Annotated in this window: 108 protein-coding genes, 4 tRNA genes and 1 pseudogene (2 of these 113 cut by a window edge); 71 read left to right on the forward strand and 42 right to left on the reverse strand. The window is 57.6% G+C overall.

Features of this window, described 5'->3' with window-relative positions:
• The 4 genes from kdsA to ispD form a co-directional block, all read left to right on the forward strand.
• Positions 1-81, forward strand: partial view of a 3-deoxy-8-phosphooctulonate synthase gene (gene kdsA / locus ACP7B0_RS10985; protein WP_426141326.1) — the final stretch only. 765 nt of this gene lie to the left of the window's left edge; the window shows 81 of its 846 coding nt (coding positions 766-846); its start codon lies off the left edge, out of view; the stop codon is at positions 79-81.
• Positions 82-247: 166 nt separating this feature from the next.
• Complete coding sequence (eno, locus tag ACP7B0_RS10990) at positions 248-1534, forward strand: phosphopyruvate hydratase (protein WP_426141327.1); 1287 nt, start codon at positions 248-250, stop codon at positions 1532-1534.
• A gap of 174 nt (positions 1535-1708) precedes the next feature.
• A complete protein-coding gene (gene ftsB, locus ACP7B0_RS10995; RefSeq protein ID WP_426141328.1) occupies positions 1709-1987 on the forward strand; it encodes a cell division protein FtsB in 279 nt (92 codons plus the stop codon).
• On the forward strand, positions 1984-2700 hold the full coding sequence (ispD, locus tag ACP7B0_RS11000; RefSeq protein ID WP_426141329.1) for a 2-C-methyl-D-erythritol 4-phosphate cytidylyltransferase: 717 nt from the start codon (positions 1984-1986) through the stop codon (positions 2698-2700). The genes ftsB and ispD overlap by 4 nt, the downstream gene beginning before the upstream one ends.
• Positions 2701-2849: 149 nt before the next feature.
• Here ispD and ACP7B0_RS11005 read toward each other — a convergent pair whose 3' ends face one another.
• Positions 2850-3746, reverse strand: coding sequence for a LysR substrate-binding domain-containing protein (locus tag ACP7B0_RS11005; RefSeq protein WP_426141330.1), 897 nt, complete (start codon positions 3744-3746; stop codon positions 2850-2852).
• A gap of 105 nt (positions 3747-3851) precedes the next feature.
• Here ACP7B0_RS11005 and ACP7B0_RS11010 point away from each other — a divergent pair, with 105 nt between their 5' ends.
• The 8 genes from ACP7B0_RS11010 (at position 3852) to rpoS (ending at position 11060) form a co-directional block, all read left to right on the forward strand.
• On the forward strand, positions 3852-4964 hold the full coding sequence (locus ACP7B0_RS11010) for an S-(hydroxymethyl)glutathione dehydrogenase/class III alcohol dehydrogenase (protein WP_426141331.1): 1113 nt from the start codon (positions 3852-3854) through the stop codon (positions 4962-4964).
• A gap of 92 nt (positions 4965-5056) precedes the next feature.
• On the forward strand, positions 5057-5902 hold the full coding sequence (fghA, locus tag ACP7B0_RS11015; RefSeq protein WP_426141332.1) for an S-formylglutathione hydrolase: 846 nt from the start codon (positions 5057-5059) through the stop codon (positions 5900-5902).
• A 52-nt stretch (positions 5903-5954) separates the two neighbouring features.
• Positions 5955-6428, forward strand: coding sequence for a 2-C-methyl-D-erythritol 2,4-cyclodiphosphate synthase (gene ispF / locus ACP7B0_RS11020; RefSeq protein WP_426141333.1), 474 nt, complete (start codon positions 5955-5957; stop codon positions 6426-6428).
• Complete coding sequence (truD, locus tag ACP7B0_RS11025) at positions 6425-7483, forward strand: tRNA pseudouridine(13) synthase TruD (RefSeq protein WP_426141334.1); 1059 nt, start codon at positions 6425-6427, stop codon at positions 7481-7483. Before ispF ends, truD begins: the two co-directional genes overlap by 4 nt.
• Entirely contained in the window at positions 7471-8220 is a 750-nt protein-coding gene (gene surE, locus ACP7B0_RS11030; RefSeq protein ID WP_426141335.1) for a 5'/3'-nucleotidase SurE, read from the forward strand. Before truD ends, surE begins: the two co-directional genes overlap by 13 nt.
• Before the next feature lie 41 nt (positions 8221-8261).
• On the forward strand, positions 8262-8897 hold the full coding sequence (locus ACP7B0_RS11035) for a protein-L-isoaspartate(D-aspartate) O-methyltransferase (RefSeq protein WP_426141562.1): 636 nt from the start codon (positions 8262-8264) through the stop codon (positions 8895-8897).
• 192 nt (positions 8898-9089) lie between these two features.
• A complete protein-coding gene (locus ACP7B0_RS11040) occupies positions 9090-9944 on the forward strand; it encodes a peptidoglycan DD-metalloendopeptidase family protein (protein WP_426141337.1) in 855 nt (284 codons plus the stop codon).
• A gap of 102 nt (positions 9945-10046) precedes the next feature.
• On the forward strand, positions 10047-11060 hold the full coding sequence (gene rpoS, locus ACP7B0_RS11045) for an RNA polymerase sigma factor RpoS (protein WP_426141338.1): 1014 nt from the start codon (positions 10047-10049) through the stop codon (positions 11058-11060).
• Between the two features lie 571 nt (positions 11061-11631).
• Here the strand turns inward: rpoS and fdxA are convergent.
• Positions 11632-11955 carry a ferredoxin FdxA gene (gene fdxA / locus ACP7B0_RS11050; RefSeq protein WP_426141339.1) on the reverse strand — a complete coding sequence of 108 codons (324 nt, stop codon included), beginning with the start codon at positions 11953-11955 and terminating at the stop codon, positions 11632-11634.
• A 245-nt stretch (positions 11956-12200) separates the two neighbouring features.
• Positions 12201-14768, reverse strand: coding sequence for a DNA mismatch repair protein MutS (gene mutS, locus ACP7B0_RS11055; protein WP_426141563.1), 2568 nt, complete (start codon positions 14766-14768; stop codon positions 12201-12203).
• A 476-nt stretch (positions 14769-15244) separates the two neighbouring features.
• Here mutS and ACP7B0_RS11060 point away from each other — a divergent pair, with 476 nt between their 5' ends.
• From ACP7B0_RS11060 to recX, 3 genes are all read left to right on the forward strand, one after another.
• A complete protein-coding gene (locus ACP7B0_RS11060) occupies positions 15245-15745 on the forward strand; it encodes a CinA family protein (RefSeq protein WP_426141340.1) in 501 nt (166 codons plus the stop codon).
• Positions 15746-15838: 93 nt separating this feature from the next.
• Positions 15839-16909, forward strand: coding sequence for a recombinase RecA (recA, locus tag ACP7B0_RS11065; RefSeq protein ID WP_426141341.1), 1071 nt, complete (start codon positions 15839-15841; stop codon positions 16907-16909).
• Positions 16910-16915: 6 nt separating this feature from the next.
• On the forward strand, positions 16916-17383 hold the full coding sequence (recX, locus tag ACP7B0_RS11070) for a recombination regulator RecX (RefSeq protein WP_426141342.1): 468 nt from the start codon (positions 16916-16918) through the stop codon (positions 17381-17383).
• Positions 17384-17432: 49 nt separating this feature from the next.
• Here recX and ACP7B0_RS11075 read toward each other — a convergent pair whose 3' ends face one another.
• Positions 17433-18548 carry a TIGR00730 family Rossman fold protein gene (locus tag ACP7B0_RS11075; RefSeq protein WP_426141343.1) on the reverse strand — a complete coding sequence of 372 codons (1116 nt, stop codon included), beginning with the start codon at positions 18546-18548 and terminating at the stop codon, positions 17433-17435.
• Between the two features lie 232 nt (positions 18549-18780).
• Positions 18781-19191 carry a quorum-sensing-regulated virulence factor family protein gene (locus ACP7B0_RS11080; protein WP_426141345.1) on the reverse strand — a complete coding sequence of 137 codons (411 nt, stop codon included), beginning with the start codon at positions 19189-19191 and terminating at the stop codon, positions 18781-18783.
• A 254-nt stretch (positions 19192-19445) separates the two neighbouring features.
• Here ACP7B0_RS11080 and ACP7B0_RS11085 point away from each other — a divergent pair, with 254 nt between their 5' ends.
• The 3 genes from ACP7B0_RS11085 (at position 19446) to ACP7B0_RS11095 (ending at position 21499) form a co-directional block, all read left to right on the forward strand.
• The gene (locus ACP7B0_RS11085) at positions 19446-20156 is read left to right on the forward strand and encodes a tRNA-uridine aminocarboxypropyltransferase (RefSeq protein ID WP_426141346.1); all 711 of its coding nucleotides are present in this window, start codon (positions 19446-19448) and stop codon (positions 20154-20156) included.
• Between the two features lie 246 nt (positions 20157-20402).
• Complete coding sequence (gene erdR / locus ACP7B0_RS11090) at positions 20403-21050, forward strand: response regulator transcription factor ErdR (RefSeq protein ID WP_426141347.1); 648 nt, start codon at positions 20403-20405, stop codon at positions 21048-21050.
• Between the two features lie 83 nt (positions 21051-21133).
• On the forward strand, positions 21134-21499 hold the full coding sequence (locus tag ACP7B0_RS11095) for a diacylglycerol kinase (protein WP_426141348.1): 366 nt from the start codon (positions 21134-21136) through the stop codon (positions 21497-21499).
• An 18-nt stretch (positions 21500-21517) separates the two neighbouring features.
• Here the strand turns inward: ACP7B0_RS11095 and ACP7B0_RS11100 are convergent, their stop codons facing one another.
• Positions 21518-22456: a LysR family transcriptional regulator gene (locus ACP7B0_RS11100; protein WP_426141349.1), complete on the reverse strand. Its 939-nt coding sequence runs from the start codon at positions 22454-22456 to the stop codon at positions 21518-21520.
• A 122-nt stretch (positions 22457-22578) separates the two neighbouring features.
• On the opposite strand from ACP7B0_RS11100, the gene fpr reads away from it, so the two are divergent.
• The gene (gene fpr / locus ACP7B0_RS11105; RefSeq protein WP_426141350.1) at positions 22579-23358 is read left to right on the forward strand and encodes a ferredoxin-NADP reductase; all 780 of its coding nucleotides are present in this window, start codon (positions 22579-22581) and stop codon (positions 23356-23358) included.
• Between the two features lie 111 nt (positions 23359-23469).
• On the opposite strand, the gene tsaA is transcribed toward fpr, so the two are convergent.
• The 4 genes from tsaA to rimO all read right to left on the reverse strand — a co-directional run bounded on the left by tsaA (position 23470) and on the right by rimO (position 27044).
• Entirely contained in the window at positions 23470-24174 is a 705-nt protein-coding gene (gene tsaA / locus ACP7B0_RS11110) for a tRNA (N6-threonylcarbamoyladenosine(37)-N6)-methyltransferase TrmO (RefSeq protein WP_426141351.1), read from the reverse strand.
• 73 nt (positions 24175-24247) lie between these two features.
• On the reverse strand, positions 24248-24709 hold the full coding sequence (locus tag ACP7B0_RS11115) for a DUF1456 family protein (protein ID WP_426141352.1): 462 nt from the start codon (positions 24707-24709) through the stop codon (positions 24248-24250).
• 79 nt (positions 24710-24788) lie between these two features.
• Entirely contained in the window at positions 24789-25499 is a 711-nt protein-coding gene (locus tag ACP7B0_RS11120; protein ID WP_426141353.1) for an rRNA pseudouridine synthase, read from the reverse strand.
• Between the two features lie 201 nt (positions 25500-25700).
• Positions 25701-27044, reverse strand: a complete 1344-nt coding sequence (rimO, locus tag ACP7B0_RS11125) for a 30S ribosomal protein S12 methylthiotransferase RimO (protein ID WP_426141355.1) — start codon at positions 27042-27044, stop codon at positions 25701-25703.
• Positions 27045-27424: 380 nt separating this feature from the next.
• On the opposite strand from rimO, the gene ACP7B0_RS11130 reads away from it, so the two are divergent.
• Entirely contained in the window at positions 27425-29323 is a 1899-nt protein-coding gene (locus ACP7B0_RS11130; protein WP_426141357.1) for a potassium transporter Kup, read from the forward strand.
• A gap of 250 nt (positions 29324-29573) precedes the next feature.
• Here ACP7B0_RS11130 and ACP7B0_RS11135 read toward each other — a convergent pair whose 3' ends face one another.
• The 4 genes from ACP7B0_RS11135 to ACP7B0_RS11150 all read right to left on the reverse strand — a co-directional run bounded on the left by ACP7B0_RS11135 (position 29574) and on the right by ACP7B0_RS11150 (position 34397).
• The gene (locus ACP7B0_RS11135) at positions 29574-30908 is read right to left on the reverse strand and encodes a virulence factor family protein (RefSeq protein ID WP_426141359.1); all 1335 of its coding nucleotides are present in this window, start codon (positions 30906-30908) and stop codon (positions 29574-29576) included.
• The gene (gene mprF, locus ACP7B0_RS11140; protein ID WP_426141360.1) at positions 30908-33559 is read right to left on the reverse strand and encodes a bifunctional lysylphosphatidylglycerol flippase/synthetase MprF; all 2652 of its coding nucleotides are present in this window, start codon (positions 33557-33559) and stop codon (positions 30908-30910) included. The genes ACP7B0_RS11135 and mprF overlap by 1 nt, the downstream gene beginning before the upstream one ends.
• Positions 33560-33896: 337 nt before the next feature.
• Positions 33897-33973: transfer RNA gene (locus ACP7B0_RS11145), tRNA-Met, on the reverse strand.
• Positions 33974-34320: 347 nt separating this feature from the next.
• Positions 34321-34397: transfer RNA gene (locus tag ACP7B0_RS11150), tRNA-Met, on the reverse strand.
• A gap of 261 nt (positions 34398-34658) precedes the next feature.
• Here ACP7B0_RS11150 and dinB point away from each other — a divergent pair.
• On the forward strand, positions 34659-35720 hold the full coding sequence (dinB, locus tag ACP7B0_RS11155) for a DNA polymerase IV (RefSeq protein WP_426141361.1): 1062 nt from the start codon (positions 34659-34661) through the stop codon (positions 35718-35720).
• Between the two features lie 39 nt (positions 35721-35759).
• Here the strand turns inward: dinB and ACP7B0_RS11160 are convergent, their stop codons facing one another.
• From ACP7B0_RS11160 to ACP7B0_RS11170, 3 genes are all read right to left on the reverse strand, one after another.
• The gene (locus tag ACP7B0_RS11160) at positions 35760-36716 is read right to left on the reverse strand and encodes a hypothetical protein (protein ID WP_426141362.1); all 957 of its coding nucleotides are present in this window, start codon (positions 36714-36716) and stop codon (positions 35760-35762) included.
• Positions 36717-36787: 71 nt separating this feature from the next.
• The gene (locus tag ACP7B0_RS11165; protein WP_426141363.1) at positions 36788-38503 is read right to left on the reverse strand and encodes a proline--tRNA ligase; all 1716 of its coding nucleotides are present in this window, start codon (positions 38501-38503) and stop codon (positions 36788-36790) included.
• 172 nt (positions 38504-38675) lie between these two features.
• On the reverse strand, positions 38676-39998 hold the full coding sequence (locus ACP7B0_RS11170) for an OprD family porin (protein WP_426141364.1): 1323 nt from the start codon (positions 39996-39998) through the stop codon (positions 38676-38678).
• A gap of 1016 nt (positions 39999-41014) precedes the next feature.
• Between ACP7B0_RS11170 and ACP7B0_RS11175 the strand changes: the two genes are divergently transcribed.
• Both ACP7B0_RS11175 and ACP7B0_RS11180 read left to right on the forward strand, forming a co-directional pair.
• Positions 41015-41446 (forward strand): HIT domain-containing protein, encoded by a 432-nt coding sequence (locus ACP7B0_RS11175; protein ID WP_426141564.1) that lies wholly within the window; start codon positions 41015-41017, stop codon positions 41444-41446.
• Positions 41443-41649 (forward strand): SlyX family protein, encoded by a 207-nt coding sequence (locus tag ACP7B0_RS11180; protein ID WP_426141365.1) that lies wholly within the window; start codon positions 41443-41445, stop codon positions 41647-41649. Before ACP7B0_RS11175 ends, ACP7B0_RS11180 begins: the two co-directional genes overlap by 4 nt.
• A gap of 79 nt (positions 41650-41728) precedes the next feature.
• On the opposite strand, the gene ACP7B0_RS11185 is transcribed toward ACP7B0_RS11180, so the two are convergent.
• Positions 41729-42334: a cold shock domain-containing protein membrane protein gene (locus tag ACP7B0_RS11185; RefSeq protein WP_426141366.1), complete on the reverse strand. Its 606-nt coding sequence runs from the start codon at positions 42332-42334 to the stop codon at positions 41729-41731.
• A 377-nt stretch (positions 42335-42711) separates the two neighbouring features.
• On the opposite strand from ACP7B0_RS11185, the gene ACP7B0_RS11190 reads away from it, so the two are divergent.
• The 18 genes and pseudogenes from ACP7B0_RS11190 to ACP7B0_RS11275 form a co-directional block, all read left to right on the forward strand.
• A complete protein-coding gene (locus ACP7B0_RS11190) occupies positions 42712-43185 on the forward strand; it encodes a Dps family protein (protein ID WP_426141367.1) in 474 nt (157 codons plus the stop codon).
• Positions 43186-43595: 410 nt separating this feature from the next.
• Positions 43596-43943, forward strand: a complete 348-nt coding sequence (locus tag ACP7B0_RS11195) for a ribbon-helix-helix domain-containing protein (RefSeq protein ID WP_426141565.1) — start codon at positions 43596-43598, stop codon at positions 43941-43943.
• A 317-nt stretch (positions 43944-44260) separates the two neighbouring features.
• Positions 44261-46036 carry an aspartate--tRNA ligase gene (gene aspS / locus ACP7B0_RS11200; RefSeq protein ID WP_426141368.1) on the forward strand — a complete coding sequence of 592 codons (1776 nt, stop codon included), beginning with the start codon at positions 44261-44263 and terminating at the stop codon, positions 46034-46036.
• A gap of 126 nt (positions 46037-46162) precedes the next feature.
• The gene (locus ACP7B0_RS11205; RefSeq protein WP_426141369.1) at positions 46163-46909 is read left to right on the forward strand and encodes a YebC/PmpR family DNA-binding transcriptional regulator; all 747 of its coding nucleotides are present in this window, start codon (positions 46163-46165) and stop codon (positions 46907-46909) included.
• Between the two features lie 127 nt (positions 46910-47036).
• A complete protein-coding gene (gene ruvC / locus ACP7B0_RS11210) occupies positions 47037-47561 on the forward strand; it encodes a crossover junction endodeoxyribonuclease RuvC (RefSeq protein ID WP_426141370.1) in 525 nt (174 codons plus the stop codon).
• Between the two features lie 120 nt (positions 47562-47681).
• Entirely contained in the window at positions 47682-48290 is a 609-nt protein-coding gene (ruvA, locus tag ACP7B0_RS11215; RefSeq protein ID WP_426117799.1) for a Holliday junction branch migration protein RuvA, read from the forward strand.
• On the forward strand, positions 48291-49349 hold the full coding sequence (gene ruvB / locus ACP7B0_RS11220) for a Holliday junction branch migration DNA helicase RuvB (RefSeq protein WP_426141372.1): 1059 nt from the start codon (positions 48291-48293) through the stop codon (positions 49347-49349).
• A 138-nt stretch (positions 49350-49487) separates the two neighbouring features.
• Positions 49488-49955 (forward strand): tol-pal system-associated acyl-CoA thioesterase, encoded by a 468-nt coding sequence (ybgC, locus tag ACP7B0_RS11225; protein WP_426141373.1) that lies wholly within the window; start codon positions 49488-49490, stop codon positions 49953-49955.
• Positions 49945-50640 carry a protein TolQ gene (tolQ, locus tag ACP7B0_RS11230; RefSeq protein WP_426141374.1) on the forward strand — a complete coding sequence of 232 codons (696 nt, stop codon included), beginning with the start codon at positions 49945-49947 and terminating at the stop codon, positions 50638-50640. The genes ybgC and tolQ overlap by 11 nt, the downstream gene beginning before the upstream one ends.
• A gap of 14 nt (positions 50641-50654) precedes the next feature.
• Positions 50655-51119, forward strand: a complete 465-nt coding sequence (gene tolR, locus ACP7B0_RS11235; RefSeq protein WP_426141375.1) for a protein TolR — start codon at positions 50655-50657, stop codon at positions 51117-51119.
• The gene (gene tolA / locus ACP7B0_RS11240; RefSeq protein ID WP_426141376.1) at positions 51119-52231 is read left to right on the forward strand and encodes a cell envelope integrity protein TolA; all 1113 of its coding nucleotides are present in this window, start codon (positions 51119-51121) and stop codon (positions 52229-52231) included. Before tolR ends, tolA begins: the two co-directional genes overlap by 1 nt.
• A complete protein-coding gene (gene tolB, locus ACP7B0_RS11245) occupies positions 52228-53532 on the forward strand; it encodes a Tol-Pal system beta propeller repeat protein TolB (RefSeq protein ID WP_426141377.1) in 1305 nt (434 codons plus the stop codon). Before tolA ends, tolB begins: the two co-directional genes overlap by 4 nt.
• 52 nt (positions 53533-53584) lie before the next feature.
• Positions 53585-54085 carry a peptidoglycan-associated lipoprotein Pal gene (pal, locus tag ACP7B0_RS11250; protein ID WP_045058224.1) on the forward strand — a complete coding sequence of 167 codons (501 nt, stop codon included), beginning with the start codon at positions 53585-53587 and terminating at the stop codon, positions 54083-54085.
• A 6-nt stretch (positions 54086-54091) separates the two neighbouring features.
• Positions 54092-54910, forward strand: a complete 819-nt coding sequence (ybgF, locus tag ACP7B0_RS11255; RefSeq protein ID WP_426141378.1) for a tol-pal system protein YbgF — start codon at positions 54092-54094, stop codon at positions 54908-54910.
• A gap of 171 nt (positions 54911-55081) precedes the next feature.
• Positions 55082-55729, forward strand: a complete 648-nt coding sequence (queE, locus tag ACP7B0_RS11260; RefSeq protein ID WP_426141379.1) for a 7-carboxy-7-deazaguanine synthase QueE — start codon at positions 55082-55084, stop codon at positions 55727-55729.
• A gap of 16 nt (positions 55730-55745) precedes the next feature.
• Entirely contained in the window at positions 55746-56420 is a 675-nt protein-coding gene (gene queC, locus ACP7B0_RS11265) for a 7-cyano-7-deazaguanine synthase QueC (protein ID WP_426141380.1), read from the forward strand.
• A 63-nt stretch (positions 56421-56483) separates the two neighbouring features.
• Positions 56484-56559: transfer RNA gene (locus tag ACP7B0_RS11270), tRNA-Lys, on the forward strand.
• Positions 56560-56733: 174 nt separating this feature from the next.
• Positions 56734-56849: pseudogene (locus ACP7B0_RS11275) on the forward strand (DUF4113 domain-containing protein); the annotation flags it as partial.
• On the opposite strand, the gene ACP7B0_RS11280 reads toward ACP7B0_RS11275, so the two are convergent.
• Positions 56832-57890, reverse strand: a complete 1059-nt coding sequence (locus ACP7B0_RS11280) for an alpha/beta hydrolase family protein (protein ID WP_426141381.1) — start codon at positions 57888-57890, stop codon at positions 56832-56834. The pseudogene ACP7B0_RS11275 and the gene ACP7B0_RS11280 sit on opposite strands and share 18 nt — an antisense overlap.
• Positions 57891-58452: 562 nt before the next feature.
• Positions 58453-60102 (reverse strand): malate dehydrogenase (quinone), encoded by a 1650-nt coding sequence (gene mqo, locus ACP7B0_RS11285; protein ID WP_426141382.1) that lies wholly within the window; start codon positions 60100-60102, stop codon positions 58453-58455.
• A gap of 712 nt (positions 60103-60814) precedes the next feature.
• Here mqo and nadA point away from each other — a divergent pair.
• Positions 60815-61873 (forward strand): quinolinate synthase NadA, encoded by a 1059-nt coding sequence (gene nadA / locus ACP7B0_RS11290; protein ID WP_426141383.1) that lies wholly within the window; start codon positions 60815-60817, stop codon positions 61871-61873.
• A 129-nt stretch (positions 61874-62002) separates the two neighbouring features.
• Here the strand turns inward: nadA and ACP7B0_RS11295 are convergent, their stop codons facing one another.
• A complete protein-coding gene (locus tag ACP7B0_RS11295) occupies positions 62003-63436 on the reverse strand; it encodes a M48 family metalloprotease (RefSeq protein ID WP_426141384.1) in 1434 nt (477 codons plus the stop codon).
• Between the two features lie 148 nt (positions 63437-63584).
• Here ACP7B0_RS11295 and ACP7B0_RS11300 point away from each other — a divergent pair, with 148 nt between their 5' ends.
• Together ACP7B0_RS11300 and ACP7B0_RS11305 are read left to right on the forward strand one after the other, a co-directional pair.
• The gene (locus ACP7B0_RS11300; RefSeq protein WP_426141386.1) at positions 63585-63836 is read left to right on the forward strand and encodes a sulfurtransferase TusA family protein; all 252 of its coding nucleotides are present in this window, start codon (positions 63585-63587) and stop codon (positions 63834-63836) included.
• Positions 63837-63870: 34 nt separating this feature from the next.
• Complete coding sequence (locus ACP7B0_RS11305; protein WP_426141387.1) at positions 63871-64941, forward strand: AI-2E family transporter; 1071 nt, start codon at positions 63871-63873, stop codon at positions 64939-64941.
• Positions 64942-64978: 37 nt separating this feature from the next.
• Here the strand turns inward: ACP7B0_RS11305 and ACP7B0_RS11310 are convergent, their stop codons facing one another.
• Positions 64979-65452, reverse strand: coding sequence for a peroxiredoxin (locus ACP7B0_RS11310; protein WP_426141388.1), 474 nt, complete (start codon positions 65450-65452; stop codon positions 64979-64981).
• A gap of 9 nt (positions 65453-65461) precedes the next feature.
• A complete protein-coding gene (locus tag ACP7B0_RS11315) occupies positions 65462-66025 on the reverse strand; it encodes a glycine cleavage system protein R (RefSeq protein WP_426141390.1) in 564 nt (187 codons plus the stop codon).
• A 325-nt stretch (positions 66026-66350) separates the two neighbouring features.
• Between ACP7B0_RS11315 and dapA the strand changes: the two genes are divergently transcribed.
• The 5 genes from dapA (at position 66351) to ACP7B0_RS11340 (ending at position 70044) form a co-directional block, all read left to right on the forward strand.
• Entirely contained in the window at positions 66351-67229 is an 879-nt protein-coding gene (gene dapA, locus ACP7B0_RS11320; protein WP_426141391.1) for a 4-hydroxy-tetrahydrodipicolinate synthase, read from the forward strand.
• A 17-nt stretch (positions 67230-67246) separates the two neighbouring features.
• Complete coding sequence (gene bamC, locus ACP7B0_RS11325) at positions 67247-68365, forward strand: outer membrane protein assembly factor BamC (protein ID WP_426141392.1); 1119 nt, start codon at positions 67247-67249, stop codon at positions 68363-68365.
• On the forward strand, positions 68366-69124 hold the full coding sequence (locus ACP7B0_RS11330) for an MBL fold metallo-hydrolase (protein ID WP_426141393.1): 759 nt from the start codon (positions 68366-68368) through the stop codon (positions 69122-69124). It begins immediately after the preceding gene.
• A 28-nt stretch (positions 69125-69152) separates the two neighbouring features.
• On the forward strand, positions 69153-69863 hold the full coding sequence (gene purC, locus ACP7B0_RS11335) for a phosphoribosylaminoimidazolesuccinocarboxamide synthase (protein WP_426141394.1): 711 nt from the start codon (positions 69153-69155) through the stop codon (positions 69861-69863).
• Between the two features lie 91 nt (positions 69864-69954).
• A tRNA-Ser gene (locus tag ACP7B0_RS11340) sits at positions 69955-70044 on the forward strand.
• Between the two features lie 639 nt (positions 70045-70683).
• On the opposite strand, the gene ACP7B0_RS11345 is transcribed toward ACP7B0_RS11340, so the two are convergent.
• The 4 genes from ACP7B0_RS11345 to ACP7B0_RS11360 form a co-directional block, all read right to left on the reverse strand.
• Positions 70684-71244 carry a hypothetical protein gene (locus ACP7B0_RS11345; RefSeq protein WP_426141395.1) on the reverse strand — a complete coding sequence of 187 codons (561 nt, stop codon included), beginning with the start codon at positions 71242-71244 and terminating at the stop codon, positions 70684-70686.
• Positions 71245-71555: 311 nt separating this feature from the next.
• Positions 71556-72062, reverse strand: coding sequence for a ClbS/DfsB family four-helix bundle protein (locus ACP7B0_RS11350; protein WP_426141396.1), 507 nt, complete (start codon positions 72060-72062; stop codon positions 71556-71558).
• Positions 72063-72220: 158 nt separating this feature from the next.
• Positions 72221-72688 carry a hypothetical protein gene (locus ACP7B0_RS11355; RefSeq protein ID WP_426141398.1) on the reverse strand — a complete coding sequence of 156 codons (468 nt, stop codon included), beginning with the start codon at positions 72686-72688 and terminating at the stop codon, positions 72221-72223.
• A gap of 264 nt (positions 72689-72952) precedes the next feature.
• Positions 72953-73603 (reverse strand): HAD-IA family hydrolase, encoded by a 651-nt coding sequence (locus tag ACP7B0_RS11360; protein WP_426141399.1) that lies wholly within the window; start codon positions 73601-73603, stop codon positions 72953-72955.
• Positions 73604-73875: 272 nt separating this feature from the next.
• Between ACP7B0_RS11360 and ACP7B0_RS11365 the strand changes: the two genes are divergently transcribed.
• The 6 genes from ACP7B0_RS11365 (at position 73876) to ACP7B0_RS11390 (ending at position 80737) form a co-directional block, all read left to right on the forward strand.
• On the forward strand, positions 73876-75564 hold the full coding sequence (locus tag ACP7B0_RS11365) for an NAD-dependent malic enzyme (RefSeq protein WP_426141400.1): 1689 nt from the start codon (positions 73876-73878) through the stop codon (positions 75562-75564).
• A gap of 292 nt (positions 75565-75856) precedes the next feature.
• Entirely contained in the window at positions 75857-77506 is a 1650-nt protein-coding gene (locus tag ACP7B0_RS11370; RefSeq protein ID WP_426141401.1) for a phosphoethanolamine transferase, read from the forward strand.
• Complete coding sequence (locus tag ACP7B0_RS11375) at positions 77499-78143, forward strand: class I SAM-dependent methyltransferase (RefSeq protein WP_426141402.1); 645 nt, start codon at positions 77499-77501, stop codon at positions 78141-78143. The genes ACP7B0_RS11370 and ACP7B0_RS11375 overlap by 8 nt, the downstream gene beginning before the upstream one ends.
• A gap of 124 nt (positions 78144-78267) precedes the next feature.
• Positions 78268-79401: a ribonuclease D gene (gene rnd, locus ACP7B0_RS11380; protein ID WP_426141566.1), complete on the forward strand. Its 1134-nt coding sequence runs from the start codon at positions 78268-78270 to the stop codon at positions 79399-79401.
• Entirely contained in the window at positions 79398-79691 is a 294-nt protein-coding gene (locus tag ACP7B0_RS11385) for a YcgL domain-containing protein (protein ID WP_426141403.1), read from the forward strand. The genes rnd and ACP7B0_RS11385 overlap by 4 nt, the downstream gene beginning before the upstream one ends.
• Before the next feature lie 113 nt (positions 79692-79804).
• Complete coding sequence (locus ACP7B0_RS11390) at positions 79805-80737, forward strand: D-2-hydroxyacid dehydrogenase (RefSeq protein WP_426141404.1); 933 nt, start codon at positions 79805-79807, stop codon at positions 80735-80737.
• Between the two features lie 78 nt (positions 80738-80815).
• On the opposite strand, the gene ACP7B0_RS11395 is transcribed toward ACP7B0_RS11390, so the two are convergent.
• Positions 80816-81409, reverse strand: coding sequence for a nitroreductase family protein (locus ACP7B0_RS11395; RefSeq protein WP_426141405.1), 594 nt, complete (start codon positions 81407-81409; stop codon positions 80816-80818).
• Between the two features lie 214 nt (positions 81410-81623).
• Here ACP7B0_RS11395 and ACP7B0_RS11400 point away from each other — a divergent pair, with 214 nt between their 5' ends.
• Positions 81624-82073, forward strand: a complete 450-nt coding sequence (locus tag ACP7B0_RS11400) for a YcgN family cysteine cluster protein (RefSeq protein WP_426141406.1) — start codon at positions 81624-81626, stop codon at positions 82071-82073.
• Between the two features lie 227 nt (positions 82074-82300).
• On the opposite strand, the gene ACP7B0_RS11405 is transcribed toward ACP7B0_RS11400, so the two are convergent.
• The 4 genes from ACP7B0_RS11405 to ACP7B0_RS11420 form a co-directional block, all read right to left on the reverse strand.
• The gene (locus ACP7B0_RS11405; protein ID WP_426141407.1) at positions 82301-82678 is read right to left on the reverse strand and encodes a YgaP-like transmembrane domain; all 378 of its coding nucleotides are present in this window, start codon (positions 82676-82678) and stop codon (positions 82301-82303) included.
• 87 nt (positions 82679-82765) lie between these two features.
• Positions 82766-83254 carry an RNA methyltransferase gene (locus ACP7B0_RS11410; protein ID WP_426141408.1) on the reverse strand — a complete coding sequence of 163 codons (489 nt, stop codon included), beginning with the start codon at positions 83252-83254 and terminating at the stop codon, positions 82766-82768.
• A 365-nt stretch (positions 83255-83619) separates the two neighbouring features.
• Complete coding sequence (locus ACP7B0_RS11415) at positions 83620-83994, reverse strand: YajD family HNH nuclease (protein WP_426141409.1); 375 nt, start codon at positions 83992-83994, stop codon at positions 83620-83622.
• A gap of 68 nt (positions 83995-84062) precedes the next feature.
• Positions 84063-84749 (reverse strand): spermidine synthase, encoded by a 687-nt coding sequence (locus ACP7B0_RS11420; protein WP_426141411.1) that lies wholly within the window; start codon positions 84747-84749, stop codon positions 84063-84065.
• Between the two features lie 103 nt (positions 84750-84852).
• Here ACP7B0_RS11420 and ACP7B0_RS11425 point away from each other — a divergent pair, with 103 nt between their 5' ends.
• The gene (locus ACP7B0_RS11425; RefSeq protein WP_426141412.1) at positions 84853-85140 is read left to right on the forward strand and encodes a hypothetical protein; all 288 of its coding nucleotides are present in this window, start codon (positions 84853-84855) and stop codon (positions 85138-85140) included.
• 13 nt (positions 85141-85153) lie between these two features.
• Here ACP7B0_RS11425 and ACP7B0_RS11430 read toward each other — a convergent pair whose 3' ends face one another.
• Together ACP7B0_RS11430 and ACP7B0_RS11435 are read right to left on the reverse strand one after the other, a co-directional pair.
• Positions 85154-85624, reverse strand: coding sequence for a cyclic nucleotide-binding domain-containing protein (locus ACP7B0_RS11430; RefSeq protein WP_426141413.1), 471 nt, complete (start codon positions 85622-85624; stop codon positions 85154-85156).
• Between the two features lie 95 nt (positions 85625-85719).
• Positions 85720-87780, reverse strand: a complete 2061-nt coding sequence (locus tag ACP7B0_RS11435; RefSeq protein ID WP_426141415.1) for a S9 family peptidase — start codon at positions 87778-87780, stop codon at positions 85720-85722.
• A 144-nt stretch (positions 87781-87924) separates the two neighbouring features.
• Between ACP7B0_RS11435 and ACP7B0_RS11440 the strand changes: the two genes are divergently transcribed.
• From ACP7B0_RS11440 to ACP7B0_RS11455, 4 genes are all read left to right on the forward strand, one after another.
• Positions 87925-88401, forward strand: coding sequence for an MFS transporter (locus tag ACP7B0_RS11440; RefSeq protein WP_426141417.1), 477 nt, complete (start codon positions 87925-87927; stop codon positions 88399-88401).
• A gap of 39 nt (positions 88402-88440) precedes the next feature.
• Positions 88441-89214 (forward strand): class II glutamine amidotransferase, encoded by a 774-nt coding sequence (locus ACP7B0_RS11445; RefSeq protein WP_426141418.1) that lies wholly within the window; start codon positions 88441-88443, stop codon positions 89212-89214.
• A gap of 29 nt (positions 89215-89243) precedes the next feature.
• Positions 89244-89765 carry a DUF2937 family protein gene (locus tag ACP7B0_RS11450; RefSeq protein ID WP_426141419.1) on the forward strand — a complete coding sequence of 174 codons (522 nt, stop codon included), beginning with the start codon at positions 89244-89246 and terminating at the stop codon, positions 89763-89765.
• Positions 89766-90074: 309 nt separating this feature from the next.
• Positions 90075-90884, forward strand: a complete 810-nt coding sequence (locus tag ACP7B0_RS11455) for a hypothetical protein (protein ID WP_426141420.1) — start codon at positions 90075-90077, stop codon at positions 90882-90884.
• A 45-nt stretch (positions 90885-90929) separates the two neighbouring features.
• Here the strand turns inward: ACP7B0_RS11455 and ACP7B0_RS11460 are convergent, their stop codons facing one another.
• The 5 genes from ACP7B0_RS11460 to ACP7B0_RS11480 form a co-directional block, all read right to left on the reverse strand.
• Complete coding sequence (locus ACP7B0_RS11460) at positions 90930-91172, reverse strand: hypothetical protein (protein WP_426141422.1); 243 nt, start codon at positions 91170-91172, stop codon at positions 90930-90932.
• A 44-nt stretch (positions 91173-91216) separates the two neighbouring features.
• Positions 91217-91789 carry a hypothetical protein gene (locus ACP7B0_RS11465; protein WP_426141423.1) on the reverse strand — a complete coding sequence of 191 codons (573 nt, stop codon included), beginning with the start codon at positions 91787-91789 and terminating at the stop codon, positions 91217-91219.
• Positions 91790-92097: 308 nt separating this feature from the next.
• Positions 92098-93276: a vWA domain-containing protein gene (locus tag ACP7B0_RS11470; protein ID WP_426141425.1), complete on the reverse strand. Its 1179-nt coding sequence runs from the start codon at positions 93274-93276 to the stop codon at positions 92098-92100.
• Positions 93277-93297: 21 nt separating this feature from the next.
• Entirely contained in the window at positions 93298-94143 is an 846-nt protein-coding gene (locus tag ACP7B0_RS11475; RefSeq protein ID WP_426141426.1) for an AAA family ATPase, read from the reverse strand.
• A 329-nt stretch (positions 94144-94472) separates the two neighbouring features.
• Positions 94473-95540: a DUF748 domain-containing protein gene (locus ACP7B0_RS11480; RefSeq protein WP_426141427.1), complete on the reverse strand. Its 1068-nt coding sequence runs from the start codon at positions 95538-95540 to the stop codon at positions 94473-94475.
• Positions 95541-95676: 136 nt separating this feature from the next.
• Between ACP7B0_RS11480 and cysK the strand changes: the two genes are divergently transcribed.
• The 4 genes from cysK to ACP7B0_RS11500 all read left to right on the forward strand — a co-directional run bounded on the left by cysK (position 95677) and on the right by ACP7B0_RS11500 (position 99306).
• Positions 95677-96651, forward strand: a complete 975-nt coding sequence (gene cysK, locus ACP7B0_RS11485; protein WP_426141428.1) for a cysteine synthase A — start codon at positions 95677-95679, stop codon at positions 96649-96651.
• A 180-nt stretch (positions 96652-96831) separates the two neighbouring features.
• Positions 96832-97770, forward strand: coding sequence for an aspartyl/asparaginyl beta-hydroxylase domain-containing protein (locus ACP7B0_RS11490; RefSeq protein ID WP_426141429.1), 939 nt, complete (start codon positions 96832-96834; stop codon positions 97768-97770).
• 403 nt (positions 97771-98173) lie between these two features.
• Positions 98174-98329, forward strand: coding sequence for a hypothetical protein (locus tag ACP7B0_RS11495; protein ID WP_426141430.1), 156 nt, complete (start codon positions 98174-98176; stop codon positions 98327-98329).
• A gap of 113 nt (positions 98330-98442) precedes the next feature.
• Complete coding sequence (locus tag ACP7B0_RS11500) at positions 98443-99306, forward strand: DMT family transporter (RefSeq protein WP_426141432.1); 864 nt, start codon at positions 98443-98445, stop codon at positions 99304-99306.
• 68 nt (positions 99307-99374) lie between these two features.
• Here ACP7B0_RS11500 and ACP7B0_RS11505 read toward each other — a convergent pair whose 3' ends face one another.
• Positions 99375-100277, reverse strand: coding sequence for a DMT family transporter (locus ACP7B0_RS11505; protein ID WP_426141434.1), 903 nt, complete (start codon positions 100275-100277; stop codon positions 99375-99377).
• Positions 100278-100419: 142 nt separating this feature from the next.
• On the opposite strand from ACP7B0_RS11505, the gene aceK reads away from it, so the two are divergent.
• A complete protein-coding gene (aceK, locus tag ACP7B0_RS11510; protein ID WP_426141435.1) occupies positions 100420-102138 on the forward strand; it encodes a bifunctional isocitrate dehydrogenase kinase/phosphatase in 1719 nt (572 codons plus the stop codon).
• A 669-nt stretch (positions 102139-102807) separates the two neighbouring features.
• On the opposite strand, the gene ACP7B0_RS11515 is transcribed toward aceK, so the two are convergent.
• Positions 102808-106281 carry a hybrid sensor histidine kinase/response regulator gene (locus tag ACP7B0_RS11515; protein WP_426141436.1) on the reverse strand — a complete coding sequence of 1158 codons (3474 nt, stop codon included), beginning with the start codon at positions 106279-106281 and terminating at the stop codon, positions 102808-102810.
• Positions 106282-106550: 269 nt separating this feature from the next.
• Here ACP7B0_RS11515 and ACP7B0_RS11520 point away from each other — a divergent pair, with 269 nt between their 5' ends.
• The 4 genes from ACP7B0_RS11520 (at position 106551) to ACP7B0_RS11535 (ending at position 112692) form a co-directional block, all read left to right on the forward strand.
• On the forward strand, positions 106551-107381 hold the full coding sequence (locus tag ACP7B0_RS11520; RefSeq protein WP_426141437.1) for a hypothetical protein: 831 nt from the start codon (positions 106551-106553) through the stop codon (positions 107379-107381).
• On the forward strand, positions 107378-110662 hold the full coding sequence (locus ACP7B0_RS11525; protein WP_426141438.1) for a LysM peptidoglycan-binding domain-containing protein: 3285 nt from the start codon (positions 107378-107380) through the stop codon (positions 110660-110662). Before ACP7B0_RS11520 ends, ACP7B0_RS11525 begins: the two co-directional genes overlap by 4 nt.
• A 1-nt stretch (position 110663) precedes the next feature.
• Positions 110664-111635: a tetratricopeptide repeat protein gene (locus tag ACP7B0_RS11530; protein ID WP_426141439.1), complete on the forward strand. Its 972-nt coding sequence runs from the start codon at positions 110664-110666 to the stop codon at positions 111633-111635.
• A gap of 70 nt (positions 111636-111705) precedes the next feature.
• On the forward strand, positions 111706-112692 hold the full coding sequence (locus tag ACP7B0_RS11535) for a tetratricopeptide repeat protein (protein ID WP_426141440.1): 987 nt from the start codon (positions 111706-111708) through the stop codon (positions 112690-112692).
• Positions 112693-112835: 143 nt separating this feature from the next.
• Here ACP7B0_RS11535 and ACP7B0_RS11540 read toward each other — a convergent pair whose 3' ends face one another.
• Positions 112836-113099: a hypothetical protein gene (locus ACP7B0_RS11540; RefSeq protein ID WP_426141442.1), complete on the reverse strand. Its 264-nt coding sequence runs from the start codon at positions 113097-113099 to the stop codon at positions 112836-112838.
• 389 nt (positions 113100-113488) lie between these two features.
• On the opposite strand from ACP7B0_RS11540, the gene ACP7B0_RS11545 reads away from it, so the two are divergent.
• Positions 113489-113646, forward strand: the 5' portion of a protein-coding gene (locus ACP7B0_RS11545) for a TDT family transporter (protein ID WP_426141443.1). The gene runs 979 nt beyond the window's last position; only the first 158 of its 1137 coding nucleotides appear in the window; the start codon lies at positions 113489-113491; the stop codon falls past the right edge of the window.

A 113646-nucleotide genomic window follows, 5' to 3' on the forward strand; every position in this document is an offset into this window, starting at 1 on the left:
GACAAGCTTGAGCCGTTCCTGGCTCAGCTCAAGGCCTTGGATGAGCTGGTAAAAAGTTTCCCGGCAGTAGAAACCGCTTAAATCACGCTTCTCCGGTCAGGCACCCTCCGGTAAAGTGCCGCTCGATCGTTTTTCCCGATGTTTCATCGGGGGTTTATCGCCCTGAGGCCTGCCCTGTATAGAGCCTCGGAGCGGTAAGCGTTTCCCAGCTGCGTCGTTCTCGTCCAATCTTGGAGTGTTTACAACAATGGCAAAAATCGTCGACATCAAAGGTCGTGAAGTTCTCGACTCCCGTGGCAATCCCACCGTGGAAGCAGATGTGCTCCTCGACAACGGCATCATCGGCAGCGCCTGCGCGCCGTCGGGTGCTTCAACCGGCTCGCGCGAGGCGCTTGAGCTGCGTGATGGCGACAAGAGCCGTTACATGGGCAAGGGCGTACTCAAGGCCGTCGCCAACATCAACGGCCCGATCCGCGACCTGTTGCTGGGCAAGGACCCTGTTGACCAGAAGGCCCTGGACCACGCCATGATTGCGCTGGACGGCACTGAAAACAAAGCCAGCCTGGGTGCCAACGCAATCCTGGCTGTGTCTCTGGCCGCGGCGAAGGCTGCTGCCCAGGATCAGGACCTGCCGCTGTACGCGCACATCGCCAACCTCAACGGCACACCGGGTGTTTACTCGATGCCGGTGCCGATGATGAACATCATCAACGGCGGTGAGCACGCTGATAACAACATTGACATCCAGGAATTCATGATTCAGCCGGTCGGCGCCAAGACCTTCTCTGAAGGCCTGCGCTGGGGCACCGAAATTTTCCACCACCTCAAAGCCGTACTCAAAGCCCGTGGCTTGAACACTGCTGTGGGCGATGAAGGTGGTTTCGCGCCTGATCTGGCCTCCAACGCCGATGCGCTGGACGCTATCGCTGAAGCCGTGGCCAACGCCGGTTACAAGCTGGGTACGGACGTCACCCTGGCTTTGGACTGCGCGGCCAGCGAGTTCTACAAGAACGGCAAATACACCCTGAGCGAAGAAGGCGAGTATGACTCTGCCGCTTTCGCTGACTACCTGGCTGATCTGGTCAGCAAGCATCCGATCATCTCCATCGAAGACGGTCTGGATGAGTCTGATTGGGCGGGCTGGAAAATCCTCACCGACAAGATCGGCGACAAGGTGCAGTTGGTAGGTGACGACCTGTTCGTGACCAACACCAAGATTCTGAAGGAAGGTATCGATAAAAAGATCGGTAACTCCATCCTGATCAAGTTCAACCAGATTGGCACCCTGACCGAAACACTGGAAGCCATCCAGATGGCCCAGGCTGCCGGTTACACCGCCGTCATCTCGCACCGCTCTGGCGAAACCGAAGACTCCACCATTGCCGATCTGGCCGTGGGCACGTCGGCAGGCCAGATCAAGACCGGTTCCCTGAGCCGTTCCGATCGTATTGCCAAGTACAACCAACTGCTGCGTATCGAAGAGCAATTGGGCGCCAAGGCTCCGTATCGTGGTCGCGCCGAGTTTCGCGGCTGATTCTGAGATGGAAAAAAGACAGCCGGTGTTGTAAGAACATTCCGCTTTGCGGATGATTCCTCAGCGCTGAAGCGGTTTTCCGCTATTGAGCCTGGCTTGCCAGGCTCAATGCCCTCAGTCGTTTGTTCATGTTGTTGGCTCTGCTGTCTTTTTTCACTGGGTACCTGATATTCAATGCGCAGTCCAAACTGGTTGTTCGTCGTCTTGCTCCTGATGCTTGCGGGCCTGCAATATCGCCTGTGGGTTGGTAATGGAAGCCTGGCGCAAGTGGCCAGTCTCACTCAGCAGATTGCCGATCAGCATGCCGAAAATGACGCGCTGCTGGAGCGCAACCGCGTGATGGATGCGGAAGTGCTGGAACTGAAAAAAGGGATGGAAACTGTCGAAGAGCGTGCCCGCCATGAACTGGGCATGGTCAAGGACGGCGAAACGCTTTATCAGTTGGCACAATGAGTGATTTTCTTCCTGCCTTCTGGGCAGTCATACCTGCTGCGGGCGTTGGTGCTCGTATGGCAGCGGACCGTCCCAAGCAGTACCTGCAATTGGGCGGCCTCACAATTCTTGAACACAGCCTGCTTTGTTTCCTCGATCACCCACGGCTCAAGGGTCTGGTGATCAGTCTGGCTGTGGACGATCCTTACTGGCCGACATTGCCCTGCGCCCTTGACTCGCGAATCGAGCGGGTTGCCGGTGGCAAGGAGCGCGCCGACTCGGTACTCAATGCCCTGCTGCACCTGCATGCCCACGGTGCGGATGATGACGATTGGGTGTTGGTGCATGATGCGGCGCGGCCTAATCTGGCACGCTCGGATCTGGACAACTTGCTGCGCGAACTGGCGGATGATCCGGTGGGCGGTTTGTTGGCTGTGCCTGCCCGGGACACATTGAAGCGCGCCGACAGCAATGGCCGCGTCACCGAAACCGTGGATCGCAGCCTTATCTGGCAGGCCTACACGCCCCAGATGTTTCGCCTGGGCGCATTGCACAGGGCGTTGGCTGACGGCCTGGTGTCGAATGTCAGTATCACCGACGAAGCTTCGGCTATCGAATGGGCAGGGCAGTCGCCCAGGTTGATTGAAGGTCGCGCCGACAACATCAAGGTCACGCGCCCCGAGGACCTGGAGTGGCTGCGCCAGCGACGCGGTCAGTTTGATCAGTCGCAATAAACGCTTCGCACTGAGGGAGCGCATTTATTCGCGAAGGCTTCAGCTCTGAAGCCGAGCGGTGTCAGGTGAGTATCCAGTGATCAGGCCGGCCCCTTCCCGGCTTTAGCCGGGAAGGCTGCCTTTCAGCCCCCGCTCCAGCGAATCGCTTTTCACGCTCGATACTCATCCCGCATCGCCAATCCCTCTTTCAGGAAATCCACCAGCTTGCGCACTTTGGGCGACAGGTGTCGTTGCTGGGGGTAAAGCGCCCAGACGGCGGTATTGGGCGGCTGATGGGCTTCGAGCAGGGAAATCAACGCGCCGCTGTGCAGATGTTCCAGCACGTAGTAGTCCGGAAGCTGACATAACCCGACGCCGTGCAGTGCAGCGTCCAGAACGGCCTGTCCGCTGTTGCAGCGCCAGTTGCCCTGAACTCGTTGCGAAAACTCTCGACCATTGTGTTGCAGTAGCCAGGTGTCGCTGCTGCCGATCAGGCAGTTATGCCGACTCAATTCCGACAGACTGTGTGGGCGGCCATACCGTTCAAGGTAGGACGGCGATGCGCACAGGTACATGCGGCGCGGCGCGAGGCGGGTGGCAACCAGGCGGGAATCCTGTAGACGACCCAGGCGAATGGCCAGGTCCAACCCTTCGTGAACCATGTCCAGCGTGCGATTGCTGAGTTCGATATCCACCCGCAATTGCGGATACAGATCAATGAACCGGGTCACCAGCGGCGTGATGAAGCGCTCGCCGTAAGCCACCGCGCAGGTCATTCGCAACAACCCTTTGGGTTCGCTGGTCAGGTCGCCCACGGCACGCAGGGCTTCCTCTCGACCGTCCTGCAGGCGCTGGCAGTGGTGTAAGAACGTCTGGCCCGCTTCGGTCAGCGCCACCCGGCGTGTGCTTCGGTACAGCAGACGGGTTTGCAGGCGCTCTTCCAGACGGGCGATCTGTCGGCTGATATGGGACGAGGAAACCCCAAGGCGCTCTGCGGCAGCGGTGAACTGGCCGCATTCGGCGACAGCGACGAACTCGTCCAGACCTTCCCAGCGGTTGGCGTACATTGATTGTCCCTGTACAGCAATAATGTTTTGCTTTCGACTGGATTATTAACCAATCGGCACTGCTTTACACTCGACGGCTTGTTTTAACTTCGCTGGAGAAGATTGATGATCAAGTCACGCGCGGCTGTTGCCTTTGCCCCTAACGAACCGCTGCAAATTGTCGAAGTCGACGTCGAAGCGCCAAAGGCCGGTGAAGTGTTGATTCGCACCGTTGCCTCCGGCGTTTGCCATACCGACGCCTACACCTTGTCCGGCGCCGATTCCGAAGGTGTATTCCCCTGCATCCTGGGTCATGAGGGAGGCGGGATTGTCGAGGCGATTGGTGAGGGCGTGACTTCCCTGGCAGTGGGCGACCACGTGATTCCGCTTTACACCGCTGAATGCCGTGAGTGCAAATTCTGTCTGTCCGGCAAGACCAACCTGTGCCAGAAGGTGCGCGCCACCCAAGGCAAGGGCCTGATGCCTGATGGCACCACCCGGTTCAGCTACAACGGCCAGCCGGTCTATCACTACATGGGCTGTTCGACGTTCTCCGAGTACACCGTGGTGCCGGAAATTTCTCTGGCGAAGATTCCCAAGGAAGCCCCTCTGGAAAAAGTCTGTCTGCTGGGCTGCGGTGTCACCACCGGCATCGGAGCTGTGCTTAATACGGCCAAAGTGGAAGAGGGTGCCACTGTCGCCATCTTCGGTCTGGGTGGTATCGGTCTGGCGGCGATCATCGGCGCGAAAATGGCCAAGGCCTCACGCATCATCGCGATCGACATCAACCCGGCGAAATTCGACGTGGCCCGTGAGTTGGGTGCCACCGACTTTATCAATCCAAAAGATCACGAAAAACCGATCCAGGACGTAATCGTAGAAATGACCGATGGCGGCGTGGATTACAGCTTCGAATGCATCGGTAACGTGAACCTCATGCGTGCTGCGCTGGAGTGCTGTCACAAAGGCTGGGGCGAATCGGTAATCATTGGTGTGGCCCCGTCGGGTCAGGAAATCTCGACCCGTCCGTTCCAGTTGGTGACCGGTCGCGTCTGGCGCGGTTCGGCATTTGGCGGCGTGCGTGGCCGTACCGAGCTACCGAGCTATGTCGAAAAGGCTCAAACAGGCGAAATCCCGCTGGATACTTTCATCACCCACACCATGGGCCTGGAAGATATCAACAAGGCGTTCGATTTGATGCACGAAGGCAAAAGCATTCGCACCGTCATTCATTTCTGAGAAGCAGCTGCACGCTTGAGCCTCACGCGACAAGAAGGACCTGCTCCTTCTTGTCGCCTGTAGCTTGCGGTTTGCAACTGGAGGAGTCCTCCATGAGCCTGGAAAACCTTTCCTGCCAGAAAAGCTTCGGCGGCTGGCATAAACGCTATAAACATCACTCTGACGTGCTCGGCTGCGACATGGTATTCGCGGTTTACCTGCCGCCTCAGGCCGAGCAGGGCGGCAAGTTGCCGGTGGTGTATTGGTTGTCGGGGCTGACCTGTACCGACGAGAACTTCATGCACAAGGCCGGTGCCCTGCGAGTCGCGGCAGAGCTTGGCTTGATCATCGTGGCGCCCGACACCAGCCCCCGTGGCGCTGACGTTCCCGGTGACCCGGACGGGGCGTGGGATTTCGGCCTGGGCGCCGGTTTCTATCTCAATGCCACACAGCAGCCATGGGCCAGGCATTACCAGATGCATGATTACGTGGTGAAAGAGCTGCCTGCATTGGTCGAGGCGCACTTTCCCGCCTCCCAGGCCCGGGGCATCAGCGGGCACTCCATGGGGGGGCATGGTGCTTTGGTCTGCGCCTTGCGAAATCCGGGTCGGTACAAGTCGGTATCGGCATTTTCGCCCATCAGCAACCCCATGGATTGCCCTTGGGGTCAGAAAGCATTTTCCCGTTATCTGGGTGAAGAGCGTTCTCGTTGGCGCGAATGGGATGCCAGCGTACTGATCGCCGAGGCGTCGGAGAAGCTGCCAATACTCGTGGATCAAGGTGATCGTGATGATTTTCTGGCCCACCAACTCAAGCCCGAAACGCTCGTCCAGGCTGCGAAATCTGCCGGGCATCCGCTGACGCTGCGTATGCAGCCCGGCTACGACCACAGCTATTTCTTCATCGCCAGCTTCATCGAAGACCACTTGCGGCATCATGGCGACGCCTTGAACAGCTAACGGTCGTCAAAGCAGGTAGAATCACGCCCTGACTTTTTTCAGGGCGTTTTTTATGCGTATTGGCCATGGCTATGATGTGCACCGTTTCGCTGAAGGCGATTTCATTACCTTGGGCGGCGTGCGGATCGCACACGAGTTCGGCTTGCTGGCCCATTCCGATGGCGATGTGCTGTTGCACGCCCTGAGTGATGCCTTGCTGGGGGCTGCTGCGCTGGGTGATATCGGTAAACATTTCCCGGACACCGACCCACAGTTCAAAGGCGCTGACAGCCGCGCACTGCTGCGCCATGTGCTGGCGCTGGTGCAAGGCAAAGGCTGGAAAGTCGGCAATGTCGACGCCACCATCGTTGCCCAGGCCCCGAAAATGGCCCCGCATATCGATTCCATGCGTGCTTTGATCGCCGCAGATCTTCAGGTTGAGTTGGATCAAGTGAACGTAAAGGCTACTACCACGGAAAAACTCGGTTTCGTGGGTCGGGAAGAGGGGATCGCGGTTCACGCCGTTGCCCTGTTGTTGTCCGCATGACGGAACTGGAACTGTTGGGCCCGCGCGCTTATGGTGATGTGCTGGGCAGCGCTGTGCTCAAGGCCACAGCGGAAGACTTTCAGGTCGATGAAGTGCTGGACATCCCGCTTTCTGGCGATGGCGAGCATCTTTGGCTGTGGGTCGAGAAGCGGGGCCTCAATACCGAAGAAGCCGCTCGTCGGCTGGCTCGCGCGGCTGGCGTTCCCCTCAGGACGGTCAGCTATGCGGGGCTCAAGGACCGTCAGGCCCTGACCCGTCAATGGTTCAGCATCCAGTTGCCAGGCAAGGCGGACCCGGACCTGACGGCGGCTCAGGACGACACCCTCAACATCCTGAAAATGACTCGCCATAAGCGCAAGCTGCAACGCGGTGCCCATGCCGCCAATGGGTTCACGCTGCGCCTGACGCAATTTACGGGCGACAAGGACGCGCTGCAAAAGCGCCTCGAGCACATTGCCCATTCGGGAATTCCCAACTACTTCGGTGCCCAGCGCTTCGGTCATGAAGGCGGCAACCTGGGTGAAGCCCGTGATTACGCCGGGCGTCAGGCGTTGCCAGAGCAGCGGGCGGTACGCTCGCGTCTACTGTCCACGGCCCGTAGCTATTTGTTCAACCAGGTGTTGGCGGCGCGTGTAGCCGACGGCAGTTGGCAACGGGCACAGGTCGGCGACCTGCTGGCATTCACTGACAGCCGCAGTTTTTTCCCGGCCGGTGTGGACGAATGCAGCGATCCGCGTCTGGCGATTCTCGATCTGCACCCGACCGGACCGCAATGGGGCGAAGGCCCTTCGCCGGCGTCGGGTGCAACGGCTACGCTGGAGAATGACATTGCCAACCGCGAAGCCGCCTTGCGCGATTGGCTGATTCGAGCCGGAATGGAACACGAACGGCGCATCCTGCGGCTGCCCATTGGCGGGTTGACGTGGCATTATCCCGAGCCTGACATTCTGCAACTGGAATTCGTCCTCCCGGCTGGATGCTTCGCCACTGCGTTGGTGCGCGAACTCGTCGATCTGGTACCGGTAGGGCAGACGGACAGCTCATGCGTATTCTGATTTCGAACGATGATGGGGTAACCGCGCCCGGTCTTGCTGCGTTGTATGCAGCACTGACCGACTACAGCGAGTGCGTGGTTATCGCCCCCGACCAGGACAAAAGCGGCGCCAGCAGCTCGCTGACGCTCGACCGTCCTTTGCACCCTCATACCCTGCCGAACGGCTTTATCAGCGTTAACGGCACGCCCACTGACTGCGTTCACCTGGGGCTCAACGGTCTTCTGGAGACCCCGCCCGACATGGTGGTGTCCGGGATCAACCTGGGCGCCAATCTGGGGGATGACGTTCTGTACTCCGGCACCGTGGCCGCAGCACTGGAGGGCCGCTTTCTGCAACGGCCTTCCTTTGCGTTTTCGTTTTTGTCACGGCAACCGGAAAATCTGGCAACGGCGGCGCATTACGCGCGCCTGCTGGTGGAATCCCACGAGCAACTTGATCTGCCGCCGCGTACCGTATTGAACGTGAACATTCCGAACCTGCCGCTGGAGCATATTCGCGGCATCCAGCTGACACGCCTGGGGCATCGTGCCCGGGCGGCGGCACCGATCAAGGTGGTGGATCCGCGTGGTCGTTCGGGTTACTGGATTGCGGCGGCCGGTGACGCTGAAGACGGCGGTGCGGGCACCGATTTTCATGCGGTCATGCAAGGGTACGTGTCCATTACCCCGCTGCAACTGGACCGTACTTATCAGGACGGCTTCAACAGCCTGAACAAATGGCTGGAGGGCCTTCTCTGATGTCACGCGAACAAGATGATCTGTTGCGTCGTGGAATCGGGATGACATCCCAGCGCACCCGTGAGCGGCTGATTCAGCGTCTGTATGACGAGGGGTTGTCCAACGTTCAAGTGCTGGACGTCATCCGCAAGACGCCCCGGCATATGTTTGTCGATGAGGCGCTGGCCCATCGCGCCTATGAAGACACCGCCCTGCCGATCGGACATAACCAGACCATCTCCCAGCCGTACATGGTAGCGCGCATGAGCGAGCTGCTGCTCGCGGCGGGGCCACTGGACAAAGTACTGGAGATCGGCACCGGTTCAGGCTATCAAACGGCGGTACTGGCGCAACTGGTGGAGCGCGTCTTCTCGGTGGAGCGCATCAAGGTTCTGCAGGACCGCGCCAAAGAGCGCCTGGTGGAGTTGAATCTGCGCAACGTGGTGTTTCGCTGGGGGGATGGCTGGGAAGGCTGGCCAGCGCTCGCACCCTATAACGGCATCATTGTCACGGCGGTTGCGACCGACGTGCCGCAGGCGTTGCTCGATCAATTGGCACCGGGTGGGCGGCTGGTGATTCCGGTAGGTTCCGGGGAGGTCCAGCAACTGATGCTGATCATTCGTGAAGAGAACGGTTTTTCCCGGCATGTGCTGGGGGCTGTGCGTTTCGTCCCCTTGCTCAATGGCCCATTGGCCTGAGAACCTTGGGGCGGTTACTGAATTCTCACCATCGCCTTGGGTCTATCACCTGTCGCAGCGGCTCGGTCCGGTCTATCGTCCGGCGAGCTGAAACACTGCGCAGTATGTGCACAAAAGTTAATGCAGTAGCCGCCGCCTTTATTACGGCACAATAGGCGGCTTAAATTCAGTTTTCAGTAAAGGGAGTGGCGGGTGAGTCGCACAGTCATTCGGCAGCGTATGTTTTCAAAGTGTTTCCAACGGCTGTTGACTGGCATTGTTCTCAGTGTGCTTTTGGTCGGCTGCTCCAGTACTCCGTCCGGCGGCGCCCGGGTCGTGGATCGAAACGCCGCGCCCTCGCGCCCGACTGTGACAACCGGGCAGTACGTGGTGCGCCGCGGTGACACGCTGTATTCCATTGCCTTTCGTTATGGCTGGGATTACAAGGCGCTGGCCGCCCGGAACCGCATTCCCGAGCCTTTCACCATCCGGCCGGGCCAGACGATTCGTTTTGACGGGCGTTCCGGCTCATCGTCTGTCGCTACAGCGGCGAGGCCGGGAGCTGTCACGAGCACGTCCACCACTACCAGCAGTTCCGGTTCGGTCAAGACCACTGTAATGTCCAAGTCCGTGTCGGTGGTTCCGGTGGTTATACCATCTTCCGATGACAAACAGACAAGCCCCGCAGGACGTTCTCCGACGGGCTGGACCTGGCCGTCTAATGGCGTTTTGATAGGGAAATTTTCTTCAAACGGTAGTTTGAATAAAGGAATTGATATCGCTGGTGATTTGGGACAGCCTGTTTTGGCTGCGTCTGATGGATCAGTTGTTTACGCCGGGAGTGGGTTGCGGGGCTACGGCGAATTGATCATCATCAAACACAGCGATACCTACGTAAGCGCCTACGGTCATAACCGCAGGTTGATGGTACGGGAGGGGCAACAGGTCAAGGCAGGGCAGACAATTGCCGAAATGGGGTCAACGGGAACTGACCGAGTGAAACTGCATTTTGAGATTCGCCGCCAGGGTAAACCTGTAGATCCACTGCAATTCTTGCCACGTCGCTGATTGTTGCCAGCCTGTTCCTGACGTAGAGGGACAGGCTCAAGCGTTGCCACGGAAATAGGCGTCGCTAGAGCTTGAGGTCGAACTCACCAAAGGACTATAACAATGGCTCTCAGCAACGAAGCGCCGGAGTTTGACATCGACGATGAGGTTCTCCTTATGGAAGCCAGCATCGTCCTGGAATCTGAACCGAGCAAAAAACAGCACAAAGCTGCGCCCGCTGCGGTTCGCGCCAAGGCCAGAAACTCCACTTCTCTCAAGCAACACAAATACATTGATTACACTCGGGCGCTCGATGCAACCCAGCTGTACCTCAATGAAATCGGATTCTCCCCCCTGTTGTCCCCGGAAGAAGAAGTTCACTTTGCACGCCTGTCGCAAAGTGGCGATCCGGCGGGTCGCAAGCGCATGATCGAAAGCAACCTGCGGCTGGTGGTAAAAATTGCCAGGCGCTACGTCAATCGGGGGCTCTCGTTGCTCGACCTTATCGAAGAAGGCAACCTGGGGTTGATCCGGGCTGTCGAAAAATTCGATCCAGAGCGTGGCTTTCGTTTCTCGACATACGCTACGTGGTGGATTCGTCAGACCATTGAGCGCGCCATCATGAATCAGACCCGGACAATCCGGCTGCCGATCCATGTGGTCAAAGAGTTGAATGTCTACTTGCGGGCTGCCCGTGAGCTGACCCAGAAACTTGATCATGAACCCTCCGCTGAAGAAATCGCTCACCTGCTCGAAAAGCCCGTGGGGGAGGTCAAGCGCATGCTGGGCCTTAATGAACGGGTTTCCTCCGTGGACGTTTCCCTCGGCCCGGATTCCGACAAGACGTTGCTCGATACGCTGACGGATGATCGTCCGACAGACCCTTGCGAGCTGCTGCAGGATGATGATCTTTCACAGAGCATCGATCAGTGGCTTTCCGAACTGACGGATAAGCAACGTGAAGTGGTCATACGCCGATTTGGTTTGCGAGGCCATGAAAGCAGTACGCTGGAGGACGTCGGACTGGAGATTGGCCTTACCCGGGAGCGGGTGCGCCAGATTCAGGTCGAAGGCCTGAAGCGCCTTCGGGAAATTCTCGAGAAAAATGGTTTATCCAGCGAGTCATTGTTTCAATAGAAGTAACCCCGGCGTTTCGTGATGAATGAAACGCTTATGATTTCTGCACAACAAAACACCCCCCTTGTGGGGTGTTTTCGTTTCTGTTTTTAACTGCGCATGGAATTGAAACGTTTCACTTCCATGACACGCTACCTCAGTTACGTGCTCCCCTGAGTGGCCAGCTTTTAGGGGCTTTTCCTGTAAGCTATTGCGCACGCAGTGTGTAAGTTTATGTTGTCGAATAGCGCGATAGATAGCCCATATCTGTGTGTGTTTTTTCTTAAATTATTGAAATTAAAAGAGTTATTTTTCTGTCTTGTTCGGTTCTGGCATTTTTTGAAAGATTTTACGGGCTTGCCCTGCGCGCAAAAAACACTAGTATCAGAACTGTGCCAACGGAGAGGCACAGGCAGTCAAGGATGACAGTCGAGGACATCGCAGGACGCGATTCATCAGGATGATGACGCAAGGATTGCAAGGAATAAATAAACAAGGGGGGCGGTGTATACCGCCCCTTTTTTTATGACTGAAACTTATCCCGCCTCATAAAAAAAGGCCTGTCAGGGCCTTTTCGGTATATCGGTAAAGATCAGCGTTCCAGGTCTGCTAACTTGCCGGGTTTGCCATCCCACTCTTCCGCATCGGCCAAGGCGTCTTTCTTCTCGGTGATATTGGGCCAGACATCCGCCAGCTCCGCGTTCAGCGCTATGAAGTTTTCCATACCGGCCGGAACTTCATCTTCGGAAAAAATGGCGTTGGCAGGGCATTCTGGCTCGCAGAGTGCGCAGTCGATGCACTCATCCGGGTGAATCACCAGGAAATTCGGGCCTTCGTAGAAGCAGTCCACCGGACACACTTCTACGCAGTCGGTGTACTTGCACTTGATGCAGTTGTCGGTGACGACGAAGGTCATTTCTAATTCTCTCCTCAGGCGGCGATAGCAGAGCCCTTCCAGACAGGGTTGCCAGGGTCGGGAAGTTCCCGGCCTTGTGAAAACAATGCATGGGCTGAACGATTCATTTGCAGGTCAACTGCACACGTTTCATCCAACCCTGGGTTCACTAAGTTTCCACGCGGCCAGGCTTATCTGCTCAACCAGGCTAAAAGCTGGCAGCATCCCAAACCGCGCGGGATTCTACCAGCTTGTAACCGTTCACGTCAGATGCGCGTTTGTAAGGTATACAACATTTCCAATGCCTGGCGCGGCGTGAGGTCATCGATTTTGACTTTGGAAAGCTCGTCCAGGACAGGATGCGGCAGGCTGGCAAACAGATCGCTTTGCATCGGCGCGGACGCCTTGCCCGGCTTCGCGGAAGGCTGTTCATGGGGCAGGCTGGTGGTTTCCAGTCGGTGCAAATGCTCCTTGGCGCGCGAGATGACCTTGGCTGGAACCCCCGCCAACTGGGCCACCGCCAGGCCATAGCTTTGACTGGCCGGCCCCGGCAGCACCCGGTGCAGGAAGACAATCCGTTCGTTGTGTTCGGTCGCATTGAGATGCACGTTGGCCACCAGCGGCTCATTTTCCGGCAGCACTGTCAGCTCGAAATAGTGCGTGGCGAACAAGGTGTAGGCGCGCAGTTGGGCGAGGCATTCTGCCGCAGCCCAGGCCAGCGACAAACCGTCAAACGTGCTCGTGCCACGCCCCACTTCGTCCATCAGCACCAGACTGCGGTCTGTGGCGTTGTGCAGGATGTTGGCGGTTTCGCTCATCTCCACCATGAAGGTCGAACGGCCTCCGGCGAGGTCATCGCTGGAGCCGATCCGGGTGAAAATCCTGTCCACCAGCGACAACTCGCAACGGGCGGCAGGCACAAAGCTCCCAATATGAGCCAGCAGGACAATCAGAGCCGTCTGGCGCATGTAAGTGGATTTACCACCCATGTTCGGGCCGGTAATGACCAGCATCCGGGTGCTGTCATCCAGTGCCAGATCATTGGCTACGAACGGGGTGGACAAGACTTGCTCAACCACCGGATGCCGACCTTGGTCGATACGCATGCAGGGTTCGTCAACGAACCGAGGGCAGTTCAGGTCAAGGTTCAGGGCGCGCTCTGCCAGGTTGCTCAATACATCAAGCTCGGCCAATGCTGCTGCGGTGTCCTGAAGTACCGCAAGATGACCAATCAGGTCTTCCAGCAATGCCTCGTAAAGCATTTTCTCCCGGGCCAGCGCACGGCTTTTTGCCGACAGTGCCTTGTCTTCGAACTCTTTCAGTTCCGGCGTGATAAACCGCTCGGCACCTTTGAGCGTCTGACGGCGAATGTAGTCAGCGGGGGCCTGCTCGGCTTGCTTGCTCGGCAGCTCGATGAAATAACCGTGAACCCGGTTGTAGCCGACTTTCAGGTTGGCCAGGCCGGTACGCGCTTTTTCGCGGGCTTCCAGATCGATCAGAAACTGTCCGGCGTTTTCGCTTAATGACTGCAACTCATCCAGTTCGGGGTCGTAGCCGGTCTTCAATACGCCACCGTCGCGAATGACTGCGGGCGGGTTGTCGATGATTGCCCGTTGCAGCAGGTGCGCCAGTTCCGGGTACGTGCCGGCGGTCTGAGCAAGCTGCTGCAGGTGCGGCGCCTCCAGGTCGGTCATCGCCACTTGCAGGTCGGGCAGGGCGCTCAGTGCATCACGCAGGCGCGCCAAGTCCCTGGGGCGCGCATTGCGCAGGCCGATGCGGGCGAGAATCCGCTCGATATCCCCGATTTCCTTGAGCTGCGGCTGCAAGCTCTCGAAGCGATAACGCTCCAGCAGGCACGTGATGGAGCTTTGTCGTGCCAGAAGCACCTTCAGGTCACGCAGCGGCCGATTCAGCCAGCGCGTCAGCAAGCGGGTGCCCATGGAGGTCTGGCAGCGATCCATGACCGATTGCAGGGTGTTGTCCCGACCGCCGGCAAGGTTGGTGTCCAGCTCAAGATTGCGGCGACTGGCACCGTCGAGCACTACCGTATCGTCCAGACGCTCATGGCGCAGGCTGCGTAGATGCGGCAAGGCGGTGCGCTGGGTTTCCTTTGCGTAACCCAGCAAGCAACCGGCGGCGCCGATGGCCAGGGTCAGGTTCTCGCAGCCGAATCCTTTAAGGTCTTGAGTGGAAAACTGCTGGCAAAGGCTTTTCAGCGCCGAGTCCCGCTCGAAGTCCCAGGGCGCACGACGTCGGGCGCCTTTGCGTTTCTCGGCAGGCAACCCTTGAGGCCAATCGTCAGGGATCAACAGCTCCACCGGATTGATGCGCTCAAGCTCGGCCAGCAGGTTTTCCCAGCCTTTGATTTCCAGCACATTGAAATTGCCGCTGGTGATGTCCAGCACCGCGAGGCCGAACAGGCGTTCGTCGCCCAGCACCGCTGCGATCAGGTTGTCGCGACGCTCATCCAGCAGTGCCTCGTCACTGACCGTACCCGGTGTAATGATGCGCACCACTTGCCGGTCAACGGGCCCCTTGCTGGTCGCCGGGTCGCCGATCTGCTCGCAGATCACCACTGACTCGCCCAGCTTGACCAGCTTGGCCAGATAACCTTCGGCGGCGTGGTACGGAATCCCGCACATGGGGATGCTCTGGCCCGCCGATTGCCCGCGGGCAGTCAGGGTAATATCCAGTAACTTGGCCGCCTTTTTGGCGTCCTCGTAGAAGATTTCGTAGAAGTCGCCCATGCGATAGAACATCAACTGATCGGGGTGCTGATTCTTCAGCTTCCAATATTGCTGCATCATGGGGGTGTGCGAGGAGAGGTCGGAAATTGCTTTATTCATCAGATAGTTAGGCAAGTTCTTTGGAAGGGTGGAGCAAATCAGTGGACGTGGCCTGCAACCCCGTTGGAGTCATGGGGCCGGTCAATCCGGGTGTTTGCGATGGGCGCAAGGTTACCACGGGTGCCAGGGCGTCGCAGGCCCCGCTGCGCGATCCTGTATTCGTGACTTTGCGTTTCCGGGCGGCCACAAGTGCGAATTCGCTGTATAGACTTCGTAGCGTCGCCGGCCGATGTGCGCCGGCATTTATAAAAAAGGACTTTTATATGGCAAACAAACGTGCACGGGATTCGGAGAGTGGACGCTTCATTCCCATCGAGGAGGCAAAGCGTCGTCCCAAGGAGACCACGGTCGAAACCATCAGAAAGCCATCTTGCCCCAAAAAGAAAGAACATTGACTGATCGTGACGGAACGGTTGCCCTTGCAACCGTTCCCATCCTGAGCGTAAGCAATAAAGGAGACTGCGTTGGACGAGATCACCCGGCTGGCCACCCACCTCGGCAAATGCCTGAAAACCCTTGGAGCCCAGGTAACGACCGCTGAATCCTGTACCGGTGGCGGTATTGCCGAAGCCATCACGCGCATTGCCGGCAGCTCGGCCTGGTTCGAGGCAGGTTATGTCACTTATTCCAATCGGCAGAAGTTCGCGCAGCTGGGCGTGCCTGAAGCGCTGTTTTCGACAGTCGGTGCAGTCAGTCAAGAGGTTGTCGAAGCCATGGTGCGCGGCGCGCAGAGCCACAGTGGCGCGCGGTTTGCGGTGGCTGTGAGCGGCATCGCAGGGCCCGATGGCGGCTCCATCGAGAAGCCGGTGGGCACGGTATGGCTGGCCTGGGGCAGCGCAGGATCAATCATTTCCGAGCGGCGTCAGTTCGACGGTAATCGTGATGACGTGCGCCGACAAACGGTAAAGGCTGCTCTAGAGGGGCTGATAGCCCTTGCTCAAGCAGAAATACCAACACGGGGGTAGGCGCGCGCGCATCGCTGTGGAATAATACTGTCTACTTATACAGGTGTTGTGGCCGTCAGGCCCCTAATTGAATTTGATTACGTGAGGACTTCAATGGACGAGAACAAGAAGAAAGCCTTGGCTGCGGCCTTGGGTCAGATCGAGCGTCAATTCGGTAAAGGTGCCGTAATGCGCATGGGTGACCATGACCGCCAGGCGATTCCTTCTATCTCTACCGGTTCGCTCGGTCTGGATATTGCCCTCGGCATCGGTGGCTTGCCTAAAGGCCGGATCGTTGAAATCTACGGTCCGGAATCTTCCGGTAAAACCACGTTGACCCTTTCGGTCATCGCCCAGGCTCAGAAAATGGGCGCGACCTGTGCATTCGTCGATGCGGAACACGCTCTCGATCCTGAATACGCCGGTAAGCTGGGCGTCAATGTCGATGACCTGCTGGTTTCGCAGCCGGACACCGGTGAGCAGGCTCTGGAAATCACCGACATGCTGGTGCGTTCCAACGCGATCGATGTGATCGTCGTCGACTCCGTCGCGGCGCTCGTGCCAAAGGCCGAGATCGAAGGCGAGATGGGTGACATGCACGTCGGCCTGCAGGCACGTTTGATGTCTCAGGCGCTGCGCAAGATCACCGGTAACATCAAGAACGCCAACTGTCTGGTTATCTTCATCAACCAGATCCGTATGAAAATCGGTGTGATGTTCGGTAGCCCGGAAACCACGACCGGCGGTAACGCGCTGAAATTCTACGCTTCGGTACGTCTGGATATCCGTCGTACAGGTGCGGTGAAGGAAGGTGATGAAGTTGTCGGTAGCGAAACCCGTGTCAAGGTTGTGAAGAACAAGGTGGCTCCGCCGTTCCGTCAGGCAGAGTTCCAGATTCTTTACGGCAAGGGTATCTACCTGAACGGCGAGATCATCGATCTGGCTGTGCTGCATGGCTTCGTTGAGAAGTCCGGTGCGTGGTACAGCTATCAGGGCAGCAAGATCGGTCAGGGTAAAGCCAACTCGGCCAAGTACCTGGCAGACAATCCGGAAGTCGGTGCAGCTCTTGAGAAGATGATTCGTGACAAGCTCTTGACCCCAGGCGTTGACACCAAGGCCGAAGGTTCGCGTCCTGTTGCTGCTGCTCCTGCTGACGACATGGCTGAAGCTAACGTCGACATCTGATAGACCATGGCTGTGATACTGGATACACCCGTCGCCATCCGGCGAACTGCAATGGACCTGCTCGCCCGCCGCGAGCACGGTCGTGTCGAGCTGACGCGCAAGCTGCGTCAGCGCGGCGCACCTCCCGAGTTGATCGACCCCGCCCTGGACCGTCTGACGGAAGAGGGGCTGCTTTGCGAATCCCGTTACCTTGAAAGCTTTGTTTCCTATCGTGCGCGCTCGGGCTATGGTCCTCTGCGTATTCGTGAGGAACTCAGCCAGCGTGGTTTGCAGCGGGCGGACATTGAGCAGGCACTGCGCGAGTGCGGATTCGATTGGCAGGAAAAGCTTCAGGAAACATGGCAGCGAAAATTCGGCGGGCATCTGCCTGTTGATGCCCGTGAACGTGCGCAGCAAGGACGGTTCCTGACTTATCGAGGGTACCCGCTGGATATGGTCGGCCGCTTGCTCAGCGGGCGAGGCGGGGACGACTGATCAATCCGTACCCAAGGCCAGCCGAAGCGGGCCTTGTCCGTATGACCTGTCAGCTGGCGCTCAGTGACGGGTGTTTTTGCTGAAGGTGGGTGTCGGTTCCGGCCCAGTTTTCCGCTCGGTTGATATAGTCGACCAGCTCACGCAAACGACCATAATTGCGACCTGTGAACGTAAAGGCGAGGCGAGTCAGGTGGCTGAATTGTGCCTCGTCATGCTCTTCGCCTGCGTAGCTGTGCTGATGAAAACCCTCAGCCAGACGCAAGTCGGCAAAAGCTTCCTGCATGTGATCCATTGCCGATTCGCTCAGCGAGTGATGCATGCGGATGACAAACTTGTTCTTCAGCCAGCGACTTGAATGGAAGTTCTGGTAGAACTGGTTGATCTCGTCGACAGCGTCTTCAGCGCTGTGAACCAATCGCAGCAGCTTCATGTCATTGGGCAGGATGTAATGATTGGCTTCCAGCTGATCCCTCATGAAATCCAGGGCGCCTTGCCAGAACCTGCCACCGGGCACGTCGAGCAGCACGATGGGGACCAGAGGGCTTTTGCCGGTCTGGATCAACGTCAGCACTTCCAGTGCCTCATCCAGTGTGCCAAAGCCGCCGGGGCAGAGGACCAGTGCGTCGGCTTCCTTCACGAAGAACAACTTGCGTGTAAAGAAGAAATGGAACGGCAGCAGGTTACTCGTGCCTTCCACGGTCGGGTTGGCATGCTGCTCGAAGGGCAATGTGATGTTGAAGCCCAGGCTGTGATTACGTCCGGCGCCTTCGTGGGCCGCCGCCATGATGCCGCCACCGCCACCGGTGATGACCATCAGGTCGGCCTGGGCCAATACATGGCCAAGCTCCCGGGCCAGGATGTACATCGGATGCTCGACGGGTGTGCGTGCCGAGCCGAAGACAGTGACTTTGCGGCGACCCTTGAATTGATCGAGGGCACGAAAGGCGTGGTCCAGTTCGCGCAAGGTCTGCAAAGTGATTTTTGCGTTCCACCGGCTGCGATCATCCTGAGCCATGCGCAGGACAGTCAGCATCATGTCTCGGTAGAGCGCCAGGTTTGGGCTATTGGGGGCGACGAGTCGGATCTGTTCGTCTATTCGCTGGGCAAGATCGGCGCCGCTGTCCTGAAAGTGTCTTGAAAGCAGGTCATTCGGTTCATAAGGCATTCAAAGCTTCTCCATGCGCAGACTCATCATCCTGATCCAATAGATCGTTTGGGCAGGATGTCGGGTTCTTTTCGATGATGTGCTTATAGCATTGAAGCTGGCAACGATTGTCTGTGCCAGAGCCTGATTTGGTTTCGTGATGTTAGGACAGGTACCGGGACAACGCACAGGGCGTTAAAGGAGGTGGCTGCAGGCCTTGAAGCCTCGCCACCTTCAGCAGGACAAAGACGGGTTATTTCTTGACGGAGCAGTCGCTGGCTCTGAATACCTGCGTGGTGACCGGGCGATTGGTCTTGTACTCGGTGAACTGATACTTCATCACTGCGCCTTTGGTCATCAACTGGCGATAGCCATTGTTGTGACAGACACTGTTACCCAGTTGATTGCGAACGGCGTCGGGGTTGGCGCGCATCTGTTGAGCCTGGCCGGCGCGCACGCTCAGGTGGTTGATCAACTCATTGCCTTCAACGGTGTAGCCTTGATCGAGAATGTCTTCGTTGATTGCTCGTGGCGTGCCGACGCTGCTTTCCTTCGCGACTTTTTCAAGCATTTTGCTCAGTTCGAATTCCTGCTTGGACGCCGCATTGGCGCACAGCGGAGCAACGAGCAACAGCGTAAGGGTGGGAACGATAAGGCGCAGCATTAAACTCTCCTGATTCAGTGACTGGCCGTTGGACCGGAAACTTAAAAGTACGTTCACTGATTGGCCTGCCAAGTGTGGGGGCTTCAGTGGGGGCGAAGTATAGGTGACGAGTTCATGCCGCTCCTAGGCCGAAAATGGATTCAATGGGAGAACAGCCGCGTTTGCAGGTCGTACGGCTCTGTTAAACTGCGCCCACTTACACTTTTTCGAGCCAACTCTGTGTCAACGTCTTCCGTTTGTCGGCGCCCTCAGCCATGAGTCATGCCGTTTCCCGCCTGCGTGATCAACGTCTGGCGCAAAGCACCAAGCCGTTCATCGCCCGTGGATCCCGTGCGCCGCGCTGCCCGGGGTGCCGGGTTATCTTCAGTTACTGCCTGTGCGCCTGGAAACCCAGCGTACCGGCGACCTCGGCCATGTGCCTGTTGATGTATGACACCGAACCGCTCAAGCCCACCAATACCGGGTGGCTGATTGCGGATGTGATCAAGGATACGCACGCATTTGGATGGTCGCGCGTTGATGTGAATCAGCAATTGCTGGCGCTGCTGGACGATCCACAATGGCAGCCTTATATCGTGTTCCCGGGAGAGTTTGTCGCTCAAGAACGCGTGGTCAGTGACGTCAAGCTTGAGGACGGTAAGCGTCCGCTGTTTATTTTGCTGGATGCGACCTGGACTGAAGCTCGCAAGATGTTTCGCAAAAGCCCTTATCTGGAACGCTTCCCGGTGCTGAGTCTGCAATCGGAGCAGTTGTCCCGCTATCGGTTACGACGTTCCAAGCGTGACGACCATTTCTGTACCGCCGAAGTCGCGGCGCTGTGTCTTGAATTGGCTGGTGACACGCACGCCAGTGGTGCCCTGGATGCTTATCTGGACGTATTCACTGCGCATTACCTCGGGGCCAAGTTTCAAAATCCTGTTGACGCGCAAGACGCGGCCCACACCCATCTGAAGTGTTTTATTTAAATCTCGGGTGTGCGCCAGCCGCGTGTCGAGGATGAGCGCACAATAGTGGGTGTGGCCGCGCCTGGGCGTAACACTTGACCACCCCGGCTTCGCTGGGCATGCTTGGCGCCGCACAAAGGATTGGACGCTGTTTTTGTGGGTTTGCGTCGAATGTGCTGTGTCGCGACAACGAGCATTTGCTGGCATATCCCTATGCCTTGCTGAGCACCGATCGGATCGGCGCTCCTATAAAAACAGGATCACCCAATGACCTACGAAATCCTGATAGCCGATGACCATCCGCTTTTTCGCAGCGCTCTGCATCAGGCATTGAGCATAGGGCTCGGCCCGGATGTTCGTTTGGTTGAGGCTGACAGCATTGCCCAGCTTGAAACGCATCTGGGGGAGAAAGCCGACTGGGATCTGGTTCTGCTGGACCTGAACATGCCCGGGGCCTACGGTTTTTCCGGCCTGGTCCTGTTGCGCGGTCAGTATCCGCAGATTCCGGTGGTGATGGTGTCAGCCCAGGAGGAGGCGTCCATCGTCGTGCGCTCCAGGGAGTTCGGTGCAAGCGGCTTTATTCCCAAGTCCAGTTCTCTGGAGACCATTCAGCAGGCGGTGCGCAAGGTTCTCGAAGGGGATGTCTGGTGGCCGGCGCAGGTCAATGAACCGGTCAGTGTCTCGGCTGAAGCCAAGGCCGCCAGTGCGGGTCTTGCAAGCCTGACGCCGCAGCAGTTTCGGGTGTTGACCATGGTCTGCGAAGGGTTGTTGAACAAGCAGATTGCCTATGAGTTGACCGTTTCCGAGGCCACCATCAAGGCGCATGTGACAGCGATTTTCCGCAAGCTGGGGGTGCGCACCCGCACTCAGGCGGCCCTGCTCCTGCAACAATTGGAATCGATCTCGCCGAACTGATCGCGGCCACAACACCCGTCGTTCACGCTTTTTTGACTTGTCCTGACTTAACTTTGCCTTCTTTTATTCAAGCAGCCACTCCTATGTCTCCTTTCAAGGGCCAAACCGGCCTGAAGCGTATTTTCAATGCCACTGGCTATTCCCTCGACGGGCTGACCGCCGCGTTCAAGGGAGAGGCCGCCTTTCGGCAGTTAATAGTGCTGAATGTCGTTCTGATTCCCTTGTCTTTCTTTATTGATGTCAGCAAGGCCGAACATGCCTTGCTGGTACTGGTCTGCCTGTTGGCGCTGATCGTTGAATTGCTCAATTCCGCTGTCGAAGCCGCCATTGACCGGATCTCTCTGGAATTGCACCCGCTGTCCAAAAACGCCAAAGACATGGGCAGTGCCGCGCAGTTCATTGCGCTGGGAATGATTGCCGTTGTCTGGGGGTTGATCCTGCTGGGCTGACAACCTGACCTGCCGCGGTCAGGTATCAGCCTGATAAATGCTCGGTAGAACAATCTCGTCACTGCGCTGGATGCCCGTGGTGAACGAGCGACACAGTTCAAGAAATTCGCGCATGGCAGAGGTCTGGTATTTCTGCTTGTGCCAGATGAAATAGAACTGCCTGATCAGGTCCAGTTCCGGCGTCTGCACCGCTACCAGGCTGCCGCGCCGGAATGCATCGCGCAGAGCCAGCCGTGAAATACAGCCAATCCCCAGCCCGGATTCCACCGCACGCTTGATGGCCTCGGTGTGTTCCAGCTCAAGCCGCACATTCAGGGCGTTGCGGTGATGGCGCATGGCTTGGTCAAAGGTCAATCGGGTGCCGGAACCCTGTTCGCGCAGAATCCAGGCTTCTTCGGTCAGTTGATCAAGGCTGGCATGACCACGCTTGGCCAGCGGATGCTGCGGCGCACAAAACACCACCAGTTCGTCTTCGACCCAGCGCTGGACTTCGATGTCAGGATGCGTGCAATCGCCCTCAATAAGACCTAGATCAATTTCGTATTGGGCGACCTGCTGCACGATATGCGCGGTGTTCTGCACGTGCAGTTTGACCTGGCTTTCCGGGTGGTGCTGCATGAAGCTGCCGATCAGCAGGGTCGCGAGATAGTTACCAATGGTCAAGGTGGCGCCAACGGCCAACGAGCCGAAACCGGATTTGCCGTTGAGAAGGTCCTCGATTTCCTTGGCCTGGTCCAGTAGCGCAACCGCCTGGGGCAACAACTGGCGACCCGTGGCATTGAGGCTCAGGCGTTTGCCGGCGCGGTCAAACAACTGGCAGCTGGATTGACGCTCCAGTTCGGTAATGGAGGTGCTTGCCGCTGACTGTGACAGGGACAGCAGGATCGCTGCGCGGGAAACACTTTCCTGCTGCGCGACGGCGACGAATACCTGAAGCTGACGAAGAGTAAATCGCATATCTATATAACCGATAACCTATATCTTGATAATTCATTTAACAGATATTGTGTCTGCCACTAGAATATCGCGCAATAGCGCTCACACCCGGCGCAGGCGAAATTTCAGGAGTTCCTACGTACATGAGCAACATGAACCACGAGCGTGTCCTCAGCGTCCATCACTGGAATGACACCCTCTTCAGTTTCAAGTGCACCCGTGACCCAGGCCTGCGCTTCGAGAACGGTCAGTTCGTCATGATCGGTCTGCAGCAGCCTAACGGTCGCCCGCTCATGCGCGCCTATTCCATTGCCAGCCCGAACTGGGAAGAACATCTCGAGTTCTTCAGCATCAAGGTGCCGGACGGCCCACTGACTTCGCAACTGCAGCACTTGAAGGAAGGTGACGAGATCATCATCAGCAAGAAGCCCACGGGTACGCTGGTGCTGGATGACCTCAAGCCGGGTAAGCATCTTTACCTGCTCAGCACCGGTACTGGCCTGGCGCCGTTCATGAGCATCATTCAGGACCCGGAAACCTACGAGCGTTTCGAAAAGGTGATCCTGTGTCACGGCGTTCGTTATGTGAACGAAGTCGCGTACCGCGAATTCATCACCGAGCTCTTGCCGCAGAATGAGTTCTTCGGTGAGGCTGTGCGTGAAAAGTTGATCTACTACCCGACTGTCACCCGCGAGCCTTTCGAGAATCAGGGGCGCCTGACTGACCTGATGCGCAGCGGCAAGCTGTTCAGCGACATCGGCCTGCCGCCGATCAATCCTCAGGATGATCGCGCGATGCTGTGCGGCAGCCCCAGCATGCTGGACGAAACCAGCGAAGTGCTCAACAGCTTCGGTTTGACGGTTTCGCCGCGTATGCGTGAGCCAGGTGATTACTTGATCGAGCGTGCATTCGTCGAGAAGTAAGCCTTACAACGCGTGACGTGCCTGCACGTTGCGCCTGTGACAAAAAAACCGCCTGGGGGTCACGGACCAGGCGGTTTTTTTGTGGGCGACGTTTTGTTTTGCAGACGCTCTTCAAGTCGTCGCGGGGACGACCTCAAGCACGCGAATCAGCCCCGTCCGAGGGTAATGCCAACGCACATCCAGATCCCAGAGTTGCGCACCGTAGCGGCGCTCCGGGGTTGGCACTTGATAGGCGGGACGAGGATCCTGGGCCAGGCATTGCTCGATCAGCTCGACCAGCGGTTCGTTCAGGCGCAGGGCATGTTCACGGGCGTGGCGCAGCGCCTCATCCTCCCACTGAACCGGGATCAGTTCAGGTGCAGCGCTGGCGATGCTGTTGCTCGCGGTCGGCACGTTGTCGGCGTAAGGGACGTAAGGCTTGATGTCCAGCACGGGCGTGCCGTCCAGCAAGTCGATCCCGGACAACCACAGACGGCCTGCCTCGACCTTGTCCAGCTTGACCACTGATTGGCCGATGCCATTGGGGCGATGGGTTGCCCGGGTCGCAAAGACCCCCATGGACTGATTGCCGCCCAGTCGCGGCGGCCGTACTTTCAGGCGTGGTTTGTCCTCCAGTGCGAGGTGGAACAGGAACAACAGCCAGACATGGCTGACCTGTTCCAGACCTTGCACAGCGTCGCCGTGATCAAACGGCGCCACCAGTTCCAGTACCCCGCGAGCTGCCGGGGCCAGATGGGGCTGGCGGGGTATGGCGAACTTCTCCTTGAAGCAGGAGCGCACGTAGCCGATGGGGGAGACGCTGTAGGAATCAGGCATAAGCAGGATCTGAAGTGAGTGCATATTCTGTAGGATCGAATGAATTCGCTCCTACAGGTTCTCCGTGCTCGGCTTAAGCGCGAACCCGCAGGGTCAAACCCTTGAGGAAGTTACGCAGCAATTGGTCGCCACAGGTGCGGTAGTTGCTGTGGCCGAATTTGCGGAACAGTGCGCTCAACTCGGGTTTGGAGACCGGGAACTCGGCTGACTTGAGGATGGCGTGCATGTCTTCTTCTTTAAGTTCGAAGGCTACGCGCAGTTTTTTCAGCACCGTGTTATTGGTGATCGGCAGTTCAATGGGCTGCGGCGCACGGCTGTCGTCCTTGCCACGCTTGAAGATCACCAGGCCATCCAGGAAGTGGGCCATGATTTCATCGCTGCAATCCTGATAGCCTTCCTCGTCTTCTTTCTTCATGAAGGCGATCACGTCGGCCTTGGTGATGTCGAAGCCCCCGAGCTTGACGATATCAACGATCTTGCCGTCGCTGATATCAAGCATGTAGCGCACGCTGCGCAGTACGTCATTGTTCATCATGGTCTGTTCGAATCCTGGTAAGACGGGTGTAACGCCGCGGAGGCTGAGCCTTCGCGGCACTGAATGGGATGAGCGGTGCTCAGAACTTTTCTTTGGCCGTCATGTAGCGCCATTGGCCTTCGGGCAACTTGCCCATGGAAACGCCGCCGATCCGGATGCGCCGTACTGAAACGATCTTCACGCCAACGGCTTCGCACAACTGGGCGATGATGCCGGGCTGCGGGTTTTTCATGGCGAAGCGCAGGCGGTTTTCGTTCTGCCAGCTGGCTTTGACGGCGGGTAATTCCTTGCCTTTGTAGGTCAGGCCATGGTTCAGGCGGTTCAAGCCGTGGGCAACCATATCGCCGGTGATTTCGACGATGTATTCCTGTTCGATCTTGCTGCGGTCATCGGTGAGCTTGCGCAGGATTTTCCAGTCCTGGCTGAACACCATCAAGCCGCTGGCGTTAGCCTGCAATGTCGAAATGGGCTCAAGACGCAGAAAATGCCCTTTGAGCGGGCGTTTACCAAAGCTGTGCTCTTCGGACAAGGTGCCAGGGGTGATCAGCGCCAGCGCATCGGCATCGCTCATGGCAGCCGGTTTGTGCAGGATGATCGTGACCGGTTCCGGCGCATCGGCCTTGGCGGCCGGACTGAGCTCGACCTTTTGCGTATCGACCTTGAACTGCGGTTCTTCGATGACCTCGCCGTCCACGGTGACCCAGCCGCCTTCGATATACAGCTCAGCCTCCCGACGAGAGCAGCCGATCAGCTCGATAAGACGTTTGGAGAGGCGGATGGGTTCTGACATGACAAAGAGCCGTTACTTGAGAGAAAGGCGCTTATTGTACCCGTGCCCGCCCGGTTAATCGCGGCAACATTGCAATTGCTGTGGAATCATTGCGCAGAGCGGGGAGCGTCACTTCAGCCTGCATTCGAGAAGCCCCAGGCGCAAAAAAAAGCCCCGCCGTTTGAAGGGCGGGGCTGATTCAGATCATGGGCACGGCAACGATCAGAGCAAATCCGCCCACAGGTCGTATTCGTCGGCGTCGGTCACGCGGCACATGATTTTGTCGCCTGGCTTGATCGGGCTGCCAGGTTCGAGGGCGATATAAACATTGCCGTCGATTTCCGGGGCATCGAAGAAGCAGCGGCCGACGGCACCTTGATCATCCACTTCGTCGATCAGGACTTCGATGTCCTTGCCGATTTTCATTTGCAGGCGAGCGGCGCTGATTGCCTGTTGGTGGGCCATGAAGCGGTCCCAACGATCCTGCTTGATCTCGTCCGGAACAATGGCGGCGTCCAGCAGGTTGGCCGGCGCGCCTTCGACCGGGGAATACTGGAAGCAGCCCACGCGGTCGAGCTGTGCTTCGGTCAGCCAATCCAGCAGGTACTGGAAGTCTTCTTCGGTTTCACCCGGGAAGCCCACGATGAACGTCGAGCGGATGATCAGGTCCGGGCACTGCTCGCGCCAGTTCTTGATGCGCGCCAGGGTCTTGTCTTCAAAGGCCGGGCGTTTCATCAGTTTGAGGATCTTCGGGCTGGCGTGCTGGAACGGGATGTCCAGGTACGGCAGGATTTTTCCGGCAGCCATCAGCGGGATCAGCTCGTCGACGTGCGGGTACGGATACACATAGTGCAGACGAACCCAGACGCCCATGGAGCTGAGGGCTTCGCACAATTCGGTCATGCGCGTCTTGACCGGAGCGCCGTTCCAGAAACCGGTGCGGTATTTGACATCGACGCCATAGGCGCTGGTGTCCTGGGAAATCACCAGCAACTCTTTAACGCCCGCCTTGACCAGACGCTGAGCTTCATCAAGCACATCGCCCACCGGACGGCTGACCAGTTTGCCGCGCATCGACGGGATGATGCAGAAGCTGCAGCTGTGGTTGCAGCCTTCGGAAATCTTCAGATAAGCGTAGTGCCGCGGGGTCAGTTTGACGCCTTGCGGCGGAACCAGGTCGATCAGCGGGTTGTGATTCAGGTTAGGCGGCGCGGCGTCATGGACGGCATTGACCACCTGCTCGTACTGCTGCGGGCCCGTGACAGCCAGAACACTGGGATGCACGTTGCGGATGACGCTTTCATCGACGCCCATGCAGCCGGTCACGATCACCTTGCCGTTTTCAGCAATGGCTTCACCGATCACTTCGAGGGACTCGGCCTTGGCGGTGTCGATGAAACCGCAGGTGTTGACGACAACGACGTCGGCATCCTGATAGGTCGCGACGACTTCGTAGCCTTCCATGCGCAGTTGGGTAAGGATACGCTCGGAATCCACGAGGGCTTTTGGGCAACCCAGGGAAACAAACCCGACCTTGGGGGCGGAAGGCGTGATAACGGTGGACATGGCGAACCTCGGCGTATGTAGTGCGTTGGCAGGCGGCCTGCGCACCGGCTGGGCGTTAGTGTCCTGTCTCAAAAATAGCGGTACGACTCGGGCGGTGCTGATTTCGTCATGCTGAGTTGCCTGGCGAAACCGGCCGCTGGCCCGGAGTGTACGTATTTCGAAACGGGATCCGTGCGCCTCTGATCAAAAAGTGCGCAATTCTAGCGACCAGTCCCGTGATTGACCAGCTTTATACGGAGAATTACGACGAGTGCTGCGCTATGCTTCGCGGCGTTACGGGATGTGTCGAGGTTATAGGCATGACGTCGTGCAATAACTTTCGGTAGCTCAACGCATCGACTTGTGCCCAGTGGCGCAAGCCTTGGTTTCTGGAGTGGTAGATGAGTCAAGCAAGCAGTCAGGGTGATGCCGGGCACGGCACGGCAAAACCATTGGGTTTATTGATGGCGGCGGTGGGCGTGGTATACGGCGACATCGGCACCAGCCCGTTGTATACCCTCAAGGAAGTGTTTCAGGGGGGCTATGGGGTTGACGTTACTCATGATGCAATTCTGGGCATCTTGTCCCTGATTTTCTGGTCGCTGATCTGGGTGGTGTCGTTCAAGTACATGGTCTTCATCCTGCGTGCCGACAATCAGGGCGAGGGCGGCATCATGGCGCTGACGGCTCTGGCGCGACGCGCATCGGCCAGTTATCCGAAGCTGCAGGCGGTCATGGTGGTCTTTGGCTTGTTCGGGGCGGCGCTGTTTTACGGCGACAGCATGATCACGCCAGCGATCTCCGTGCTCTCGGCCATGGAAGGCATGGAGCTGGCTTTCGACGGCATTGAACATTGGGTAGTGCCCATGGCGCTGGTGGTGCTGATCGGGCTGTTCCTGATTCAGCGGCACGGTACGGCGCGCATCGGCGTCTTGTTCGGCCCGATCATGGTCACCTGGTTCGTGGTGCTGGGCATGTTGGGTGTTTATGGCATCATGCATCAGCCCGAAGTGCTGCATGCGATGAATCCGGTCTGGGCCGTGCGCTTCTTTATCCTTCATCCCGGCATCGGCGTAGCGATCCTTGGCGCAGTGGTGTTGGCGTTGACTGGCGCCGAAGCCCTGTACGCCGACATGGGCCACTTCGGACGCAAGCCGATTGCCCGTGCGTGGTTCATCCTCGTGCTGCCCGCGCTGGTGCTCAATTATTTCGGCCAGGGCGCTCTGGTGCTCGAAAACCCGGAAGCGGCGCGCAACCCGTTCTATCTAATGGCACCGAGCTGGGCCCTGTTGCCGTTGGTGGGGCTGTCGACGCTGGCCACGATCATTGCCTCTCAGGCGGTGATTTCCGGTGCGTTCTCCATGACCCTGCAGGCGATCCAGTTGGGCTACGTCCCGCGTATGCACATCCAGCACACCTCCAGTGATGCCCAGGGCCAGATTTATATAGGCGCGGTCAACTGGTCGTTGATGGTGGGCGTGATTCTGCTGGTTCTGGGTTTCGAGTCTTCCGGCGCGCTGGCCTCGGCTTACGGTGTCGCCGTCACTGGCACCATGCTCTGCACCACGATTCTGGTGTCGTCGGTCATTCTCCTGCTATGGAAATGGCCTGTGTTCCTGGCCGTGCCGCTGCTGTTGGCCCTGCTGTTGGTGGACAGCCTGTTCTTTGCCGCCAACGTGCCAAAGGTTATTCAGGGTGGGGCATTTCCGGTGATTGCCGGGGTGGTGCTGTTTGTCCTGATGACCACCTGGAAGCGTGGCAAGCAACTGTTGGTGGAGCGTATCGACGAAGGCGGTCTGCCGCTGCCGATTTTCATCAGCAGCATTCGGGTTCAGCCACCCCATCGTGTTCAGGGTACGGCGGTTTTTCTGACGGCCCGCGCCGATGCCGTGCCACACGCTTTGCTGCATAACCTGTTGCACAATCAGGTGCTGCACGAGCAAGTGGTGCTGCTGACCGTGATGTACGAGGATACGCCGCGCGTCCCGGTGGAGCAGCGATTTGAGGTCGACTCCTATGGCGAAGGTTTTTATCGGGTGATCCTGCATTTCGGTTTTATCGACGAGCCCGATGTGCCAGCCGCGTTAAAGCTGTGTCATCTGCAGGACCTGGACTTCAGTCCGATGCGTACCACGTACTTCCTGAGCCGCGAAACCGTGGTCCCGTCGAAAATGGTCGGCATGGCCCGCTGGCGGGAGACGTTGTTCGCTTTCATGCTCAAAAATGCCAATGGCAACTTGCGGTTTTTCAAGCTGCCCTTCAACCGGGTCATCGAGTTGGGGACGCAGGTGGAAATGTAGCGTTGAGCTACAGGCTGGCGGTGCTTGTCCGTCAGGTATTGTCGGGTGGGTGCCGCGCTTCGGATCAGGTGGCAGCAACAGCGTGACACCGTGGGACCGGCTTTAGCCGGGAAGGGGTAATTCAGGCGATGCAGATGCAGCGAACGCGCTGGCCTTTCCCGGCTGAAGCCGGTCTCACGCCTGCTCCGACAGACATAAAAAATCCCCGCACCCAAAAGGCTGCGGGGATTTTTGTATGGCGTGACGCTTTCTACTTGCTGTCAGGCTTGCCCTGACGCTTGTCGATGGCGGCGATCAAGCGTTTGGCCAGGGCCGGGTAATTCTCATCGAAGTGGTGGCCGCCAGGAAGTTGCAGCTTCTCGCCCACTGCGGTGGCTTCGGTGCAGCCGCTTTCGTCCTTCTCTTCGATGCCGTAGACGCACAGCACCTTCTCGGCGGGCAGTTTCGCCATTTCCCCGCCAGTAGTGGTCTCTTTGCCGGCAGTACCGAGCCAGCCGTCCACATGGATTTCAAAGCTGCCGGTCCGGGCGAAGGCGAGCAGGATGATGCCGTCGATACGGTTCTGGTCCTCGGCTGCCAAGCGGTTATACACCGCCGGCATGACATCGGCACCGAAGGAGTAACCGGCGAGAATGAAGCGCTTAGTGCCCCATTTTTGCCGGTAATGCTGCATCAACTCCGTCAGATCGGCTGCCGTCTGTTCAGGGGTCTTGTGTTCCCAGTAGTAGCGCAGCACATCGATACCGACGACGGGATACCCCAGGTTGGCCATGTCGCCCGCGACGACTTTGTCCAGGTCGCGCCAGCCACCGTCGCCCGACATGAACAGTGTCAAGGTATCGGAAGGTTTCGCCGAAGGCACTTCCACAACCGGCACGCCCACGCCGCCGCCCTTGTCGTCTTCGCCAATGAGTGTGTGGCGCAGTTCGCTGTTCAGGACTTGTGGCAGCTTGATGTCATAGTCGCTGATGCTGGTATCGGCATTGGGCTGATCGCGCACGAAGGCCGCAGGAGGATCATCGGGTGCGTCGTTCCAGGCCACCATCCAGTGTCCGTGCGGCGCGCTTTTTGGCAGTGGCACGTCGCAGATCACGGGTGGTTTTTCGTCCGGGTCAACGGGCAGAACAGGTTGCGAAGGTTGCTCCAGCACGAAGCCCACCGAGATGGCTTGTGCTTTGTCGTCGTTCTGACCTGCCAGCCAGCGCCAGGCCAGGGTTGCGCCCGGTCCGATGCCGCCGACCACGTTGGGTGCGCCATCCAGTTTTTGCAGGGCGTCGTTGAAGGTTTTTTGTTGCAGGACGCAGTTATCCTTGGGCAAAACCACCTGAATAATCCGCGCTGCACCATCCTTGCTCAACGCCTGCAATTGCTTGTCGGTGAGCATGTCATCGGCAGTGACCGCCAAAGCCACCCGGACTTTTGTCCGGCTGCCCGGCGTCACGTCGGTCAGCGCCGAACCGTCAGCCAGGGTGGAACGAACGAGGGTTGCGGGGGGGGCGGGGCGGTTCCATAACCAGATACCCAGTGCCACCAGAAGAATAATAACCAGGGCTGCGAGCAAAAAGCGCCAGTAGCGTTGAATCATCAGCGTTTCACCAATCCAGTCAGGCCGCCCGCAATCAGGGCGGCAGTGTCAGCCAGTGCCACCAACGGATCGAGTCCGGCGGGCACGGCCATATAGCGAGGTTCCCAGTCAGGCTGGAATTTGTCTTTGAAACGGCGCAGCCCCTGAAAGTTGTAGAGTTGCTCGCCACGACGGAACACCATCGAGCCCAATCGCTGGGTCAAAGGTGCGCCACGCCGAGGCTGCAAGCCCGACAAAGGCACCATGCCCAGGCTGAAGCGTTCGTAGCCGTGCTGTTTGTAATACAAAATCAGCCCCACCATCATGAATTCCATGGTGAGTTTTGGCGCGTTCGGGTGAGCGCGCATCAGATCCAGGCTCGCCAGATCGTGACGCGAAGTCTCCAACAGGTTGGCGAACGCCACCGGTTTGCCTTCGAAATGGATGATGGCAATGCGGAAGTGCTTGAGGTATTCCGGGCTGAAACGGCCCAGGGAAAAACCTTTTTCCCGCACGTTCTTACCGGTCAGCCAGGCGTCGGAGATGACCTTGAGCTCATCGAGCGGTGCCTGGCCTGCTTCGTAGATTTCCAGCGACAACCCATCGCGACCACCCCGGTTCCAGGTGTAGCGCAGGTCTTTCATCTCCTTGCCCTTGGCTTCGATGTCGAAGCGGCGCAAGTCAACCCGGGCTTCTTCGCCCAGCTTGATCGCGGTCAGGCCGATGTCCATGTAGAACGGCAGATTTTCTGCGCGTACCTGATAAAAGACCGGGCGCGCATGGTGAACGTCGCACAGGTCGCGGAACTGCCAGATGAGTTCAGCCCGTTGCTGAGTGGGGCCAATCGGGTCGTACAACGCCACGAGGCTGCGCCCGCGGTGCGAATACATCAAAAAGGCATTGCCATCGGGGTGCAGGAGAATCGCCTTGTCACCGGTCAGCACCAGGCCGCCATCGGGTTGCGATGACGCGTTGAGGATTTCGGCGGCCTTGGCCAGTTCTGCGGCATCGGGCAGTTTGATGACCGGCCGTGCCGTGCGCAGTAGCCAGGTCAACGACACGATCACCAACAGTACGGCGCTGCCCAGTGCCGAACGCAAGGCGCGGGGAGCATCGGCGTCCAGGGTGAACTGCCACCAGAGCTGATGGCTGTACGGAACATCCTGGTAAGCAAACAGCAGCAACCAGATCGACGCGCCCAGCACGCACACGCTGGCCACCAGATACAGCGGCGAGAACGGCAACTCCAGCAAGCGGCTCGGGCGGTAGAACGAACGGCGGAAAATGGCCAGCAGACCGGCAGTGAGGATCAGCAGGATGGCTTCTTCCCAGTCGAAGCCCTTGAGCATCGACAGCACTGCACCAACCACCAGCAGAATCATGGTCAGCATCCACGCCGCGGAGAGGCGACGGCGCAAGCCTTGAGCCAGCAACAGGCACAGCACGCCCACCAGGCTGGCACCGAAGTGGGAAGCATCGATCAGGCGATGAGGAATCAGAAAGCCGAGGTTTTCCAGGCGGGTGTCGATCTCCGGTGTCGCCCCGGAGAACAACAGCACCACCCCGGAAAGAAACACCAGCAGCGCCAGAATCGGTGCCGCCAGGCCCGAGGCCACACGCATCGCTTGTTTGGTCGGTAGCAGGCGCTGACCTTCCGTGAACAGCAGGGTCAGGCAAGCCAGCAGCAGGGGCAGTAACACGTAGATCAGGCGATACAGCAGCAATGCGGCGGCGAGGGGCGCAGCCCCCAATTCATTGGCGAAGGCGGCCAGCAGAATGGCTTCAAAAACACCTACACCTCCCGGAACATGGCTGAGAACGCCGGCTGCCAGCGCAAGGAGGTAAACCAGCAGGAACGCGCCAAACGGCGGAGATTGAGGCAGCAGCAAATACAAGACAGTGGCCGCCACTGCAACATCCAGTGCGGTGATCACCAATTGCATCAGGGACAGACGCAGACCTGGCAGGCGCAGCGTTCGTCTGCCGGCACGCACCAGCAGTGTGTGCGGGATGGTTTGTTCCGGCAGTCGACGGCGGTATACCGCGAAGACGAGCAGCGCTGTCAGAATCAGCACGCCGATTGCAATCACGGCCAGCAACGGCACTGGCAGGTGCAGCGCCAGGGACGCGCCGGACAAGTTGCTCAGGGTTGCCAGCGCAGCCAGTGGCGGCAAGGCGCAGCCCAGTGACAGGCTGGCAAAGAGGGTCATGCGCGCGACCTCAATCGCACCAACGCCGTTGCGCGAATACAGCCGGTAACGCACCGAGCCGCCGGATAGCATCGAAAGCCCCACCGCATTGCCGATGGCGAAAGCGGTAAAGCCCCCCATGGCCAGGGTTTTGTTGGGCAGATCGACCCCGGCGTAACGGCTGGCGGACCACTCGTAACCCAACAGGATGATGAAGCCGACAATCGTTGCCAGTACGGCGCTTGCCAGAGAGGGGAGCGGTACGCTGAGCAAAGAATCGTGCAGCGCGTACAGGTCCAGCTCGCTGAGCATATGACGGCAGGCGATCAGCGCGATGCCGAACAGCAGCAGCGTGACGCCCAGGCCGATGGGCTGGCGATACTTGCTCAGCAGCTCCATCCATCGAAGGCGGGCAGGTCGGATAGGTTGATTTGCCGTAACGGCTTCATTGGGTTCTGACGGTTCGGACGGGTTGGCGCGCATCAATCACTCCTTGGATCGTGCGCGACAGGATGGAGGTATGCAGCCAAGTTACCAATCCTTACGCAAAAAATAGTTCGAGATGTTAGCGCGTCATCCACGAACGGGCGAATGAAGCGAATCTGTCAGTGAGGCTTCCAGCAATTATTCAGCCTTCGCAGGCTATCGGCCGATGCAGGAAAAACTGTCGGCGCCTGTAATATTACGTTACAAGCGTGAAAATGAGATGAAAGCTGCAACGCAAAATAGCGTTTTCTGACAAGCGCTTAGCTCGGCCGACAACGTGATTTTCCTACAGGCACAAAAAAGGCCACTCTTTCGAGTAGCCTTGTTTGATGTTTGGTTGCGGGAGCCGGATTTGAACCGACGACCTTCGGGTTATGAGCCCGACGAGCTACCAGACTGCTCCATCCCGCGTCTGTGTGGCGGCATTCTACAGCCGAACGCCGAGGTGTCAACCTTTAATGCAAAAAGAGGGTAAATGAGTGTCGGGAGAGGGGTTTCTATATAGAAGCCTCCCTTCAATGTCTGTCAGTATTTAAATGGAGAGGGATTCGTTGGAGCGAGGCTTGCCCGCGAACCTGACGCTTCGGTGGGCCAGATTGACCGCGTTATCGTTATTGGCTGGCGGGCAAGCCTCGCTCTAACCGGGCCGGTGTTTGCTGCGCGAAGCGCGGCCTCTGGACAACGGGGCTTCTGCCGCGCCACGCAAAAACTGACAGGCACAAAAAAGGCCACTCTTTCGAGTAGCCTTGTTTGATGTTTGGTTGCGGGAGCCGGATTTGAACCGACGACCTTCGGGTTATGAGCCCGACGAGCTACCAGACTGCTCCATCCCGCGTCTGTGTGTCGGCATTCTACGCCGGATCGCCGTGCTGTCAACCGTTACTTTGAAAAAAGTGCTTTTTCTTCAATCGCTTAGCGGCGCCGATCATTGCCTGTACCGGCCGCAGCGCCTTGTCTGACGGGGGCTAACGTCGGTTTCACGCGTTGATTTTAAAGGCGCTGCGTGACCGTTTCGCGACCATTCACGCATCGTGCAGTGCCACTTGCTGACGCCAATGAGATACTGCACAACCCTGTCTCTCGCAAATCGCCCTACATGACGCAGCGAAAAATCATCCATGTCGACTGTGACTGCTTCTACGCCGCCATCGAAATGCGCGACGACCCGCGCCTGGCGAGCAAGCCGTTGGCAGTGGGTGGTTCGGCAGACCGGCGAGGCGTGATCGCGACCTGCAATTACGAGGCTCGTGCCTACGGCGTGCGCTCGGCCATGTCGTCCCGGCATGCACTGAAGCTGTGTCCGGATCTCACCATCGTCAAGCCGCGCATGGATGCCTATAAAGAAGCGTCGAAGGAAATCCAGACGATCTTTCGCGATTACACCGATCTTATCGAGCCGTTGTCGCTGGATGAGGCGTTTCTGGACGTCTCCGATGCCAGTCATTTCGCTGGCAGTGCCACGCGTATCGCTCAGGACATCCGCCGCCGGGTCTCTAACCAGTTGCATATCACGGTCTCGGCCGGTGTTGCCCCGAACAAGTTTCTGGCCAAGATCGCCAGTGACTGGAAAAAACCCAACGGGCTGTTTGTGATCACGCCGGATCAGGTCGAGGATTTCGTGGCGTTGCTGCCGGTCAACAAACTTCACGGCGTGGGCAAGGTCACGGCCGACAAACTCGGCAGGCTGGGCATTGTCAGCTGCACGGATCTGCGTGGCTGGGGCAAGCTGGCGCTGGTCAGGGAGTTCGGCTCTTTCGGTGAGCGATTGTGGGGGCTGGCCAGGGGCATAGACGAAAGGCCGGTGCAGAACGACAGTCGGCGTCAGTCGGTGAGTGTGGAGAACACTTACGATACAGACTTGCCGGACCTGGCCAGTTGCCTGGAAAAACTACCTGAGCTGATGGAAACCCTGGCGGGGCGCATGGCGCGCATCGCTGACAACTACCGACCCGGAAAGCCGTTCGTGAAGGTGAAGTTCCACGATTTCACCCAGACGACCCTCGAACAATCGGGAGCGGGGCGCGACCTGAGCAGTTTCGAGCAGTTGCTGACCCAGGCGTTTGCCCGAGGCGGCAAGCCGGTACGGCTACTGGGTATCGGCGTGCGTCTGCAGGACCTGCGCAGTGGCCACGAACAGCTTGAACTGTTCGCGCCCTGAGCCTGGCAGGTCGGTAAGGGGGCAGGTGTTAGCGAGCTATCAGTGCCTGGCCCCTGGATCAGCCACGAGGCGGCCCGCATCCTTGGCCAGAGCATTCAAAAACTCACGCTGCAATTGCGGATCATTGCGCGTCAGTTCGATCAGGCTCTGTTCCAGTTCGCTGGCTTCGTCTTCAAGGCCCAGTTCCGAAAGGCGCTTGACCCGATAGACCCATTGGCTGACTTCATCATCTTCCAGGTCGTCATAAATCAGGCCGTGAGCCTCAAGCAGTTTGCTCCGCAGCAGGGCGCTGATGGGCAGGTCCGCATTGGCGTGGACCTTGTCCTGATCGTCTTCGACGCTGATATACAGCCGCGTCACGTGGCTCAGGTCCTGCTCGGCAAACGGGCTGTCCAGCAGGCTCAGACGCAATACTCCGTTTCGGTCAGTGGCCAGTTCGTGGGTCTGGGTTTCCGCCTTGACCAGCACGGGGCGCTCATTCCAGGGCAGCGTCGATTTTTCGATTCGTTTGTCCTTCTGGACTTCATCGATGCCTGCCAGATTCTGTTGCGCACGGCCGTGGGACGGCGCGTTCATGAACGGATTGAGTCCGGCAACACCGTAATTGATCCAGTCCTTGGTCACGCTGTCGGGTAATTGACCGAAGGCGAACACATTGACCACGTTGGCAGCCACGCCAGCCACCACGGCGACGGCACCCAGGGGGATCTCATAGGCTTCACGCCATGGCTGGTAAGCGGTGTAGCGATCATAGCGACGGGTGACTTCGAACTCGGTGACTTCGAAGGTTTTCTGTTCGTGGATGCGTACACGTCGCTGGGGCAGTTCGAGCGTTTTGGGCTCGCCCATATCGATCTGCAGGGTATGTTCGAGCAGTTTGCGTTCCACACGCTCTTCGTGCTCGCTGCGCTGTGACAAGTGATTGGCACAACCACTGACAAACAGGCTGGCGCACAAGGCGGTGCAGCCGAGGCTTGAGGATCTTCGCTTGAACATGGGATCTCTTGAGGCGGATAAGGCGCGTTGCCAGCAATGGGCGCGCTCGAGGTGTCGAGCGCGCCCAGGGTTCAGCGGCGGATACGGGCCTGAATAAAAGACAACACGTCGGCAATCGGCAGGGCCTGGGCTTCTGGCTCGGTGCGGCTCTTGTACTCAAGATTGCCTTCGGCCAGGCCGCGATCGCTGACCACGATGCGATGAGGAATGCCAATCAGCTCCATGTCGGCAAACTTGTTGCCAGGGCTGGTTTTCTTGTCGCGATCGTCCAGCAGCACTTCGAAGCCGGCCGCTGTCAGTTCAGCGTAGAGCTTGTCAGTCGCTTCCCGGACGGCTTCCGTTTCATAGCGCAAAGGTACCAGCGCGATCTGGAAGGGGGCCAGGGTGTCGTTCCAGATAATGCCGTTGGCATCGCTGTTCTGCTCGATGGCGGCAGCAACAACCCGGGACACGCCAATGCCATAGCAACCCATGGACAGGTTGACCGGCTTGCCGTTCTCGCCCAGGACCTGGCATTTCATGGCTTCGCTGTACTTGGTGCCCAGCTGGAAGATGTGGCCGACTTCGATGCCGCGCTTGATTTCCAGCGTGCCTTTGCCGTCCGGGCTTGGGTCGCCAGCGACCACGTTGCGCAGGTCGGCAACCGTCGGAACGGGCAGGTCGCGCTCCCAGTTGACGCCAAAGTAGTGCTTGTCGTCGATGTTGGCACCGATGCCGAAGTCGCTCATCAGCTCGACCGAGCGGTCGATGATGCAGGGCAGCGGCAGGTTCAGCGGGCCCAGTGAGCCAGCACCGGCGCCGATGGCGTCGCGCAGTTCGGCTTCCGAAGCCATGACCAGCGGGCTGGCGACCAGCTCCTGCTGGGCGGCCTTGATTTCGTTGAGTTCGTGATCGCCACGAATGATCAGCGCGACCAGCTTGCCTTCTTCTGCGGCGTGCACCACCAGGGTCTTGATGGTCTTTTCAATCGGCAGATTGAAGCCTTCGACCAGCTGCGCAATGGTCTTGGCGTTCGGGGTGTCGACCAGACGCAACTCTTCGGTCGGTGCGGCGCGAGAGGTTTCGCGTGGGATGGCCTCGGCTTTTTCGATGTTGGCCGCGTAGTCGGAGCCGTCGCTGAACACGATATCGTCTTCGCCGGATTCAGCCAGCACGTGGAACTCGTGGGAGCCCGCACCGCCGATTGAGCCGTTGTCTGCTTCCACCGGGCGGAATTTCAGGCCAAGTCGGGTAAATACGTTGCAGTACGCCTGATGCATGCGGTCGTAGGTTTGCTGCAGGGACGCCTGATCGGCATGGAAGGAGTAAGCGTCCTTCATGACAAACTCGCGGCCGCGCATCAAGCCGAAGCGAGGGCGTATTTCGTCGCGGAATTTGGTCTGGATCTGGTAAAGATTGATCGGCAACTGCTTATAGCTGTTGAGCTCGTTGCGGGCCAGATCGGTGATGACTTCTTCGTGGGTCGGGCCCAGGCAGAATTCCCGGTTGTGCCGGTCGGTCAGGCGCATGAGCTCGGGGCCGTACTGTTCCCAGCGACCGGATTCCTGCCATAGCTCAGCAGGCTGGATGCCCGGCATCAATACTTCGAGTGCGCCAGCTGCGTCCATTTCTTCCCGAACGATGGCTTCTACCTTGCGCAATACACGCAGGCCCATGGGCAGCCAGGTGTAGAGACCGGAAGCGAGTTTGCGAATCATGCCGGCACGCAGCATCAGCTGGTGACTGACCACGACCGCATCGGAAGGGGTTTCTTTCTGTGTGGCGAGCAAAAATTGACTGGTGCGCATGGGAGGCCGTTGTCGGTTGCTGAGACTAGAAATGACTGGGCATTGTACGGGGCTGAATTATCCCCGTACAGCACGAGGCCTCCGAGGGAGGCGAAGATGATTGCTTGAATGCTTGAATGAAAAAGCCCGGCAAATGTGCCGGGCTTCTTTATAACGAGTAGCTGAAGTGCGATTACAGGACCGAGATCGGGTAGTCGACAATCAGACGGAACTCGTTGATATCGCCTTCGCCCTGATCAGCATTGGCGCGGTGCCATGCTTGACGGATGCGGAACGACAGGTCTTTGGCTGGACCGGTTTGAAGCACGTACTTGGCTTCAAGGTTGGTCTCGTGGTGCTTGCCGTCTTCACCGTACAGGCCAGCGTAAGCGCTGTTGGCCGGAGTGTTGGTGCCGTCGATGTCATAACCTTTAACGTAACGGGTCATGAAGCTCAGGCCAGGAACGCCGTACGGAGCCATGTTCAGGTCGTAGCGAGCTTGCCAGGATTTCTCGCCAGGACCGTTGAAGTCAGAGTACTGGATCGAGTTGTTCAGGAAGATCGAGTCGCCACCACGGTTGTTGTCGCCAATACCGATGTAGTCGAATGGCGTATCACCGTTGACCTTCTGGAATGCCAGGGTCAGGGTGTGCGCAGCCAGGAACGAGTAGGCAACGGAACCGGAGAACGCGGTGTTGCTGATGTCGCCCGCTTTGGCGCTGCCTTCATCGACAGTGCGATACAGGTTGGCGTCGAATGCCAGGGACTGGTCATCAGTCAGCGGCAGTGCGTAGTTCATGTTGGCGTAGTACTGATCCCACACGTCTTCGAGCTTGGCACCGTAAAGCGCAATACCGAGGTTCTCGGTGATAGCGTACTTGCCACCCACGAAGTCAGCAGTCTTGGCTGTAACACCGGCGTAGTTAGCCCAAATGTTACCGCTGTGGCTCATGTCGTCCTGGCTGGTACCGGAGTAGAAGTGACCGCCTTCCAGATCCAGACCGGCAACCTCGCTGCTCTGCAGGCTGATACCGCTGGCAGTTTGTGGCAACAGGCGGGAACCGCCGACTGCGAACACTGGGCTGGTAGGCTGCATGTCACCGATTTTCAGTTCGGTTTTCGAAACGCGGAACTTAACAGCGCCACCGGCTTTGCCGAAGCTGTCTTCGTTTTCGCCCTGGCTGTTGGTGACCAGGTTGCCCGAACCGGAGTATTTGTCCTGGCCGTCAAGCTTCAGGCCGAAGTAGCCGAAAGCCTCAACGCCCACACCGACGGTGCCTTGAGTGTAACCAGAGCTGAACGTACCCCAGAAACCCTGGGTCCAGTCTTTGTCATCAACGGCGCCATCTTTCTTGTCGCGATTGAAGTAGTAGTTGCGAGCTTTCAGGTCAAGCGTGCTGCCTTCAACGAAACCCTTTGCTTCAGACTGGTCGCTGACGAACGCTGCTGCCGTTGCCAGTTGGGTGCTGGCTGCGGTAACTGCCAGTGCGATTGCGCTCCACTTCATCACTCTCATCGTGACTTGCTCCTTTGGTTTTAAGAAGAGTTGCTGCCGTCCACCGGTTTTTTTATCTGGACGGCTCTTTCTTTTTGGTGTCGGCGAAACTTATATCACGCTGACAATGGTGGCGATAGTTACAGACCTATCCTTTCGAAATCTTTACGGCGGTGTCGCAAACTGCTCCGTCCGTGTCGCAAAAGCCATGGCTTGCATATCGACTCTACAACTACAGCATTGCTTTTTTACGACCTGAGCACAGGATCAATTGATCTATGCCATGTCACTCAAGTGCAGCTGTGTTACGCAAAACCTGTGGATCTTGACGACGGACAGGTTCATTTTTCCGCCAGGACTCCTGCCAGCCTTGATGAGTGATAAAGCAACAACCGTGCACAAAATTCCGGGTGATAAGAAAATTTTGTGAAAAATGCAGCATTTACCTCGCTTTTGATCTTTAACTCATTGTTTTATAAGGAAATAAAAAAATCACATTTTCTTGAGGGACAGCGCTTTTTGCGACTCTCACTCTCCGATGCCTCGGCAGAACGTTACTTTTTGTCCATCGGGCTGAGTAATTTGCGCATAAAGCGTCGATCAGGCCTGACCGCGTGAGTTTTTTTGGTGCGTCTGCTGTCTTTCCTGCCTGATGCTGGCCCACGGCGATGACTGGACGCGTCCAGAGCCAGCCGGTTGTTACGGCCATGTGTCTGAAACAGCTCTGGCGGGGGTAGCCAGTGGCCTTCTGGCCTTTCTGTGGTAGCGATTAGTAACAACTGTAACGATGCTGAGCGCGCGCGTTTTGCGTCCTAAAGCGGGGCGTTCTGTCTGAAAGCGAGCATTTTTGGTGCGTCAGGGGGCTGCGCTTTAGGCTATTGTGGCGGCACATTTTTTTACCCGCCGCTCGAGATGTCATGTAACCGAGGTAAGGCGGTGAACTCGAACTTATTCCCGAGTATCCTGCTGGGTAATGCGCTATGCACTTTAAGTTAAGGTGTGCAAAAAAACCTAACCTGACGATCAGGAGTTATACCGTGTTCGTTCTTGACTCACGTTTGCAAGCAGACACATTGCTGATTGGCGATTTCCCGTTATGTCGGCTGCTGTTGTCAAATGATTCGAACTACCCTTGGTTTGTCCTGGTGCCGAGACGCCCGGATGTTAGTGAGATATTTGAGTTGAGTCTTGAGGATCAGTTGCAGCTGTGGCACGAGACAACCGCATTGTCAGTGGTGCTCAAACAGTCATTCGGGGCTGACAAGATCAACGTGGCGGCGCTGGGTAATGTCGTCAGTCAGTTGCACATGCATGTTATCGCCCGTCGACACAACGATGCGGCCTGGCCTGCGCCGGTATGGGGCAAGCATGCGGCGCAGCCCTACGCGTCGCAGCAGATGTCGGCCATCGTGCAGCAACTGCGCAGCGAGCTGACAGTCGATTTCGTTTTTGCACAGGAGCCATTATGAGTCTGGACGTGCGGGTGACCGAGCTGGAGAGCCGCCTGGCTTTTCAGGACGATACAATTCAAGCGCTGAATGATGTGCTGGTTGCTCAGCAGCGCGCGCTGGATCGGCTGCAACAGCAGATGGCGGCCATGCTCAAGCGACAGGAAGAGTTGGGAAGCCAGTTCGATACCTTCGAAGAGGATGGGCCGCCGCCGCACTATTAATAGATAAGCGTCTGGTAAACGGCTGCGCAAAAAAAAACCGCGATCCCTTGGGGTCGCGGTTTTTTTACAGGCGTGGCCGTCAGCGGCGAGGCAGTGCTGCGATGACGTCTTCTGCTTGCAGGCCTTTGTCGCGGTTCATGACCGAGAACTCCACGCGCTGGCCTTCGACCAGAACGCGGTGCCCTTCACCACGGATGGCGCGGAAGTGAACGAAGATGTCATCCCCGGAATCGCGGGAGATGAAACCAAAGCCCTTGGAGGTATTGAACCACTTGACGGTTCCTGTATCGCGGTTGGTCATGTCATGACTTTGCGCAACGGGGGATGGCGAAGATTTGTAGAAGCTGATGGCCAGGTGCAAGGCTACCGCAATGAATGCAGCGACCAGGCCCAGCATGACGGCCGGTTGACCAGCGACGATTTCCAGCGGGACGAGCAGGGTCAGCACCTGAAAAACAACAGCAAGGATGAGTAACGCGCTGACCAGGTTTTGCAACTGATGACGTGGGCCCCGGTTCCAATAGGGGATCACTGGTGCAAGCAAGAGATTCAGCAAACCGAACAACGCCAGATAAACCGCATCGGGCTGAAGGAAATATGAAGACAGGGCTTCACTGCGCAAGCTCGGTATAAAGGAAAGCAGCAGGGCTGCGGCTCCCGTTAGCAGGTGAACGATTTTCAACATGTTGATAACTCACATTAAGATGGATCACGAGGTAATAGCCGATAACGCCCGGTACGCTTCTGGAAAAGTGGAGGCGTGCTGCACGGACGAGGGATCAGGCTGTGCGCTGCAATGACAATCAGCAGAACACATGGCGTATTTAACAGCAAAGCATGAGCCTACTCAAATCAAGAGCTTGCGGGTGTGCGGGCATTGTCAGCAAAGGCTGATGCGAAGCGACGAGCGGTGCAGGTTATTGTGGCCTGATGCGAGACTTTCTCGTTGTGCTGGTCGAGTCGGCCGTCGGCCCTTTTGCATGACAGGGCTGCGCCATGGACGATCTCTTGGTAGAGTGCCTGTTGCACCTGTTGGATAATCCATCTTGAAAGGGGAAAAACATGGCAATCGATATTGGTATCAGCGAAGAAGATCGTAAGTCGATCGTTGACGGTCTTTCTCACTTGCTCGCAGATACTTATGTGCTGTATCTCAAGACCCATAACTTCCACTGGAATGTCAGCGGTCCGATGTTTCGTACCTTGCACTTGATGTTTGAAGAGCAGTACAACGAACTCGCTCTCGCGGTGGACTCCATTGCCGAACGTATTCGTGCCCTGGGTTTTCCGGCGCCGGGTACTTATACAACTTACGCGCGTCTTTCTTCGATCAAAGAGGAAGAGGGCGTGCCAAGCGCCGAGGATATGATCAGAAGTCTGGTCAACGGTCAGGAAGCCGTAGTCCGCACCGCGCGTAGTATTTTTCCTCTTCTGGATAAAGTCAGTGATGAGCCCACAGCCGACTTGTTGACTCAGCGCATGCAAGTGCATGAGAAAACCGCCTGGATGCTTCGTTCAATGCTGGAAACCAGGTAAGCCCCGCGTGAGTGGCGCATCCGACGCGCCGCTCACCTGCTGACTTCCCGTACGTCGCCTCCCGGCGGCGGTCCTCTGCAACGTTGATGATTGCTGGCTGCTGTTTTTCAAGACGTGTCCCCGCAGAGGGCCTTCCTGGGCCTCGCCCCCGCAGGGCTGCTGCAGCGCTCAGGGGGCGGGCGGCTTGAAATCCGTGAATGACATAAATATTAAACACCTGCTTCTCGTTCGGTTCGGTTATCGGCAGCAGGAAAATCGTTATTCGTCTCCTAATTGTAGTGTTCTCCTACATGGTCAGAGTGCTGGCTCTGCTGGTCATGGCGTGGTAATTCGGGCTTTATAAGCGGGCACATTTATTTATTTTTAAATGTTTCTTCATGAAGTCTAAATTGATCTGTATTAGAGGAAATATCACTATGGTTCGAGGGGTTGAACGCGACGTAAAAGACCTGAGCCGTCACGGAAAAATACGCAATGATCCTTTTGTAGAGGATTTCAATATGAACCTGGCGCAACCGCACTCCAAATCGGTGCGCCTGAATGGGCTGGCAACTTGCCTACGGCTGGAGAACGTCTACTGGAATATTCTTGCGACCATTGCCCGGTCGAACAATTGTTCTGTTAATGCTGTGCTGTCTTACATCGACAGGGAAGTTCATCTGCGCTACGGCGGGGTGAAAAACTTCAGTGGCCTGATCAGGGTGGTCTGTGTGGCCCATGTCCTGAAAGGCGACAGCCTGGATATCTCCCAGGCGTAGTTCGGATACGACCCCATTTTTTCTGCGGGCTCGCCAGCATGGCGGGCCCGCTCCGCATGCGTTCCTGTGCTCCTGCTGCATGGCGTGTGGGCGGCTGCGGCGAACTTATCCTGCCTGGATGGGTTCGTGCGGCTGCACGGCTTCGATTAACCCTATATAATCCCCCGCCTTGCCAAAACGGGCATGTCTCTGCGCAAACAGAGCGCCCAGCGACGAGCTGACAGCTTGAACTGCATGCCTGGGCTCTTGCACTATTGAGCGCAAGCCAAGAGCGAAAGCTCCACCGAATTCTGAATTACGGAAGTGAAAACACCATCATGATGCGCAGCCATTATTGCGGCCAACTGAACGAGAGCCTGGAAGGTCAGGAAATTACCCTATGCGGATGGGTCCACCGCCGTCGTGACCACGGAGGGGTGATTTTCCTCGATATCCGTGATCGTGAAGGTCTGGCTCAGGTGGTTTTTGACCCTGATCGTGCCGACACTTTCGCCGCCGCCGACCGCGTGCGTAGCGAGTATGTCGTCAAGATCACCGGCAAGGTACGTGCTCGTCCTGCAGGTGCTGTAAATGCCAATATGGCTTCCGGCGCCATCGAAGTGCTGGGCTATGAGCTCGAAGTGCTGAACGAGTCGGAAACCCCGCCGTTCCCGCTGAACGAATACTCGGACGTTGGCGAGGAAACCCGCCTGCGTTATCGCTTCATTGATCTGCGCCGTCCTGAAATGGCCGAGAAGCTGCGTCTGCGTTCGCGCATCACCACCAGCATCCGTCGTTATCTGGATGAAAACGGCTTCCTGGACGTCGAGACGCCGATCCTGACCCGTGCCACCCCGGAAGGCGCCCGTGACTACCTCGTCCCGAGCCGCACACACCCGGGCAGCTTCTTCGCCCTGCCGCAATCGCCACAGTTGTTCAAACAACTGTTGATGGTGGCCGGCTTTGACCGTTACTACCAGATCGCCAAGTGTTTCCGCGACGAAGACCTGCGCGCCGATCGTCAGCCTGAATTCACCCAGATCGACATTGAAACCAGCTTCCTTAATGAAGAAGAGATCATCGGTCTGACCGAAAAGATGATTCGTCAGCTGTTCAAGGAAGTTCTGGACCTGGAGTTCGGCGATTTCCCGCACATGACCTTCGAAGAGGCCATGCGTCGTTATGGCTCGGACAAGCCGGACCTGCGCAACCCGCTTGAACTGGTCGACGTAGCCGATCAGCTCAATGCCGTGGAATTCAAGGTGTTCAGCGGTCCGGCCAACGACCCCAAGGGCCGTGTTGCCGCGCTACGTGTCCCGGGTGCCGCGAGCATGCCGCGCAGCCAGATCGACGACTACACCAAGTTTGTCAGCATCTACGGTGCCAAAGGCCTGGCCTACATCAAGGTCAACGAGCGCGCCAAGGGCGCCGAGGGCCTGCAGTCGCCGATCGTCAAGTTCATCCCTGAGGAAAACCTCAAGGTGATCCTGGACCGCGTTGGGGCTGTTGATGGCGACATCGTGTTCTTCGGTGCCGACAAGTTCAAAGTCGTCAGCGAGGCCCTGGGCGCGCTGCGCATCAAGATCGGTAACGACCTGAAACTGCACACCTGCGAGTGGGCACCGATGTGGGTCGTGGACTTCCCGATGTTCGAAGAGAACGACGACGGTAGCTTCACGGCGCTGCACCACCCGTTCACTGCACCCAAATGCACGCCGCAAGAGCTGGAAGCCAACCCGGCCACCGCTCTGTCCCGTGCCTACGACATGGTGCTCAACGGCACCGAGCTGGGTGGCGGTTCGATCCGTATCCATCGCAAGGAAATGCAACAGGCGGTCTTCCGCTTGCTGGGCATCGCCGAAGACGAGCAGCAGGAGAAGTTCGGCTTCCTGCTCGACGCCCTGAAGTATGGCGCGCCACCCCATGGCGGCCTGGCGTTCGGTCTGGATCGTCTGGTCATGCTGATGACCGGTGCTCAGTCCATTCGCGAAGTCATCGCCTTCCCGAAAACCCAGAGTGCTGCGGACGTCATGACCCAGGCGCCCGGCGTAGTCGACGCCAAGGCGTTGCGCGAATTGCACATCCGTTTGCGCGAACAGCCCAAGGCTGAGTAATGCCGAGCGGGGCGTATCGCGTCTCTCTTGACGTCGATGCGCCCCGTTTGCGTTTTGGCCGAGCAGACGTGTGTCGCGTGTTCAGCGACGCACATGAACGTGTTCAAACAGAATCTGGAGCAAGAGATGGCAGGTCATTCTAAGTGGGCGAACATCAAGCACCGCAAAGAGCGTCAGGATGCCAAGAAAGGCAAGATTTTCACCAAGTGGATTCGTGAATTGACCGTCGCCGCCCGTCAGGGCGGTGCAGATCCGGGTTCCAACCCTCGCTTGCGTCTGGCGCTGGACAAGGCGCTGGGTGCGAACATGACCCGCGACACCATCGACCGGGCAGTGGCGCGTGGCGCCGGTGCTGCGGACGGTGATGACGTCGAAGAGCTGGGTTACGAAGGATACGGTCCGGGTGGCGTGGCTATCATGGTCGAAACCATGACGGATAATCGCAATCGCACAGCGGCAGCGGTTCGTCACGCATTCACCAAATGTGGCGGGAACCTGGGGACGGACGGTTCGGTTGCCTACCTGTTCGACCGCAAGGGCCAGATTTCCTTTGCGGCAGGCGTTGATGAAGACGCACTGATCGAAGCCGCGATGGAAGCCGATGCCGACGACGTCGTGACCAATGAAGACGGCTCCATCGACGTTTTCACGTCCTTTGCCGGTTTTTATGCGGTTCGCAATGCGCTTGAGGCCGCGGGTTTCAAGGCGGCGGACGCGGAAATCGTCATGTTGCCGACGACCAGCGCGGTTCTGGATCTGGAAACGGCGGAAAAGGTCCTCAAGCTGATCGACATGCTCGAAGACCTGGATGATGTGCAGAACGTTTATTCCAATGCGGAAATCCCTGACGACGTCATGGAACAGCTTGGCTGAAAGCCTGTTGTCAGCGCGACATTGAGGCCGGAGATACGAAGCGTGCTTATCACATCGCTATCGGCCTCCGGCTTCTGCCTTTATGCTGCGCTCTCTGGTATGTGTCACTTCTCTAGCTGCAGGCGTTATGACTCTTATTCTTGGTATCGACCCCGGTTCGCGAATTACCGGCTATGGCGTGGTGCGTGACACCGGGCGTGGTTGTGTCTACGTGGCCTCGGGTTGCATCAGAACCGGCAGTGGCGAGCTGCACGAGCGCCTGCAGATTGTGTATCGCGGTGTGCGTGAGGTGATTCAAACCTACGGGCCGGTGACCATGGGGATCGAAAAGGTGTTCATGGCCCGCAACGCCGACTCGGCGCTCAAGCTGGGGCAGGCCCGGGGTGCGGCCATCGTCGCCGGGGCTGAAGAAAGCCTGGAAATTGCCGAGTACACCGCCACTCAAGTCAAACAGGCGGTAGCGGGGACCGGCGGGGCGAATAAAGAGCAGGTCATGATGATGGTCATGCATCTGCTCAAGCTGACACAAAAGCCGCAGATCGATGCGTCCGACGCCTTGGCGATTGCTTTATGCCATGCACACACCCGCTCCAGTCTGATCCCGCACGGGCTGTCCACCGCGCGAAGTCGTGGTGGTCGGCTGCGGTTATAGCCTGATGGACTTATCCATTGATTATTTTTTACTTGCAGGTCCTGTCACTCCTGTAATGATTGCGACCATTGATTTGCCGCTGGCCTTGCAAAGAGCCGGCGAAACGAAAGGATCCGATACGTGATTGGACGCTTACGCGGCTTTCTGGCCGAGAAACAGCCGCCGCATCTGGTGCTGGATGTCAATGGCGTGGGCTATGAGCTGGAAGTCCCCATGACGACGCTTTATCGGCTGCCACACGTCGGTGAACCCGTGACGCTGCACACCCATCTGGTGGTCCGCGAAGACGCTCATCTGCTCTACGGTTTTTACGAAAAACGCGAGCGCGAGTTGTTTCGCGAGTTGATCCGGCTCAACGGCGTAGGCCCGAAGCTGGCGCTGGCCTTGATGTCCGGGCTGGAAGTCGACGAGCTGGTGCGATGCGTTCAGGCCCAGGACACGTCGGCCTTGACCCGGATCCCGGGCGTGGGCAAGAAAACCGCCGAGCGTCTGTTGGTCGAGCTCAAGGATCGCTTCAAGGCCTGGGAAACATTACCTGGCACTTTTACCCTGGTTTCCAATGGCCCGAACGCCCCGGAACCAGTAGCGTCAGCAGAATCCGACGCGGTCAGTGCGCTGATTTCCCTGGGTTACAAACCTCAGGAGGCGAGCAAGGCCGTCTCCGCGATCAAGGAAAAAGACTTGAGCAGTGCTGATTTGATTCGACGTGCCCTGAAGGGAATGGCTTAAGTGATTGATGCTGACCGCCTGATAACCGCCACCGGCGGCCGTGATCGTGACGAGCAACTGGATCGTGCGATCCGGCCCCTGAGCCTTGCCGACTACATTGGCCAGCCCACCGTGCGTGAGCAGATGGAGTTGTTCATCCAGGCGGCTCGCGGTCGTAACGAGGCGCTGGATCACACGTTGATCTTCGGTCCGCCTGGCCTGGGCAAGACGACGCTGGCCAATATCATTGCCCAGGAAATGTCGGTCTCCATCAAGAGCACTTCAGGGCCGGTCCTGGAACGCCCCGGTGATCTGGCGGCGATCCTGACCAATCTGGAACCCAATGATGTGTTGTTCATTGATGAAATCCACCGTCTGTCGCCTATTGTCGAGGAAGTGCTGTACCCGGCGATGGAAGACTTTCAGCTGGATATCATGATTGGCGAGGGGCCGGCTGCCCGCTCGATCAAGCTTGATCTGCCCCCGTTCACGCTGGTGGGGGCGACGACCCGGGCTGGTATGTTGACCAATCCGCTGCGTGACCGCTTCGGTATCGTTCAGCGTCTTGAGTTTTACAGCATTCCCGACCTGACCACGATCGTGACCCGTTCGGCAGGTATTCTCGGCCTGCCCATCGAACCGGAAGGCGCTTTCGAAATCGCCCGGCGCGCGCGAGGCACGCCGCGTATTGCCAACCGTCTGTTACGTCGGGTCCGTGATTTCGCTGAAGTGCGCGGCACGGGGCATATCACCAAATCCATCGCTGATCTGGCGTTGAACCTGCTGGATGTCGATGAACACGGTTTTGATCACCAGGATCGGCGTCTGTTGTTGACCATGATCGAGAAGTTCGATGGCGGCCCGGTGGGTGTCGACAGCCTTGCAGCAGCAATCAGTGAAGAGCGTCACACCATTGAAGACGTACTCGAACCCTATTTGATCCAGCAAGGCTATATCATGCGCACACCTCGCGGGCGTGTGGTGACCCGGCATGCCTACCTGCACTTCGGGCTGAATCTGCCTTCGCGCATGGGTGAAATGCCGCTTGCAGAGGATTTTGTCGACAGCAATGACAATTAAAAAAGCCGCGGACCACCGATTTATTCGGGGTTTGCGTGGTCAGACTGGCAGTTGCGCCAATCTGACAGGTAATAACCTGTAAAACCTTGAAAAACAGTTGCCTGGCGGATTGGCAATCCGAGGAGTAAGCACTAGAGTATGCGCGCGCAAAACGGGGTTCAGTCGTTTGCACATCGTTGTCGGGTTTATTACGAAGACACCGATGCAGGCGGCATCGTCTATTACGTCAATTATCTGAAATTCATGGAGCGGGCTCGTACCGAGCGGCTGCGGGAGTTGGGATTTGCCCAGTCCGCGCTGGCGGGGGAGAACCTGTTGTTCGTCGTGCATTCCTGCGAGGCTCGTTATCACAAGCCGGCGCGATTGGACGACGAGCTGCTGGTCAGCGTCGAAGTAATCGAATTGAACCGTGCCAGCCTGCGCTTCAAGCAACAGGTCAGGCTGGCTGCGGATGCAACGCTGCTCTGTGAAGGGCAGTTTTTGGTGGCGTGTGTACGCGCCGATAGTTTGAAACCCCGGGCCATTCCCGAAGCTTTGCGTGCGGCCTTTGCCGACCAAAGCGGCGCGGGTACACATTCAGAGCAGGAGATAAAGCGTGGAAGCTAACGTCGTCGACCATTCCTCCATGTGGAGTTTGGTCAGTAATGCCAGCGTCGTGGTTCAGCTCGTAATGCTGATCCTGGTGGCTGCTTCGGTCACATCGTGGGTCATGATTTTTCAGCGCAGCAACATGCTGCGCGCGGGTCGGCGTGCGCTGGAGAGCTTCGAGGAGCGTTTCTGGTCCGGCATCGACTTGTCCAAGCTGTACCGTCAGGCGGGCAGCAATCCAGACCCTGATTCCGGTGTGGAGCAGATTTTCCGCGCAGGCTTCAAGGAATTCTCCCGTCTGCGCCAACAGGCCGGTGTCGATCCCGATGCGGTCATGGAAGGCGTGGCGCGTGCCATGCGCGTGGCTATTTCCCGGGAAGAAGAAAAGCTTGAGACAGGCTTGCCGTTCCTCGCCACCGTCGGTTCCACCAGCCCCTACATCGGCCTGTTCGGCACGGTCTGGGGGATCATGAACTCCTTCCGTGGCCTGGCTACCGCGCAACAGGCGACACTCGCCACCGTTGCACCGGGCATTGCCGAAGCCTTGATCGCGACAGCCATTGGCCTGTTCGCGGCGATTCCTGCAGTAATCGCTTATAACCGTTTCGCCGCTCGCAGCGAGACCTTGATCAGCCGTTACTACACCTTCGCCGACGAATTTCAGGCCATCCTGCACCGTAAAGTGCACACCAGCGAAGAGTGAGCAGGTAATTCCCAATGGCTTTAATCGCTCGAGATCGTCGCAGAAAACGCAAGCCGGTCGCCGAAATGAACGTGGTGCCATACATCGACGTGATGTTGGTGCTGCTGGTCATTTTCATGGTCACCGCACCCATGATCAACCAAGGCGTAAAAGTCGATCTACCCAAAGTCTCCAGCGAGGCTTTGCCGCAAGACAACAACAACCAGGTCCTGACCATTTCGATCAAGGCTGACAAGACCTATTACTGGAACCTTGGCAGCGAAGTCGATACTGACAAGCAAATGGACAAGGCAATGACCCTTGATCAGCTGACATCGGCGGTGACCAAGATCGTCGCCTCCGGTCGTGAAGCGGGCAAGCAGACGCAAGTATTCATCCGTGGTGACAAAACCGTTGATTACGGTTCGGTGATGGGCACGATGGGCGGCTTGCAGAAAGCAGGGGTCGGGAATGTTGGTTTGATTACTGAGGCACCCTGATGCAGCCAATTCGAGAGCCTTCCGCCTCGGAAAGCTACTTCTGGCCTGGCATCTGGGCCGTTGCCCTGCACATCCTGATTTTTGGCTTGCTCTTTGTCAGCTTCGCCATGACTCCGGAACTGCCGGAGGCCAAACCAATCGTGCAGGCCACGCTTTATCAGCTCAAGTCCAAGAGCCAGGCGACGACCCAGACCAACCAGAAAATTGCCGGCGAGGCAAAGAAGACTGCTGCGCGCCAGACCGAGGCCGAGCAGCTTGAGCAGAAATTGATCGAGCAGAAAAAGCAGGAAGCTGTAAAAGCTGCGGAACAAAAGAAAGAAGAGGCGGCTCAAATGGCCGAGCAAGAAAAGGCTGAAGAGGCGGCAGAGAAAGCCGAGCAGAAAGCAGAGGAAGCAAAAAAGGCCGATGAAGCCAAGAAAGCTGACGATGCGAAGAAAGCTGACGAAGCCAAGAAAGTGAACGACGCTAAAAAGGCTGAAGAGAAACAATTGGCCGATATCGCCAAAAAGAAAGCCGAAGAAGACGCCAAGAAAAAGGCTGAAGAAGACGCCAAGAAAGCCGCCGCAGAGGAAGCCAAGAAACAGGCTGCCGACGATGCGAAGAAGAAAGCGGCAGAAGACGCGAAGAAAAAAGCTGCAGAGGACGCCAAGAAAAAAGCGGCCGAAGACGCCAAGAAGAAAGCCACAGCCGACTCGGCCAAGAAGGCGCAGGAAGCTGCGCGCAAATCGGCCGAAGCGAAAAAGGCCCAGGCCTTGGCTGACCTGCTCTCCGACAAGCCAGAGCGGCAACAGGCGCTGGCGGACGAGTTGGGCGATGAAACGGCAGGCAGTTTCGATGATTTGATTCGTGTACGGGCTTCAGAAGGTTGGAGTCGACCACCGTCAGCGCGCAACAATATGTCGGTAGTACTGCAAATCGGCATGTTGCCGGACGGTACGATATCGTCTGTGACGGTGGCCAAATCCAGCGGTGATGGTCCGTTTGACAGTTCCGCAGTAGCAGCAGTCAAGAATATTGGGCGTTTGACAGAAATGCAGGGTTTGAAACCGGCTGAATTCGCTCCCTATCGTTCATTCAAGATGACATTCACACCAGGAGATCTAGCCTTGTGATCAAGCTTTTTCGAGGATTACTCGTAGTCGTTCTCTGTTGTGCAGCCGCAGTGGTCGCCGCAGATGAGAAGAACATTCTGGTCACGAGCGGCAGTGACCGTGCCACTCCTATCGCTGTCGTGCCTTTTGGCTGGCAGGGCGGCTCTGTTTTGCCGGAAGACATGGCGGAAATCATCGGTAACGACCTGCGTAACTCGGGTTATTACGCACCGATTCCCAAACAGAACATGATCAGCCTGCCTACCCAGGCCAGCGAAGTCATCTTCCGTGACTGGAAAGCGCTCAATGCGCAATACGTGATGGTGGGCAATATTGTCCCTGCCGGCGGTCGCCTGCAGATCCAGTACGCATTGTTCAACGTGGCGACCGAGCAGCAAGTGCTGACCGGCAATGTTTCAGGGACCAACGATCAACTGCGCGACATGGCGCACTACATTGCTGACCAGTCCTTCGAAAAACTGACCGGCATCAAGGGCGCGTTCTCCACTCGCATCCTTTACGTGACGGCCGAACGCTTCTCGGCGAACAACACTCGCTTCACTTTGCAGCGTTCGGATTACGACGGTGCTCGTGCAGTGACGTTGTTGCAGTCCCGGGAGCCGATCCTGTCGCCGCGGTTTGCACCCGATGGCAAGCGCATCGCTTATGTCTCGTTCGAACAAAAACGTCCGCGTATCTTCATTCAGCACATTGATACCGGTCGTCGCGAGCAGATCACCAACTTCGAAGGCCTCAATGGCGCGCCTGCATGGTCGCCCGACGGCAGCAAGCTGGCGTTCGTGCTGTCCAAGGACGGCAACCCGGAAATCTACGTCATGAACTTGGCCTCGCGCTCGTTGAGCCGCGTGACCAATGACTCTTCTATCGACACCGAGCCGTTCTTCGGCAAGGATGGATCGACGATTTACTTCACGTCAGACCGTGGCGGCAAGCCACAGATCTATAAAACCAACATCAGTGGTGGCGGTGCCGAGCGAGTGACCTTTATTGGTAACTACAACGCTAACCCGAAATTGTCAGCCGATGAAAAGACGCTGGTAATGATTCACCGGCAGGACGGCTTCACCAACTTCAAGGTTGCAGCTCAGGATTTGGCACGTGGAAGTGTAAAAATCCTCACAGATAGCAACCTTGATGAGTCGCCTACTGTCGCGCCCAACGGCACCATGGTAATCTACGCCACCCGCCAGCAGGGCCGGGGAGTCTTGATGCTCGTGTCCATTAACGGACGCGTAAGGCTCCCGCTTCCTACCGCACAAGGCGAAGTCAGAGAACCTTCCTGGTCCCCTTACCTGAACTGACGCGGCGCTACATGTTTTGCTTAACACACTGGGGTTCATTAGGAGTTTCAAGATGGAAATGCTGAAGTTTGGTAAGTTTGCTGCGCTGGCTCTGGCCATGGCTGTAGCTGTAGGTTGCTCGTCCAAAGGCGGCGACAACGCCGGTGAAGGCGCTGCTGTTGATCCAAACGCTGGTTACGGCGCTAACACGGGTGCTGTTGATGGCAGCCTGAGCGAAGAAGCTGCTCTGCGCGCAATCACCACCTTCTACTTCGAATACGACAGTTCGGACCTGAAGCCAGAAGCCATGCGCGCTCTGGATGTTCACGCTAAAGACCTGAAAGCCAACGGCGCTCGCGTCGTTCTGGAAGGCAACACCGACGAACGTGGTACTCGTGAGTACAACATGGCACTGGGCGAGCGTCGTGCGAAAGCCGTTCAGCGCTACCTGGTACTGCAAGGTGTTTCCCCAGCTCAGCTGGAACTGGTTTCCTACGGCGAAGAGCGTCCAGTTGCTACCGGCAACGACGAGCAGTCCTGGGCTCAAAACCGTCGCGTCGAACTGCGTAAGTAATTTGACATGCGAACGTGCCGACGTGCTCTAACCGTTTTGGCCCTCACCCTCCCGCTTGTTGCGTGGGGTGCGGTTCCTGTGGTCGATAACAATTCTGGCTCTGGCAGCAGCAGTTATCCGCCAGCGGGTTATGGCACGTCCGGCGCCTATGCCGGGGGAGGGGTTACGGCTCCTCCCTCGGCACAAGGTCAGCTGTTCATGCAGTTGCAACAGATGCAGGACGAAATCGCGCGTTTGCGCGGCATGGTCGAGGTCCAGCAAAACGATATCCAGCGCATGAAGCAGGAAGCGCTCGAGCGGTATCAGGATCTGGATTCACGCATAGCAGCAGGCGGCGCAGCCGCAGCGGCTACCAATAATTCTCAACCCGGTGGTGGCGATATCAACGCCAGCGGGTCTCCTGTCGCACCGGCTGCTCAAGCGCCGGCCGCAGGTACTGAACCTCCTGATCCGGCCAAGGAAAAGCTTTATTACGAAGCGGCCTTTGACCTGATCAAAGCCAAGGATTTCGATAAGGCCAGCCAGGCTTTCACCGCTTTCCTTCGCAAATATCCGAACAGTTTGTATGCGGGCAATGCCCAATACTGGCTGGGTGAAGTGAATCTGGCCAAAGGCGACCTGCAAGGTGCAGGTCAGGCGTTTGCCAAGGTCAGCCAGCTTTATCCCAAGCACGCCAAAGTGCCTGATTCGTTGTACAAGCTGGCTGATGTCGAGCGCCGTCTCGGTCATACCGACAAGGTAAAAGGCATTTTGCAGCAGGTTGTCACCCAATATCCGGGTACATCGGCTGCGCAACTGGCGCAACGAGATCTGCAGCGTCTCTGACGTTCTGACCGCAAGTTCAAGAAAGCCGCGCTTGTCGCGGCTTTTTTCGTTAGAATCCGGCACCCGAAATTCCGGTAATTATTACGCTTCTCTGAATTCTGCGGTTGCAGGGTTCCTTGAAGTGCCTGACGGAGGCGGACGGCCTGTTTAGCTGTTACGCCCGTGGCCCCTATGCAAGACACATTACGTATCACCGAAATCTTTTACTCGTTGCAGGGTGAAACACGTACAGCCGGCCTGCCCACTGTGTTTGTGCGCCTTACCGGCTGCCCGTTGCGCTGTCAGTATTGCGACAGCGCCTATGCGTTCAGCGGCGGCACGATCCATACGCTGGACGCCATCGTCGAGCAGGTCGCCAGCTATCGTCCTCGCTACGTGTGTGTGACAGGCGGCGAGCCCCTGGCGCAGCCCAACGCCATTCCATTGCTCACCCGCCTCTGTGATGCCGGTTACGAGGTCTCGCTGGAAACCAGCGGTGCCCTTGATATCTCGCCGGTAGACACACGTGTCAGTCGCATCCTCGATCTCAAGACGCCTGGTTCGCTGGAGGTCGCACGCAATCGTTATGAAAATATCGACCTGCTGACGCCCAACGATCAGGTCAAGTTCGTGCTGTGCTCCCGCGAAGACTACGACTGGGCGGTTTCCAAGCTGATCCAGTATGGTCTGGAGCGTCGGGCGGGCGAGGTGTTGTTCTCGCCAAGCCATCATCAGTTGAACGCCCGGGATCTGGCGGACTGGATCGTGGCGGACAATCTGCCCGTACGCCTGCAAATGCAGCTGCATAAATTTCTCTGGAACGATGAGCCGGGGCGCTGAGATGAGTGAATCAACCATGACTGAAAAACGCGCGGTAATCCTGTTGTCCGGCGGTCTGGATTCCGCCACCGTTGTCGCCATGGCCCGCGAGCAGGGCTATGCCTGTTACACCATGAGCTTTGACTACGGCCAGCGCCACCGTTCGGAGCTGAATGCGGCTGCACGGGTTGCCAGGGATCTGGGGGCGGTTGAGCACAAGGTAATCGGCCTGAACCTTGACGGTATGGGCGGCTCGGCGCTGACCGACAGCTCGATCGCTGTCCCTGAAACGCCCGGCGAAGGGATTCCTGTGACGTACGTTCCGGCGCGCAACACGGTCTTTCTGTCCCTCGCCCTTGGCTGGGCCGAAGTGCTCGGCGCTCGGGATATTTTCATCGGCGTCAATGCAGTGGATTACTCGGGTTACCCGGATTGTCGGCCGGAATTCATCGAGGCTTTCCAGCGTATGGCCAATCTGGCAACCAAGGCTGGCGTGGAAGGTAATGGCTTCGCGATCCAGGCCCCCTTGCAGAACCTGAGCAAGGCTGAAATCGTTCAGGCCGGTGTGCGTCTGGGGGTTGATTACGGCCTGACGGTTTCCTGCTATCAAGCGGACGATCAGGGTCGCGCATGCGGCAAATGTGACAGCTGCCGTCTGCGTGCAGAAGGCTTTGCAAGCGCCGGAATTCAGGACCCAACACGTTATTTTTAAAATAATTGAAGTTAGGTGTTGAATTACTCATAGAAATCAGTAATATACGCGCCACGCAACAGAGGGTCGTTAGCTCAGTTGGTAGAGCAGTTGGCTTTTAACCAATTGGTCGTAGGTTCGAATCCCACACGACCCACCATTTCAAAAATCTGGAAGGCCCATGAAAATGAGGATTTCCGGATTTTTTTTTGCCAAATTTATGGATACAAAGCGCTTAGGCCACGGCCGTGAGCTTGCTAATCGGGTTTGGGCCCAATATCCATAGAGTAAGGTGATCTGTCATTCGATGCTGAAGTCAGCGTTTCCGTTGGGTAAGATCTGCACCCAGACCGGTGGAGTCGTCGATATCTGCGACCTGCACACGCGCAACTGGGCGTTGCGTAATCAGAAGTGTGGGGCGTGGGTACCAGGCTAGTGATGCGGCTTAAGCTCGCGAGTGAAAGCGGCAATCACACTATTGATCAGTTGCGTATGGATTTCGCTCCGTGTGCGGCCTCCGCCATCCATGCAAATTGGATCACCAATCTTTTCAGATTCAGCGATCTCTGATGCGCCCGGCTTACACACGGCAAACATACTGTAATGGCTCGCGTCTTCAATCGTAAAATACGTAGCGTTTGGGATGACTTTCGCAATTTCGGAAGCGTTCGCAGTCAGAGGGATTTTCGTCGGCTGACCCATATTCACCAACTCAATGGGTGCCGAAATCTGGGAAAACGTATCAAAATCGAAGACATCGACAGGCACAGGATCAATTGCCATGGCAAAGCGGATACGCTCATCTTTGTTGTCACGGCCAGCGGGTCTCAAGTCCAAAGCGTGAAGATCAACGCCGCTTTGCCTCACCCATTCACAAAAAGAAGGATTTAGTTTGTCCGTATCGCAATAGCCCGCCAAGCGTTTTGGGTCTATTCGAGCTCCGGCAATCGCCAGCGCGGTGCCGCCGCCCATGGAAAGCCCCAGGGCTCCTATCGCTTCGTTATCCAGGTATCCTTTGAAAAAGGTGTCTTTTCTCATGGCATTTAAGGTGTCGGTGATATCCCTGGGTCTCAACCAAAGCTTTATTGTCTCCGCTGCAGATCGGTTTGCCCCTGTATTTCCGGGATGAGTGGGTGCCGCGACAACGAATCCCTGTTTCGCCAGTGGCACCGCAATCCAGCTTAACGCCTGCGCGTTTCCCGCGAGCCCAGCGCCGTGAGAGAGCAGAATAAGGGGGAATTTTCCCTCTGATATTGTGGCATCGCGCATGGCATGAGTTCCTTCAAAAAACACACTTTCACCCAGCATGACCAACTTGCCTCCCGAGTGCGCCGGATACCAAACTGTTACGTCGAGATGGGTACCACGCTCTTTGGAGAAAGCCGCGATCTGACGCACGCCGACACTCTCGCTGGCACTCGCGGCCGGCTGCACTGTAAACGTTGAAAGAGCGACGATTCGAAGGATGATCCAGAGTTTCGAAAGCTTCATTTTTTCCCTCTAGAGCTTGGCGTCGATGCTGTTTCTAGACGCCAATCTGACGCTCTCGCGGCTGGCCCGACGCTAAATGTCTGGAGTAGAGCATATCGTGCAGACCTTTCCAGTGCAGACACGATCAAACTCCCGTTACGCTGTGTAGTGGCTAAGTCCATTCCCGTTGGCGCGAGCGGGCGGTGTTCCGATTTGCCCGCGAATCAGGCACTTTGGTGGGGCAGACATACCGCGTTATCGTTCTTCGCGGGCAAGCCTCGCTCCAACGAGATAGAGCGAGGTTTGAACCGGTCCGGCGGAGAAAACGAGCAGGCAGCAAAAAGCCCCGTCAGACGCTGCCTGACGGGGCTTTTGTTTTACAGCGCCCTGTCGGCCGCTGGGTTGCTTGCTTTCAGTGCTGCGGGCTTGTCAGACGCTGCAGCAGACGCTCCGGCCTGGCTATTTACGGCGGCTCCATTCCCGCTCGCTTCAACGAGATAGAGCGAGGTTTGAACCGGTCCGGCGGAGAAAACGAGCAGGCAGCAAAAAGCCCCGTCAGACGCTGCCTGACGGGGCTTTTGTCTTACAGCGCCATGTCGGCCGCTGGGTTGCTTGCTTTCGGTGCTGCTGGCTTGCCAGGCGCTGCAACAGGTGCCGCGGCCTGGCTGTTAACAGGCGGAGGCGGTGTCAGTTGCAGGACTTCGGCGGTGTAGGCCCATTCCTTGGCGACGGCTTCCGGGTTGGCGTTCAGCTTGGTGCCGTAGCTTGGAACGATCTGGTGCAGTTTTTCCTGCCAGGCCGGTGTTGCCACTTTGTCCTTGAAGACCTTCTCAAGCACGCTCAGCATGATAGGCGCTGCAGTGGAGGCGCCAGGAGAAGCGCCCAGCAGGCCGGCAATGCTGCCGTCCTTGGATGCAACAATCTCGGTGCCCAGCTTCAGTACGCCGCCTTTCTCTTCATCACGCTTGATGATTTGAACGCGCTGACCGGCTTGCCACAGACGCCAGTCTTCTTTCTTGGCGTGAGGGAAGTATTCTTTCAGGGCGTTGTAGCGGTCGTCGTCCGACAGCATCAACTGACCGGCCAGGTATTCAACCAGCGGATACTGATCGATCCCGACTCGGGTCATTGGCCAGATGTTGTGCAGCGTGGTGCTGGTGAGCAGGTCCAGGTACGAGCCTTCTTTCAGGAACTTCGTGGAGAAGGTCGCGAATGGGCCAAACAGGATGACGCGCTTGCCATCCAGCACGCGGGTGTCCAGGTGTGGAACCGACATGGGCGGTGCGCCGGTGGATGCAATGCCGTAGGCCTTGGCCATATGCTGCAGGGCGATGTCCTGGTTCTCGGTGACCAGGAACGAACCGCCAACCGGGAAGGCGGCGTAATCCTTGGCTTCCGGGATGCCCGATTTCTGCAGCAGATGCAGGGCACCGCCGCCAGCGCCGATGAATACGAACTTGGCATCCGTCGAGGTTTCGGTACCGTCTTTCAGGTTTTTGTACTCGACGCGCCACGAACCGTCTTCGTTGCGGGTGATGTCCTGCACTTCGCTGGACAGCTTCAAGTCAAAGTTTGGCTGGGCCTTGAGGTGGCCGACGAACTGACGGGTGATCTCGCCAAAGTTGACGTCGGTACCCAGGGGGCTCCAGGTGACCGCCAGCTTCTGCGTCGGGTCACGCCCTTCCATCATCAGCGGAACCCACTTCTTGATCTGTTCGTGATCTTCGGAGTACTGCATGCCGCTGAACAGAGGGCTCGCCTGCAAGGCGTCGTAACGCTTCTTCAGGAACTTGATGTTGTTATCGCCCCACACAAAGCTCATGTGCGGCGTGGAGTTGATGAACGATCGCGGGTTCTTCAGAACATCGTTCTTGACCTGCCAGGACCAGAACTGACGCGAAACCTGAAAGGCTTCGTTGATTTCGATGGCCTTGGTGATGTCGACCTTGCCGTTCTTGTCTTCTGGCGTGTAGTTCAACTCCGCCAGCGCGGAGTGGCCGGTACCGGCGTTGTTCCAGCCGTTGGAGCTTTCCTCGGCGACGCCGTCAAGGCGTTCGATCATCTCCATCGACCAGCTCGGCTCCAGCTCATTGAGCCATACCGCGAGGGTTGAACTCATGATGCCGCCGCCGATCAATACAACATCGACTTTTTTTGTTTCGGCTGCATGGGTGGGCATGATGCCCATCGATAGGGCCAGGCCCAGCAGGGCCGTGTTCACTTTTTTTAACATGCTGTAATCCATATGGTAGGACGCCATGCGCCTGCCGTACTCGATCAGGGTTTTTCCGGCTCACGGCAAGTCGGAATTCCCCCTCACCAGAATCGGAAGGTGATGGGCACACAAGGCTATATAAAGTTTAGCCTCACTTTTATGTCCCGCCTGTGCTGACTTTTTATTAGTCATTGGCTTCAGCTACTTGGGGCGACACTGATTTCTGGTAACTTTTTGACGGGCAGGCTGGCTGATGCCGGGCTGCCTGCAAACCTGTTCTTGCCGAGTCCGGCAAGCGTCCGCGCTGCGACGTTGTGCCCCATGTTGTCGGGTCGACGTTGGGGCATAATTCGCTGATTTTCTGTGGCCTTGGTTTGGTGGGCGGCATGATATCGGATAGAAGCGCCATTGTCGTAGCATCGAAACAAAATTGCCTGAGCGTTATGCCTTTGAAAGTCAGCAAAAGTGGCGTTGTGCCGTTAGCTTCCGTCGTTCGTGCTATGGAAACCATTGGTAAATCCACAGGGGGCTAGCTAGAATCCGCGCGCCTTCAGCGGCCTGATTGATGAATTGTGCTTCTTCGACCAGAGACCGAACCTACGACCCAGGGTCGACATACCTATAAAGCTGGAAGGCCCGTGAGAAACGAGGATTTCCGGCTTTTTTTGTATCGGCCGTTCGGGTGTAAACTTGACTTTCGCGCGATAGAGCGCCTTCAGGTCCATCGAACATGACGCAGATTTCCGAACGCCTTCTGGTTCAGGCCCATCTCGACGCCAAGCAGCCCAAAGAGCTGAGTCTTGAAGAGCAGGCTCAATACCGCGCCGCGATTGCTGCCGAGCTCAAGGCGCAGGACGCGGTGCTGGTCGCTCATTACTATTGTGATCCGGTGATCCAGGCCCTGGCCGAGGAAACCGGCGGCTGCGTGTCTGATTCTCTGGAAATGGCCCGGTTCAGCAACAGTCATCCCGCCCAAACAGTACTGGTTGCGGGCGTTCGTTTCATGGGCGAAACGGCCAAGATCCTGAACCCTGAAAAGCGCGTCTTGATGCCCACGCTAGAGGCGACCTGCTCGCTGGATCTGGGCTGCCCGGTGGATGAGTTTTCTGCATTTTGCGATCAACACCCTGAGCGCACGGTCGTGGTCTATGCCAATACTTCGGCGGCAGTCAAAGCCCGTGCCGACTGGGTGGTGACCTCCAGTTGCGCCCTGGAAATCGTCGAAAGCCTGATGGACAACGGCGAAAAAATCCTCTGGGCACCGGACAAGCACCTGGGGCGCTATATTCAGCGCGAAACCGGAGCGGACATGTTGCTTTGGGATGGTGCCTGCATCGTTCACGAGGAGTTCAAGTCCAAGCAACTTGAGGACATGAAGGCGCTGTATCCGGAGGCGGCGATCCTGGTCCATCCGGAATCTCCCGAATCGGTCATTGATCTGGCCGACGCCGTGGGCTCCACCAGCCAATTGATCGCCGCTGCGCAATCCTTGCCGAACAAAGTGTTCATCGTGGCTACCGACCGGGGCATTTTCTACAAGATGCAGCAGCTTTGCCCGGACAAGGTTTTCATCGAAGCCCCTACCGCCGGCAACGGCGCGGCCTGCCGCAGTTGCGCGCACTGTCCATGGATGGCGATGAATACCCTTGAGCGCACGTTGCAGTGTCTGCGCGAGGGCAGTAACGAGATATTCGTCGACCCGGCCTTGATCCCCCATGCCGTCCGCCCATTGCAACGGATGCTGGACTTTACCCGTGCTGCGCGTATGAAACTGGCGGGGAATGCTTGATAGTCCTGCGGCAAATAAGTCTGTTGGAGCGAGGCTTGCCCGCGAAGGCGTCAATCCGGACAATATGTTGTCTGGAGGACTGATTCGCGGGCAAGTCGCAAGCGCCGCCCGCGCGCCAGCGGGCCGACTTTAATTCATCAAATCCTTGACCATCCGCTCTTGTTCCATCAGCTCCTTTTGCCGGGCATCAATGCGTGAAGCCAGCTGGAAGTTGTTGTTGGAGCGGCGCTTGGCGAAGTCCAGTTGCTGGATGGCCTGGCGGAAGTCGCCCACCAGCGCGAAGTATTCCGCGCGGGCCTGATGCAGGCCGACGGTATTGCCGTTCAGACCACGGGTTTCGGCCACCAGATACCAGATGTCCGGATCATCGGGACGGCTTTTGAGCAAGCCGTTGAGGGACTTCTCCGCCTCGGCGTTGCGATTCTGCTTGAGCAGCACATCGACCCGGACCTGATTGAGTGGATAGTTGTCCGGGTACATTGACAGCATTCGATCAACACGTTGCTGCGCATCTGTCAGGCGGTTATTGGTGATGTCCAGATCAATCTGCGTGAGGTTGTAGGTGATGTCGCTCGGCGCCTTGTCGAGCAGAGGCTTGAGGCTTTCCCGGGCCTCATTGAGTTGTCCGGCCTTGATTTGCGCCAGGGCCAGCCCGTAACGAGCCGCATCGGATTTAGGGTTTTCAGCGAGCTGGGCGCGGAAGCGCTTGGCGGCCAGGCCGGGGGTTCCCTCGTAGATCAGCGCCACTCGCGCCCGCATCAGTTGATAACGCAGGCTGTCTTCCTTGCCGCCTGGTTTGGACTGCTCGGCGCGGTTGCGTGTGTCGGCGATCCGCGACTCGGTCACCGGGTGAGTCAGTAGAAATTCAGGTGGCTTGGCGTCGAAACGGTACTGGCGCATCAGTCGTTCGAACATGGTCGGCATGTTGCGCGGGTCATACCCGGCTTTTTCCAGATTGAGGATGCCGATGCGGTCTGCCTCCTGCTCGTTCTGGCGAGAAAAACGACGTTGCTCCTGAATGGCCGCGGCCTGGGACCCCGCGATGGTTGCAATCCCGGCGTCGCCCGCGCCAGCGGCGGCCATGACGATGCCGGCCAGCATGGCGGCCATCACCGGCACCTGCATGCGTTGCTGGGCTTCGACGCCGCGGGCAAAGTGTCGCTGTGACAAGTGAGCCAGTTCGTGGGCCATGACCGAGGCGTATTCGCCTTCGGTCTGGGCATTGAGGAACAGTCCGCCGTTGACCCCGACAATTCCGCCGGGAGCCGCAAAAGCATTGAGCTCCGGGCTGTTGATCAGAATGAACTCAAGGCGCCGGTCCTGAACCTGGCTGGTTTCAGCCAGCTTGTAGACAGAGGTTTCGACGTAGTCCTTGAGCTGTGGGTCAGACAGCTGCGCGACCTGGCTGCGAAGCAGGCCGAGCCAGGCGCGGCCTAATTCGTGTTCCTGCTCCGGGGAGACAATGGAAGAACTGGCGTCGCCAAGAGACGGCAAGTCATCGGCGTGACTCGGTACGGCGAGCAGGCAGGCCAGTGTCAGCAGGGTGGGGCGCAGAAAATTCATCCATGGAGCTCTGAGTTGAAGACCCCTTACTGTAGCTGGCTCAATGGCTTGCTGACCAGAGTGCGGTATTCTTTATGATCTGTCTGAAATATCCGGACTGCTTTTTACCACTGCATTGCAAATTGATGTGCCTGCCTGGAGAGAAACGATGTCTGACGCTGTAACGCGCCCGCAACCGTACGACGCCCAAGTCGATGCAACCGGGCTCAACTGCCCGTTGCCGCTGCTCAAAGCCAAGCTTGAACTCAATCGGCTGGCCAGCGGCGCTGTGCTTAAAGTCATTGCCACCGATGCCGGTTCTCAACGCGACTTCCGTACCTTTGCCAGGCTGGCAGGGCATACCTTGGAGCATGAGGAAGCTGAAGGCGGCGTCTATCAGTACTGGCTGCGCAAGGCATAGAGGCGGCGGCTCTCCACTCACAAAAGGATTTTTGATGTTCAAGGTGCTTCGCGATTGGGTGCAACGCTACTTCTCGGATGAAGAGGCGGTGGTGCTCGCAGTGTTGTTGTTTCTGGCGTTCACGATTGTTCTGACGCTGGGCGGCATGCTGGCGCCCGTCCTGGCCGGGTTGGTGCTGGCGTTTCTGATGCAGGGGCTGGTGAATTTTCTGGAGCGGCTACGGGTGCCCGAAGGTGGCGCGGTGGCGCTGGTGTTTACCTTGTTCATGGGGGCGCTGCTGGTGTTTTTGCTGGTGCTGGTGCCATTGCTCTGGCATCAGTTGATCACGCTGTTCAACGAGTTGCCCGGGATGCTTGCCAAGTGGCAATCGTTATTGCTGCTGTTGCCTGAGCGCTACCCGCATCTGGTGTCCGACGAGCAGGTGCTCAGCGCCATCGAGGCTGCACGGGGCGAAATCGGCAAGTTTGGCCAATGGGCATTGACGTTCTCGCTGGCGAGTCTGCCGCTGTTGGTCAACATCATGATCTATCTGGTGCTGGTCCCCATTCTGGTGTTCTTTTTCCTCAAGGACCGGGAAGTGATCAGTCGCTGGGCGCGTGGCTATCTGCCGCGTGAGCGTGCACTGATTACCCGTGTTGCAGAGGAAATGAACCGACAGATCGCCAATTACATCCGGGGCAAGGTCATAGAAATCTTCGTTTGCGGCGCGGTGACGTATATCGCCTTCGTGGCGTTGGGGCTTAACTATGCCGCTCTGCTGGCCATGCTGGTGGGGGTGTCGGTGGTGGTGCCTTACGTTGGCGCCGTGGTAGTTACCGTGCCGGTGGCCCTGATTGCCTTGTTCCAGTGGGGCTGGAGCGATCAGTTCATTTACCTGATGGTGGTCTACGCAGTGATTCAGGCCCTCGACGGCAACGTGCTCGTGCCGTTGTTGTTCTCGGAGGCGGTCAATCTGCATCCGGTGGCGATCATCTGTGCGGTGTTGCTGTTTGGCGGGCTGCTGGGCTTCTGGGGCGTGTTCTTCGCCATTCCCCTCGCTACCCTGTGCAAAGCCGTGCTGGACGCCTGGCCCCGCAATGAGCCCGCTGTGGCGCCCTTGCTGTAGCGGGGGCACCTTCGACGAGCCGGATACCGAGGGTATGTCAGGCGTTATGCAGCGCCTGCGCTTTCTCCAGCACTGCGGCCACGTGCCCCGGCACTTTCACGCCGCGCCATTCGTGACGCAACACGCCGTCCTTGTCGATGAGGAACGTGCTGCGATCAACGCCCATGTATTCCTTGCCGTACAGCTTCTTGAGCTTGATCACGTCGAACAGCTGGCAAAGGGCTTCGTCCTTGTCCGAAATCAGTTCGAACGGGAACGACTGCTTGGCTTTGAAGTTTTCATGGGTTTTAAGGCTGTCCCGGGACACGCCGAAAATGACCGTATTGGCCGCCTGGAATGGCGCGACATGATCGCGAAAATCCTGACCCTCTGTGGTGCAGCCCGGCGTGTTGTCCTTGGGGTAGAAATAAACAACGACCTGCTGACCCTTGAGGGCGGACAGGCTGACCGCTTGTCCGCTGGTTGCCTGGGCCTGAAAGTCGGCGACGGCTTGATCTACTGCTACGGCCATGGAAACTCCTTACATGGGGGCTTGTGGGCGCCACGGTTCGATCAGCGCATCGAGATTCAACGCATCGGCAAAATCGAGAAATTGATCCCTTAGCCAACTGATCTGGATGCCGGCGGGCAGCGTGACCGTGAACGTTGCGTTCAGCATGGTGCCGCCTGTCTGCGGTGCCTGATAGGTATCGCAGATCAGGTTTTCCAGCTCAACGTTGTGGTCCATGAAAAACTGGCACAGCTCGTTGATGATGTCCGGACGATAGGCCGAACTGACATACGCAACGTAAGGCAACGCCTCGGGGCGGCTTTCGAGCGTGGCGCTGCGCACGACGCTGGTGGTGAAGGCGTGCTTCTTCGACAGGCCGGGCAAACCGGTCTCCATGCGTGCCAAGGCATCCCAGCTACCGGAAATCTGCAGAACCAGCGCGCTGTATTCGCCGTGGCGGGTCAGGCGTGAGCTGACAACCGAACAACGGTTTTCATGACTGGCGCGGCACAGAACGTTGGTCAGCTCCATAGGGTTTGCGCCAAGGGCACTGATGACAAGGAATTGTTCGCGAACTGTGGGGGTGGACGACATGCAGCATTCCTAGACGATGAGCGGTCGGTACATTTTTGGCTTGCAAGACCGTCCGAAGGGTCGGAAGCGCCGGACATCAACCATGATCCTTGCGAGGTGCGTCTGCACAGTGAGGCCGTAGCCGGCTGCAAGAGCGCTGGATCAGGGGGTTCTGACGACAAAATCGACCAAATGAACGAGGCGAGCAGGTGACCAGTACCGATCAAAGAACGAAGGGTAGCGAAAACCATCGCTCAGGGGAATGCTCACAGTACGGTACTTCGCTTGTGCAAGGCTGATAGCGCCAGTACCATTACCGCTCTCTTTTTCCGGCAGGAGCGGTTGCATGATTGCGGGCAGTATGGTGGCACTGGTCACACCCATGGATGCACAGGGACGTCTTGACTGGGACAGCCTGAGCAAACTGGTGGACTTCCACCTGCAAGAGGGCACCAACGCCATTGTTGCCGTTGGCACCACAGGTGAGTCGGCCACGCTTGATGTGAATGAACACATCGAAGTGATCCGCCGCGTGGTTGCCCAGGTTGCAGGGCGTATTCCCGTCATTGCCGGCACTGGCGCCAATTCCACGCGCGAAGCGATCGAACTGACGACCAATGCCAAGAATGCTGGCGCTGATGCCTGCCTTCTGGTGACGCCTTACTACAACAAGCCGACCCAGGAAGGCCTGTACCAGCATTTCCGTCATATCGCCGAAGCCGTCGATATCCCGCAGATCCTGTATAACGTGCCGGGCCGAACCGCCTGCGACATGCTGCCCGAGACCGTTGTGCGTCTTTCCACCGTGCCCAACATCATCGGCATCAAGGAAGCCACCGGCGACCTGCAGCGCGCCAAGGACATCCTGGCCGCCGTGAGCAGCGACTTCCTGGTGTATTCCGGCGACGACGCAACGGCAGTCGAATTGATGCTGCTGGGCGGCAAAGGCAATATTTCCGTGACGGCCAACGTGGCGCCACGGGCGATGAGTGATCTGTGTGCGGCGGCGATGCGCGGCGATGCCGTCACTGCGCGTGCGATCCATGAACGGCTGATGCCGCTCAATAAAACCCTGTTTATCGAATCCAACCCTATCCCCGTGAAATGGGCCTTGCATGAAATGGGTTTGATGCCGGACGGTATCCGTCTGCCGCTCACCTGGCTCAGCCAGGCCTGTCACGAACCGCTGCGTCAGGCCATGCGCCAGTCCGGCGTTCTGGTTTAATGAGGAAGCACTACGCAATGAAGCGATTGGCCGGACTTTCCGCACTTGCCTTGATTATCTCCAGTACCAGTGGCTGCGGTTGGCTATGGGGTGAAGAGGGTTACTTCCGCGATCGCGGCAGTGACTATCTGGAAGCCACACAGACAGCTCCGATGCAACTGCCTGCGGGCGTTTCTGAAACCAAGCGTCTGGACCCGCTGCTGCCGATTCCGCGCAACGTCGCTGATGACGCACAGAAAGGCGGCGAATATATCGTTCCTCGCCCGCAGCCGCTTTCGGTGACTTCGGACGCCAGCGACTTCAGCCTGCAGAAAAGCGGTGACGCCCGCTGGGTGCTTGCCCAGCGCGCGCCTGCCGAAGTCTGGCCGTTGGCGCACCAGTATTTCGAAGACAACGGTTTCCGCATTGCCGAAGACCGTCCGCAAACGGGTGAATTCAGCACGACCTGGCAGCGCCTGGACGAGCTTTCCGCGTCCGTTGCCAAGCGTTTGAGCGCCACCGGCACGGCGGCTGATGCAGAAACCCGCGTGCGGGTTCGTATCGAGCCTGGCGTGCAGCGCAATACCAGCGAAATCTACGTGGTGAGCGTTCAACGGCCTGCTGGCAGCACGGCAAACGTCGACTTCCCTGCGCGCACCACTAACCTGGGCATGGATTCGGAACTGACCGACGACATGCTTGCCAGCCTGAGCCGCAGCGCGGAACAGGGCGGTTCGATATCCCTGGTCGCTGCGCGCGATTACGACACCCCAAGCCGGGTCGCCCTCACCGAAGACGGCAGCGGCAACCCGGTCCTGAACGTGGGTTCGGATCTGGACCGTGCATGGTCGAGCGTAGGTCGGGCCTTGAATCAGGGCGAATGGCGTGTCGAAGACATCAACCGCAGCCTGGGCTTGTACTACATCAACCTTGCGGAAAAAGCCAAGACACCTGAAAACGAGCCCGGCTTCTTCGGCCGTGTTTTCGGTAGCCAGGAAAGCAAGGAAGAGATCGATGCCCGCGCCGAGCGTTATCAGGTTCGCCTGAGCAAGGTGGGTGACAACGTCCAGGTGACGGTCGAGAAGAACATCAACACCGTCGCGCCGGCAGACATTGCCCGTCGTGTGCTGGGTGTCATTCAAGACAACCTGGGCTAAGTGCGTTTCGCGGTATTAGGCAGCGGTAGCCGTGGGAACGGCACGCTGGTAGCAAGCAATGACACGTACGTGCTGGTCGACTGCGGTTTCTCCCTGCGAGAGACCGAACGACGTCTGGCACGGCTCGGGATCAGCGCCCATCAGTTGAGCGCGATACTGGTGACCCACGAACATGCCGATCACGTGCATGGCGTGGGTTTGTTGTCTCGGCGCTACAATCTGCCGGTATACCTCAGCAGCGGTACGTCGCGAGGGATGCGCAAGCCCGTTGAGGCTGCAGGTTTTCTGGTGGGTGGTCAGGCCTTGCAGTTGGGAGGCTTGAGCATTGACGTGATATCCGTTGCCCACGATGCGCTGGAGCCGACGCAGTTTGTCTTCACCGACGGCCAGCGTCGCTTCGGCCTGTTGACGGACCTGGGGTCGTACTGTCCAGCCGTGCTGCAAAGCTATCAGGGCCTGGATGCGCTGATGATCGAGGCCAACCACTGCCGGGACATGCTCGCCCGTGGTCATTACCCGTACTTCCTGAAGCAACGGGTCGGCGGGGATGAAGGACATTTGAACAACCATCAGGCCGCCAACCTGGTGAGTGAATTGGGATGGCAGGGCCTGCAGCATTTGGTCCTGGCTCATCTGAGCAGCAAGAACAACCTGCCGCATCTGGCCCGGCAATGTTTCGTCGACACCCTCGGGTGCGATCCGGACTGGCTACAATTGGCCGATCAAGATTCAGGGCTCGACTGGCGACACATCGCCTAGCCCAACTACTTAGCAAGCGGAGCCCATCATGGAAAAACGTGAAGAACTCTACCGCGGCAAAGCCAAATCGGTTTACACCACCGATGACGCTGACCGCTTGATCCTGCTGTTTCGTAACGACACCTCGGCGTTCGACGGCAAGCGCATCGAACAGCTGGACCGCAAAGGCATGGTGAACAACAAGTTCAACGCCTTCATCATGCAGAAGCTCGAAGAAGCGGGCGTTCCTACCCAATTCGACAAGCTGCTGGGCGATAACGAATGCCTGGTCAAGAAGCTGGACATGATCCCGGTTGAATGCGTCGTGCGTAACTACGCCGCCGGCAGCCTGGTCAAGCGCCTGGGTATCGAGGAGGGCACCAGGCTCAATCCTTACACCTTCGAGCTGTTCCTGAAAGACGACGCCAAGGGCGACCCGTTCATCAACGAATCCCACGTTGTGGCTTTCGGCTGGGGCACCGCCGAGCAACTGGTTCGCATGAAAGAACTGTCGCTCAAGGTCAACGAAGTCCTGAGCAAACTGTTCGACGACGCTGGCCTGCTGCTGGTGGACTTCAAGCTCGAATTCGGCGTATTCCACGGTGAAATCGTCCTGGGCGACGAATTCAGCCCCGACGGCTGCCGCCTGTGGGACAAGGAAACCCGCAAGAAGATGGACAAAGACCGCTTCCGCCAGGGCCTCGGTGACGTCATCGAAGCCTACGAAGAAGTCGCCCACCGCCTCGGCGTACCGCTTTAACCCGGTAAAGGCACGCAAGCGCTTGATAGCACGAAAAAAATCAGCAAAAAGGTTCGCCTTCTGCGTTTGAGCTGTTATGATGCGCGCCGTTGGAGAGATGCCAGAGTGGCCGAATGGGACGGATTCGAAATCCGTTGTACTGGCGACAGTACCTAGGGTTCAAATCCCTATCTCTCCGCCATACAAATGAAAGCCTCGTAAATTTTTGATTTACGGGGCTTTTTTGTGTCGGTTCACTTCACATGTGACCCCTGTATTTGACCACTCTGTAGCCTCTGCCCTAAGGCATCGGCTCATCTGAGTCCTGTTGAGCTATCCAGTGTGCGGCGCTACGGTGATGGAGAGCGCTCATACTGCTGCCGACCGCACCATGACCAGCATTCGAAACGGCACCAGACCGGTGCGATGAACGACAGGTTTGCCAAACAGCTGGCGGTCTTGAAGATTGAGCGCGAGAAGGTGCGGTGGGAGTTGTCAGATGCGAACCGGAAGTCGGTACAGGCTTCAGTTTATTGAAAGCACTGGGTTTAATGTCCTCAGAAGACCGACAAAATCGAAAGCATGTATTGAAGAGTTTGTCCTGCTTAGCGAGAGGTCAATTCAGGACCCTATCGCTGCTTCCTTCAATTTCGCGATCGCGGGAATTGAAGTAGTGAACAAGGAGGAGAGGATCCTGAAAAGTAATCCTGCGTATTCCACTATTAGATTGATGTCGGGCGAATCCATATTTCGGTATGGTTCGCCCCAGTATCCATCGCTAGATGGAGGGCTTTGACACCTGATGAGGAAGAATGATTGGCTATTCAGCCAGGACGTTCACTCAATTCTTTAACGAGACTTGTCTGGTTTCGATTTTTAAAGCACTGAGGCGCTTGAGCAGAGCAATGATGTTAACCCGAGCGGATCCCTCGTTAGCCAGGCGGAGACGCTTAATGCCTATAACCGAATCGCCCATGCCAGCCGTGAAAGGGGTTCGGATGATTTCACGCAAAATGACCTTGTTAGTGCTGGACTCTATTAGGGTGTATTCGACCTCGCTGGTCACTTCAAAAGCCAGCCCGATGATAGGCTGGTCAACGCGCAGCAGGTTGGCACGCAAAGCATAAGGGGCCGACTGATCGCCAAGCAAATCAGCATTGGCGAGCGATTGCTTGAGTGCAGCGCCGAAGTCGGGGCCATCGATTTCTGACGTCCACATAGGATTGGTTTTATCTCCGCCATTCACCTCGGAAAGCTGAACATTATTTCGCAACTTTGCGTCATAGGTGTTCGCCTTGGCTTGATCAGTTGCTACTGACATGCCGGCAATTTGAGCGGGAGATGCACAGCCAGTGCAAAGAGCAATAAAGGCTGAAGCTAAAAGCAAGCGAAGGTACGGCATTCGACAAGTCCTTTTGAGTACAACGTTGGGAAGGGGGCCAAATGGTAGCACTCTGCCAGTCACTCCACTAGCGTTCGTCGGCTTGAAACGGTCTGGCTGATGCGTTCCAGACAGCTCTAGTCCGGTGTTCAAACCCCGGTACTTCGATGCCATCATGTCCATTGTGTCTTTCGGTATCCGTCTCCCGTAGAGTTTTACCGCCATCGTTGTGTCCACGTGACCGAGCAGGCGCGTGACCCGTTCCTCGGGCACGTCACTTGAACGCATCTGACTGGCTAAAGCGTGAAGCGGTGTCGGGTAGGCCCGCTTTTTCAGCCCTGCGCCTTCAGCCACGTGCGAAGGCGGGCCCGCGCATTGGCGTACGGTGATGAGGTATTGAGCTGGATCATGCGCCCCTTGGTCCATCTTCCGTACCAGGCGCTGCCGTAGAGTTCGTCAGCTGATCTGGCCGTGATCGTCGCAACCAGCCTGGTCTTCGCATCTGTTAACCGGGCGAGCCGTTCGTGCCATTCGAGTGCATCGTGATCTGCATAGAACTTCTGCGCCAGCAGGCCGAGCTGGTTCCATTTGAAGCCAGTCTCGGGAAAATCCACTGACTCATCCCGGTCGTCGCGGTCCAGCCATTTCAGTACCAATTCGTTCCATCCAACCAGATAGGCCACCAAGTCGGCTGGACTCATGGTGGTTCCGGCTGCATGGCCATTCATTGTGGCCTCACGCGCGCGGTCGGGTGGAACCTTGGTTAGATCAGCCATCAGCCTGTCGAACGTACGGGTAATGGCCGCAAGCAATTCTGCTCTTGAGGTTGGAACAGTCACGAGTGTTCTTCTTTTATCTGTACCGGGTTTTGAAAAGCCCCGGCTATCGGCATTTATCGTCAGAAAGCGCTAGAGAGTTAACCGGTTGTTTGATTGCTGTCAACAAAAAGCCCGCACAGTGCGGGCTTCGTGTTGACAGTGCAAGCGATAACAGCGTGTTATTCAGTCACAGATGTCGCTGTCGGCTCGGTTTTAGCGGATTTACTTGCAACCGCCATCGGGCTTAAGTTGGAGTTGACGCCCTCTGGAAGTCGATACATGGCGCCAGTCAAAGGGTCAACTATCAGCATGCCAATCAGCCCGCCGAACACGATGTTTCCCCAGTACCAGCCATTCATGCCGGTGTCGAGTACTTCGGTCTTGGACAGATAGCCTTCTTTGCGATAATTGATGCTGTATTTTTCGCCGTCAAAGTAGCCTGCGCCGGCCTTGAGCGTTACCTGATTCGGCGTGACGCCGGAGCTGACAATCGAGCCCGCTTCATTGCTTATCTCATAGGCGGCCCCGCTTGGGGCTGACGTTACGGACACTGGATAGCGCGATTCGCTGACGATACTGGCGCATCCGGTCGCGGCTAACGCGGCGATAGCCAGCAAACTGATTTTTAAAAGTATAACTAGGCGCATTACGCACTCCGTTGCTTGGTTTGATTTTGCGCGCGGATAGTATCAGTGGATTACAAAGTGCGATACGGAGAGGGAATATTATTTTCCCTATTTTATTGCTGCCTTAGTTGACGTCAAATAACTAGCGATATACGTGCGATTTTTTATCAATGAAGCGGGAGGTGAGAGTAATGGCTATGATCTCGGTCGCAGTGACTCTCTACGACTCCATAATCACCAGGCTGCCCACTTAGTTAGTTCCCCCCTTCGACAGCCCGGTCTACTTCACCCCCGCACCAACCTCAACCCCTCGGCATTTACATCAACGCCAATACCTTCATAACTCGCCAGCGTGCCGTGGGGCGTGTTCATTTCGTGTTCATGGGTCGCCGTGATCACCACGACGCTGGCGCCGGCTGCTTCGGCGGCTGCGATGCCTGCCGGGGCGTCTTCGAATATCAGGCAGTCTGTGGCGTCCACGCCCAGCCGTTTGGCGGCGAGCAGGAAGCAATCCGGCGCGGGTTTGCCTTGGGTGACATCCTCGGCCGTTATCAGGTTTGCCGGGAGCGCCACGCCGGCGGCTTTCAGACGGGCTTCGGCCAGGGCGCGTGGGGCGGAGGTAACAATGGCCCAGCGCTCGGGGGGAAGGGAGGCAAGCAAGCGTGCTGCATACGGCACTTCAATGACGCCTTCCACATCGTCTATTTCTGCCTGCGAAATCGCCTGAGCTTCAAGTACGGGGTCGAGCCCCGGCAGGTTCAATCGGCGAATGGTGTCAACGCTGCGCACGCCATGGATGGTTGGCAGGAACGTCGCAACGTCCAGGCCCTGCCGCTGCGCCCAGGCTGTCCAGACTCTTTCGGCGGCAACGATGGAGTTCAGGAGGGTGCCGTCCATGTCGAACAGGAAAGCGGAAAATCGGCGTGCTGTGAACATCAATCGCTCCGGTTTGAGACGTTGAGGTGCAGCCTAGCGCAATCCGCAGGAGGTTTCCCGGACTGTCCGGTCACTTTATTGCCACCATCTCGCCATGTAGTAGCGGCAAAATGTCGCAACACGATTTCTCGCGAGTAAGATGTGCACCTTGATTTCACGACCCCGTTTTTTTTTTGAGGCTGGGCTCGATGCGCTCTGCGAAGAGATTCCGGGTTGCCAGCCTCGGTTGTACCGACCGAACACGAGTAGACGAGAAAAGGCGATAACTGAAAATGACCAAGACTTCGCGACCTTTATACATTTCCTATGCTGGCCCTTCGCTGCTGGAAATGCCCCTGCTGAACAAGGGCAGCGCTTTTACCCCGCAAGAGCGGGTCGAATTCAATCTGATCGGATTGCTGCCGCAGAACGTAGAGACCATCGAAGAACAGGTCGCACGGGTTTTCAGCCAGTACAACCAGTGCGCCAGCGATCTGGACAAGCACATCTACCTGCGTTCGATCCAGGACAACAACGAAACGTTGTTCTTTCGCCTGCTGGATTCGCACCTGGATGAAATGCTGCCGATCATCTACACGCCGACCGTGGGTCAAGCGTGCCAGGAGTTCTCGAAGATTTACCGCACGCACCGGGGGTTGTTCATTTCCTACCCTGAGCGCGACCGTATTGACGACATCCTGCGCAGCGCCACCAAGGACCGCATCAAAATCATCGTGGTGACCGACAGCGAGCGCATTCTGGGTCTGGGCGACCAGGGCATCGGCGGCATGGGCATTCCAATCGGCAAGTTGTCGCTGTACACCGCTTGCGGCGGGATCAGCCCGGCGTACACGCTGCCGATCGTGCTGGACGTGGGCACCAATAATCAGGAGTTGCTCGACGACCCGATGTACATGGGCTGGCGCAACAAGCGGGTCACGGGCAAGGAATACGACGATTTCGTCGCGTTGTTCATCGAGGCTGTGCAGCGTCGCTGGCCGGACGTGCTGCTGCAGTTCGAAGATTTCGCCCAGACCAATGCCATGCCGTTGCTGGAGAAATACCGCGACGAGCTGTGCTGCTTCAACGACGACATTCAAGGCACCGCATCGGTGGCCGTGGGTACGTTGCTGGCGGCCTGTAAAGCCAAGCACGAAACCCTGGGCCAGCAACGGGTGGTGTTCCTCGGTGCGGGTTCGGCAGGCTGCGGCATTGCCGAGCACATCATCGCCGCCATGGTCATCGAAGGCTTGAGCGAAGCCGAGGCCCGCAAACGGGTGATGATGGTCGACCGCTTTGGCCTGTTGACCGACACCATGGACAACCTGCTGGACTTCCAGAAGAACCTGGCGCAAAAGGCAAGCGACGTTGCGGGCTGGTCCAGCGGCGATGGCTACGCGGAACTGCTGGACGTTGTCCGCAATGGCAAGCCGACGGTACTGATTGGCGTGTCCGGCCAACGTGGCCTGTTTACCGAGCAGGTCATCCGCGAGATGCACAAGCACTGCGCCAAGCCGTTGGTCATGCCGCTGTCCAACCCGACGTCGAAAGTGGAAGTGACCCCGCAGGAAGTCCTGACCTGGACCAACGGCGATGCACTCGTCGCTACCGGTAGTCCGTTTGCTCCGGTAACCGTAGGCGACCGCACGTTCCATATCGCTCAGTGCAACAACTCCTACATCTTCCCTGGCATTGGCCTGGGTGTGATTGCGTGCAAAGCCACGCGTATTACCGACAAGATGCTGATGGCCGCGTCCAACGCACTGGCTGAATGCTCGCCCATGGTCACCGGTAAAGGTGATGCGGTATTGCCCCCACTGAAAGAAATTCAAGGGGTGAGCAAGAAGATCGCGCTGGCGGTTGCCAAGCAGGCCCAGGCGGATGGCGTAGCGCTGGAAACCACCGAAGACATGTTGGTCGAGGCGATTGAGCGCAACTTCTGGATGCCCAATTACCGGACGTACCGTCGCAGCGCTGTTTAATGGAGTAACGCCCGGAGCATGACGTTTGATGCTCGAATCGAGGCCACAGCAAGGAAACTTGTTGTGGCCTTTTTTGTTATCAGTCACGGCTGGAGCGGCGTACGCAGGGCACGCGTTCGCGCAAACAGCTTCAGTATTGTCGATTTTTTCCAGCGGAAAAGAACAGGCGCCAGACTATTTGTTCTCATACTTTTCACAAAAAATTGATGGCGGGCTGACTAAAGTTTGCGACGTCGGAGCCGTTGCCTGACGCCATCCTTCCCAGCGTATCTCATTCATAAAGCAGACCGTCATGCTGAACGTTAAAGCCATGCGCCCCGAGCTTGTGACCTTGCTCGCCAGCGGTTTTTTGTTGATCGCCTTTAACGTGCCTCTCTGGCAGCACCTGGCCGCAATCACCGCATCGGACGGCAAGGGGCTGGCCATGCGTGCGGCTTTCGGCCTGATGATATTTTGCGTGTTTAATACCGTTCTGACGGTATTCGCTTTCAGGGCGACATTGAAACCTTTATTGGTCTTTCTGTTCTTTGTCAGCGCCGCCGTTGCCTATTTCATGAATGAATACGGCGTCATGATTGATGCCGGGATGTTTCGTAACTTCGCAGAGACGAATGTAACGGAAGCCCAGGGTTTACTGTCCTGGAAGCTGGGTCTGTACATTATTTTTCTCGGGCTGTTGCCTTCTCTGTTATTACTGAAAACCCCCATCAATTATCGTCCCTGGCCGCGTGAACTGATCAGCAAGACATTGGTGGCAGTGGCCTGCGGCGCCACGATCGGTATTGTCGCGCTGGCCAACTATCAAGGGTTGTCATCGCTGTTTCGCAACCACCATGAGCTGCGATTGATGGTGGTGCCGAGTAATTATATGGGCGCGTCGTTCGGCTATTTGAGTGAACAGGTGGTTTCCGCGCAGCATCCGTTTCTGGCCATTGGCAAAGATGCCAAGCGGGGCGAGCAGTGGACGACGCACTCGCGTAAATCACTGACCGTACTGGTCATCGGCGAAAGCGCCCGCGCCGAGAACTTCGGCATTCTTGGCTACGGTCGCAACACGACGCCGAACCTGAGCAAGGAGGAGGGGCTGATCGCGTTTTCCGATGTGCACTCCTGCGGCACCGAAACGGCGGTTTCCGTGCCCTGCATGTTTTCCAACATGGGTCGCAAGAACTACAGCGCCAGCCAGGCGAAAAACGAGGAGGGGCTGCTGGACGTGATTCAGCGTGCCGGTTTGAACGTGATCTGGCGGGATAATCAGTCCGGCTGCAAGGGCACCTGTGATCGCGTGACCCTGCAGGATGTCAGCAACTTCAAGGACCCGGTGTTGTGCGCCAGCCATGAATGCCGGGACCATATTCTGCTTCAGGGCCTGCAGAGCTTCATCGATAATCTGGATCAGGACACCGTGCTGGTGCTGCATCAGATGGGCAGCCATGGGCCGGAATACTTCAAACGCTACCCCAAGGAATTCGAGAAATTCACGCCGGTGTGTGAAAGCAACGCGCTGAATAATTGCAGCCGGGAAAGTATCGTCAACGGTTACGACAACACGTTGCTTTATACCGATCACGTGTTGTCGAGCCTCATTGATATATTGCGCAACAATCAGAAGAAAGTAGACACCGCGATGGTGTATGTGTCGGACCATGGCGAGTCGCTGGGTGAATACAATCTATTCCTGCATGGCACGCCTTACATGTTGGCACCCGATCAGCAAAAACATGTGCCGATGTTTGCCTGGTTTTCCGATGCCTATAAAACGTCATTCGCCGTCGACACCGGTTGTTTGCAAAACGAGCGCAACGCACCGTTCAGTCAGGATAATTTGTTTCACTCCATGCTGGGTTTGCTGGAGGTCAGTACCAAGGTTTATAACCCCGGGCTGGATATATTTGCCGGTTGCCGACAGTTGACCGGCAATGGTGTGCTGGCCAGTGAGTAACTTCAGCGAGAAACCCCGGCAGGGGATTATCCGGCGCTTGAGCCTCTGGCGTGACCAGCAATTGGCGCGCCATGCCTTGAAAGTGGCGGGCGAGCCGGGCCTGGTCCTTGACCTGCCGAGCGGGACGGGCAGGTTCTGGCCGGTACTGGCCGAGCACACCAATCGCGTGATCCTGGCCGGTGATCAATCCGCGCAAAAGCTGGCCGTGGCGGAGAGCGGCTGTCCGACTGACGTGCTCAAACGCATCAAGACGTTTCAGACGTCAGCGTTTTCCATCAACCTGAACGAGAACGCAGTGGATTGCATCTTCTGCATGCGCTTGTTTCACCATATTCCCGACAGCAACCAACGCTCCGAAATCCTGCGCGAGTTCCACCGTGTCAGCCGTGACACGGTTATTGTCGCGCTTTGGGTCGATGGCAACCTGGGGTCTTGGCGCCGTAAACGCAGACAGACGGATCGCGACCGTTGCGGGCTACCTGAGGCAACCCGCAGCCGGTTCGTGGTCAGCAGAGCCGTTATCAGACACGAATTCGAAACGTCAGGTTTCAGGGTGCTCGGGCACAGCGACTTCCTCCCCGGATACGCCATGTGGCGGGTTTATGTGCTGCGAAAAATCAGTCAGGCAATCCGATAAACGGTGGTTTTTGTCCGGGTGCAACGCACCGATCAAGATGAAGATCTTCAACACGTGCAGGACAGATGCGCGGGAAGCGTCCATGGCGATATATACTGCGCGCCATTCTTCATGGGAGAGCCGTGTGGCCATCGATATTCACTGGATTCGCGACGACGACAGCCTCGCCCTACACTGCGCTCAGTGGCAGACACTGCCCTTTGTCGCCCTCGACACCGAGTTCATGCGGGTCGACACCTTTTATCCCATCGCAGCGCTGTTGCAGATCGGGGATGGCTCAAGTGCCTGGCTGATCGACCCGCTGCTCATTAATGACTGGCGTCCATTGTCCGCGCTGCTGGAAAATCCGGACGTCATCAAAGTGGTGCATGCCTGCAGCGAGGATCTAGAAGTGCTGCTGCGCCTGACAGGCAGCCTGCCTGCGCCGCTGTTCGACACCCAACTGGCCGCGGCGTACCTGAACCTTGGTTTTTCCATGGGGTATTCGCGACTGGTGCAGGAGGTGTTGAACATCGACCTGCCCAAGGGCGAAACCCGCTCTGACTGGTTGCAGCGTCCGCTGTCGGAAACCCAGATCAGTTATGCGGCAGAAGACGCCGTGCATCTGGCCGAGGTCTACAGCATCCTGCGTCCGCGACTGTCGGACGACAAGTACGCGTGGGTGCTGGACGATGGCGCCGAGCTGGTCGCCAATCTGCGCCGTGAGGTCGACCCGTACGAGATGTACCGCGAAGCCAAGCTGGCCTGGAAGCTTTCCCGTGCCCAACTGGCCGTATTGCGTGAGCTGTGTGCCTGGCGTGAGCGCGAAGCTCGCGCTCGTAACCTGCCGCGCAACCGCATCGTGCGTGAACACTCGCTATGGCCGCTGGCCAAGACCCAGCCGGACAACCTTGTGGCACTGGCAAAAATCGATGACATGCACCCCAAAACCGTGCGCCAGGACGGTGAGTTCCTGCTGGACCTGATCAAACGGTCCGCCAGCGTGCCGCCTGAGCAGTGGCCCGAGGCGCTGCCCGAGCCTTTGCCCATCGACGCCGCGACCCTGCTCAAGAGCCTTCGGGCCATCGGTCAGCGCTACGCCGAACAGTTGGACATGGCCCCTGAGCTCATGCTGCGCAAGAAAACCCTCGAAGCACTGCTCAAGAGCGGGTATCCCGATGGTCCTTATCAATTGCCAGAGTCATTGCGTGGCTGGCGCCGCGATTTGATGGGCCAGGCACTGCTTGATCACCTGGCCGGTACCGGAGAACAGTCGTGAAGCGTATTTGTTCGATTTACCGCAGCACCAAGAAAAACGAGATGTACCTGTACGTCCTCAAAAGCGACGTGCTCAAGCGTGTTCCCGTGGAACTCATGGTTGCGTTTGGCACGCCTCATCACGCATTCGACCTGGTGCTCAGCCCGGAGCGTCCTCTGGCACGAGAAGACATCAACGTGGTTCTGGGCAATCTCGACAAGCAGGGCTATCACCTGCAGATGCCGCCGGCCGAGGACGAGTACATCGAGCACCTGCCTGAGGAATTGTTGCGTCGCAACGATCCCATGTGAGCCATCCCCGGGCCTGCGGGCCAGGGTGTTAAACCGTTTTGTGTGCACGCGACCGGATTCGATCAGGTTCGACCTGACTTCAGTCGCCGTCCTGTTTTTTAAGGTTTTGAACCATGCGCGTTCTGATTGCTGAACACGATTACCCTGTCTACACCCAATTGCTGCGCCAGGCCGCCCCGGAACTTGAAGTCATGAGTTCCGGCGACTCGGCTGAACTGTCGCGTTTTGCGGCTCAATGCCCCGTCTGGCTGGGCCAGCCGGACTTGCTGGCCAACCTGCTGCGTCAGGGGCATGCCCCGCAATGGCTGCAGTCGACCTGGGCGGGTGTTACGCCACTGCTGGCCGACGGCTTGACCCGAGATTATCGCTTGACCCGTGCCGTGGGCATTTTTGGCCAGGTGATGGCTGAATTCGTCCTGACCTACATGCTTGGCCATGAACGCGAAGTATTGGCGCGCCTGATGAGTCAGGTTGAGCGCAAGTGGGACAACCGCAGCAGCCAGAGCCTGGCCGGCCGCAAGGTATTGATCGTCGGCGCGGGTGATATCGGCCTGAGCGTCGCGCAATTTCTCGTGCCCTTTGGCGTGCAGGTCTACGGCATCGCCTCCCGGGCCCGCACACAGGCGCCGTTCGTCGAAGTGGCAGCCATGGCGGATCTGGATCGTTTGGTGGGGGAGGTGGACTACGTGGTCAACCTGCTGCCCAATACCACTGAGACCCATGATCTGTTCAATGCAGAGCGGTTCGCCAAATTCAAGCCGAGCGGTTTGTTCATCAACGTCGGGCGCGGTGTTGCCGTGGTGGATGCTGATCTGGTCGAAGCGTTGAAGGAAGGGCATCTGGCGGGCGCGGTCATCGACGTTTGCCGTCAGGAACCTCTGCCGCAGCGCCATCCGTTCTGGACCGCCTGGGGTTTGCTGCTGACCGGGCACAGCGCAGCGCCCACATCGCCCGTGGCCATGGTTGAGTTGTTTCTCGCCAACCTGAAAGCCTTCGAAGCCGGTGAGCCGTTGCGTGGGGAAGTGGATTTCGCGCGAGGGTATTGATCAACCCACGGTAGGTCCGTGGGCGATTGGGCTGTACACGGGCGGCCGCGCTGTCGCCCGGTAGACGCGCGCTCCTGCTTAAAGGGTGAAATCACCTTCAGCCGCCAACTCCGCCACGGGGCGGCGAGGGCTTGGGGTTTCCCGGCCTTGCAGGTATTCAGGCAAGGTGGATTTATCCCCCAGTTTGCCGATCGCCACGGCCGCGTGGATCTCGTAACCTTCCGGAATATTCAGCTCCTGGCGCGTGCGCTCCTTGTCGAAACCGGCCATGCCGTGGGTGTACCACCCGCTCTGGCTCGCCTGCAACGCCAGATGACCCCAGGCGCAACCGGTGTCAAACGTGTGCCACAGCGCGGGAGACTCTTCTGTGGCGCCGGGCGCCGTGAAGGTGGTCTTGGAGATCACGATAACCAGCGCCGAGGCATGTTGCGCCCAGGACTGGTTGAACTCCACCAGCAGGCTCAGGTAACGGGACCAGTTCGGCGTGTCACGACGGGCGTACAGAAAACGCCACGGTTGCGAGTTGTAAGCCGACGGTGCCCAGCGAGCGGCTTCGAAGAAGCTCAACAGGGTTTCCTGAGGAATACTTTCGCCAGTAAAGGCGCGTGGCGACCAGCGCTCGGTGAATTGTGCGTCGATAGGGTAATCGGCGATGCGTGGATTTGTGCTCATGAGAATCCTCGAATAGTGGGGAGTTACAGACACTCAGGCCGATGGACGGCGGACGGCAGGCATTGCGGAAAGTCCGCGAGACAGCGGAGTCAAGCTACTGATCGTGCCGCCATCTGACAAGCCCCTGTTACCGGCAGTCGTAACCGCTTGGCCCGCACCCGTTGTGCCACTAGACTGGCGACCTTTTCACTGTTGATGCTGATAGCCCGAACCCATGGCCGCTAAAGTCGAACCTTTCTGGAAACGTAAAAAACTCGACCAACTCGACGCAAACGAGTGGGAATCGCTGTGCGACGGCTGCGGCCTGTGCTGCCTGCAAAAGCTTGAGGATGAAGACGACAACAGCGTTTATTACACGCGTATCGCTTGCAAGCTGCTGGATCTGAAAACCTGCCAATGCACCGATTACAGCAATCGTCGGGCTTCAGTGCCGGACTGCATTCAGCTGACGCCGGGTCAGGCGGATGAGTTCAAGTGGCTGCCACCGACGTGTGGTTATCGGTTGGTCAGCGAAGGCAAGGATTTGCCCCTTTGGCATCACCTGGTGTGCGGTGATCGCGACGCCGTGCACAAGGAACGCATTTCCCAGTCGGGACGCATGATCAGTGAAAACAGCGTGGCCGAGGACGATTGGGAGGATTATCTGATCTTTCGGGCGGGGTGATTCGCTTTGGACAACCTGAGTCTCCAGGCGCGGTCGCTTGGTCAGTGAGGCGTTATCTCGTTGGGTGCTGCGCCTCGGATCGGGTGACAGCACCAGCATGGGTTGAGAGACTTGGGGGGGCAGTTCATAACCGTGGGACCGGCTTTAGCCGGGAAGGCGGTATTTCTGTCGCGCAATCCCGCCCCCCCTGCAACAGACCATCTACAGAGGGCCAGCTTGAGCTCGAATCAAATCTCGGCTTTAGGCTTGGTCAGCGCATCAATGCCATCGGCAACGACGTCTTCCGCTTTGATTTCTGCCTGGGTTTTCAGCAGGCTCAGTTCATCCCCGGCACGCTTGATACGGGCTTTCGCGGTGTCCAGGTCGCTGCGGCTTTTTTCGATCAGACTCTTGGCCGAACAGTGGCCGGTAATACCGCGTGCCAGTACAGCGCCGCCAATGGCCAGTTGGATCAAGCCAAAAAAGCCGCCACGACGCAGGCCTTTGCCCATCATCAATACGCCGCCAGCCAGAGAGCCGACACGCTCCCAGCCATGAACGTTCTGTTGGGTGTGGCTCTGCAAAGGGGTGCTGTCGATGCGTTCAATGATCGGGATGTCGCTCATGATCGTTCTCCATGATGAGATGAATTCGGTTCAGTAAAACTGACTGCCACCGTTCGGAACTGTTCAATGCATTTGTCGGCGTTCGTCTCAAGCGTCGGGTTTTTCTCTGCCGAATTGCGGTCCCGAGCGGGTATTGATGCCTTTTGCCATACGGTCGTAGAGCACGACGTTGACGGTCGCAGCCAGGTTCATGCAGCCGGTGGTGGGGATGTAGACGACGTCTTCGCACCAGTCGCGGATGTCCTGGTCCAGTGAGCCGTCTTCCGGGCCGAAAATGTACAGCGCGCGGTCAGGATGGGTGTATTCGGGCAATGGACGGGCGCCTTCGACGAGTTCCACGGCCACCGGAATGCAGCCCAGAGGCAGGATGTTCTTCAGGTCGTCGATGCCGATCAGGGGAATGTCCTGATGGATCTTCTTGGTGTCAGTGATGAAATCCCGGGCGCGCTCGTAGCGCTTGCCGGTGTAGAACACCGAGGCGACGCCATAACAACCGGCCGCGCGCATCACAGAGCCGACGTTTTCCGGAGACTTGGGGTTGTACAAGCCGATGCAGGCGTACCGTTTGTTGGCCACGTGGGAATGCTCGCTGGGAAAAGCGGACGATTATACGTGGGTCATCTTTGCAGGAGCGGATTAATCCGCGAGGCGGAGGACGGGGGCGTTCGCTGCATCTGCATCGCCTGAAATACCCTTTCCCGGCTAAAGCCGGTCCCACGGTGTCAGGAACGCTGTGCGAACGCCTACAGAAGCCAGCCGCGAGCCCCCCGACAAGACCGTCCAGCTTTTTGGGGGGCAGTTCAGATCGTGGGACCGGCTTTAGCCGGGAAGAGGCCAGGGCGTTCGCTGCATCTGCATCGCCTGAATACCCTTTCCCGGCTAAAGCCGGTCCCACGGTGTCAGGAAGGTAGTGCGAGCGCCTACAGAACCCGGCCGTGTCGTTACTCGTCCTTCTTCATCAACCCCGCCAGCGCGGCGAACGGGTTGTGAGTCGCCTTGGCGGTTTTCGGGCTGCTGGTGGAGCTTTCCGAAAAGTACTGTTGATCGGTGTAGCGCGAGTGTTCGTTATCGTGACAGTACAGGCACAGCAGCTCCCAGTTGGAGCCGTCCTGGGGGTTGTTGTCATGGTTGTGGTCGCGGTGGTGAACGGTCAGCTCGCTCAGGCGTTTGCCGGCGAATTCACGGGCGCAGCGACCGCACACATGGGGGTACATGCGCAGTGCCTTGTCGCGATAACCCATTTCGCGGTCGCGCTGGGCGTCGGCCAGGATGCGATCCAGCTTGGCGGTGTGGGAGGGTGGGTTGGCCGTGCTCATGGGGTCACCTGTGTCATGTTCGTGTGGTGGAAACGGTAATGGGCCAAGTCTAGCGCTTCGCGAGGCGTTCAGCCCTTGAGTTTTTCCGCGATCCAGATGGTGTGGCGCGTGCCCTTGTTGCCGTGGGCGAACACCTGCACCTCTTCAGCCTTGAAACCGGCCTTGCGCAGCTTGTCGGAAAACTTCTGATCCGCACTGGCTGACCAGACCGCGAGGATGCCTTTGGGGCGCAAGGCATTGGCGCAAGCAGCAAGGCCGCCCGACGAATACAGCCAACTGTTGGATTTTTGGGTCAGGCCTTCGGGACCGTTATCGACGTCTAGCATGATGGCGTCAAAGCCACGGGGCTCGCTCTTGAGCACCTGGGCAACGTCGCCGATTATCACCTTGGCCCGCGGGTCAAGCATTGGATTACCGGCCTTCTCCCCCAGCGGCCCCCGGTTCCATTCCACAACCCCCGGCACCAGTTCGGCGACGACCACTTCGGCGTTTTTACCCAGATGCTTCAGGGCCGAGGCAAGGGTGAAACCCATGCCCAGACCGCCGATCAAAACCCGAGGTTGCAGGCGTGCCGCGACCTTTTTGCATGGGATTTCGGCCAGTGCGTCTTCCGAACCGTGCATGCGGGTGTTCATGAGTTGGCCGCCATCGCCACCCTGAATCTTGATCACGAAATCTTCGCCGTATTCGAACAGGCACAAGGCACCGCCGTTGTCGGGAATGGCAGTGGTGTCGAGCAGTACGAAACGTTTCATGGAGCACTCATTGAAAGTGGCAGAAGCAAAAATGTGAACGCGGTCTCAAGGCTTGGAGTAGCCTGAGCCGCACACTAGGATGGTTTGGCAGGTGAGGCCATTGATGAAGCGCTCTATTCTAACGGCGATTGTCTTGATGACGCTCTCGGTAAGTGCTGTTCAGGCAGACAATCTACAACCTGTTTCGCCGGTTTCCGCACCCGGTTCGCCCGGCACCGCTACCCCGACGCCTTATCCGCAAGTGGTGCCTCCGAGCACGCCACGGGCGAGCGGCACGCAAGGCAATGCGCCGTTACTGCCTAAAATCGAAATGCCCAAACCTCCGAAGGATCAGGCGTTGCCGGGGCTGGAGCAGAACCCCCAGGCCGCACAGGATGTGCCGCTAAAGTAATTCAGGTCGGGGATTACTGCGCGAGCAGTTGCCCATCCACCATGCGCAGACGTTTGGACAGGGAAACCGCCAGGGCGCGAATGATCTTCGCGGCGATTTTCGGTGCCTCATCGAGCATTTTTTCCAAGGAATCGCGCCCCAGGTTCAGCAGCTGACAACTCGACGCGGCGATGCAACTGGCCGAACGCCGCTCACCGTCGAGCACCGCCATTTCGCCAAATGCCCGCCCTCGACGCAGCGTGGCAATTTCCACTGGCTGGCCTTCGGCATTGAGCTTCTGCACTGACACCGTGCCCAAATGGATGATGCTCATGAAGGTGCCTGCATCGCCTTCGCTGAAAATGGCTTCGCCCTGACTGATGGACGTCATGTTGAAGTAGCCAGCCGCCACCTGGAATTCGGCAGGCAGCAGGGCATCGAACACGCCGCAGTCCATGAGCATGTCGCGGATTTCATTGTTCAGGTGAGACGGTTGTTCTGACATGGCTCGATCTTGTTATGGGCTGTCGACAGGTTATCCCGGCACGCCTGTCAGGGCGTGCGGGGGATGAGAGTTAGGACAAGTTTTGCGGGCCGAGTTCAAACGGTCAGTTGCAATACCTTGAAGATAAAACCGTACTCCAGCGCCACGTCGCGCAGCCCTTGATAACGCCCGCTCATGCCGCCGTGGCCTGCACCCAGCTCGGTCTTGAGCAGCAGCAGGTTGTCGTCGGTCTTGTGGGCGCGCAATTTTGCCACCCATTTGGCCGCCTCCCAATACTGCACGCGGCTGTCGTTGTAGCCGGCAATCACCAGCATGGCCGGGTACGCCTGGACGCGGACGTTCTCATAAGGCGCGTAGGCTTTGATGCGCGCATACACCTTGGGCTCCTGCGGGTTGCCCCATTCGTCGTACTCGGTGACGGTCAGGGGCAGATCGGGATCGAGCATGGTGTTGAGCACGTCCACGAACGGCACTTCGGCAATCGCCGCCTTGAACAGCTCTGGGCGCTGGTTGAGCACCGCGCCAATCAACAGACCACCTGCGCTGCCGCCGCTGATGACCAATTGCTCGGCGCGGGTGTGGTTTTCGGCAATCAGGTGCTCGGCGCAGGCAATGAAATCATCGAAGGTGTTTTGCTTGTTTTCCTGCTTGCCGTTGCGATACCAGGCTTCCCCCAGTTCGCCGCCGCCCCGCACGTGAGCGATGGCAAACGCGACGCCACGATCCAGCAGGCTCAGCCGCGCATGGGAAAACCATGGGTCCAGGCTTTCGCCATAGGCTCCGTAGCCGTACAGGTACAGCGGGGTTGGCTGGCCGAGCAGCTCGCGCTTGATCACCAGGCTGATGGGGATCTGCGTGCCGTCTTTGGCCGTCGCCCAGAGGCGCTGGCTGACATAGGCATCGGCGTCGAATGGCCCCAGCACCGGCGTTTCCTTGAGCACGGTTTGTTCGCCGCTCGCCAGCGTCAGTTGCCGGACTTGCGCGGGGCGATTGAGGGACTGGTAGCGCAGACGAATCCTGTCGCTGCCGAACTCCAGCGAGTCCTGCACATAAAGGCTGTAAGCGGCGTCCGGCAGTTGCACGCGATAGGCGGGCAAACCTTGCGGGCGAACTTCGATGATCGGCAGGCCGCCTTCGCGCAGGCTCAGGGTAAGTCCCGTGGCGTTGAGGCTAAACCCTTCGAGCATCACCGTTTCGCTGTGGGGGATCAGAACCTGCCACTCGCTGCGGCCGGGTACGGTCCCTGATGTTTGCGGGGCGTGAAACAGGGCGAAGTTGATGCCGTCCTGATTGCTGCGGATCAACCAGCTCCAGTGCCCGTCTACCTGGCCGTGGTCCACGGAGTATTCATGGCCTTCAGCCCGTGGCGCCATACAGACGAAAGCGTGGTCCGGCTGATCGGCATCCAGCACCCAGGCTTCGCTGGTGGTTTTGCTGTCCAGGCCGAGAATCAGCTGGCGTTCCGAGCTACTGCGGTAGCAATGCAGGAAAAAACGCCCGTCCGGTTCGCTGAAAACCAGGTCCGCCGACGCGTTGCCCAGTCGGTGGCGATACAGCTTGTACGGGCGATGGGTGTCGTCCAGTTCGCCGAAGAACAGCGTCTGGCTGTCGTTGGCCCAGGTCATGCTGCCGTCGCAGTCTTCGAAGGGCAGGGCGCTGACCTGGCCGGTGCTCAGTTCTTTGACGTAAAGCTGATAAACCTCTTCACCGCTGGTGTCCAGGCTGTAGGCGAGGCGCTGGTGGTCCGGGCTGATGCTGAACGTGCCCAGGGAAAAGAAACCGCCACCGGCCAGTTCGTTGGGGTCCAGCAGCATTTCTTCGCGGCTTTCGTCCACGGTCTGGGAGTCGTCGGCCGGGCGCGGGCAGCGATAGTGCCGGGCATATTCGTCGCCCGCGGTGGTGCGGGTGTAATACAGATACGGCCCCCAAGGCGAGGGCAGGGAGAGGTCGGTCTCCAGAATGCGGCCCTTGATCTCCTGGAACAGGGTTTCACGCAAGGTTTCCTGATCGGCCAGCTGCGCGTGTTGATAAGCATTTTCGGCCTTCAGGTAATCGAGTACTTCATCGCTGTCGCGGTTTTGCAGCCAGGCATAAGGGTCGACGCCGTCGGTCTTGCGTGCGATGGGGGCGCTGGAAATTGAAGGTGATAGGGACATTCGGGGCGCTCATTGGTGGCCATGAGGTATCGCATACGGATTGCCATTTGATGGCATCGGGTACCGATAACTGAAGCCGGGGAAGCCGGGTTGGCGAAAAGCCGTTATCATAAGCGCCAAATTACCTGCCTTACCACGGACGTCATGACCGAGAACGACTATACGATCGCTTGGGGCCTCTACGCATTTGCCGCGTTGGGTTGTCTGTTGGTGTGGTTTCTGATGACCCGCTGGATGTGGCGCTACCTGCGTGAACCGCTGCTGGTGATCGTCGCTGTCCTGCTCTTCACCCCGACCATCATTGACCCGGTGAAGGAAAAATTCGCCCCGGCTGTCGCCATCACGGCCCTGGACTTGCTGTTCAAGGTCGGGAGCAATGTCTGGCGTGCGGTGTCCGATCTGGTCATGTACGGCATGATCGCCCTTGGCGTGTACCTGCTGTTTGTGTTGATTCGCTGGCCGATCGAAAAAAGCTGGAGGGCTCGCCATCCGCAAGCCGCTGGCACGGCAACGCCCGACCAGGAACCGCTGGACGAGCCGTTTTCCGACGACGACCGTTTCGATCGCAAACCTGCCGCGCCCGGCGTCGCGAACCGTTCTCGGGTTGAGCCGCGTCTGTAGCCAGCGTGCCGCTCACTGCCCTCAAGCGAGACCCTGAACATGTGTGAATTGCTGGGCATGAGCGCCAATGTCCCCACCGATATCGTTTTCAGCTTTACCGGTTTGATACAGCGGGGCGGGCGTACCGGCCCCCATCGCGATGGCTGGGGCATCGCGTTCTACGAAGGTCGCGGCCTGCGGTTGTTTCAGGACCCGGTCGCGAGCTGCGAGTCGGAAGTCGCGCAACTGGTTCAGCGTTATCCCATCAAAAGCGAAGTGGTGATTGGCCATATCCGTCAGGCCAATGTCGGTCGGGTGTGCCTGGCCAATACTCACCCGTTTGTGCGCGAACTCTGGGGGCGCAACTGGTGTTTTGCCCACAACGGCCAGTTGGCCGATTTCACGGCGCGTGCCACGTTCTATCGACCCGTGGGTGACACGGACAGCGAGGCGGCTTTCTGCGATTTGCTCAATCGGGTGCGCGAAGAATTTCCCGAACCGGTTGAAATCGAACAGCTGCTGCCGTCGCTGGTCCAAGCCTGCAACGAGTATCGCGGCAAAGGCGTGTTCAACGGCCTGATCAGCGATGGCGACTGGCTGTTCTGCTTTTGCTCCACGAAGCTGGTGCACATTACCCGGCGTGCGCCTTTTGGGCCTGCCCGCTTGAAGGATGTGGACGTTATCGTCGATTTTCAGGCGCAAACCACGCCCAACGACGTGGTGACGGTGATCGCCACCGAGCCGCTGACTGAAGACGAGATATGGAAAAGCTACGAGCCTGGCCAATGGGCCCTGTGGCGTCGTGGTGAATGCGTGGCCCAGGGCAACGCTTGAGAACATCGACCGATACGAGAGGGATCTACATGCTGCGAAGTTATCTGCGATTGGTCTTGTTCACCGTGGGCCTGTTGTTCGGCGTACAGATTCCGGGTTTTGTCAGTGACTACGGCAAGCGCGTTGAAGCGCACCTGATCGAGGCCCAGCAAAGCATCAAGGGCTACAACGCCACGGCCGCGCAGTTCTTCAAAGGCGACGTGCAGGCGTTGATCCAGCATTACCGCGAGAGCGAAGACCCGGTCTTTCGCAGTGATGCCGACAGCATCAATGCCCTGCTGACCCGCACGCAGGTCCTGGAGCGCGAATGGCTGTCCATGCAAGGCCCTTGGTATGCCCGGGCGCTGCATGTGGCCGTCGCCGCCGACGCTGACATCCGCCGCGAAACCTGGAACGGCTACACGTGGCAAGTGCTGCTGGCCCCTGAAGTCATCGCCTGGGGCATCGTCTGCGCCCTGGTCCTGGCGCTGCTGATCGAGACCTTCTTCCTGATGGTTGGCTGGGTCGTCACCGGTGGGCGGCGCAAGCCAAGGCTGGCGCGGGAGTACTAAACGCACAGGGAACTTGTTGGGCAAGCCTCGCTCCAACAGATGAAGATCCCATCACTTCTTCTTATCCAACCCGCCCGCTTTTATGAGCTGGACGTCACGTCGGCTGCCTCCCCAACATGCAGACAATTGGCGCGGCAGACTCTTTATAGGCGCCAGTTACTTTCTTGAATAACACACCGACCCTTTAGCCGGATTTTGTTGTGGCCGATTTCGTACAGTTCGCTGGGAAGTGCCTTGCGTTGAAGTCAGGTCAGATATTTTTCGCTATTGCCGTTAACCAGAGGACAACGGTTGATAGTGGAGAATGTTATGTTTGATCCGCAAGCAGGTGTGACACATGGTACGGCTGTGGTAGGGCTTGATCATAAGTTATATGCCGGTATGAGTTACTGGGAGTCGATGACCGCACGCTATGAAGAACTGGTCGCGGCAGGGGATATGACTGAAAGGTTGCAGGTTATTTACGATTCCAGAATGGCAACGGAGGGCATCGTTTACACCCTTGATGACCAAAATAGATTCCACATTGTGTCCGGGCAGGAAAAGCTGTGGAAGGCCTGTGATATAGCCAAGGAGTACGGGCTTGAGGATTGGGAAAGTGATATCTATGGTGAATTGAGTACCTATGATTTTTCCATTCTGAGGGCATTGCATTATCAGGCTCTATACAGGCTGGAAGATATGCAACTGGAATTTGATGAGTTCAAGGAGCAGATACGGATATCGCTCCCGGAACTGGCGGGCAAGAATTTTGGCTTCACGATCAATGAACGTGGCAGTCTGGAAATTACATCACCCGACGGTGCTTTAACTGATCGAGAAAAGATGCAGCTGGATGCCTGGATCAATGACCGGGACCGATTGAAAGAGTTGACCTTCGATCATGCCAAGCTGGTCACCTATATCTTGAAGCATGATCCTCGGCTGCAAAGCGAGGCGTCAATGGTGACGCTGGACAATATCAATAAATTTATTGACTATGGCGTGCTCCTGCAATCCTATGCGTTCCGACCGGGTAACGGCAACTCGTGGATTGAGCAGTTGCAGAGAACTGTGCGAGAAATGACTCGGGAGCAAGAGGCGGACAGGGAGAGTGACGACAACCATAGTCAAGTTTAAGCCTTGGCCCCAGGTGCCTGCTGCCAGGCACTTGGGGCCAGGAAATCAGTGGCGCAAGTGTTTCTTGCAAATATGGCCAAACTCACTGTCTATAGTGCCAGGATTCCAGTTGTGGCCAACAGCGCCATCTTCCAGGTCGGCAATGATTCGATGCCGGTTGAATTCAAGGTGCCAGAAATAGTTGAACGGCCCCATCATCTGCCAGAAGGGAGGAGACTTCCTGTGGCCTTGGCAACCTGGCAGTAAGATCGTTGCTTTTGCCGTGCCGTCTGCTTTCGTGAACATCATTTTTTTGTCAACTGCAGGTACAATTGTAATATTCAGGTTTGCTTTTACACCCTCGACCGGATGCCCTGTCGAGTCTTGAATATGTATGGCCAGTCCACTGTATGGAAGGCCTGGAAAATCCCTGCATACAATGGTATTCCTTTGGCATCCGTGGTAATCACGTCAGTACTTGCACGGTAGGGTGCAGATCCGAATCTGAATTTATACTTACCTCCGGCTATTCCGCCATCACGTTTAGTGGCCCGGATCTGGATCTCTTGACCGGGTTGAGTACCTTCGATGATGTAAATGCCTTCGTCGGGCATGGATACCCATTTGTCATTTATTTTGCATTCAACGATCAGCTTGCTCGATCGTTCCATTCCTCTAAACATGAGGTTTTGCCCGCGCAGTACGGTAAAGGTGTAGTTCTTCTCCGTAGTGGTGCTATCGAGTGTTTCATCAATCTCAGTAACTTTATCTTCCAAAACGGTTGGTTGCGTCAAAGACGGCGCATTCTGCAATGGCGCGTCCGTAGTCAAGCCGACCACCGCGTATACAGGAGTGGAAAATATACCCGTCAGAGTCAGAGCCGTAATGAGCGGTAACAGGTAATTATTTAGAGTGGGTTGTTTCATTGCAAAGTCCTTTTCTTATCATCGTTCCACAGGCGAGGCGTAGAAGTACCCAACCATGGAGGCTGTAAAAATCGCTGATTAAATTAAACGCAGGCGCACGAAGGGGCACCTGACGGTCAGTTGTTTATCAACTGACATCCCGGACGTAATCACCGGTAGGAAGGGTTGTCAACGCGACAGCGAAAATAAACAAGCCGTCTAATCGACGGCTGAGGGTGCAGTTTTTTGTGGGAGCCGACTGTTGCCGAGGCATTGCTCCTGCTTGATCAGGTATGCCGTTTCGCGGGCAAGCCTCCAACAGCTTCCGCCTATTTAGAGAGAAAGCGCATCCCTTCCTCCAGCCCACGCAAGGTCAGCGGATACATCTGATCTTCGATCAGGTCCCGCACGATGTTGGTTGACGTTGTATAGGCCCAGGCGTCTTTCGGGTAGGGGTTGATCCAGATGATTTTCTTGAACTTGGCGGTAAACCGCTGCATCCAGACATAACCGGGTTCTTCGTTCCAGTGTTCGACGCTGCCGCCGGCCTGGGTGATTTCATAGGGGGCCATTGAGGCGTCGCCAATGAAGATCACTTTGTAATCCGCGCCGTATTTATGCAGCAGGTCCTGCGTGGACGTGCGCTCTGAACCGCGTCGTGAGTTGTTCTTCCAGACCGATTCATAAATGAAGTTATGAAAGTAGAAGTATTCAAGATGCTTGAATTCGGTCTTGCAGGCCGAAAACAGTTCTTCGCAGACTTTGACGTGGGCGTCCATCGAGCCGCCGATGTCGAACAGCAGCAACAGCTTGATGGTGTTGCGGCGTTCCGGGCGCATCTGGATGTTCAGCAGTCCGGCGTCCCGGGCGGTGTGGTCGATGGTGCCGTCGATGTCCAGTTCTTCGGCCGCTCCCTGGCGAGCGAATTTGCGCAGACGGCGCAGGGCGACCTTGATGTTGCGGGTGCCCAGTTCTACCTGATCGTCGAGATTTTTGTACTCGCGCTGATCCCAGACTTTCACCGCCTTGCCTTTGCGCTCGCCCGCATCCCCCACCCGAATGCCCTCCGGGTTGTAACCGCCGGAGCCAAACGGGCTGGTGCCACCGGTGCCGATCCACTTGTTGCCGCCGGCGTGGCGTTCTTTCTGTTCTTCGAGGCGTTTCTTGAATTCCTCGATGAGTTTGTCCAGCCCACCCAATGACTGAATCTGCGCCCGCTCTTCTTCGCTCAGGGAACGTTCGAATTCCTTGCGCAGCCAGTCTTCGGGGATCAATGCCTTGAGGTGGTCGTCGAGCTTTTCCAGGCCGTTGAAATAGGCGCCAAATGCCCGGTCGAACTTGTCGAAATGCCGTTCATCCTTGACCAGGATCGTGCGCGCCAGGTAGTAGAACTCGTCCATGTCAGCGAAAGTGACCCGCTGTTTCAGGGCGTTGATCAGGTCCAGCAGTTCGCGCACCGAAACCGGCACCTTGGCCGCGCGCATTTCGTTAAACAGGTTGAGCAACATGGCCGTTGTCCCTCCGCAGAATCAGCGATTGCCGCGACGGCTCATGAACGCCAGGCGTTCAAGCAACTGGACATCCTGTTCGTTTTTAACCAAAGCCCCGGCCAGCGGCGGGATGGCCTTGGTGGGATCGCGCTCACGCAATACCGCTTCGCCGATGTTGTCGGCCATGAGCAGCTTCAGCCAGTCCACCAGTTCCGAAGTGGACGGCTTCTTCTTCAGGCCCGGCACCTTGCGCACGTCGAAGAACACGTCCAGCGCTTCGCTGACCAGTTCTTTCTTGATGTCCGGGTAATGCACATCGACGATCTTTTGCAGGGTAGTGCGGTCGGGGAAGGCGATGTAATGGAAGAAGCAACGACGCAGGAACGCGTCCGGCAGCTCTTTTTCGTTGTTAGAGGTAATGATGATGATCGGGCGGATGTTGGCTTTGATCGTCTCGTCGATTTCGTAAACGTAGAACTCCATCTTGTCGAGTTCTTGCAGCAGATCGTTGGGGAATTCGATATCGGCCTTGTCGATTTCATCGATCAGCAAAATGACGCGCTCCTGGGCTTCAAAGGCTTCCCAGAGCTTGCCTTTTTTGAGGTAGTTGCGCACGTCGTGGACTTTATCCACACCCAGTTGCGAGTCACGCAGACGGCTGACGGCGTCGTACTCGTACAGGCCCTGATGCGCCTTGGTGGTGGACTTGATGTGCCAGGTGATCAACTTGGCGCCAAAGGACTCGGCCAGTTGTTCGGCGAGCATGGTTTTACCTGTGCCGGGCTCACCTTTGACCAGCAGCGGGCGCTCCAGCGTGATTGCCGCGTTGACCGCCAGCTTGAGATCGTCAGTGGCGACGTATGCGCGGGTGCCTTCGAACTTCATCGGTAAATCCTCGAACGTGGCGTGCGGGCTATCGGCCCGGACGCCTTGAATGGGGGGGGCGAACAATGCGCCGACTATAACGTGCAGCCCCGGCGACTGTGAACGTGGACCGGGTATTCAATTCCTGAATGGCGGGTCAGCCAATGTCTGGAGTGCGGCTTGCCTGCGAATCAGAACCTCAGGCGACCTGTATGTATCGCCTGATACGACGTATTCGCGGGCAAGCCTCGCTCCAACAGGATTTGCGTTCTACCGTCACATCTCTGCCACGACAACGCCCCCACGTTGGAGCGAGGCTTGCCCGCGAAGGTAGGGTCCTGGCAACGGTTTTAGCCCTTACTTCCGTCATACCGCGCATTGAATGCCTGCACGAACGCATTGCGCAGGATCTGTAGAAACGCCTGAAACGCGCTGATGTCCTGGTTATGCACGCTGCCGCTGAGTTCCACCCGCGTGGCGAACTGATTCTTGCGCTGGTTTTTCAGCACGGTTTCGCTGGTGCCGACCACAGCTTCCCAGATCGAGCGGAAGAAACCTTTGTTCTGGTTCTCCACGTCCTGCTGCCAGTTGAAGACCTCGACATCGCGCAGCAGCGGCTTGATATACCCGGTGAGCTGACCCTTGTCGGCTTGCGCCTCAATCACCAGATCGCCGGTGCCTGCGTTGAAGTCGAACTTGCCGTAGGCCGAGGCGAAGTCATTGAGCTGTTTGAGTTCAATGCCGGTGGCGCGCAGGCGGAAGTCGAAGTCTTCGAAATTGCTGTACGGATCAAAAGTGGCCGTCGTTTCCATATTGGCGTGGCCCAGTAACAGCGCCTTGCCCTCGAAACGGGCGTCACGTTTGCCTTCGACATTTTCGACGTTGGTCAGGTTATAGAGGCTGGCGTTGACCTTGTCGGCCTCGATTTTGACTTTCGGCGTGGTGGTGAAATTGTTGAAGGTGATGCGGCCGTCCTGAATACGCAGTTCGTTGAGCGTGATGGGCAACAGCTTGTTCAGTTGGTCCCGCCAGTCAGTGCCCCGACCGGTCTGGGACGCTTGCTTGTTGGCGCCACCATCGACGAAGTTGACTTCAGGGTTCAGGAACAACGCCTCGGCCACAATCGCATGGTCGTACCAGAGCGCGTGCCAGCTCACGGCCAGGTCGATGACCGGCGCGCTGACGAAAGGCACGGGCACCTTGCCGTCGACCTTGACGATATTCAGACCATTGATCGTGTACGCGCCTCGCCACAAGGCCAGGTCGACATCGGTGATGTGTCCGCGGTAATCGCCCATGTCGGCGAGTTTGTCATTGAGGTAATTGCGCACCACATAGGGCAGGGCGATGTGTACGGCAATCAGCAGCACGACAATGCCCATCAAGGTCCAGAGTGGCCAGCTGTAGCGACGTTTCATGGTAGCGGTCTCGTGTTCTGTTGAGTGGTTGACTGCATGGGCGTGCATCCGTTCGCTGCGACTGGACGTCTACAGGGCATGGGGCATAGGCTTCGGTCTTTGAAGCCCTTAACCGAATGTGCAAAAGGACACCATCATGAGCCGTATCTACGCTGACAACGCCCATTCAATTGGCAACACCCCGTTGGTGCAGATCAATCGCATCGCGCCACGAGGCGTCACTATCCTGGCCAAGATCGAAGGGCGCAATCCCGGCTACTCGGTGAAATGCCGGATTGGCGCAAGCATGATCTGGGACGCTGAAAGTAAAGGCAAACTCAAACCCGGCATGACCATTGTCGAGCCTACTTCCGGCAATACCGGGATCGGGCTGGCCTTTGTTGCCGCTGCCCGTGGTTACAAGTTGATGCTCACCATGCCGGCCTCCATGAGCATCGAGCGCCGTAAGGTGCTCAAGGCCCTGGGTGCCGAGCTGGTGTTGACCGAGCCCGCCAAAGGGATGAAAGGCGCCATCGAAAAAGCCGAAGAACTGGTGGCCGGCGATCCGCAGAAATTCTTTATGCCCGCTCAGTTCGAGAACCCGGCCAACCCGGCGATCCACGAAAAAACCACCGGCCCGGAAATCTGGAACGACACGGATGGCGCAATCGATGTGCTGGTGGCGGGCGTCGGTACCGGCGGCACCATCACCGGTGTGTCCCGCTACATCAAGAACACCGCAGGCAAGCCGATCCTGTCGGTGGCGGTTGAACCGTTAGGCTCGCCCATCATTACGCAGGCCATGGCAGGCGAAGCGATTACACCCAGTCCGCACAAGATTCAAGGGATCGGTGCTGGCTTCATCCCGAAAAACCTGGACCTGTCGATGGTCGACCGGGTGGAACGGGTCAGTGACGACGAAGCCAAAGCCATGGCACTGCGCTTGATGCAGGAAGAAGGCATTTTGTGCGGGATATCCTGCGGCGCGGCCATGGCGGCAGCGGTACGCATGGCCGAAACCCCGGAAATGCAGGGCAAGACGATCGTGGTGATTCTGCCGGATTCCGGCGAGCGTTACCTGTCGAGCATGTTGTTCAGCGATCTGTTTACCGATCAGGAGCTGCAACAGTAACGGTGTGTTTCATCTTGCCGACTTCTGGTGAAGCCGGTGAGCGTTTATGATGCCGGGCTTGCGCACCGCACGGTGATTGTTCCAGATCACCCTCCGGTGCCTTGCCAACCGATAAAATCGGCCTGTGAATTGTCCGCAGTACGTTCAGCGCTTGGTCATTGCCGTTTCGAGGAGAGTTAGATGACGTTTTCATTTGCTGCCAAAGCATCGATCCTGATGCTTTTCGTGGGCAGCACGCTGTATGTGCATTTGCGCGGTAAAGCGCGTTTGCCGTTGCTACGTCAGTTCGTCAACCACTCCGCGCTGTTCGCACCTTACAACGCCTTGATGTACCTGTTTTCCCGGGTGCCTTCCAAGCCCTATCTCAATCGTCGGGATTTCCCCGAGCTGGACGTATTGAAAGACAATTGGGAAGTCATCCGCGACGAAGCCATGCATTTGTTCGACGAGGGCTATATTCGCGCCGCCGAAAAGAACAACGACGCCGGTTTTGGCTCGTTCTTCAAGAAGGGCTGGAAGCGTTTCTACCTCAAGTGGTACGACAAGGCTTTGCCATCGGCCGAGGCGCTTTGCCCCAAAACCGTCGCGCTGGTTAACAGCATTCCTAACGTCAAGGGCGCGATGTTCGCGCTGTTGCCGGGTGGCAGCCATCTGAACCCCCATCGCGACCCGTTCGCCGGTTCCCTGCGTTACCACCTGGGCCTGTCCACGCCGAACTCCGATGATTGCCGTATCTACGTCGATGGCCAGGTGTATGCCTGGCGCGATGGCGAAGACGTGATGTTCGACGAAACCTACGTGCACTGGGTCAAGAACGAGTCCGCCAAGACCCGGGTCATCCTGTTCTGCGACGTCGAACGCCCGCTGCGCAGCCGTATCATGACGCGCATCAATCGTTGGGTCAGCGGCTGGCTGGGGCGCGCCACGGCGCCACAAAACCTGGATGACGAACGGGTGGGCGGCATCAACCAGGCGTATGCGTACAGCAAACGCTTCAGCGACGGCTTCAGCGGCAAGGTCAAGCAACTCAAGCGCAAGCATCCCAAGGCTTATCGGGTATTGCGCCCGGTACTGGCGGTGCTGGTGCTGACGTTGTTGGGGTATTGGTTGTTTGGTTAAACCCGTCCGGAATTGAAGCGCAAACCTCGTTGGCGCGAGGTTTGGCCGGGATTCGGTCAAGACTTTGATGCGGCATGAAGGCTGAAAAAAAAGACCTGTGCAGACTGTGAACTGCCCCCAAAAGCTGGACGCTCTTGTCAGGCAGTTCGCGGCCGGGTTCTGTAGCCGTTCGTACCGTGGGACCGGCTTTAGCCGGGAAAGGGTATTTCAGGCGATGCAGCTGCAGCGAACCTCCAGGCCTCTTCCCGGCTGAAGTCGGCCCGATGGAGGGTTCGATCCTGCGGTCTGAACCCGGCGTCTCGGCTGATCTGCTCTTGCACATCCCTCTCGCCTCTGGTTATAGTCGGCGCCAGTGTTGCAGAAAACCCTTGTAACACTCCCCATCCCCAAGAAGACGTGCGCCATGCCTGCTTCCCACATTCAGTTGATGTTCGACGCCGCAGCCTTCGCTGCCGCCGAGCCGTGTGGATGCAAGCAGCTCTCCTTCATGCGTTATCCGCCACCTTCCCCTGTGAACTCGCAGGTTGTAGCACCGCCAGGCGTAGCCCTGCCGGTTTGATCGACCGCTTTCAACCCAAGCGTGCGTTCGTACAACCGCAAACAATCGTTAAACACATCGTTGGCCCTTATTTGCCGGGCCTGCCAATGCGTGTCCGATCACAGGTGGTATTCATGTTCATCCCTACAAAACTGGCTTCGCTGGCCTCCACGACGTTGTTCGTCCTGCTGTGGAGCAGCGGGGCGATTTTCTCCAAATGGGGCTTGGCCCACGCTTCACCGTTCGCCTTTCTGCTGATCCGCTTTCTGCTGGCGCTGATCGCCTTGGCCGTGCTGATCCCGATGTTGGGTTACAAGCTCCCGGCGGTCGGCAAACCCCTGCTGTACGCGGCGGGCACCGGCGCTGTGCTGCTGGGGGCTTATCAGATTTTCTATCTGCTGGCGCTGGATCTCAACGTCACGCCTGGCGTCATGGCAACCATCATGGGCGTACAGCCGATCCTCACCGCGGTGCTCATGGAGCGCAGTCGGTCCTGGACGCGGTTATTCGGTCTGAGCCTGGGGCTGGCCGGGTTGATCCTGGTGGTCTACCAGAGCATCGGTCTGGGAGGCATGTCTCTGGCGGGAATGCTGTTCGGCCTGCTGGCGATGGTCAGCATGACCGGCGGCGCGATCATGCAAAAGCGCATCACGGACAACCCGCTGGGCACACTGCCCGTGCAGTACCTGGCGGGCGCGCTGCTCTGTGGGGTATTCGTGCCGTTCCAGCCGTTCCACGTTGAAATGAGCACGGGCTTCATCGTGCCCGTGTTGTGGATGGGGCTGGTGGTGTCCGTGCTGGCGACGTTCCTGCTTTATCGTTTGATCGCCCAGGGCAATCTGGTCAACGTCACCAGCCTGTTCTATCTGGTGCCTGCGGTCACGGCGATCATGGATTACCTGATCTTTGGCAACCGGCTGGCGATGTTGAGCCTGCTCGGCATGTTGCTGATCGTGGTGGGGCTGGTGTTCGTGTTTCGCAAACCGACGTTACGCTGACGGAAAACCCTGACGGGAGCGCGGCTTGTCCGCTAAAGCCGAATCACCGGCAAGCGCGCTCCTGTCGTTCAACGCGCCTTGGCAGACGCCACCACCGCTGGCCTCAACACCAGCCACAACGCCACCGCAATCAGCGCGCCACCGTAGAGGTGCGCCATGGACAGCGGTTCATCCAGCAACAGCGCGCCCCACAGCACACCAAATGGCGGGATCATGAAGGTCACCGTCATGGACCTGAGGGGGCCGATGCTGCTCACCAGCCGGAAATACAGAATGTAAGCCAGCGCCGTGCAGATCAGGCCCAGCCCCAGCAACGACAGCCAGACGTTAATACCACCCCAATTTTCTGGAGGGTCGGTCATCACCCGATAGCCGAACAAGGGCAACAGCAGCAAGGTTGCGCCCAGCATGCTGCCCAAGGCCGAAAGCCGACTGTCCAGCCCGCCTTCCTGATCAAGCCAGCGCCGGGTCAGGAACCCTGCAAACGCGTAGCAGGTGGTCGCCAGCAAACAGGCGAGGGCGCCGGTCAGCAGTTGCAGATCAAAGGCGACCGGCCCCGCGCGGGTCAGAATGCCAACGCCCACCAGGCCGAGAAACACGCCCATGATTTTTGCCGCCGAGAGCTTTTCACTGAAGAACAACCCGCCCACCAACACCCCCATAAGCGGCGTGGTCGCGTTGAAGATGGACGAGTAACCGGCAGGCATGACCTGTGCCGCCACCGAATACATGGTCGCGGGCAGCCCCGAGTTGATAACGCCCAGCAGCATGCAGGTCTTGAGCTTGCCGCGGAAATTCCAGTCGATACGCATCAGCCAGAGGATAAGCAGCAACCCGGCGGCGGCAATCGACACCCGAAAAAAGGCGGTCGGCGCGGTGCCCAGCACGGGCGCAATGATGCGCATGAACAAAAAGCTCGCGCCCCAGATGGCGGCCAGCGCGATCAGGCTAATAATGTCAGTGGGTTTCATGGCGATGCTTTCCTTGGCGCAGGGGCGGCAGTTTTACCGGTAGGCTGCGAGCGTTGCAATCTTTGCTTACGATTCGGTTAAACGGTGCCAATGTTTCAGGCACTGCTAAGCTGCGGCATACGAATCCCGCAGAGAGATGTTTATGCCCACTTCCTGGCCCGCCGCTGACATCGCCCGAATGATCCTTGAGGGCTTCGACGATTACCGCGAGCATTTCCGGCAGATTGCCGACGGTGCCCAGGCGCGCTTCGAGCACGCGCTGTGGCAGGAAGCGCAGCAGGCTTCGGCGGCGCGGATCAGCCTCTACGAAGAGAAAGTCAACGAAACCCGCGAGACACTGGGCTCCGTTTTCAGCGCTGAGCAATTGCTCGACGTGGCAGGCTGGCCGCAGGTCAAAAGCGCCTACATTCAGTTGATTGATGTCCGACTGGACGACGAACTCTCCGAAACCTGGTTCAACTCGATTTTCTGCGGGCTGTTCAGTCATGACCTGATCAGTGATGGCTGCATGTTCATTCACACTACCCGGCCAACATTGCGCCATCACGACCGCGCCGCCCAGACCCGGACCTTTCACCCCCAGGGTGACCTTCGTGGCATGCTGGACCGGGTTTTCGATGAGTACCGGTTCAACGTTCCCTATGCCGATCTGCCCGGCGACCTGCAGCGCCTTGAAGCGCAGTTGCGCGAAAGCCTGCCCGACTGGGTGTGCAAGGATCCGGCCCTGTGTGTCGAGCTGTTTTCGTCGGTTTTGTATCGCAACAAGGGCGCTTACCTGGTGGGCCGGGTGTTCACCCTCGACGAACAATGGCCGCTGGTGATCGCGATGCTGCACCCTGAGGGTCATGGCATACAGATCGACGCGCTGATCACCGACGAAGCGCAAGTGTCGATCATTTTTTCGTTCACTCGCTCGTACTTCATGGTCGATGTGCCGGTGCCAGCGGAGTTTGTCAGCTTTCTCAAGGGCATTTTGCCGGGCAAGCACATTGCCGAGCTGTACACCTCGATCGGCTTTTACAAACACGGCAAATCCGAGTTCTATCGCGCGCTGATCAATCATCTGGCCCGTACCGATGACCGATTCATCATGGCGCCGGGGGTGCGCGGCATGGTCATGAGCGTGTTCACGCTGCCGGGCTTCAACACCGTGTTCAAGATCATCAAGGATCGCTTTTCGCCCTCCAAGAACGTCGACCGCGCAACCGTCATCGAAAAATACCGGCTGGTGAAAAACGTCGACCGGGTCGGGCGCATGGCTGATACCCAGGAGTTCGCCGACTTCCGCTTTCCGTTGAGCAAATTCGAGCCTGACTGCCTCACCGAACTGCTGCAAGTGGCGGCTTCGACGGTGCACGTGGAGGGCGATACCGTGTTGATCCGCCACTGCTGGACCGAGCGCCGCATGACCCCGCTGAACCTGTACCTGGAAAACGCCAACGAAGCGCAGATCCGTGAAGCGCTGGACGACTATGGCCTGGCGATCAAACAACTGGCTGCGGCGAATATCTTCCCCGGCGATATGCTGCTCAAGAACTTTGGCGTCACCCGGCACGGTCGGGTGGTGTTTTATGACTACGATGAAATCTGCTTCCTGACTGAAGCCAACTTCCGCCACATCCCGGCCCCGCGCACCCCGGAAGACGAAATGGCCTCCGAACCCTGGTACTCCATCGGCCCCCTTGACGTTTTCCCCGAAGAATTCCCGCCGTTTCTGTTCGCCGATATCAAACAGCGCCGGCTATTCGCCAGCCTGCATGGCGAGCTGTACAACGCCGATTACTGGAAAAGCCTGCAAGACGCGATTCGCGAAGGAAAAGTGATTGATGTGTTTCCCTACCGACGCCGGGGGATCGTGTAGGCGCTCACGAGCAACGCAAGGCAGCGATAGCGGTTCGACAGAGACACCGCTTCGCGGCCGTCGTAACCTCCGAGCGCACCTACAAAAAAACATGATTCCTACGCTAGATGTGTAGGCGCTCACGAGCAACGCGAGGCAGCGATAGCGGTTCGACAGAGACACCGTTTCGCGGCCGTCGTAACCTCCGAGCGCTCCTACACAAAAACCTGCCTACGCTGGATGTGTAGGCGCTCACGAGCAACGCGAGGCAGCGATGGCGGTTCGGCAGATACACCGCTTCGCGGCCGTCGTAACCTCCGAGCGCTCCTACGCAAAAACCTGCCTACGCTGGATGTGTAGGCGCTCACGAGCAACGCGAGGCAGCGATGGCGGTTCGGCAGATACACCGCTTCGCGGCCGTCGTAACCTCCGAGCGCACCTACAAAAAAACATGATTCCTACGCTAGATGTGTAGGCGCTCACGAGCAACGCGAGGCAGCGATAGCGTTTTGACAGATACACCGCTTCGCGGCCGTCGTGACCTCCGAGCGCTCCTACGCAAAAACCTGATTCGCGAAAAATTGTAGGAGCTCACGAGCAACGCGAGGCAGCGATGGCGGTTCGGCAGATACACCGCTTCGCGGCCGTCGTGACCTCCGAGCGTTCCTACGCAACACCGGGTGTAGCGCTTTAATTCAAACTCACATGCCGACTCAACAGCGCGCGCAACGCCGCAGGCTTGACAGGCTTGGCGAGAAAATCCAGCCCCGCCGCATGAACTTGCGCGATGAGTTCCGGGCGGCCGTCGGCACTGATCACAACGCCCGGCACAGGTTCGCCCAGCCGTGTGCGCAGCCAGGCCATCAGTTGGGTCCCGGTTTCGCCCTCGTCCAGATGGAAGTCCACCAACGCCAGTTGCGGGCGCACGCCTTGTTCCAGCAAGGCTTCACACTGCTGGCGATCCCTTGCGGTCCACACCTGGCAACCCCAGCGTGTCAGCAGGCTGTTCATGCCGATCAGGATGCTGTCTTCATTGTCGACACACAGCACCTGGGTGCCACCGAGCAGCGGACGCTCAGGCTCGCGGGCTTTCTCGATGACGGGCGTTTGTAGCCGCGCCAACGGCACGCTGACGCTGAACACAGTGCCCTTACCGGGCCAGGAGCGCACCTGCAGCGGATGGTCCAGCACGCGGCACAACCCGTCGGCAATCGCCAGCCCCAAGCCCAGTCCTTTTTCAGCGCGGGTCTGATGGCTGTCCAGGCGCTTGAACTCTTCGAAAATAACCCGCTGCTTATCTTCCGGAATACCGGGGCCACGGTCCCAGACTTCCAGGCTCAAATGCGTGCCCCGACGCCTCACGCCCAGCAGCACCGGCCCTTTGGCGTAGCGGAACGCATTGGTCAGGAAGTTCTGCAAAATGCGCCGCAGCAGCTTCGCGTCACTGTCGACCCGTAAGGACGTGCCGCGGACTCGGAATTTAATCCCTTGCTCCTGCGCCAGCACTTTGAATTCCGCGCCCAGCGGATCGAACAGGGTGTTGAGGGCAAACGGCTGGCGGTCCGGGTTGATCTTGCCATTTTCCAGGCGGGAAATGTCCAGCAGGTCGCTGATCAAGTCCTCGGCCGACCGCAAGGAACTGTCCAGGTGCTGCACCAACTGCTGGGCTTCGGCGGTCATTTCCCCGTCCTGATGGGACAGCGCCGCAGAAAACAGCCGGGCCGCGTTCAGGGGCTGCATCAGGTCATGGCTGACAGCGGCGAGGAACCGGGTTTTGGACTGGTTGGCCGCTTCGGCCGTGCCTTTGGCCTCGGTAAGTGCCACGTTCAGTTGCGACAGCTCATGGGTACGTTCGGCCACACGCTGCTCAAGGCTTTCATTGGCACCTTTGAGCGCCTGTTCGGCATCGCGGAACGCGGTGATGTCCGTGAAACTCATGACGAAACCGCCGCCGGGCATCGGATTGCCGATCAGCTCAATGACCCGTCCATTGGGGAACATCCGTTCCGAGGTGTGCGCACGGCCCTGGCGCATCCAGTGCAAGCGGCGGGCGACGTGGACTTCCGCTTCGCCGGGGCCGCACAAACCGCGCTCGGCGTTGTAGCGAATGATGTCGGCAATAGGCCGGCCGACACTGATCAAACCTTCCGGGTAGTTGAACAGCTCCAGATAACGGTGATTCCAGGCCACCAGCCTCAGGGATTGATCGACGACACTGATGCCCTGGGTGATGTTTTCAATGGCACCCTGCAGCAGCGCCCGATTGAATTGCAGCACTTCGGACGCTTCGTCGGCGATGCGCACCACATCTTCGAGCTGCATTTCCCGGCCTTCGATGGCCGCCTTCACCACCGCGCGGGTCGACGATGCCCCCAACACACCCGCCAGCAAGCGCTCGGTGTGGGCGATCCAGTCGGCGTTGGCATTCTGGTTCGGGTTGAAGCCTTTGCCCTGGCGGTACGCAAAACGAATGAAACTTTGTCGCGCCCGTTCCTCGCCGACAAAACGTGCCGAGAGACTGAGCAAGTCTTCAATCTGCACCGCCAGCAACGGGCGGCTGCTGGGACGCACATGGATCTCCTGACCAATGAACCGTCCCGCCTGCCAATGCTCGGACACCCGAGTGCGGGACAGCACCGACACCCAGGCGAACAGAATGAAATTACCCGCCAGGGACAACACCACGCCTTGGGTCAACGGCGTGATCGGCAGGTTCAGCGGGTTGCCGTGCAGCCACGCCAGCAGCGGAAAGCTGCTCAACGACCAGCCCATGCCGTGGGCCGCGATGGGCAGGACCAAGGTGTAAAACCACAGGAAGATGCCCGCCGCCAAGCCAGCGAAGACGCCGCGACGGTTGGCCTGCTTCCACCACAACGCGCCGAACATGGCCGGGGACAGTTGGGTAATGGCCGCAAACGCGATCTGGCCGATGGTCGCCAGACTGGTCGTTGATCCCAGCAGGCGGTAGCAGACATAAGCCAGCAACAGAATCACCACGATGCTGACCCGACGCACCGACAGCATCCAGTGGCGAAACGCCTCGAATGGCCGTTCGGTGGTTTTACGGCTCAACAGCCACGGCAGCAGCATGTCGTTGGACACCATCGTCGACAGCGCAACACTGGCCACGATTACCATGCCGGTGGCGGCCGAAGCGCCCCCGATGAACGCCAGCAAGGCCAGTGACGGATGGGCATGGGCCAGCGGCAGGCTGATCACGAACGAGTCGGGCAGCACCGAACCGGGCAACAGCATTTGTCCGGCCAGGGCGATGGGCACCACAAACAGCGCCGCCAATGCCAGATACGCCGGGAATACCCACCGGGCCAAACGCAAATCCTGTGGGTTGATGTTCTCCACGACGGTCACGTGAAACTGTCGCGGCAGGCAGACAATCGCCATCATCGCCACACCGGTCTGCACCACCATGGACGGCCAATTGATGGTCTCCCTCCAGTACTGCTCAAGGCGCGGCGCCAGCATGGCCTGGTTGAACAGATCGTCGAAGCCGTCGTACAACCCGTAAGTGACAAACGCCCCGACCGCCATAAAGGCCAACAGCTTGACCAGCGACTCAAAGGCGATGGCGAGCACCATGCCGCGATGGTGCTCCGTGACGTCCAGCGTGCGGGTGCCGAACAGGATGGTAAACAGTGCCAGCACCAGCGACACGATCAGCGCCGTGTCCTGCGCGCTGGTGCCGCTGGCGTCCGCCACGGCGCCGATCAGGATATTCACCCCAAGCACGATGCCCTTGAGCTGCAAGGCGATATAAGGCAGCACGCCCACCAGACAGATCAGCGCCACCACCACCGCCAGCGACTGCGACTTGCCATAGCGCGCGGCAATGAAGTCAGCAATGGAGGTGATGTTCTCCTGCTTGCTGATCAGCACCATCTTCTGCAAGACCCAGGGTGCCAGCAGCAACAGCACGATCGGCCCCAGATAAATCGGCAAAAAGGACCACAACTGCTCAGCCGCCTGACCGACCGCTCCGAAAAACGTCCAGCTGGTGCAATACACCGCCAGCGACAAGCTATACACCCACGCCCGCACAGTCGGCGGCAGCGACGTCGTGCGCCGATCACCGTAAAAGGCAATAGCGAACATGATGGCCATATAGGCCAGGGCAACGGCAGCAATCAGCCCGCTGGACAGCGACATAGAGATTCAGAGCCTCAAAGACAAGCTCGCTAGTCTCGCATGGCGGTCGGGGGTTTTGTAGGAGCGACTTTAGTCGCGAGGGCGCGCGGGGGGCTTGCGTTCAAGGTATTGGCCTTCACAGCGCGACAGCCCTTCGCATCAACGGGCTTTCGTAGGTCGATTCCATCCACAAATGTAGGACCCGTCTCCATTTCTTGTCCCTGTATTGCGAGGGCTTTTCCGACCCGGCATCGTCGCCCGTTTCTGCACAACGAAAGGATGGCGCGCAGATGTCCGATGCAATGACTCGACTCCTCAACCTGCCGACGCTGGCTGCGCCCTGGGAGAAAACGGGCCAATCAATGATTTTTATCGTCGATCAACACCACGCCAAAGAAGCGTGGATGGTCACCCAGCTGCAAAGTCGCCCATTCAACGCGGACCTCCTCTGGTTCGGCACCTCCCTGCAAGATCACGCCATCAAAGGCCCCACCTGGTTCGATCTGCCACCCTCAGCAGTGACAGGCATGGCCAAGGTTTGTCATCAGCGCCCCAAGGGTATTGCCCTGCGTTGTCGTGATCCCGGAGCAGCACTGGCCCACGCCCGGAAGCTGATGGCCATGCCGTTGGGTCGATCACGCATTCTGAACTTCTACAACCCGGTGAACTGGACTGCGCTGGCGATGGACGCGGGCGACAACCTCGGTTGCCTGCTGGGGCCATGGGATGCGGTTTACACCCCTGCACCCCACATCAATCCCGACGCCCAGCGCTGGCATGAGTGGCGACTAGAAACGCCGGCCGCAGCAGAGACCTGCACCTGGCCGCTGGCGTTTCCCGACAGCGTATTCGCGACCTTCAAGGATGTGCGCTGGGTGTATTGGCTACGAGAAAACCCGAAGCATTTCGGCCGTGTGCCTGATTCCGAGCTGCCAAGACTGGCCCGCAACCTGGACTTTCTCGTCAAGCACCGCATCGGTGTAGACGAAGACCTGCTGGAAATTCCCCATCTGATCATCAACGGCGAGCTTTCAGACCGAACCGATCTGTTGCCGATTCTCACCTCATCCGAAAGACCGCACCGCAAAGTCGCTCAACTGCTGGAGGCTGTGCAGCCATGAATACGCAACCCTATGTCGTCGATCAGGGCGATACCCTCAGTTCAATCGCCCAGCGTTGCGGCAGAAGCGTCAGCCAATTGCGCGAGCTGAACCCCTTCATCAGCAACCCCAACTACATTCGTACCGGCTGGGAACTCAAAGTGCCGGCACCGGGTAGCGAAGTGGCTGCGACCGGAAACGAACCGCCTGTAAGCAAAATCCTCAAACTGGAGCCGATCCCCGAAAACGCGGAACACGGCCCCACGAACTTTTGTGGCGAGCAGGCCTGCAGCAAGGACAACCACTATTTCGACATCATTTATGAAGTCGGGCAGGACAGCTTCTGGCTGCTGCGCGAACACACCTTGGACGTACTGGTTAAAGCAGCGGACAAACTGAAAAAAGCCGTGCTCACCACCGACCCGGATTCGCGCCTCAAGGCGCTGGATGAGCGCGGGCTGATGGATTTTTTCCTTGAGCCGAAGCTGAGCAGTTTTCTGGATGCGGACAAGAGTCGGAAGTATCACGAGCTTGAAAAGGATCTGAAAGAGCTCGGGGATGAAATCAGGCAGATCGGTTCATTGGAAACCTCGGCTTTTGGCCGGGAATATATGTGTAAACCTCGTTTTGCCGCCCACACACCCCAAGAGTTCCAGCGAAAAAAACGCGACTTCAGAGAGATGGACAATGAAAGATTCGTCCTTAAGGCTGAAGCTGAACAACAGGCACTGAAGGAAGGCTACAGTTTCGTCGGCACCGAATTGTTCAGCCCTGAAGCCATTGAAGTGGGCAAAATCCGTGAGGTTTACCTCAAGCAGCGGCAGAACTTGATCGATGGCAAGATCCCCGATTTCAAACAAGAGGAAATCGACCAATTTCGCAAAGCCCACGCCAAACTGCTGGCTGATCTGGACGCTGGAAAATACGACCCAAACAACAATCTGGCGGAGTGGGTAAGAGAGTCCGAAAGTTTGTTTCGCTATTCGGAATTCACCAAAACATTAATGCGGGCAGCGGCCTATGGCATTGCCTTGCCCGAATTTGCCCTGCATCACCCTGACGAGGATATTTCCTGGGGCATCAAGCGCTATCGGGATTATCACGAGCTGCTCAAGAACAAAGCCGACCTGGAAAAAAATATTGAAACCAGTTTCGACACTTGGCTGCGGGTAGGCCGACAACAGCCACCAAGCAGCCTGTTCGATGAAGAAAAGCGCCAATGGCAGGATCTGGAAAACAAGGAAAAGGCGCTCAAACAGGACGCTGAAGACATCATCCGCGCGCGCAAACCCGCACTACACCTGCTCTGGAATCCGGAAGCGTTCGAGCCAAAACCGGTACAGCGCCTGGTACGCAGTAACTTTCCCCTGCGAGAAATCAGCGTGCCGACTGAGCGCGCACGCCTTAGCCACCTCAGCTTCAAGGATCTACGCAATAGCCTAGGCAGGCAGGCGCAAAAGACCCTCCAGGAAGATCTGGCCAAGATCGCCGCTAAAGCAGGTAACCCTAATTTCAAAATCGACGCTGGCAATCTCAGTGATGGCGACGCGCTCGACTATTGGTTCATCCATATGGACGCTCGACGATTGAAAATCCAGGATGGCTGGTTTGACACCTCCGGGTTTTTCGCCCCTGCGCGATTCAAGGCGTATCTCAAAGCCCAGGGTTTTTATATCGAGAACCTGCGTGATGACGCCGAATTCGAGGCTTGGGGCAATGGCCTCAAGCAAATGCTCTTCAAGAAAAACCCTCTCGGCCCCCTGCGTCTGGTGGATAACAGCCCGCAAGCGCGCTTGATTCGCTGCCTCACACCACCGCAAAGCAATTTGCACAGCGGCGCCACCGCCAAGGGCTTCGAACTGAGCTTGAACAAAGGTGCCAGCGCCAGCGTCGAGGCGTTTCTGGACATCAACCTTGCGCGGGGCGAAGTCGAACTGCTCCAGTTCGAACTCCCCAAACGCACCCAGGCCACCTCAGTTAAAGCGAAATATATAAATTTCAAGCAGCAGGAAAGCGTTGTCGACCTTGGCCGCTTCTGCCTGGAAGGCGGCATCAAAGCCTGGGGATTCGCCGGCGCGTCCATGTTGCTTAGCGCCAACATGGCCCTCAAACCCAGCGACAGTAAAAATGACGTTGAACTGGACACCAGCCGCGACGCCCAGCGCGGTATTAGCCGCGTTGACATACATGGCCTGCCCAACGTGCGCGCAGACGAAGTCATCAGCGCCAATCTCAACCTGTTCGCAGGCGTGCAGGCGGGGATCAAGATCAGCGGCAGCCTGCAATGGGCTCCCCCCAAAGACCTGCTGACCGCCCGTAGCGTGCAGCCCTATAACGAGCTGGACCCTAGCAAAAAAGACTGGCTAGCGGTCGCGTCCCTGGGTGCCAACCTGAGCGCCGCCGCTGGCGTCGGTGGTAAAGGCGAATTCAGCCTGTCCCTGCAAAACGGCCAGATCATCCTGCGCCTCAAAGTCGCCCTCGTCGCCGGAGTCGGCGCGGACGGCGATTTCAGCTTCGTCCTCGGCTACAAAGCGTTGGTGCACTTCCTCGATATATTCAACCGGGAACTGATCAAAAACGAATACCACAAACTTGACTGGATCATGCCTGAGGCGTTTGAGTATTTTGCTAAAGCGCAGGTGTTGCATGCCGTTGGGGTGGATCTTCAATGGTTGTTTTTGTTGGGGTATAACAAGGTTAAATCGCTGTATGGCGCGATGACGGCAGGGGGGCGGGCTGGAGTTATGGCTTACACGATTGAGCTGAATAAAGATAATGAGGAACTTCTAACTTGGTTTACGATGCTCTCCCCGGAAAGGCTGGGGGCATTGCTTAATACACTTTTGCAGCAACCCACAGAGTTCGAAATAATAACTCATGAACTATCGAGCGGGTTGACAGAGCGGAAGACCCCCAAATTCAAGAAACTGACTGAAGCTGAATCACATCTACTTCAGCAGCGCGCTATAGAGCTGATTCTCAGGGCTATCGTTACGCGAGCAAAATTTAAAGCGTTTAGCAAGTACGGGTGTCACAATACCATCGAGTTGGCTAAGGAACATTTTTACGAAGCGACATTGCGGTTCGCGGCTTTTGCGAAATCCGATAAGCCCAAGCAAACCCATTTGCTTAACGTAGAGCGCCTAGATAAGTTTATGGCAGTGAATTTGTTCTCAGAAAAAAAAGTAAATGTGGAAATGCGTGAAAGCTATAAGGCCCAGCGCTGTGTTCTAGGTCCGCCTATGGGGAATGAATGCCGTTTCGTGGATATACTGGATATGTTTGATGAGAGGACTATCTAATATGTCCGCTTGGCGGGTTTTTATATTGGCGGCGGCGCTTTTCCAGCCGCTTGCTATGGCTTCACTTGCCCCAGATCAGGTTGGCGCGAAAGTAAAAGGTGCCTTTCTATATAATCTTAATCGACACACTGACGCGGTACCTTTTTTAAAAATCGCCGCGGAAGCAGGTGATCGAGAATCACAATATTTTTTGGGCGAAGTGTTGAGAAAACGGGCCACATTTGTGAATGATCTGTCACAGCATTGGTTTGAATTGGCTGCTCATCAAAATGATGTCTCTGCCATGATGCGGCTGTTCAAGACGAGCGATGAGGTGTGCAGATACCTGAATAACTGCGCTCCTGAAACGAGAAGCCCTAAGCATTGGCGCGAGACAGCGCACGCATTTGCTTTGGCCCGTGCGGCCAAAGGTGACGGGGAGGCGATGTATCAATTATATTTGATGAGCGGTGAGTTTGATTGGCTTATAAAGTCAGCTGAAGCGGGCTTTGGTGAGGGGCAATATTGGCTTGGTGTTGAATATAGACAAGGAGCGGGCTTTTTTATCGTTCCCGGCAGGCGGCTCAAAACTGCTGATAAGTGGTTGGTGGCTGCTGCCAATTCGAATTACGTACCAGCTATTGAAGAGCTGACTAGGCTCTTGGCTGAACGAAATGATATTGCTGGAGTTATGTATTGGACGGAACGGGCTGCAAAAGCAGGCGGTATTGAAGCGACAGTCGACTTGGCTGCGTGGATGACTGATACCTCAGATTATTTGAAGCTTCCCCTGGATTTGGTTAAGGGTTATGGACTCATGTTAGTTGTTGCGCAGGCAGAGCTTCCGAGCAGGAAGGGAATTGATGAAAGGCAGTTGAAGGAGCTCGAAAAACGTATGGAGCCTGAGCAAATAACGGCAGGCAAAGCTTTCGCGGAGGAATGGAAAAAAACAAATGCGCCACTTTCGCGCTTTCCCACTAAGTACGGGTTGTAGTTCGAGTCGTCATGCTCTCGTACATTTATAATCATTCACCCCAAACCGCCCATTTTCAGAGGATCCTGCGTTGCGCACATGGTTCGTCAGTTGTGTTTCGTTTTGCTGGTTTTTCTTCAGCCCGTTGTCGTCATCCCAAATTTCCTCCGATCTCGAATCCGCTAAGAAACAAGGCCTGATTTTATACAATATGTCTTTAGGTAAACAGGTTAACAATCAGGCAGCACCGCTGATCGAGGTTGCGGCAAAGGCAGGTGATTCTGAGTCCCAATACTACATGGGCGAAATCGAGCGACAGAAATCAATGTTCATAAGTTCTGAGGCGCAGCAATGGTACAAAAAAGCAGCCGATCAGGGAGATATATACTCGATGCTTCGTTTGGCCAACGCGGATAACAAGCTTTGTCAGTTGCTTAAGAACTGTGGAGGTACAGTTAAAGCGCCTGAAGAATGGGCTGATTCAGCTCGCACGTTAGGAGAACAGCGCGCAAGGCAGGGCAACGGTGAAGCTATGTTTCAACTTTATTTGTTGACCGATGATCTGGACTGGCTTATCAAGTCTACGGATGCAGGTTTCCCTGAAGCGCAGGACTGGTTAGCCGTTCAATATCAGGAAGGAGCCGGTTTTTTTCTGATCCCCGGCAAGCGCGATAAAGAAATTGAGCGGCTGTTTCGCGCTGCGGCTCAGGCGGGTTATGTTCCCGCGATGGGTAACTTGGCCATGTATTTGCTCTCGAAGAGAGACTTAATAGGTGCTGGTAGCTGGATCAAGGCGGCCGCCGAACATGGCCATTTTGGTGCGGTTAGTAGTTATGGCGCTTGGAGCGCCCATGCGCCAGATCGAGTCGGTTTACCGCTGGACTTGGTAAAGGCCTATGGGTTGATATACTTACTGGCTAAGGCCGAACCGGGTGCATATGGCTATGGTGAAAGAAAGTTGAAAGAAATTTCCGACAGAATGAATTTCGAACAAATAGAGGCTGGCACAGCCTTCGCCGAGGAATGGAAGAAAACCCATCCGCCGTTATCCAGATTTCTACCTAAATATGGTTACTGATCGAATTTTTTGGCCCCGGTGACGGTGCGGATGCGTTCTCAATGACGGTCGGAGTCGGACTTGAGCTCGAATCGCGAACAAGTTCGCTCCTACAGGTTATTCCGTTTTTGATGATTTGCCTGTAGGAGCACGCTTGCGTCAGATCAACCCTCTACTTCACTCAACCTCACTTCCATCGCTTCCAACACATCACAACTATCCTGCAACAACAGACAAGCCACCTGCGCCACATGGGCGAGGTGGTTTTCGTCGGGGTCTTTGAGGTTGGCGGTGCTCAGGCAGGTCATCAGGTTTTTCACGGCGGTCAGGCGTTCGACGGCGCAGTGGTGCAGGTCGGGGAAGGGGGCGTTCGGGTTGATGAACAGGACGGTATTTGGGTATTGCTGCATCTGAGTGTATTGGGTCATGAAGAAAGTCCAGAAGGTATGATTAAACCTGCCGCCCCTTTCGTCGCCAAACGAATTTGGGTGACAGCTGTACGCAGGTTGGCGAACCGGTCATACCCACCCGGCAGACCCGAAGGTCTCCCACGCACAGCTGCCATGAACGTCGCCCACGCAAAGGTGAAGACAACGGAGCATTAACAACTGTTGCTTGGGTGATGGGTCGGATCGCCAAATCCGGTCGCTGATGTGCAGCGACGGGCGAATCATAGGGAGATGGCGGGTTCGGTGCAACCGCTGGCCGGATGATGTTTTATCTGCAAAACCGATGACCTATACAGAAATTACCCGCTTAGTCGATATCAGGTGCGGCCTTACCCTGTATCCCACCTCATCCGAGGACTGGAGCCGACATGAGCCGCATCATTGATTACCCCTGCAAACCCCTGAGTCATTTGCCGCATCCCCGTGAAGTGATTCGCCAGTTCACGCCCAACTGGTTTGCGGCGACCATGGGCACCGGGATTTTGTCGTTGGCATTGCCTGCTGCCTATCCCGCCCTGTACGGGTT

Origin of the sequence: Pseudomonas sp. DWP3-1-2 (assembly GCF_049896285.1) — a bacterium.
GTDB lineage: Bacteria > Pseudomonadota > Gammaproteobacteria > Pseudomonadales > Pseudomonadaceae > Aquipseudomonas.

Bases quoted from the DNA above. Each gene is read 5' to 3' on its own strand.
- eno (WP_426141327.1), top strand. From the start codon at position 248: ATGGCAAAAATCGTCGACATCAAAGGTCGTGAAGTTCTCGACTCCCGT.
- ftsB (WP_426141328.1), top strand. From the start codon at position 1,709: ATGCGCAGTCCAAACTGGTTGTTCGTCGTCTTGCTCCTGATGCTTGCG.
- ispD (WP_426141329.1), top strand. From the start codon at position 1,984: ATGAGTGATTTTCTTCCTGCCTTCTGGGCAGTCATACCTGCTGCGGGC.
- ACP7B0_RS11005 (WP_426141330.1), bottom strand. From the start codon at position 3,746: ATGTACGCCAACCGCTGGGAAGGTCTGGACGAGTTCGTCGCTGTCGCC.
- ACP7B0_RS11010 (WP_426141331.1), top strand. From the start codon at position 3,852: ATGATCAAGTCACGCGCGGCTGTTGCCTTTGCCCCTAACGAACCGCTG.
- fghA (WP_426141332.1), top strand. From the start codon at position 5,057: ATGAGCCTGGAAAACCTTTCCTGCCAGAAAAGCTTCGGCGGCTGGCAT.
- ispF (WP_426141333.1), top strand. From the start codon at position 5,955: ATGCGTATTGGCCATGGCTATGATGTGCACCGTTTCGCTGAAGGCGAT.
- truD (WP_426141334.1), top strand. From the start codon at position 6,425: ATGACGGAACTGGAACTGTTGGGCCCGCGCGCTTATGGTGATGTGCTG.
- surE (WP_426141335.1), top strand. From the start codon at position 7,471: ATGCGTATTCTGATTTCGAACGATGATGGGGTAACCGCGCCCGGTCTT.
- ACP7B0_RS11035 (WP_426141562.1), top strand. From the start codon at position 8,262: ATGACATCCCAGCGCACCCGTGAGCGGCTGATTCAGCGTCTGTATGAC.
- rpoS (WP_426141338.1), top strand. From the start codon at position 10,047: ATGGCTCTCAGCAACGAAGCGCCGGAGTTTGACATCGACGATGAGGTT.
- fdxA (WP_426141339.1), bottom strand. From the start codon at position 11,955: ATGACCTTCGTCGTCACCGACAACTGCATCAAGTGCAAGTACACCGAC.
- recA (WP_426141341.1), top strand. From the start codon at position 15,839: ATGGACGAGAACAAGAAGAAAGCCTTGGCTGCGGCCTTGGGTCAGATC.
- recX (WP_426141342.1), top strand. From the start codon at position 16,916: ATGGCTGTGATACTGGATACACCCGTCGCCATCCGGCGAACTGCAATG.
- ACP7B0_RS11075 (WP_426141343.1), bottom strand. From the start codon at position 18,548: ATGCCTTATGAACCGAATGACCTGCTTTCAAGACACTTTCAGGACAGC.
- ACP7B0_RS11080 (WP_426141345.1), bottom strand. From the start codon at position 19,191: ATGCTGCGCCTTATCGTTCCCACCCTTACGCTGTTGCTCGTTGCTCCG.
- ACP7B0_RS11085 (WP_426141346.1), top strand. From the start codon at position 19,446: ATGAGTCATGCCGTTTCCCGCCTGCGTGATCAACGTCTGGCGCAAAGC.
- erdR (WP_426141347.1), top strand. From the start codon at position 20,403: ATGACCTACGAAATCCTGATAGCCGATGACCATCCGCTTTTTCGCAGC.
- ACP7B0_RS11095 (WP_426141348.1), top strand. From the start codon at position 21,134: ATGTCTCCTTTCAAGGGCCAAACCGGCCTGAAGCGTATTTTCAATGCC.
- ACP7B0_RS11100 (WP_426141349.1), bottom strand. From the start codon at position 22,456: ATGCGATTTACTCTTCGTCAGCTTCAGGTATTCGTCGCCGTCGCGCAG.
- fpr (WP_426141350.1), top strand. From the start codon at position 22,579: ATGAGCAACATGAACCACGAGCGTGTCCTCAGCGTCCATCACTGGAAT.
- tsaA (WP_426141351.1), bottom strand. From the start codon at position 24,174: ATGCCTGATTCCTACAGCGTCTCCCCCATCGGCTACGTGCGCTCCTGC.
- ACP7B0_RS11115 (WP_426141352.1), bottom strand. From the start codon at position 24,709: ATGATGAACAATGACGTACTGCGCAGCGTGCGCTACATGCTTGATATC.
- ACP7B0_RS11120 (WP_426141353.1), bottom strand. From the start codon at position 25,499: ATGTCAGAACCCATCCGCCTCTCCAAACGTCTTATCGAGCTGATCGGC.
- rimO (WP_426141355.1), bottom strand. From the start codon at position 27,044: ATGTCCACCGTTATCACGCCTTCCGCCCCCAAGGTCGGGTTTGTTTCC.
- ACP7B0_RS11130 (WP_426141357.1), top strand. From the start codon at position 27,425: ATGAGTCAAGCAAGCAGTCAGGGTGATGCCGGGCACGGCACGGCAAAA.
- ACP7B0_RS11135 (WP_426141359.1), bottom strand. From the start codon at position 30,908: ATGATTCAACGCTACTGGCGCTTTTTGCTCGCAGCCCTGGTTATTATT.
- mprF (WP_426141360.1), bottom strand. From the start codon at position 33,559: ATGCGCGCCAACCCGTCCGAACCGTCAGAACCCAATGAAGCCGTTACG.
- dinB (WP_426141361.1), top strand. From the start codon at position 34,659: ATGACGCAGCGAAAAATCATCCATGTCGACTGTGACTGCTTCTACGCC.
- ACP7B0_RS11160 (WP_426141362.1), bottom strand. From the start codon at position 36,716: ATGTTCAAGCGAAGATCCTCAAGCCTCGGCTGCACCGCCTTGTGCGCC.
- ACP7B0_RS11165 (WP_426141363.1), bottom strand. From the start codon at position 38,503: ATGCGCACCAGTCAATTTTTGCTCGCCACACAGAAAGAAACCCCTTCC.
- ACP7B0_RS11170 (WP_426141364.1), bottom strand. From the start codon at position 39,998: ATGAGAGTGATGAAGTGGAGCGCAATCGCACTGGCAGTTACCGCAGCC.
- ACP7B0_RS11180 (WP_426141365.1), top strand. From the start codon at position 41,443: ATGAGTCTGGACGTGCGGGTGACCGAGCTGGAGAGCCGCCTGGCTTTT.
- ACP7B0_RS11185 (WP_426141366.1), bottom strand. From the start codon at position 42,334: ATGTTGAAAATCGTTCACCTGCTAACGGGAGCCGCAGCCCTGCTGCTT.
- ACP7B0_RS11190 (WP_426141367.1), top strand. From the start codon at position 42,712: ATGGCAATCGATATTGGTATCAGCGAAGAAGATCGTAAGTCGATCGTT.
- aspS (WP_426141368.1), top strand. From the start codon at position 44,261: ATGATGCGCAGCCATTATTGCGGCCAACTGAACGAGAGCCTGGAAGGT.
- ACP7B0_RS11205 (WP_426141369.1), top strand. From the start codon at position 46,163: ATGGCAGGTCATTCTAAGTGGGCGAACATCAAGCACCGCAAAGAGCGT.
- ruvC (WP_426141370.1), top strand. From the start codon at position 47,037: ATGACTCTTATTCTTGGTATCGACCCCGGTTCGCGAATTACCGGCTAT.
- ybgC (WP_426141373.1), top strand. From the start codon at position 49,488: ATGCGCGCGCAAAACGGGGTTCAGTCGTTTGCACATCGTTGTCGGGTT.
- tolR (WP_426141375.1), top strand. From the start codon at position 50,655: ATGGCTTTAATCGCTCGAGATCGTCGCAGAAAACGCAAGCCGGTCGCC.
- tolA (WP_426141376.1), top strand. From the start codon at position 51,119: ATGCAGCCAATTCGAGAGCCTTCCGCCTCGGAAAGCTACTTCTGGCCT.
- pal (WP_045058224.1), top strand. From the start codon at position 53,585: ATGGAAATGCTGAAGTTTGGTAAGTTTGCTGCGCTGGCTCTGGCCATG.
- ybgF (WP_426141378.1), top strand. From the start codon at position 54,092: ATGCGAACGTGCCGACGTGCTCTAACCGTTTTGGCCCTCACCCTCCCG.
- queE (WP_426141379.1), top strand. From the start codon at position 55,082: ATGCAAGACACATTACGTATCACCGAAATCTTTTACTCGTTGCAGGGT.
- queC (WP_426141380.1), top strand. From the start codon at position 55,746: ATGACTGAAAAACGCGCGGTAATCCTGTTGTCCGGCGGTCTGGATTCC.
- ACP7B0_RS11280 (WP_426141381.1), bottom strand. From the start codon at position 57,890: ATGAAGCTTTCGAAACTCTGGATCATCCTTCGAATCGTCGCTCTTTCA.
- mqo (WP_426141382.1), bottom strand. From the start codon at position 60,102: ATGTTAAAAAAAGTGAACACGGCCCTGCTGGGCCTGGCCCTATCGATG.
- nadA (WP_426141383.1), top strand. From the start codon at position 60,815: ATGACGCAGATTTCCGAACGCCTTCTGGTTCAGGCCCATCTCGACGCC.
- ACP7B0_RS11295 (WP_426141384.1), bottom strand. From the start codon at position 63,436: ATGAATTTTCTGCGCCCCACCCTGCTGACACTGGCCTGCCTGCTCGCC.
- ACP7B0_RS11300 (WP_426141386.1), top strand. From the start codon at position 63,585: ATGTCTGACGCTGTAACGCGCCCGCAACCGTACGACGCCCAAGTCGAT.
- ACP7B0_RS11305 (WP_426141387.1), top strand. From the start codon at position 63,871: ATGTTCAAGGTGCTTCGCGATTGGGTGCAACGCTACTTCTCGGATGAA.
- ACP7B0_RS11310 (WP_426141388.1), bottom strand. From the start codon at position 65,452: ATGGCCGTAGCAGTAGATCAAGCCGTCGCCGACTTTCAGGCCCAGGCA.
- ACP7B0_RS11315 (WP_426141390.1), bottom strand. From the start codon at position 66,025: ATGTCGTCCACCCCCACAGTTCGCGAACAATTCCTTGTCATCAGTGCC.
- dapA (WP_426141391.1), top strand. From the start codon at position 66,351: ATGATTGCGGGCAGTATGGTGGCACTGGTCACACCCATGGATGCACAG.
- bamC (WP_426141392.1), top strand. From the start codon at position 67,247: ATGAAGCGATTGGCCGGACTTTCCGCACTTGCCTTGATTATCTCCAGT.
- purC (WP_426141394.1), top strand. From the start codon at position 69,153: ATGGAAAAACGTGAAGAACTCTACCGCGGCAAAGCCAAATCGGTTTAC.
- ACP7B0_RS11345 (WP_426141395.1), bottom strand. From the start codon at position 71,244: ATGCCGTACCTTCGCTTGCTTTTAGCTTCAGCCTTTATTGCTCTTTGC.
- ACP7B0_RS11355 (WP_426141398.1), bottom strand. From the start codon at position 72,688: ATGCGCCTAGTTATACTTTTAAAAATCAGTTTGCTGGCTATCGCCGCG.
- ACP7B0_RS11360 (WP_426141399.1), bottom strand. From the start codon at position 73,603: ATGTTCACAGCACGCCGATTTTCCGCTTTCCTGTTCGACATGGACGGC.
- ACP7B0_RS11365 (WP_426141400.1), top strand. From the start codon at position 73,876: ATGACCAAGACTTCGCGACCTTTATACATTTCCTATGCTGGCCCTTCG.
- ACP7B0_RS11370 (WP_426141401.1), top strand. From the start codon at position 75,857: ATGCTGAACGTTAAAGCCATGCGCCCCGAGCTTGTGACCTTGCTCGCC.
- ACP7B0_RS11390 (WP_426141404.1), top strand. From the start codon at position 79,805: ATGCGCGTTCTGATTGCTGAACACGATTACCCTGTCTACACCCAATTG.
- ACP7B0_RS11395 (WP_426141405.1), bottom strand. From the start codon at position 81,409: ATGAGCACAAATCCACGCATCGCCGATTACCCTATCGACGCACAATTC.
- ACP7B0_RS11400 (WP_426141406.1), top strand. From the start codon at position 81,624: ATGGCCGCTAAAGTCGAACCTTTCTGGAAACGTAAAAAACTCGACCAA.
- ACP7B0_RS11405 (WP_426141407.1), bottom strand. From the start codon at position 82,678: ATGAGCGACATCCCGATCATTGAACGCATCGACAGCACCCCTTTGCAG.
- ACP7B0_RS11415 (WP_426141409.1), bottom strand. From the start codon at position 83,994: ATGAGCACGGCCAACCCACCCTCCCACACCGCCAAGCTGGATCGCATC.
- ACP7B0_RS11420 (WP_426141411.1), bottom strand. From the start codon at position 84,749: ATGAAACGTTTCGTACTGCTCGACACCACTGCCATTCCCGACAACGGC.
- ACP7B0_RS11425 (WP_426141412.1), top strand. From the start codon at position 84,853: ATGAAGCGCTCTATTCTAACGGCGATTGTCTTGATGACGCTCTCGGTA.
- ACP7B0_RS11430 (WP_426141413.1), bottom strand. From the start codon at position 85,624: ATGTCAGAACAACCGTCTCACCTGAACAATGAAATCCGCGACATGCTC.
- ACP7B0_RS11435 (WP_426141415.1), bottom strand. From the start codon at position 87,780: ATGTCCCTATCACCTTCAATTTCCAGCGCCCCCATCGCACGCAAGACC.
- ACP7B0_RS11440 (WP_426141417.1), top strand. From the start codon at position 87,925: ATGACCGAGAACGACTATACGATCGCTTGGGGCCTCTACGCATTTGCC.
- ACP7B0_RS11445 (WP_426141418.1), top strand. From the start codon at position 88,441: ATGTGTGAATTGCTGGGCATGAGCGCCAATGTCCCCACCGATATCGTT.
- ACP7B0_RS11450 (WP_426141419.1), top strand. From the start codon at position 89,244: ATGCTGCGAAGTTATCTGCGATTGGTCTTGTTCACCGTGGGCCTGTTG.
- ACP7B0_RS11455 (WP_426141420.1), top strand. From the start codon at position 90,075: ATGTTTGATCCGCAAGCAGGTGTGACACATGGTACGGCTGTGGTAGGG.
- ACP7B0_RS11460 (WP_426141422.1), bottom strand. From the start codon at position 91,172: ATGATGTTCACGAAAGCAGACGGCACGGCAAAAGCAACGATCTTACTG.
- ACP7B0_RS11465 (WP_426141423.1), bottom strand. From the start codon at position 91,789: ATGAAACAACCCACTCTAAATAATTACCTGTTACCGCTCATTACGGCT.
- ACP7B0_RS11470 (WP_426141425.1), bottom strand. From the start codon at position 93,276: ATGTTGCTCAACCTGTTTAACGAAATGCGCGCGGCCAAGGTGCCGGTT.
- ACP7B0_RS11475 (WP_426141426.1), bottom strand. From the start codon at position 94,143: ATGAAGTTCGAAGGCACCCGCGCATACGTCGCCACTGACGATCTCAAG.
- ACP7B0_RS11480 (WP_426141427.1), bottom strand. From the start codon at position 95,540: ATGAAACGTCGCTACAGCTGGCCACTCTGGACCTTGATGGGCATTGTC.
- cysK (WP_426141428.1), top strand. From the start codon at position 95,677: ATGAGCCGTATCTACGCTGACAACGCCCATTCAATTGGCAACACCCCG.
- ACP7B0_RS11490 (WP_426141429.1), top strand. From the start codon at position 96,832: ATGACGTTTTCATTTGCTGCCAAAGCATCGATCCTGATGCTTTTCGTG.
- ACP7B0_RS11495 (WP_426141430.1), top strand. From the start codon at position 98,174: ATGCCTGCTTCCCACATTCAGTTGATGTTCGACGCCGCAGCCTTCGCT.
- ACP7B0_RS11500 (WP_426141432.1), top strand. From the start codon at position 98,443: ATGTTCATCCCTACAAAACTGGCTTCGCTGGCCTCCACGACGTTGTTC.
- ACP7B0_RS11505 (WP_426141434.1), bottom strand. From the start codon at position 100,277: ATGAAACCCACTGACATTATTAGCCTGATCGCGCTGGCCGCCATCTGG.
- aceK (WP_426141435.1), top strand. From the start codon at position 100,420: ATGCCCACTTCCTGGCCCGCCGCTGACATCGCCCGAATGATCCTTGAG.
- ACP7B0_RS11515 (WP_426141436.1), bottom strand. From the start codon at position 106,281: ATGTCGCTGTCCAGCGGGCTGATTGCTGCCGTTGCCCTGGCCTATATG.
- ACP7B0_RS11520 (WP_426141437.1), top strand. From the start codon at position 106,551: ATGTCCGATGCAATGACTCGACTCCTCAACCTGCCGACGCTGGCTGCG.
- ACP7B0_RS11525 (WP_426141438.1), top strand. From the start codon at position 107,378: ATGAATACGCAACCCTATGTCGTCGATCAGGGCGATACCCTCAGTTCA.
- ACP7B0_RS11530 (WP_426141439.1), top strand. From the start codon at position 110,664: ATGTCCGCTTGGCGGGTTTTTATATTGGCGGCGGCGCTTTTCCAGCCG.
- ACP7B0_RS11540 (WP_426141442.1), bottom strand. From the start codon at position 113,099: ATGACCCAATACACTCAGATGCAGCAATACCCAAATACCGTCCTGTTC.